Annotated in this window: 72 protein-coding genes (1 of these 72 running past the window's edge); 29 read left to right on the forward strand and 43 right to left on the reverse strand. The window is 71.7% G+C overall.

Translation table 11 applies throughout. The features are described from left to right. Both ACZ4UU_RS36385 and ACZ4UU_RS36390 read right to left on the reverse strand, forming a co-directional pair. Positions 1-597, reverse strand: partial view of an SDR family NAD(P)-dependent oxidoreductase gene (locus ACZ4UU_RS36385; protein WP_471907747.1) — the 5' portion only. It extends 153 nt beyond the left edge of the window; 597 of the gene's 750 nt are visible here — the first part of the coding sequence; its start codon is at positions 595-597; the stop codon falls past the left edge of the window. Between the two features lie 41 nt (positions 598-638). Then, positions 639-2,036 carry a DUF6421 family protein gene (locus tag ACZ4UU_RS36390; protein WP_471907677.1) on the reverse strand — a complete coding sequence of 466 codons (1,398 nt, stop codon included), beginning with the start codon at positions 2,034-2,036 and terminating at the stop codon, positions 639-641. Between the two features lie 416 nt (positions 2,037-2,452). On the opposite strand from ACZ4UU_RS36390, the gene ACZ4UU_RS36395 reads away from it, so the two are divergent. Continuing rightward, a complete protein-coding gene (locus ACZ4UU_RS36395) occupies positions 2,453-3,136 on the forward strand; it encodes a glycerophosphodiester phosphodiesterase (protein WP_471907678.1) in 684 nt (227 codons plus the stop codon). A 16-nt stretch (positions 3,137-3,152) separates the two neighbouring features. Here the strand turns inward: ACZ4UU_RS36395 and ACZ4UU_RS36400 are convergent, their stop codons facing one another. Then, entirely contained in the window at positions 3,153-3,704 is a 552-nt protein-coding gene (locus ACZ4UU_RS36400) for a GNAT family N-acetyltransferase (protein WP_471907679.1), read from the reverse strand. A gap of 70 nt (positions 3,705-3,774) precedes the next feature. Here ACZ4UU_RS36400 and ACZ4UU_RS36405 point away from each other — a divergent pair, with 70 nt between their 5' ends. Next, positions 3,775-4,167, forward strand: a complete 393-nt coding sequence (locus ACZ4UU_RS36405) for a VOC family protein (protein ID WP_471907680.1) — start codon at positions 3,775-3,777, stop codon at positions 4,165-4,167. 1 nt (position 4,168) lies between these two features. On the opposite strand, the gene ACZ4UU_RS36410 is transcribed toward ACZ4UU_RS36405, so the two are convergent. Beyond that, a complete protein-coding gene (locus ACZ4UU_RS36410) occupies positions 4,169-5,083 on the reverse strand; it encodes a GNAT family N-acetyltransferase (protein WP_471907681.1) in 915 nt (304 codons plus the stop codon). Between the two features lie 168 nt (positions 5,084-5,251). Between ACZ4UU_RS36410 and ACZ4UU_RS36415 the strand changes: the two genes are divergently transcribed. Next, complete coding sequence (locus tag ACZ4UU_RS36415) at positions 5,252-6,016, forward strand: VOC family protein (RefSeq protein WP_471907682.1); 765 nt, start codon at positions 5,252-5,254, stop codon at positions 6,014-6,016. Between the two features lie 27 nt (positions 6,017-6,043). On the opposite strand, the gene ACZ4UU_RS36420 is transcribed toward ACZ4UU_RS36415, so the two are convergent. Both ACZ4UU_RS36420 and ACZ4UU_RS36425 read right to left on the reverse strand, forming a co-directional pair. Beyond that, positions 6,044-6,580 (reverse strand): MarR family winged helix-turn-helix transcriptional regulator, encoded by a 537-nt coding sequence (locus ACZ4UU_RS36420; protein WP_471907683.1) that lies wholly within the window; start codon positions 6,578-6,580, stop codon positions 6,044-6,046. Next, entirely contained in the window at positions 6,577-8,061 is a 1,485-nt protein-coding gene (locus ACZ4UU_RS36425) for an FUSC family protein (RefSeq protein WP_471907684.1), read from the reverse strand. Before ACZ4UU_RS36425 ends, ACZ4UU_RS36420 begins: the two co-directional genes overlap by 4 nt. A gap of 155 nt (positions 8,062-8,216) precedes the next feature. On the opposite strand from ACZ4UU_RS36425, the gene ACZ4UU_RS36430 reads away from it, so the two are divergent. The 4 genes from ACZ4UU_RS36430 to ACZ4UU_RS36445 all read left to right on the forward strand — a co-directional run bounded on the left by ACZ4UU_RS36430 (position 8,217) and on the right by ACZ4UU_RS36445 (position 11,160). After that, positions 8,217-8,762: a DUF5134 domain-containing protein gene (locus ACZ4UU_RS36430; protein WP_471907685.1), complete on the forward strand. Its 546-nt coding sequence runs from the start codon at positions 8,217-8,219 to the stop codon at positions 8,760-8,762. Positions 8,763-8,832: 70 nt separating this feature from the next. Continuing rightward, positions 8,833-9,504 carry a phosphatase PAP2 family protein gene (locus ACZ4UU_RS36435; protein WP_471907686.1) on the forward strand — a complete coding sequence of 224 codons (672 nt, stop codon included), beginning with the start codon at positions 8,833-8,835 and terminating at the stop codon, positions 9,502-9,504. A 73-nt stretch (positions 9,505-9,577) separates the two neighbouring features. After that, positions 9,578-10,321 (forward strand): HAD family hydrolase, encoded by a 744-nt coding sequence (locus ACZ4UU_RS36440; RefSeq protein ID WP_471907687.1) that lies wholly within the window; start codon positions 9,578-9,580, stop codon positions 10,319-10,321. Between the two features lie 152 nt (positions 10,322-10,473). After that, positions 10,474-11,160, forward strand: a complete 687-nt coding sequence (locus tag ACZ4UU_RS36445) for a TetR/AcrR family transcriptional regulator (protein WP_471907688.1) — start codon at positions 10,474-10,476, stop codon at positions 11,158-11,160. Here the strand turns inward: ACZ4UU_RS36445 and ACZ4UU_RS36450 are convergent. Further along, the gene (locus ACZ4UU_RS36450; RefSeq protein ID WP_471907689.1) at positions 11,148-12,650 is read right to left on the reverse strand and encodes an LVIVD repeat-containing protein; all 1,503 of its coding nucleotides are present in this window, start codon (positions 12,648-12,650) and stop codon (positions 11,148-11,150) included. The two genes, ACZ4UU_RS36445 and ACZ4UU_RS36450, sit on opposite strands and share 13 nt — an antisense overlap. Before the next feature lie 64 nt (positions 12,651-12,714). On the opposite strand from ACZ4UU_RS36450, the gene ACZ4UU_RS36455 reads away from it, so the two are divergent. Further along, the gene (locus ACZ4UU_RS36455; protein WP_471907690.1) at positions 12,715-13,398 is read left to right on the forward strand and encodes a DUF305 domain-containing protein; all 684 of its coding nucleotides are present in this window, start codon (positions 12,715-12,717) and stop codon (positions 13,396-13,398) included. Positions 13,399-13,538: 140 nt separating this feature from the next. Then, entirely contained in the window at positions 13,539-14,774 is a 1,236-nt protein-coding gene (locus tag ACZ4UU_RS36460) for an MATE family efflux transporter (RefSeq protein WP_471907691.1), read from the forward strand. Here ACZ4UU_RS36460 and ACZ4UU_RS36465 read toward each other — a convergent pair. Next, positions 14,709-15,218, reverse strand: a complete 510-nt coding sequence (locus ACZ4UU_RS36465) for a DUF6214 family protein (protein ID WP_471907692.1) — start codon at positions 15,216-15,218, stop codon at positions 14,709-14,711. The two genes, ACZ4UU_RS36460 and ACZ4UU_RS36465, sit on opposite strands and share 66 nt — an antisense overlap. A gap of 236 nt (positions 15,219-15,454) precedes the next feature. Between ACZ4UU_RS36465 and ACZ4UU_RS36470 the strand changes: the two genes are divergently transcribed. After that, positions 15,455-16,798, forward strand: a complete 1,344-nt coding sequence (locus ACZ4UU_RS36470) for an FAD-dependent oxidoreductase (protein ID WP_471907693.1) — start codon at positions 15,455-15,457, stop codon at positions 16,796-16,798. 25 nt (positions 16,799-16,823) lie between these two features. Here ACZ4UU_RS36470 and ACZ4UU_RS36475 read toward each other — a convergent pair whose 3' ends face one another. Further along, positions 16,824-17,177: an ArsR/SmtB family transcription factor gene (locus ACZ4UU_RS36475; RefSeq protein WP_471907694.1), complete on the reverse strand. Its 354-nt coding sequence runs from the start codon at positions 17,175-17,177 to the stop codon at positions 16,824-16,826. 150 nt (positions 17,178-17,327) lie between these two features. Between ACZ4UU_RS36475 and ACZ4UU_RS36480 the strand changes: the two genes are divergently transcribed. Continuing rightward, complete coding sequence (locus ACZ4UU_RS36480) at positions 17,328-18,407, forward strand: NADH:flavin oxidoreductase/NADH oxidase (protein WP_471907695.1); 1,080 nt, start codon at positions 17,328-17,330, stop codon at positions 18,405-18,407. A gap of 107 nt (positions 18,408-18,514) precedes the next feature. Here the strand turns inward: ACZ4UU_RS36480 and ACZ4UU_RS36485 are convergent, their stop codons facing one another. Then, positions 18,515-22,828, reverse strand: coding sequence for an HAD-IC family P-type ATPase (locus ACZ4UU_RS36485; protein WP_471907696.1), 4,314 nt, complete (start codon positions 22,826-22,828; stop codon positions 18,515-18,517). Positions 22,829-22,939: 111 nt separating this feature from the next. Continuing rightward, a complete protein-coding gene (locus ACZ4UU_RS36490) occupies positions 22,940-24,262 on the reverse strand; it encodes an extracellular catalytic domain type 1 short-chain-length polyhydroxyalkanoate depolymerase (protein WP_471907697.1) in 1,323 nt (440 codons plus the stop codon). 466 nt (positions 24,263-24,728) lie between these two features. On the opposite strand from ACZ4UU_RS36490, the gene ACZ4UU_RS36495 reads away from it, so the two are divergent. Together ACZ4UU_RS36495 and ACZ4UU_RS36500 are read left to right on the forward strand one after the other, a co-directional pair. Beyond that, positions 24,729-25,709, forward strand: coding sequence for a pectate lyase family protein (locus tag ACZ4UU_RS36495; protein ID WP_471907698.1), 981 nt, complete (start codon positions 24,729-24,731; stop codon positions 25,707-25,709). Between the two features lie 32 nt (positions 25,710-25,741). Continuing rightward, positions 25,742-26,524, forward strand: coding sequence for a pectate lyase (locus tag ACZ4UU_RS36500; protein WP_471907699.1), 783 nt, complete (start codon positions 25,742-25,744; stop codon positions 26,522-26,524). Positions 26,525-26,653: 129 nt separating this feature from the next. Here the strand turns inward: ACZ4UU_RS36500 and ACZ4UU_RS36505 are convergent, their stop codons facing one another. Beyond that, complete coding sequence (locus tag ACZ4UU_RS36505; protein ID WP_471907700.1) at positions 26,654-27,460, reverse strand: PaaX family transcriptional regulator C-terminal domain-containing protein; 807 nt, start codon at positions 27,458-27,460, stop codon at positions 26,654-26,656. Between the two features lie 80 nt (positions 27,461-27,540). Here ACZ4UU_RS36505 and ACZ4UU_RS36510 point away from each other — a divergent pair, with 80 nt between their 5' ends. Further along, entirely contained in the window at positions 27,541-29,244 is a 1,704-nt protein-coding gene (locus tag ACZ4UU_RS36510) for an acyl-CoA dehydrogenase family protein (RefSeq protein ID WP_471907701.1), read from the forward strand. Between the two features lie 45 nt (positions 29,245-29,289). Here ACZ4UU_RS36510 and ACZ4UU_RS36515 read toward each other — a convergent pair whose 3' ends face one another. Beyond that, on the reverse strand, positions 29,290-29,877 hold the full coding sequence (locus ACZ4UU_RS36515; RefSeq protein WP_471907702.1) for an Rv1733c family protein: 588 nt from the start codon (positions 29,875-29,877) through the stop codon (positions 29,290-29,292). A 274-nt stretch (positions 29,878-30,151) separates the two neighbouring features. Between ACZ4UU_RS36515 and ACZ4UU_RS36520 the strand changes: the two genes are divergently transcribed. Further along, positions 30,152-31,237, forward strand: a complete 1,086-nt coding sequence (locus ACZ4UU_RS36520) for a WD40/YVTN/BNR-like repeat-containing protein (protein WP_471907703.1) — start codon at positions 30,152-30,154, stop codon at positions 31,235-31,237. Between the two features lie 199 nt (positions 31,238-31,436). After that, positions 31,437-32,384 (forward strand): MIP/aquaporin family protein, encoded by a 948-nt coding sequence (locus ACZ4UU_RS36525; RefSeq protein ID WP_471907704.1) that lies wholly within the window; start codon positions 31,437-31,439, stop codon positions 32,382-32,384. 31 nt (positions 32,385-32,415) lie between these two features. Here the strand turns inward: ACZ4UU_RS36525 and ACZ4UU_RS36530 are convergent, their stop codons facing one another. Together ACZ4UU_RS36530 and ACZ4UU_RS36535 are read right to left on the reverse strand one after the other, a co-directional pair. Continuing rightward, positions 32,416-32,787 (reverse strand): FluC/FEX family fluoride channel, encoded by a 372-nt coding sequence (locus ACZ4UU_RS36530; RefSeq protein ID WP_471907705.1) that lies wholly within the window; start codon positions 32,785-32,787, stop codon positions 32,416-32,418. Between the two features lie 271 nt (positions 32,788-33,058). Further along, the gene (locus ACZ4UU_RS36535; protein WP_234764301.1) at positions 33,059-33,736 is read right to left on the reverse strand and encodes a uracil-DNA glycosylase; all 678 of its coding nucleotides are present in this window, start codon (positions 33,734-33,736) and stop codon (positions 33,059-33,061) included. Between the two features lie 169 nt (positions 33,737-33,905). On the opposite strand from ACZ4UU_RS36535, the gene ACZ4UU_RS36540 reads away from it, so the two are divergent. Both ACZ4UU_RS36540 and ACZ4UU_RS36545 read left to right on the forward strand, forming a co-directional pair. Further along, positions 33,906-34,883, forward strand: a complete 978-nt coding sequence (locus ACZ4UU_RS36540) for an N-acetylglucosamine kinase (protein ID WP_471907748.1) — start codon at positions 33,906-33,908, stop codon at positions 34,881-34,883. A 120-nt stretch (positions 34,884-35,003) separates the two neighbouring features. Then, positions 35,004-35,927, forward strand: a complete 924-nt coding sequence (locus tag ACZ4UU_RS36545) for a sirohydrochlorin chelatase (protein ID WP_471907706.1) — start codon at positions 35,004-35,006, stop codon at positions 35,925-35,927. A gap of 92 nt (positions 35,928-36,019) precedes the next feature. Here the strand turns inward: ACZ4UU_RS36545 and ACZ4UU_RS36550 are convergent, their stop codons facing one another. Together ACZ4UU_RS36550 and ACZ4UU_RS36555 are read right to left on the reverse strand one after the other, a co-directional pair. Beyond that, positions 36,020-37,072, reverse strand: coding sequence for a lactonase family protein (locus tag ACZ4UU_RS36550; protein WP_471907707.1), 1,053 nt, complete (start codon positions 37,070-37,072; stop codon positions 36,020-36,022). Positions 37,073-37,571: 499 nt separating this feature from the next. Beyond that, entirely contained in the window at positions 37,572-39,062 is a 1,491-nt protein-coding gene (locus ACZ4UU_RS36555; protein ID WP_471907708.1) for an FUSC family protein, read from the reverse strand. Between the two features lie 205 nt (positions 39,063-39,267). On the opposite strand from ACZ4UU_RS36555, the gene ACZ4UU_RS36560 reads away from it, so the two are divergent. Next, positions 39,268-39,747, forward strand: coding sequence for an Lrp/AsnC family transcriptional regulator (locus ACZ4UU_RS36560; protein ID WP_471907709.1), 480 nt, complete (start codon positions 39,268-39,270; stop codon positions 39,745-39,747). A 19-nt stretch (positions 39,748-39,766) separates the two neighbouring features. Next, positions 39,767-40,453: an HAD family hydrolase gene (locus ACZ4UU_RS36565; RefSeq protein ID WP_471907710.1), complete on the forward strand. Its 687-nt coding sequence runs from the start codon at positions 39,767-39,769 to the stop codon at positions 40,451-40,453. 54 nt (positions 40,454-40,507) lie between these two features. On the opposite strand, the gene ACZ4UU_RS36570 is transcribed toward ACZ4UU_RS36565, so the two are convergent. Further along, positions 40,508-41,275 carry a LysR family substrate-binding domain-containing protein gene (locus tag ACZ4UU_RS36570; protein WP_471907711.1) on the reverse strand — a complete coding sequence of 256 codons (768 nt, stop codon included), beginning with the start codon at positions 41,273-41,275 and terminating at the stop codon, positions 40,508-40,510. Positions 41,276-41,333: 58 nt separating this feature from the next. Between ACZ4UU_RS36570 and ACZ4UU_RS36575 the strand changes: the two genes are divergently transcribed. Beyond that, positions 41,334-41,726 (forward strand): DUF5997 family protein, encoded by a 393-nt coding sequence (locus ACZ4UU_RS36575; RefSeq protein ID WP_471907712.1) that lies wholly within the window; start codon positions 41,334-41,336, stop codon positions 41,724-41,726. Between the two features lie 263 nt (positions 41,727-41,989). Next, the gene (locus ACZ4UU_RS36580) at positions 41,990-44,155 is read left to right on the forward strand and encodes a TerD family protein (protein ID WP_471907749.1); all 2,166 of its coding nucleotides are present in this window, start codon (positions 41,990-41,992) and stop codon (positions 44,153-44,155) included. A gap of 116 nt (positions 44,156-44,271) precedes the next feature. Here ACZ4UU_RS36580 and paaE read toward each other — a convergent pair whose 3' ends face one another. The 25 genes from paaE to ACZ4UU_RS36705 all read right to left on the reverse strand — a co-directional run bounded on the left by paaE (position 44,272) and on the right by ACZ4UU_RS36705 (position 78,615). Then, the gene (gene paaE / locus ACZ4UU_RS36585; protein WP_471907713.1) at positions 44,272-45,387 is read right to left on the reverse strand and encodes a 1,2-phenylacetyl-CoA epoxidase subunit PaaE; all 1,116 of its coding nucleotides are present in this window, start codon (positions 45,385-45,387) and stop codon (positions 44,272-44,274) included. After that, on the reverse strand, positions 45,388-45,900 hold the full coding sequence (gene paaD, locus ACZ4UU_RS36590; RefSeq protein WP_471907714.1) for a 1,2-phenylacetyl-CoA epoxidase subunit PaaD: 513 nt from the start codon (positions 45,898-45,900) through the stop codon (positions 45,388-45,390). Next, positions 45,894-46,721, reverse strand: coding sequence for a 1,2-phenylacetyl-CoA epoxidase subunit PaaC (gene paaC, locus ACZ4UU_RS36595; protein WP_471907715.1), 828 nt, complete (start codon positions 46,719-46,721; stop codon positions 45,894-45,896). The genes paaD and paaC overlap by 7 nt, the downstream gene beginning before the upstream one ends. A 10-nt stretch (positions 46,722-46,731) precedes the next feature. Next, a complete protein-coding gene (gene paaB / locus ACZ4UU_RS36600; RefSeq protein WP_471907716.1) occupies positions 46,732-47,034 on the reverse strand; it encodes a 1,2-phenylacetyl-CoA epoxidase subunit PaaB in 303 nt (100 codons plus the stop codon). Then, the gene (gene paaA / locus ACZ4UU_RS36605; RefSeq protein WP_471907717.1) at positions 47,031-48,008 is read right to left on the reverse strand and encodes a 1,2-phenylacetyl-CoA epoxidase subunit PaaA; all 978 of its coding nucleotides are present in this window, start codon (positions 48,006-48,008) and stop codon (positions 47,031-47,033) included. Before paaA ends, paaB begins: the two co-directional genes overlap by 4 nt. A 147-nt stretch (positions 48,009-48,155) precedes the next feature. Next, entirely contained in the window at positions 48,156-49,046 is an 891-nt protein-coding gene (locus tag ACZ4UU_RS36610) for a peptidoglycan-binding protein (RefSeq protein WP_471907718.1), read from the reverse strand. After that, on the reverse strand, positions 49,046-50,599 hold the full coding sequence (locus tag ACZ4UU_RS36615) for a DUF6519 domain-containing protein (RefSeq protein ID WP_471907719.1): 1,554 nt from the start codon (positions 50,597-50,599) through the stop codon (positions 49,046-49,048). Before ACZ4UU_RS36615 ends, ACZ4UU_RS36610 begins: the two co-directional genes overlap by 1 nt. Before the next feature lie 56 nt (positions 50,600-50,655). Further along, positions 50,656-52,887: a hypothetical protein gene (locus ACZ4UU_RS36620; protein ID WP_471907720.1), complete on the reverse strand. Its 2,232-nt coding sequence runs from the start codon at positions 52,885-52,887 to the stop codon at positions 50,656-50,658. After that, positions 52,887-56,717 (reverse strand): putative baseplate assembly protein, encoded by a 3,831-nt coding sequence (locus ACZ4UU_RS36625; protein WP_471907721.1) that lies wholly within the window; start codon positions 56,715-56,717, stop codon positions 52,887-52,889. Before ACZ4UU_RS36625 ends, ACZ4UU_RS36620 begins: the two co-directional genes overlap by 1 nt. After that, on the reverse strand, positions 56,714-59,836 hold the full coding sequence (locus ACZ4UU_RS36630) for a putative baseplate assembly protein (RefSeq protein WP_471907722.1): 3,123 nt from the start codon (positions 59,834-59,836) through the stop codon (positions 56,714-56,716). The genes ACZ4UU_RS36625 and ACZ4UU_RS36630 overlap by 4 nt, the downstream gene beginning before the upstream one ends. Beyond that, complete coding sequence (locus ACZ4UU_RS36635; RefSeq protein WP_471907723.1) at positions 59,833-60,228, reverse strand: GPW/gp25 family protein; 396 nt, start codon at positions 60,226-60,228, stop codon at positions 59,833-59,835. The genes ACZ4UU_RS36630 and ACZ4UU_RS36635 overlap by 4 nt, the downstream gene beginning before the upstream one ends. After that, positions 60,225-60,560 carry a hypothetical protein gene (locus tag ACZ4UU_RS36640; RefSeq protein WP_471907724.1) on the reverse strand — a complete coding sequence of 112 codons (336 nt, stop codon included), beginning with the start codon at positions 60,558-60,560 and terminating at the stop codon, positions 60,225-60,227. Before ACZ4UU_RS36640 ends, ACZ4UU_RS36635 begins: the two co-directional genes overlap by 4 nt. Positions 60,561-60,583: 23 nt before the next feature. Then, on the reverse strand, positions 60,584-61,120 hold the full coding sequence (locus tag ACZ4UU_RS36645) for a phage baseplate assembly protein V (protein WP_471907725.1): 537 nt from the start codon (positions 61,118-61,120) through the stop codon (positions 60,584-60,586). Between the two features lie 58 nt (positions 61,121-61,178). Next, positions 61,179-62,318 carry a hypothetical protein gene (locus tag ACZ4UU_RS36650; RefSeq protein WP_383448793.1) on the reverse strand — a complete coding sequence of 380 codons (1,140 nt, stop codon included), beginning with the start codon at positions 62,316-62,318 and terminating at the stop codon, positions 61,179-61,181. After that, on the reverse strand, positions 62,311-62,694 hold the full coding sequence (locus ACZ4UU_RS36655) for a hypothetical protein (protein WP_471907726.1): 384 nt from the start codon (positions 62,692-62,694) through the stop codon (positions 62,311-62,313). The genes ACZ4UU_RS36650 and ACZ4UU_RS36655 overlap by 8 nt, the downstream gene beginning before the upstream one ends. An 11-nt stretch (positions 62,695-62,705) precedes the next feature. After that, positions 62,706-63,446, reverse strand: a complete 741-nt coding sequence (locus tag ACZ4UU_RS36660) for a hypothetical protein (protein WP_471907727.1) — start codon at positions 63,444-63,446, stop codon at positions 62,706-62,708. Between the two features lie 19 nt (positions 63,447-63,465). Next, entirely contained in the window at positions 63,466-64,692 is a 1,227-nt protein-coding gene (locus ACZ4UU_RS36665; protein ID WP_471907728.1) for a hypothetical protein, read from the reverse strand. After that, positions 64,689-71,423, reverse strand: coding sequence for an eCIS core domain-containing protein (locus tag ACZ4UU_RS36670; protein WP_471907729.1), 6,735 nt, complete (start codon positions 71,421-71,423; stop codon positions 64,689-64,691). The genes ACZ4UU_RS36665 and ACZ4UU_RS36670 overlap by 4 nt, the downstream gene beginning before the upstream one ends. Beyond that, positions 71,420-71,716, reverse strand: coding sequence for a hypothetical protein (locus ACZ4UU_RS36675; protein ID WP_471907730.1), 297 nt, complete (start codon positions 71,714-71,716; stop codon positions 71,420-71,422). The genes ACZ4UU_RS36670 and ACZ4UU_RS36675 overlap by 4 nt, the downstream gene beginning before the upstream one ends. Then, entirely contained in the window at positions 71,707-73,728 is a 2,022-nt protein-coding gene (locus tag ACZ4UU_RS36680; protein ID WP_471907731.1) for an ATP-binding protein, read from the reverse strand. Before ACZ4UU_RS36680 ends, ACZ4UU_RS36675 begins: the two co-directional genes overlap by 10 nt. A gap of 45 nt (positions 73,729-73,773) precedes the next feature. Beyond that, positions 73,774-74,658, reverse strand: a complete 885-nt coding sequence (locus tag ACZ4UU_RS36685; RefSeq protein WP_471907732.1) for a Pvc16 family protein — start codon at positions 74,656-74,658, stop codon at positions 73,774-73,776. A gap of 33 nt (positions 74,659-74,691) precedes the next feature. Continuing rightward, on the reverse strand, positions 74,692-75,435 hold the full coding sequence (locus ACZ4UU_RS36690; RefSeq protein WP_471907733.1) for a hypothetical protein: 744 nt from the start codon (positions 75,433-75,435) through the stop codon (positions 74,692-74,694). After that, the gene (locus ACZ4UU_RS36695) at positions 75,428-76,165 is read right to left on the reverse strand and encodes a T4 family baseplate hub assembly chaperone (protein WP_471907734.1); all 738 of its coding nucleotides are present in this window, start codon (positions 76,163-76,165) and stop codon (positions 75,428-75,430) included. Before ACZ4UU_RS36695 ends, ACZ4UU_RS36690 begins: the two co-directional genes overlap by 8 nt. Positions 76,166-76,191: 26 nt before the next feature. Next, positions 76,192-76,716, reverse strand: a complete 525-nt coding sequence (locus ACZ4UU_RS36700) for a phage tail protein (protein ID WP_004003113.1) — start codon at positions 76,714-76,716, stop codon at positions 76,192-76,194. A 33-nt stretch (positions 76,717-76,749) separates the two neighbouring features. After that, a complete protein-coding gene (locus ACZ4UU_RS36705) occupies positions 76,750-78,615 on the reverse strand; it encodes a phage tail sheath subtilisin-like domain-containing protein (protein ID WP_471907735.1) in 1,866 nt (621 codons plus the stop codon). A 636-nt stretch (positions 78,616-79,251) separates the two neighbouring features. Between ACZ4UU_RS36705 and ACZ4UU_RS36710 the strand changes: the two genes are divergently transcribed. From ACZ4UU_RS36710 to ACZ4UU_RS36740, 7 genes are all read left to right on the forward strand, one after another. Further along, positions 79,252-80,586 carry an ABC transporter substrate-binding protein gene (locus tag ACZ4UU_RS36710; RefSeq protein ID WP_471907736.1) on the forward strand — a complete coding sequence of 445 codons (1,335 nt, stop codon included), beginning with the start codon at positions 79,252-79,254 and terminating at the stop codon, positions 80,584-80,586. Further along, positions 80,583-81,518 (forward strand): carbohydrate ABC transporter permease, encoded by a 936-nt coding sequence (locus tag ACZ4UU_RS36715; RefSeq protein ID WP_471907737.1) that lies wholly within the window; start codon positions 80,583-80,585, stop codon positions 81,516-81,518. The genes ACZ4UU_RS36710 and ACZ4UU_RS36715 overlap by 4 nt, the downstream gene beginning before the upstream one ends. After that, complete coding sequence (locus ACZ4UU_RS36720) at positions 81,515-82,459, forward strand: carbohydrate ABC transporter permease (protein WP_471907738.1); 945 nt, start codon at positions 81,515-81,517, stop codon at positions 82,457-82,459. The genes ACZ4UU_RS36715 and ACZ4UU_RS36720 overlap by 4 nt, the downstream gene beginning before the upstream one ends. 26 nt (positions 82,460-82,485) lie before the next feature. Beyond that, complete coding sequence (locus ACZ4UU_RS36725) at positions 82,486-83,394, forward strand: 5-dehydro-4-deoxyglucarate dehydratase (protein ID WP_471907739.1); 909 nt, start codon at positions 82,486-82,488, stop codon at positions 83,392-83,394. Further along, a complete protein-coding gene (locus tag ACZ4UU_RS36730; RefSeq protein WP_471907740.1) occupies positions 83,391-84,650 on the forward strand; it encodes a glucarate dehydratase family protein in 1,260 nt (419 codons plus the stop codon). Before ACZ4UU_RS36725 ends, ACZ4UU_RS36730 begins: the two co-directional genes overlap by 4 nt. A 65-nt stretch (positions 84,651-84,715) precedes the next feature. Then, the gene (locus ACZ4UU_RS36735) at positions 84,716-85,774 is read left to right on the forward strand and encodes an NAD-dependent epimerase/dehydratase family protein (protein ID WP_471907741.1); all 1,059 of its coding nucleotides are present in this window, start codon (positions 84,716-84,718) and stop codon (positions 85,772-85,774) included. A 406-nt stretch (positions 85,775-86,180) separates the two neighbouring features. Beyond that, positions 86,181-87,671, forward strand: coding sequence for a C40 family peptidase (locus tag ACZ4UU_RS36740; protein WP_471907742.1), 1,491 nt, complete (start codon positions 86,181-86,183; stop codon positions 87,669-87,671). Positions 87,672-88,050 lie beyond the last annotated feature (379 nt).

Below are 88,050 nucleotides of genomic sequence, written 5' to 3' on the forward strand. Positions count from 1 at the left end.
CGCCTTCACCACCAGGATGGCAGCCGCGGACGTCAGCTCCTCGCCGCCCCCGGCCTTGCGGAAGGCGTCGGCCAGCGCGAGCGTCCACGCCTCGGCGGCGGCCTTGGCGGCGGCGTACGAGGCGTTGCCCGCGGTCGGCTTGGTGGCGCCGGCGGCGCTGATCAGCAGATACCGGCCGCGGTCGCTGCGCTGGAGGCCCTCGAAGAAGGCCAGCGAGGTGTGCTGCACGGTGCGGATCAGCAGCAGCTCCAGGAAGTCCCAGTCGTCGAGGCTGGTCTTGATGAAGGTCTCGCTGCCGCGCCAGCCGCCGACGAGGTGGACCAGGCCGTCGACGCGGCCGAAGTCCTTCTCGATGTGGTCGGCCCAGTCGCGGGTGGACTGGAGGTCGAGCAGGTCGACGGGTTCACCGGTGACGGTCGCGCCGCCGGAGGCGTAGCGGGCCGCGTCCACGGCCTCCGCGAGCCGCTCGGGATCGTTGTCGGCGGCGGCGACGGTCGCCCCCGCCTCGGCCAGTCGCAGGAGTGCCGCCCGGCCCGCGGGTCCGCCCGCGCCGGCCACCGCGATCACCGCACCGCTGAGAGCTCCGTTCCCCGCCATCTTCTTCGCCTCCTGAGCAGTGTTCTGGGTACCGCGGTCGCTCACGCGGCGATCCGCTCGGCGCTGTCCGCCGTGATGCCCTTGGTGGAGGCGATCACGTTCTTCAGCTTCTTGGACAGGGCCTCATAGAACATGCTCAGCGGAAACTCGTCCGGAAGCACGTCATCGACGAGCTTGCGCGGCGGCTGGGTCAGGTCCAGGGCGTCCGGGCCCTTGGCCCAGCGGGAGCCGGGGTGCGGGGCGAGGTAGGTGGAGACGAGCTCGTAGCCGGCGAACCAGTGGACGAGCTTCGGGCGGTCGATGCCGTCGCGGTAGAGGTTCTCGATCTCGGCGCACAGCTGGTTGGTGACCTGCGGGGCGCGCTCCCAGTCGATGTCGAGCTTGTTGTCGGTCCAGCGGACGACTTCGTGCTTGTGCAGGTAGGCGAAGAGCAGCTGGCCGCCGAGGCCGTCGTAGTTGCGCACCCGCTCACCGGTGACCGGGAAGCGGAACATGCGGTCGAACAGCACCGCGTACTGCACGTCACGGGCCTGCGGGACGCCGTCGGCCTGGAGCTTCACGGCCTCCTTGAAGGCGGTGAGGTCGCAGCGCAGCTCTTCGAGGCCGTACATCCAGAACGGCTGGCGCTGCTTGATCATGAACGGGTCGAACGGCAGGTCACCGTGGCTGTGGGTGCGGTCGTGGACCATGTCCCACAGCACGAAGGCCTCCTCGCAGCGCTTCTGGTCGTGGACCATCGCGGCGATGTCCTCGGGCAGGTCGAGGCCCAGGATGTCGACGGCGGCGTCGGTGACACGGCGGAAGCGGGCGGCCTCGCGGTCGCAGAAGATGCCGCCCCAGCTGAAGCGCTCGGGCGCCTCGCGCACGGCGATCGTCTCGGGGAAGAGCACGGCGGAGTTGGTGTCGTAGCCGGCCGTGAAGTCCTCGAACTTGATGCCGCAGAACAGCGGGTTGTCGTAGCGGGTGCGCTCCAGCTCGGCCAGCCAGTCCGGCCAGACCATGCGCAGGACGACCGCTTCGAGGTTGCGGTCGGGGTTGCCGTTCTGCGTGTACATCGCGAAGACGACCAGGTGCTGGAGACCGTCCGCGCGGCTCGCGGCGGGCTGGAAGGCCAGCAGCGAGTCGAGGAAGTCGGGCACCTCGAAGCCGCCCTCGGCCCAGCGGTGCAGGTCCTTCACGAGCGCCTGGTGGTACGCGGCGTCGTGCGGCAGCAGCGGGGAGAGCTCCTCGACGGCGTCCACGACACGCCGTACGGCGGCCTCGGCGTCCGCGCGCTCGGGCGCGCCCTCGGCGTCGAAGTCGATCGATCCGTCCTTGGACTGCCATGGCCGGATCTGCTCCACGGCATCCTTGAGCACCGGCCACGCCGGGTGCTCCACCACCCTGGTCGCCGGAGGAACCCGCTCCCCCGAAGCCGCCTGCACAAGAATTTCCGTCATGTCCCATCCTCCACGGGAGAACCTCGCGTAAGGAGACCGTATACACACGAGGTTTCTCCCAGCAAGAGGAGCTTCGGGAAATTATCCTGCGCACCCCCATGGTCACCGAACTTTTTCCTGTCAGTCATGCGGACAGCGCATACTCCGGCCACCGCTGGGCATACGGGACGCCGGACAGGCGCCGGAGCCCGGCGCGGCAGCCCGTAGCGGTCGGTCAATCCGCGCGGGACTCGCCCACGCCAGGGTGACCACCGCGGGGCGCGCATTCCAGGCACGCCAAGTCCACTGGCGCAAACCCTGTGCACACGTGGGGTTCATCACGCGCCGGGGCCACTAGGCTGCGGATCTGCCGCGCGAACACCCCGCTCCGGTTTGCGCGCGCGCCGAGCCGCCCGTCGACGGAAGCGAGTTGAACCTTGAACTTCCTTACCATCGGTCATCGCGGAGTCATGGGTGTCGAACCCGAGAACACCCTCCGTTCCTTCGTCGCCGCCCAGCAGGCCGGCCTCGACGTCATCGAACTCGACCTCCACCTGAGCAAGGACGGCGCCCTCGTCGTCATGCACGACAGCGACGTGGACCGCACGACCGACGGATCCGGCGCCATCGCCGACAAGACCCTCGCCGAGCTGCGCGCCCTGGACGCGGGCCGCGGCGAGCGCGTACCGGTCTTCGAAGAGGTCCTGGACGCCGTGAAGTCGCCGCTCCAGGCGGAGATCAAGGACGCCGCGGCGGCCCGGGCACTCGCCGAGCTGATGAACGACCGGGACCTGGCCCCCCGGGTCGAGGTGTCGTCGTTCCACGACGACGCCGTCGCGGAGATCACCCGCCTCGTGCCCGGGGTACGGACCGCACTGATCGCCAGCCGCTACGGCACCGACGTCGTGGACCGCGCGGTCGCTGTCGGCGCCGCGACCGTCTGCCTGGACATCCGCCGCCTCACCCTGGAGGTCGTGGAGCACGCCCGCAAGGCGGACCTGAAGATCGTCGGCTGGGTGGTCAACACCCAGGACCATCTGCGTCTCGTTCGGGCCCTGGAGCTGGACGGCGCGACGACCGACTACCCGGAGATCAAGCGCACCGGCCGCTTCACGGCGTGAGCGCTCCGCTGGGTGATCAGGCAAGCTCCTTGACCAGCAGCTCGAACTGAAGGTCGTCGCGCTGCGGGATGCCGAAGCGCTCGTCGCCGTACGGGAACGGGGTCATCCGTCCCGTACGGCGGTAGCCGCGCCGCTCGTACCAGGCGATCAGGTCGTCGCGTACGGAGATCACGGTCATGTGCATCTCGGTCGCGCCCCAGGTCGCGCGCGCCTGCCGCTCAGCCTCCGCGATGATCACCTTGCCGAGGCCGGCGCCCTGGAGTGCGGGGCTGACCGCGAACATCCCGAAGTAGGCGTGGGTGCCGCGGTGCTCCAGCTGGCAGCAGGCGACGATCGCCCCGTCCCGTTCGACGGTGAGCAGCCGGCTGTCGGGCGACTTGATGACCTCCAGCACGCCCTCCGGGTCGGTCCGCTGGCCTTCGAGGATGTCCGCCTCGGTCGTCCACCCGGTCCTGCTGGAGTCCCCGCGGTAGGCCGACTCGATCAGCACGACCAGCGTGTCCACGTCGGCGTCGATGGCGTCGCGGAAGGTGAGGCCGCCGGCGGCGGTGGTCGCGGCTGTGTCCATGGGGTGCTTCTCCACTTCTCGGGCACGACTCGGCACCGCAGAGCGTAACGCGCCGCTAGGATCCGGCTGCATGGTGCACGTACTGAGCGGACGGACTCTGCTCCACCCCTTGGACCCCGAGCGCTCCCGCGCCTTCTACGGCGAACGGCTCGGCCTGGCCGTCTACCGCGAGTTCGGAACGGGGCCGGAGCGCGGCACCGTCTACTTCCTCGGCGGTGGCTTCCTGGAGGTCTCCGGCCGATCCGACACCCCGCCGTCCCCGGCCGTCCAGCTGTGGATGCAGGTCGCGGACGTGGCCGCGGCCCACGACGAGCTGCGGGGCAAGGGCGTCGAGATCGTACGGCCACCCGTGAAGGAGCCGTGGGGGCTGATCGAGATGTGGATCGCGGACCCGGACGGGACGCGGATCGTGCTGGTGGAGGTCCCGGCGGATCATCCCCTGCGGTACCGGCCGGGGATCTGAGTCACTCCGGGCGGTGTTCCCAGCGCCGGTCGGTGCGGGTCAGCTCGCGGAAGCCGGCCGAGGTGAGGCGGTCGATCATGGTGGCGTCGTCGGCCGCCTCGTAGGCGAGGACGCGGTCCACGCCGCACAGCCGCAGCCAGTCGGCCGCCCGGCCCAGCAGTCGGCGCTCCAGGCCCTGGCCGTCCGCCGACGGGTCGATGTGCAGGTTCCCGATGTCGGCGAGGCCCACGCCGCGCGTGTGGCGTTCGGGGCGGGACAGCGAGGTGTCGACCTCGACGAAACCGAGGGCGCTTCCGTTGGCGTACGCCGTGAATCGGGTGCCGCACTCCCCCAGCGTGCGGTCGACGGTGACACCCGGTCGCGGCTCGTGGGGCGGCAGGTCGGCGACCCTCGCGATGAGGATCACCTCGGTGCCCCCGGTGTGCCGGAAGCCCGCGCGTTCGTAGAGGGCGCGAATGTGCGGCCAGTTGCGGGGCAGGCCGTAGACGGCCGGGGCGGGGAGTTCGCCGCTCGCGTACCGGGCACGTACGTTCCAGCGGGCGAGCTGGGCCAGGCAGGCGTTCATCAGCAGGTCGGCGGCCTCGTCGGAGTCAGGCCGGAAGGAGGCCGGCGGACGGCGGACGAACCAGTCGATCTCGCCGATGTCCCGGTACTCCGAGCCGACCTCGTCGTCCGCCCGGTAGCGCAGCAGATGCGCGGCGGCCACGACATGGTCACGCTGTTCGGCGACGAGGGTCACGCGCTCGCTCACCCAGGGGTCGGTGATGAACTCGTCCGGCTGTCGCTCCAGAGCGCTGAGCACCGTGTTCACGGAGACGGAGACGCCGGGGACGACGGCGGCGACGTGCGCGTTGATCAGTTCGGTGAGCTGGTCGCGGTCGGCGCGACGGAAGGGGCGTACGTGGAGCGCGGGCATGCGGGACCTCCGGTCGAGAACGGTGTCTGGAGGCCGCCATGCGATGCGGTACGGGGTCGAGGGTACGTCGGCGGCGGCCCCGCCTCCAGTGGGTTTCGCCGGCCGGATGGCCGGGGTCCGGTGCCTGGCTTAGCGTGCTGGAGAGGGTTTCCCTGCGGGAGGAACGCCATGAAGCTCGACAAGCCGGTGACCGGCGGGCCCTGCTGGACGGAGTTGGGCACCAGCGATCTGGCCGCGGCGAAGCGGTTCTACGAGGGGCTGTTCGGCTGGCGTGCCGAGACGGATCCGCGAGGCGAGGCCGGTGGCTACTCGATCGCGCACCTCGGGGACGCGGCGGTGGCCGCGCTGACACCGCTGTACCAGGAGGGTCAGCCGGTGGCGTGGAACGTGTCGTTCGCGGTGCCGGACGCGGATGCCGCGGCCGCGCGGGTCACCGAGGCCGGCGGGACGGTGCTGGTCGGCCCGATGGACGTGTTCGACGTGGGCCGCTTCGCGGTGGCCGTGGATCCGACGGGGGCGGTCTTCCAGCTGTGGCAGGCGCGGTCGTTCCCGGGCGCGGGGCTGCTGAGCGCACCCGGCGCGCTGGGCTGGGTGGAGTTGCTGACCCGGGCCCCCGAACGGGCCGTGGAGTTCTACACGACGGTGTTCGGCTGGAGTGTCAACGCCTCGGAGCACTACACGCAGTGGGGCCTCGACGGCGCCGACTTCGGCGGCATGGTGACGATGGACGACAAGTTCCCGCACGAGGTGCCGGCGCACTGGCTGCCGTACTTCGCCGTCGAGGACGTGGACACCACGTCGGCGGACGCGACGCAGGCGGGCGGCGCCGTCCTCATGGAGCCCACCTCCGTCCCCGACGGGCCGCGCATCGCCGTGCTGCGGGACCCGCAGGGGGCGGTGTTCGGGGTGTACCGCGCGGCGGACGAGAAGTGACGGGCCGCGCGAACCGGCCGGGTCGGATCAGCCGCGCGGCACGCCCAGGCGCCCCTCCAGCTCGCCGAGCAACTCGCCCAGCAGAGCGGCGAGTTCACCCTTTCCCCGCGGGGCGAGGCCGGACAGTACGGTCGTCTCGTACGCGAGCTGTTCGGGCAGGATGCCGTCGACCAGGTCCCGGCCGGTGTCGGTGAGGCGGACGTGGGCGACACGGCGGTCGCGGGTGTCACCGCGGCGTTCCACCAGGCCGCGCTCGGTGAGCTGCTTGAGGCGCTTGGTGACGGCGGCGCCCGAGGAGAAGGTCTCGCGGGCGAGTTCACTGGGCGTCAGTTCATGGCCGGTGCGGCGCAGCGCGCCGAGCAGGTCGAACTCGGGGCGGCTGAGGCCCGCCCGGCGCAGCGGAGCGTCCTCGGCCTGCTGGAGCAGAGCGGCACAGCGGTTGATCCGGCCGATGATCTCCATCGGGGCGGTGTCGAGGTCGGGGTGGACGCTCTGCCACTGCCGGACCACGGCGGCCACCGTGTCCTGTCTCGTCCCGGTCGGCCCGCCGTTCGTCGCCGTCATGGCCGTACGCCCTCCGTCGTCTCGCCTGTGCGTCGGTCCGGGCGTGGTCCCTGACTCCGCCCCGTGGCCGCGAGCGTACGGGGTCCGGTCCGCTCGGCGCGCACGACCCGCTGCCACCCACGGTCCGGTACGGCCAGGGCGGCGACGAGGCCGACCAGTGCGCCGACGAGGGTGTCCACGACCCGCTCCGTGATCAGCCGTCCGGGTTCCTGGAATCCGGCGAACTCGGTGATGAGCAGCGCCATGGGGGTCACGCAGACGCTGCCGAGCCAGTAGTTGCGGGCGATCAGCGCCTCGGCCCCGAAGTTGAGGGCCAGGCAGCACAGGACCAGTGCGACCTCGCCGGTGTGGGCCAGCGGCACCAGGGCGGCGAAGACAAGGACGCCGAGCAGGTTGCCGACGACGCGCTGGACGCCGCGGCCGCAGGTGAGGGTGAGGTTGGCCTGGTACAGGGAGGCGGCGGTGACCAGGGCCCAGTAGGGGCGGCCGGTTCCCAGGGCGAGGGAGGCGTATCCGGCGAGGGCGCAGCCGAGGGCGGTGCGGACGGCGAGCGGGGCCAGGGGGCGCAGGCGCGGCCACAACGGGCCGTGGGGCGAGGCGGGTTCGGTGCCGATGCCGGTGCGGCCGGTGAGGTCGTCGACCTCCGGCACGGGGCGGTTTCCGCGCACCTGGCGGGCCCAGGTGCGCAGCAGGACCGGGTCGGCGTCGGCCGGGGCGGCCAGGGCGACCTCGGCGCGGACGACGAGGCGTTCGAGGGCGGCGCGGGTCTCGCAGGGGCGGCGTGTGGAGAGCAGGGCGTGCCGGGCGGCCTGTACGGCGGCGGTGGCGTGGGCACGGGCGGTGCCGTCGGTGCCGTCGGTGCCGTCCTCGGTCGTGTCGGCGGCACCGGATGTCTCGACGTACGCGGCGCTCGCGTTCAGCGCGCCCGAAGCGGCCCGGCGCTCCGGGCCGTGCGGACGCAGCAGTCCGGGGGCCATGCCGACGAGCCAGGCCCAGGCGGCGGCCGCGGCGGCCAGGGCCAGGTGGCCGGGGATCCGGTCCGGGGTCTGCGGGGTGAACAGGGCGGCGGAGCTGATGAAGGTGAGGACCACGTTGCCGGGCGGGCCGATGCGGGTCGCGTCGCACAGCGCCTTCTGCGCGGCGGCCAGCACGGCACCCACGGTGACGAGGGCGACGGCACTGCCGGTGAGCGAGGCGGCGACCAGTGCGGTGGCGAGGCCGACGAGCATGCCGAGCGCCACCCACGCCAGGGCGCGGGCGCGGGCCGCGTAAGGGCGGTTGTGGGCGTAGAGCGCGCACAGTGATCCGGCCATTGTGTACATGGCCAGGTCCAGCCGGTCGAGGACGAGCAGGGTGAGGTTGGGCGGGGCGACGGCGGCGACCACGCTCAGGGCGGGTTTGAACCAGATGTCCGAGGGCCCGCCGAGACGCAGCACCCCGGCCAGGGGAAGGCGGTCGCTCATACCCGTCACCAGTTTCATACGGCACACGTTAGCAAGTGTTTTACTTGTAAAACATATACGGTGACCTGCCGCGCTCCGTCGAATGCTCCCCGTGTACACCCTTGCGCTCGCGTGCGCGCCCGATCGCCGGGGCATCGACGGACTGTCCGGGACCGTCGAGCGGGGAGGTGCGCGTGCACGGACCGGCTTCACTCGGCTGGTTGCTGGTCGCGCTGTGTGCGGCGACCGGCGCCTACTGTCTGCTGCGGATGCGCAGCCAGGTCGAGGAGCAGCGCCGGGCCGCCGGCGGCGAGGCGCTGATGGGCTTCGGGATGGCCGCGATGGCGGTGCCCGCCGCGGTGTTCACGCCGCCGACGTGGGCCTGGCCCGGCTACGCGGCCGTGTTCGGCGCGGCGGCCCTGCACGCCCTGTGGTCGGCACGCGAGGGCGTGCACCATCTGCATCACCTGGTGGGGGCCTCGGCCATGGTCTACATGGCAGTCGCGATGGCCGCCTCGCCCGACGGTCACGGCGGTCACGGCGTCCCGGGCATCCCGCTCCTGACGGGCACCCTGCTCCTGTACTTCACGGGCTATGTGCTGCTGTCCGGCGTGCGTCTGGTACCCGTGGCGGGCGGGGGCGGGGGCGGGGGCGCCGGCTGGGGCGACCGCCCGGAGCTGGCGCGGGCCTGCCGGCTGTCGATGGGGATCGCGATGGTGGCGATGTTGTTGGCCCTCTGAAAACCTGCCAGGCGTCGCAAAGGCACCCCCGCATTGGCCTCTCGCCCCATCCGTCGGCGAGGATCGCAGTATGCACACCCAGTCCGTCGATTCCCCGCCCCACCCGCCGGCCGAGCGCAGGCCCACCCTCTGGGCCGGCGCCCTGACGGTGGGCGCCGTGCTGCTGCTCGCCCTGGTCGCGGTCCGGTGGCACCCGCTGATGACCCTCGACGGTGACGTCGCCGAGACCACGCACCGCTGGGCGGTCGAGGAGAGCGGCGTCACGCACACGTTCCGCATCCTGACGGACTGGGTCTGGGATCCGTGGACGATGCGCATCCTGACGTTCGCGGTCGCGATCTGGCTCGTGTGGCGCAGAGCGGCGCGCTGGACGGCCGTATGGCTGGTGGCCACCTGTCTGCTCGCCACACTGGTCCAGCAGACCCTCAAGGCCTTGGTCGACCGCCCGCGTCCGGTCTGGCCCGACCCCGTCGACTCCGCCCACTACGCGGCCTTCCCCTCGGGCCACGCCATGACGGCCACGGTGGTCTGCGGCCTCCTGCTGTGGCTCCTGCACCACTACGGCGCCGGCCGCGTCCTGTGGCGTACGGCCGTCGCCGTGGCCGCGATCTCGGTGGCCGGCGTCGGGCTGACCCGGGTGTGGCTCGGCGTCCACTGGGCCACGGACGTCGTCGGCGGCTGGCTGCTAGGCGCCCTGGTCGTGGTGCTGGCGGTGGAGGTGCACGCGCGGCAACGGCGCTGAGCGCGCGGCCGGTTCGGTACGCGGGCCGCGCGATCTTCCCGCGCGGTGGCACGAGGCCCCGTAGGATCCGACCATGACCGCCATCCTGTTCGATTTCTCCGGAACCCTCTTCCGTGTCGAGTCCACCGAGTCCTGGTTGCGCGGCACACTCGCCGAGGCCCAAATGGACTTCGACGAGACCGAGTTGATCGAGGCGGCGCAGGCGCTGGAGACCATGGGGGCACTGCCGGGCGGGGTCGATCCGTCCTGGCTGCCCGAGGACGTCGCGAGCGTCTGGGGAGTCCGGGACCAGAGCGCCGAGCTGCACCGGGCCGCCTACACCGGGCTCTCACGGCATGTGCGGCTCCCCGACGACCGGTTGCACGACATGCTCTACGACCGCCACATGGCGCCGGCCGCGTGGACGCCGTACCCCGACACCGCCGAGGTGCTGCGGACGCTGCGCGAGCACGGCATCGGGGTGGGGGTCGTCAGCAACATCGGCTGGGATCTGCGCCCGGTGTTCCGGGAGCACGGCCTCGACCCGTACGTGGACACCTATGTGCTGTCGTACGAGCACGGCATCCAGAAGCCCGATCCGCGGCTGTTCGCGGTCGCCTGCGCGGCACTCGAGGCCGATCCGCGCGATGTGGTCATGGTCGGCGACAACCGGCGGGCCGACGGCGGTGCGGCGGCCCTGGGCTGTGCGGTGCACTTCGTGGACCATCTGCCGGCCGAACAGCGGCCCGACGCGCTGCGGCCGGTGCTGGACCTGGTGAGGGCCGTGCCTCGGGCGAACGGGGTCGACCTGCGACAGGAGACACCGGAGAACAAGTAGCCTCCGGCGACCACGCGAGGGGGGTCGGGTCCACCCTGGACGATCCCCCGCGTCGCCCAGGGCAGACGGCAACCCCGACCAGGCCGAATCACGGCCGGGCCGGAAGCGCTGAGTATAGTTGGCTGGCAGCCAGTCAACGCAGGAGTTACAGGATGTCCCCGCGCAGCGCCTCGGTCAATGAAGAGTTGCGGCGGCGTTCTCGGGAGCGGCTTCTGCAGGCAGCGGTGGAGCTGGTCGGCGAGCGGGGCTACGAGGCGACCACGCTGGGGGACATCGCGGACCGGGCGGGCTCGGCTCGCGGACTGGTGTCGTACTACTTCCCGGGCAAACGACGGCTCGTGCAGTCCGCCGTGCACCGGCTGATGCACCGCACGCTCCAGGAGGCACTGGAGCGCGAGCCCCGCACCGAGGACGGCCGGGAGCGGATGGCCAGGGCCATCGACGCGATCCTCGGGCTCGCCCGGGACCGGCCCGTGCTGATGCGCCAGCACATGGCGGGGATCCTCCAGGCCGAGGGCTTCGTGCAGTGCCCGGAACAGCAGCGCCTGGCCGAGCTGCTGCGCGAGGTCTGCGCGGGGGCCGGCTCGCACGACGTCGACGCCGACTACCCGATGTTGCGCTCGCTACTCATGGGCGCCGTCTACGCGGCACTCGTGCCCGGGGTGCCGATGCCGTTGCCGGTGCTGCGGGCCGAGTTGTTCACGCGCTACCGGCTCGATTGGGACATGGGAGTCCCGCCGGACTCGGTGGCCGTGCCCGGCGGGACGTGCGACACGGATCTGTCGCGGTTCTTCGCTACCGGGTCCTCACCCGGCTGCCCGGACGATCAGTCGAAGTAGTCCGGCTGCGTCTGGACGTTGAGTTCGCGCATGTGGACCCAGCGGGCCGGGTTCGTGCGCCGGTCGTCGATCCTCAGGACGTCGAAGCCCCTGGCCATCTCGTTCGAGTAGATGTAGCCGTTGTAGTAGTACGCCGACCACGTGCCGGCCGAGCTGATCGTGTCCGTGGTCAGCGGGCCGCGGTCGAAGTAGGCGATCTCCTTCGGGTGGGCCGAGTCGGTGAAGTCCCAGACGGAGACGCCGCCCTGGTACCAGGCCTGGACCATGAGGTCCTTGCCCTTGACCGGGATCAGCGAGCCGTTGTGGGCGACACAGTTCTCGGTGTCCGCCTGGTGGCGGGGGATCTTGAAGTAGCTGCGGAAGACCAGCTTGCGCTTGTCGCCCTTGCCGACGATGTCGTAGATGCCGTCGGCACCGCGGTCCGGGCCGATCTCCGCGTTGCAGGTGGCCGCTCCGCCGCCGCCCAACTCGTCGGTGAAGACGACCTTGTTGGCCTTCTGGTTGAAGGTCGCCGAGTGCCAGAACGCGAAGTTCACGTTGTCCTGGACCCGGTCGATGACCTTCGGGTGCTCCGGGTCCTTGATGGAGAACAGGATGCCGTCACCCATGCAGGCACCGGCGGCCAGGTCCTTGTCCGCGAGGACCGTGATGTCGTGGCAGCCGGTGGTCTTGGAGACGCCCGGGTTGGTGGGCGAGCCGGGGTTGCCTCCGCCGTCCGGGCCCTCGCCGGGGAAGAGCACCGGGAAGCCCACGACCGCCGCCTTCTCGGGGGCCTTGCGCGGCACCTTGATGACGGAGATGCCGTCGTGCGGGGGCTGGCAGTCGGGGTAGGTGGCGCTCGGTGAGTACGAGGAGACGTAGACGTAGACGTTCCTGCGCTCGGGCACCAGCGTGTGGGTGTGCGAGCCGCAGGCGGTCTCGACGGCGGCGACGTAGCGGGGGTTGCGCTTGTCGCTGATGTCGAAGACCTTCATGCCCTCCCACGAGGACTTCTCGGTCGCGGGCTGGGTGGTGCTGTTGCAACTGCTGTCGCTGCGCGAGGAGTCGGTCGACAGGAACAGCAGGTCGCCGGAGACGGAGATGTCGTTCTGCGAGCCCGGGCACAGGACCTGGGCGATGGTCCTCGGCGCCGTGGGCTTGCTGATGTCGAAGATGCGGAAGCCGTCGTAGTTGCCCGCGAAGGCGTATCTGCCCTGGAAGGCGAGGTCCGAGTTGGTGCCCTGGAGGGCGTCCTTGGGGATGTTGGCCAGGTGCTTGATGTTGTCGGAGTGGACGATCTCGTCCTTGCCCGGTATCTCACCCTCCTTGAGGGCCTTCCGCACCTCGGCCCGAGTGCTGTCGGAGACCTCCTTCTCCGCGACGGGGCCGTCCCCGGGGTCGGGGATCGCTGCGGCCGGCTGCGCGGTCAGCAGCGCGGCGAGGAGCCCGGCGGCGGCGGCGCCAACTCCCAGACGTCTGCGCCGCGTTCGAGGATTGCTGAACAGGATCACTGTTTTCCTCCCTTGTGCCGTTCACACTGGAACGGTTCACGCACGCCCGAGTATGGTCTCTACCATGCACATTTCAAGAGCGTGCCATGAACATGTAACGAAGACGCAGTTCCGTCGGGCGCGTCCTGTTACGGCCTCACTGGCCGCCTTGGCCGTGCTCGCGCTCGGAGGCTGCGACTCCGGATCCGGCTCCGACTCGGACGCGCAGGACGGGCCTTCGGTGATCGTGCCGGGCAAGCCGGGCGAGTCGAACCAGGTGCTGTCCGCCGAGGAGGCCGCACGGCAGCGCGCCGAGGACGACTCCCCCAACTCGGCGGACGTCGCCTACGCGCGGATGATGATCGAACACCACGAGCAGGCTCTGACGATGACCGAACTCGCCCCGGCCCACGCCGAGTCGACGAAGGTCAAGAAGCTCGCCGAGCGGATCTCCGCCGCGCAGGGGCCGGAGATCACCGCCATGAAGGGCTGGCTGAAGAGCCACGGCAAGTCCGAGAAGGGCGAGGGCCATGACCACGGCTCGATGCCCGGCATGGCGACCGAGGCACAGCTGGCCAAACTGCGTGCCGCGCAAGGGAAGGCGTTCGACGAGCTCTTCCTCACGCTGATGATCACCCATCACAACGGCGCGATCACCATGGCCACGGATGTGAAGGGGCAGGGCAACAACATCCGGATCGAGGAGATGGCCGACGAGGTGGTCGCCCAGCAGACGAGCGAGATCTCGCGGATGCGGGACATGCTCTGACCGCTGTCCGGGACATCGCCAGGGCGGCACTGCCGCTGTACCTCAGCACCCTGGCCGCCTCGGCGGGCGCGCTCGTCGACACGGCCCTGCTCGGACGCCACGCGACCGTCTCCCTGGCGGCCTTCGCGGTCGCCGTCGCCGTGTTCGCTCCGGCCACCGCGACCGTCGCGGGCGCGTTGCGCGGCGTCATGCCGTTCGTCGTGCCCTGCAAGAGCGAGCCGGACGCGCTGCTGCCGATCGTCCGGAACGCGATGTGGCTGGCGTTGGCCGTGGGCGGGGTGTGCGCGGCGGCCGTCGCCTCGGTGCCGCTGATCGGCGGTGCGGCAGGAGTGCCCGCCGCCGTACTGGACCAACTGGGCGTATTTCCGTGCCTGTTGGCGGGCAGCGTGCTGCTCGTCGCCGTCGGCCAGTCGGCGACCTCGGTCCTGGTGGCCCTCGGCCACAGCGCCCAGGTGATGCGCGCCGGGCTGCTGAGCACCGCCACGTCCGTCACGCTGTCGGTCCTGCTGGTCGGCGCGCCCGGCCCCCTTCCCGGGTACGGCCTCACCGGGGCCGGCGTCGCCATGCTCGCCGCCGCCCTGGTCGGCGCGTGGGCCAACCAGCACACCCTGCGCCGCCGTACCGTCCTGGCCGGCCGCCCGCTGCACCCCGGACGGCCCGATCCGCGCCGGGTGCTGCGGCTGGCCACGGTGGGGATCCCGCTCGCCGGGACAGTGCTGATCAAGTTCGCGGTCCTCGGTGTGCTGACGTTCGCCGCCGCCCGGATCGGCACCGACAGCGCGGCCGTCCACGGCGTGTCCGAGTCGCTGGTGAACGTGATGTTCACCGTGGCGGTGGCAGTCGGCCAGGCCATGATCCCGCTGACCGCCGGCGCCGCGAACGAGGGCGATGTCGCGGGCATACGCCGAAGTCTGTGGGCGGGCGTCTGCGTGACCCTCGGCGCGATCACCGTGCTCGGCGCCGCCCTGCTGCTCGGCCGGCACTCCGTCGTAGCGCTGTTCACCTCGGACGACGCGCTGCTGCCCCAGGTGGTGCGCCAACTGCCCCTGGTAGTGCTGGTGGTGGTCACCGACGCCCTTCAGGCGGTCGCGGGCTTCGCGCTCATCGGGCTCCGGCGGACCGTGCCGAGCCTCGTGTCCACCGCCGTGTGGTTCGGGGCCCTCGCGGCGGTCGCCGTCCCCGTCGCCGAGGCCGGCGGGCTCACCGCCCTGTGGGCGGCGCTGGCCGGCGCGAACCTGCTCCAGGCGGTGACCAAGTGGGCCTCGTTCCACCGCCACAGCGCGGGCGTCGGCGCGAGCGCGGCCTCCGGGTCAGTGGCGGGCTCGACGCCTCGTCAGGAAACCGGCGTCACGGGCCTGGCCGATCAGCCGGAGTGACTTGCGGCGGCCGAACCCCGTGGCCGTCATGACGGCGAGAACGGGGTCGGTCCCCTGGTCCTGAGCCGCGCGGTACTTCTGCGCCACCAGCCACTGCCCCTCGATACCGCGCGGCCAGCCCGACCCGGCCAGGCACGGGCCGTCGGCCTGCTCACCGTCCGGTTCGTCACCGTCCGCGCCGATGCTGTCCGGTCCGGGATCCGCGTCCGGTGCGGCCCCGATGCCGCAGGCCTCCGAGAGCGGCTCCTCGATCCAGTCGGCGAGCGCCGCCAGGTCGTCCAGGGAGAGCGCCGGCTCGGCCCGTACGTCCTCGATGGAGACGCACCCCTCGGACACCACGGCGACCGCGTCGACATGGGCGCCGTCGCCGAACTCCAGCCGGAGCGCGAACCAGGCCGTGGCCCCGGTGCCGTCCCGCACTTCCCACGCGGGCCACACGGACACGGCACCATCCGTCGCAAGGCGATCGGAAAGATTAAGAAAGGATGCTTCCAGCACACACGCAACGTAACCGCATGATCACATTCCATACGAACGAACACGCGTCCCGTACGACGCACAGCACCCTGTCAGCGGAGCGGCGGCGGTGCGATGCTGGACTCGAGAGCGACTCCCGAAGATCCTCAAGATCCCCGAAGGCCCCTGAAGGCCCCTGAAGGTCCCCGGACGAGGAGTTCCCCGTGCTGCGTGTCGCCGTCGTCGGCTCCGGACCGGGCGGGTGCTACACCGCCCAGAACCTCGTGCAGCAGGCCCCCGACGTACTCGTCGACGTCCTGGACCGGCTGCCGTGCCCGTACGGCCTGGTGCGGTACGGGGTGGCGCCGGACCACGAGAAGATCAAGTCCCTCCAGAACAACCTGCGAGCCGTCCTGGAACACGAGCGGGTGCGGTTCCTCGGCGGGGTCCAGATCGGCCCGGGCGGGGTGCCTGCCGACCGGCTGCGGGAGCTGTACCACGCCGTCGTGTACTGCGTGGGCGCCGCCACCGACCGGCACCTCGGGATTCCCGGCGAGGACCTGCCGGGCAGTTGGTCGGCGACCGAGTTCGTGTCCTGGTACAGCGCCCATCCGGACGCCATGGAAGACGGGTTCGTACTCGGCGCGCGGTCGGCGGTCGTCATCGGCGTCGGCAACGTCGCCGTGGACGTCACGCGGATGCTGGCGCGGGGCCCGGACGAGCTGACCCCCACCGACATGCCGCAGGCCGCGCTCACCGCGCTCGCCGCGAGCCGGGTCACCGACGTCACCATGGTCGGGCGGCGCGGCCCGTCCCAGGCGCGTTTCACCACCAAGGAGCTACGGGAACTGGGGACGCTGCCCGACACCGCCGTGGCCGTGGACGCGGAGGAACTGCCACTGGACCCGGCCTACGCCGACCCCTCCGGGCTGCCCGCCCCGCAGCGCCGCAACGTGGAGGTCCTGCGCGGCTGGGCCGAGAACCCGCCGCACGAGGCCGGTCACCACATCCGGCTGCGCTTCTTCCTGCGTCCCGTAGAACTCCTCGCCGAGGGCGGGCGCGTGGGCGCGGTGCGTTTCGAGCGGACCGTCTCCGACGGAGAGGGCGGCGTGACGGGGACGGGCCGGTACGAGGAGGTCGAGGCCCAGTTGGTGCTGCGTTCGGTGGGCTATCGCGGGGTGCCGCTGAAAGGGCTGCCGTTCGACCCCGCCACCGGCACGGTGCCGCACCTCGCCGGACGCGTTCTGCGCGAGGGTCGCGTGGCGCCGGGCGAGTACGTGGCCGGCTGGATCAAGCGGGGCCCGACGGGCGTCATCGGCACGAACCGTTCGGACGCCAAGGAGACGGTGACGGCCCTCCTGGCGGACACCTCCGTACTCGTACGCCAGGACAGGCCCGAAGACCCCCTCGCGGCCCTGCGCGCCGAGGGCGTCGAACCGGTCGAGTGGACGGGCTGGTGCGCCATCGAGCGGGCGGAGGCGGAGCTGGGGGCGTCACTGGGGCGCGGGGTGGTCAAGCTCCCGGACTGGCAGTCGCTGATGACTGCCGCGCACGAGAGCACCCCGTAATGGGGGTGCGGGGCGGCACCGCGGTTCAGGCGCCGTCGAGGCGGGCGGCCTGACGGTCTGCGGCGTCGAGGAGGCAGTCGAGGAGTCCCGGGAAGAGGCCGTCCAGGTCGTCCTTGCGCAGGCCGTTCATCTTGGCCGTGCCCCGGTAGACCTGCTGAAGGACACCGCTCTCGCGCAGCACCCGGAAGTGGTGCGTGGTGGTGGACTTGGTCACGGGCAGGTCGAAGTGCGAACAGGAGAGCTCGTCACCGACGGCGGCGAGCTCCCGTACGATCCGCATCCGCATCGGGTCGGACAGTGCGTGCAGCACGCCTTCCAGCCGGATCTCCTCGCGCGTCGGGTGCGGGAGGTCACGGCTGCTGACAGCGGGGCTGGTCACGGCGGCTCCACTTCGTCGGGTTCCCTCACTCGGGAGTCCCCCTGCTCGGATTCCCTCATTGTACGAGACCTCTCGTAGTTTGACACTTCCCGTACTACGATGTCTATCGTACGAGTCGACCGCTGGTCCCCGTGACGAATGGAGTCCGCCGTGAGTGCGCTCTTCGAGACCTACACCCTGCGCGATGTGACGATCCCGAACCGGGTGTGGATGCCGCCGATGTGCCAGTACTCGGCCGCGCCCGAGGGCCCCGAGACGGGCGTCCCCAACGACTGGCACTTCGCGCACTACGCCGCCCGCGCGGCCGGCGGCACGGGGCTGATCATCGTCGAGGCCACCGGGGTCAGCCCCGAGGGCCGGATCTCACCGTACGACCTGGGCATCTGGAACGACACACAGGTCGAGGCGTTCCGTCGGATCACGCGCTTCCTGGTGTCGCAGGGCACCGTGCCGGCGATCCAGCTTGCCCACGCCGGGCGCAAGGCGTCGACGGACCAGCCCTGGCGGGGCGGCGCCCCGGTGGGCGCGGACGCGCACGGGTGGCAGCCGGTGGCACCCAGCCCGGTCGCGTTCGCCGACGGGCACCCGGTGCCGAGTGAGCTGACGGTCGCCGAGATCCAGGAGACCGTGGGGCAGTTCGCGGACGCCGCGCGCCGTGCTCTCGCGGCCGGCTTCGAGATCGCCGAGATCCACGGCGCCCACGGCTATCTGATCAACGAGTTCCTGTCCCCGTACTCCAACCACCGCACCGACGAGTACGGCGGCTCGTACGAGAACCGCACCCGTTTCGCCCTCCAGGTCGTGGACGCGGTACGGGCGGTGTGGCCGGACGACAAGCCGCTGTTCTTCCGGATCTCGGCGACGGACTGGCTGGAGGAGCAGGGCTGGACCGCTGACGACACGGTGCGCTTCGCGGCCGACCTCCAGGCTCACGGCATCGATCTGCTGGACGTCTCCACCGGCGGCAACGCCGCGGGCGCCCGGATCCCCGTCGGGCCGGGCTACCAGGTGCCGTTCGCGGCACGGGTGAAGGCCGAGACCTCGTTGCCGGTCGCCGCGGTGGGGATGATCACCGAGGCCGAGCAGGCCGAGAAGATCGTCGCGAACGGAGAGGCGGACGCGGTGCTGCTCGGCCGGGAGTTGCTGCGCCGGCCGTCGTGGGCTCGGGAGGCTGCGCGGGAGTTGGGTGGGGACGTGCATGTGCCGGACCAGTACCACCGGTCCGTTTGATCGCCTACTCGTCGGGATGGCTTGTCCCGTCTCGCGCCTGCCGGTTCGTGGGGGGGGCTCGCGCAGTTCCCCGCGCCCCTGGGTTGGCAGACTCAGCTCGGCCGAGATCATCCCGTTGGCAGTTGCCGGCGGACGGCCCGCTCCAGGTATGGCAGGGCCCGCTGCCCCGACACCGCCAGCGCGATCGACGCGGCTACGCCCGTCCAGGCGAGCGGCCCGAGCGGGGTGCAGCCGAAGAGGTTGCTGAGGCCGGGGGTCTCGACCAGGACGAAGAGCACGGCCGCGGAGCCGAGGGCGGTGACCCGGACCAGGGGGCTGCCTCGGCGGTCGGCCAGGGTCTGGGCGAGCTGGGTGCCGACCACGGCGCACAGGGCCATGGTGGTGGAACGGCGGGCGGTGCCCGGGGTGAAGCGGCCGATCAGCCAGGCGGACGTGGCGCCCAGCGTGGTCGTCAGGGCACGGTGCCGGATCTTGCTGGTCAGGGGTGCGCCGAGGAGTGAGGTACCCAGGGGTTCGGTGCCTTCGGTCCCGGCCGCCGCAGATTCCGTGTCGGTTCCCTCCGTTCCCTCCGGCTCCTTCGGCGTCACCGCCACCGCCATCGCCGGGAACAGGTCCGTGAACAGGTTCACCAGCAGCATCTGACGGGTGGACAGGGGCGCCGCGCCGGACAGGAGGGTGCCGAGGAGGCCGAAGCCCACCTCGCCGGCGTTGCCGCCGATCAGGATGGCGATGGCGTCGGCGACGCTGTGCCACAGGGCCCGGCCCTCGGCGACCGCCTCGATGAGGACCGTCAGGTCGCCGTCGGTGAGGACGAGGTCGGCGGCGTTGCGGGCGGCGGCCGAGCCGCGGGCGCTGATGCCGACGCCGATGTCGGCGGCGCGGATGGCCGCCGCGTCGTTGGCTCCGTCGCCGACCATGCCGACCACTCGCCCGGCGTCCCGCAGCGCCTCGACGACCTGGAGTTTCTGCTCGGGCGCCACCCGGGCCACCACTCCCATGTCGCGCAGCATGCGGGCGCGCTCCTCCCGGTCCGCGGAGGCGAGTTCGTCGCCGGTGACGACGCCGGTGTCCTCGGGCCAGCCCAGTTCGGCGGCGATCGCGCGAGCGGTCTGCGGATGGTCGCCGGTCAGCATGACGGGCCGTACGCCCGCCTTGCGCAGGCCCTCGACGAGGGCGGTCGAGGTGTCGCGGGGTACGTCGGCGAGTGCGAGCAGGCCCGTGAACTCCAGCTCGCCCAGCGGCTGTTCGAGGACGTCCGCCGCGTCGTCCGCCGCGCCGAGTCGGCGCCGGGCCACGGCGAGGACGCGCAGTCCGTCGGCGGCCAGGTCGTGCGCGGCCTCGGACGCCGAGGAGGGCAGGTCGGCGCAGGCGGGCAGCACCGTCTCGGGGGCGCCCTTCACCACGAGTACGGCGGTGCCGTCCTGCTCCTCGCCGACGGCGGCGGCGTAGCCACGGCCGGCCTCGAAGGGCAGTCCCTCGGTCTGGGACCACTCGGGGTCGGGTCCCGCCGCGTCCAGGACGGCCTCGTCGGTGGCGTGCACGGGCCGGTCCGAGCCGCCGTTCAGCTGGGGGCAGGCGCGTGCCGCGGTGCGCAGCGTGGGGTCGTCCGCGTCCGGTTTGCGGACCGTGCCGTCGGCGTCCGTGAGGCGGACGAGGCGGAGCCGGTTCTCGGTGAGCGTGCCGGTCTTGTCGAAGCAGACGGTGTCCATCCGGCCGAGCGCTTCGAGGGTGCGCGGGGCCCGGACGAGGACTCCGTGGCGGCTCAGCCTGCGGGCGGCGGCCAGTTGGGCCACGGTCGCCACCAGCGGCAGCCCTTCGGGGACGGCGGCGACGGCCACCGCGACGCCGCCGCTGACCGCCCGGCGGATGGGGGTGCCGCGCAGCAGTGACAGTGCGGTCACCCCGGCGCCGCCCGCCAGGGTCCAGGGCAGTGCCTTGTCGGTGAGTTCCCGGAGCCTGGCCTGGACTCCTGCGGACGGGGGCGTACGGGCGGCGAGGGCCACGGCCCGTGCGGCCTCCGTCCGCTCCCCGGTGTCGACGACGACGGCCCTGGCCTCCCCGGCCACCACGGTCGTGCCCTCGAACACCATGCAGCTGCGGTCCGGCACGGCGGCGTCGGGCGTCGGGTCGACTCCCTTGTCGGCCGCCAGGGACTCCCCGGTCAGCGCGGACTCGTCGACCTCCAGGCCGTCCTCCCACACCAGTCGGGCGTCGGCGGGCACCACGTCGTCCGCCCGGAGTTCGATCAGGTCGCCGGGGCTGAGCTTGGCGGCGTCCACGAGACGCGGGCGGGCCTTCGGCTCCTCGGCCGTGACGCGTGCCTTCTGCGTCTGCTTCGCCAGCAGTCCGGACAGTGCCCGCTCGGCCCGCATCCGCTGGATGCCGCCGACCAGCGCGTTCAGATCGAGCGCGCCGACGACCAGCAGGGCGTCGACGACCGAGCCGAGGATCGCCTCGGCGGCCGAACCGACGGCGAGCACCGGGGTGAGCGGGTCGTCGAGTTCGCCACGCACGGCGCGGGCGAGTTGCAGCGGCGCGGTCAGCGGGGCGAACACGCGTTGCCGGCCCATCGCCTGAACTGCCTTGCGGGCACGGCCCGTCGCCTGCTCGGGCAGAGTCTGCTCCGGGCCCGGTTCCTGCTCCAGCCGTTCGCGGACCTCGGTGTGCTCCAGTTCGTGCCAGGCGACGCGCGGCCGGGGGTGCGGTGCGCGGGCCGCTGCCACGCCGAGGGCGGCGCGTGTGCCGGTGAACAGGGCCCAGGTGGCGCTCGCGTCGACGGGTGTGTGCCGCAGCCCGGGCCACGGTGTGGGGCGGCCGCGCCGGGACTTGCCGATGGCGACCAGGAGCCCGGACAGGGCGGCACCGGACCGGGCCAGGGTCTGTGACCTGTGGCCGACCTTGCGCGCGGCCGGGACCGCCCGCAGCAGCCGCCACACATCGGCCAGCCCGTGCAGGGCCAGCACGTCCGCGCCCCAGACCACCGCTCCGTCCCGGTCGGTGAGGGCGACGGCCACATCACCGGCGAGCAGCCCGGCGAGGATGTCCTCGTCGTCCTCCCCCGGCCGGGCGACCGTGACGACGGCGCCGTCGTTCTCGGCGCGCAACGCGTTCACGACCTCGCTCAACGACCGTTCGTCGCGCACCACTTGGTCGGCGAGATTCGTGAAGTCGGCCAGGGCGGGGTCGTCCACCATGACGACCCGCAGGCCCGCGCGTCGCGCCGCGTCCAACACCGTCTCCGCCCACGGGTCCGCGTCGGCACCCGGAGTCCTGAGCGCGCTCGGGTGCAGGACGACCGTGTCGGCCATCTCCAGTTGCCTCAGCCGCTCGGTGTCACGCACCAGGACGCCCGCGCGGGACAGCGCGGAACTCAGCACGGCGTGGAAGGCGGCCGGACCGTAGCGGGCGGCCTTGGGAGAGCCGGCGAGCACGGCCTCCGCCGCCTCGGTGCCGTCGTGCTTGACGAGCAGCGTGGCGACCGCGCCGACGAGGCTGCCGGTCTCGGCGTGTGCGGCGTACTCCTGGGCCGGCGAGGTGCGCAGCGGCGGGCGCGGATGCCGGTCTCCGGCGACGCTGCCTCGCTCCGGCGCGCAGACGTCGTCGTGGACCAGGTCGAACGCCGCCGCGCGCGCGACCGTCTCCGCGAGCTGGAGCGAGCGCAGCGCGCCGTCGAGCACGAGGGCGGTCGGGGTCCGGCCGGCGCCGTGGGCGGCCGCGTTCGCCATGGCCAGCAGCATGTCCATGCGGGAGCGGCCGACCCGCGCACGCAGCCATCCTCGGAAGCGGGGGTTCTCCCGCAGCAGCGTCACCAGTGCCGTCACCGAGCGGGGCGAGGCCGGCAGCCGCAGGCCGTACCCGATGAACGCGGCGGCGATGCCGAGCCCGTCGGCGGCGAGCGTCAGAGCGGCGTCCCGTACTCCGGCCCGGTTGGCCGGGTGGGGGATCTCCTCGACCTCCTCGTCCGTACGGGCCAGCCCGTGCCGGGCCGCGAGCTCGCTCGCCCTCTCCAGCACCCGGTCGCCGGCCGACTCCTCGACGGCGGTGATCACCAGCCGGCGCAGTCCGCCGTCCCAGTACGCGAGGGCCACGTCGGGCCGCTCCGCCAGTGCCGCGGCGACCTTGCGCGCGGCCCGCTCGATCCCGCCCTCCCGCCGTACCCGCTCCGGTTCCTCGGGCCGCAACGCCACGTGGGTCCGGGTGCCGGACCGCCAGGGGTGCGGTCGCCCGGGCCAGGTGTCGCGGGCGACCCGTACGACACGTGCCGCGGTGTCGGCGCCCCGTACCCCGGACCGGGCCGCCCCGGCCACCGCCCCCGCGGCGGCTCCCACCGCGGGGGCGGCCCCTCTGGCGAGCAGGCGGGGCCCCGCCGCGAACAAGCCGGCCACGGCGGGTGTTGGGAGTGGAAGGAATCCCAAAAACACCGCCCTCCCCCCCCCCCCCCCTTCCACATCTCCCCTCGTTTGGGACGGGTTCCCGCAAAACGGCATGTCATCCGCGTACGGGAACCTGTCGCGCTACGAGGTCCGGGAAGGTCAACCGACCGTGCAGGCCGTCCCGCCCAGGGTGAAGGCGCCGGGCGCCGCGCTGTTCCCGGTGTGGTTGGCCTGGTACCCGACGCTGACGCCGGCGCCCGGCGCGAGAGCCGCGTTGTAGGCGGCGTTGGTCGCCGTCACCGCGCCGGACGCCGGGGTGTACGTGGCCCCCCAGCCGTTGGTGATCGTCTGGCCGGCGGGCAGGGTGAAGCCGAGTTGCCAGCCGTTGATCGCCGTCGTGCCGGTGTTGGTGATGGTCAGGGAGGCGGTCAGGCCCGTGCTCCAGGCGTTGGTGGTGGCGTTCACCTTGCAGGCGCCGGGCTGGGGCTGAGGTGCGGGGCCGCCGCTGTCGAGGCCGAAGAAGGTGAGGACGCGGGCCGCCATGCCGTAGCCGTACAGGTTGTGGCCGACGCCCTGGAGGCTGATCGCCTCGACGGGGGCCCGGTCACCGGTGCCGCCATAGCGGGTGCGGGTCCAGCCGGACTGGGGTGTGTCCGTGGCGGCCGGGGTCTGGCTGACGCCCTGGACGTCGGTCCACTGCTTGATCATCTCCCCGAAGTTGGGGTAGCGCAGGACGTCGTCCTCGGTGCCGTGCCACAGCTGCATACGGGGACGGGGGCCGGTGTAGCCCGGGTAGGCGCCGCGGACCAGGTCGCCCCACTCCTGCGGGGAGTGGGTCACGGTGCCGCCCGCGCACGCGCTGTTCCACTCGGAGCCGTCGGTGGTGGCGAAGCAGCCGAAGGGGACGCCCGAGAAGGCGGCGCCGGCCGCGAACACGTCGGGGTAGTCGCCGAGCAGGACGTTGGTCATCATCGCGCCGGAGGAGATGCCGGTGGCGAAGACGCGGCTCTGGTCGGCGTCGTAGGTGCGGGTCACCCAGTCGATCATGGACTTGATGCCGACGGGATCGCTGCCGCCGCCCCGCTTGAGCGCTTGCGGCGAGGAGACGTCGAAGCACTTGCTGCTGCGGGTGACGGACGGGTAGAGCACGATGAAGCCGTACTGGTCGGCGAGCGTGTCGTACTCGGTGCCGTTGTACATGTCCGGGCCGGAGCCGGTACACCAGTGCACGGCCACCAGGACGGCCGGGGCGGCGGTGACGCTGTCCGGCACGTACACGTACATGCGCAGATCGCTGGGGTTGGTGCCGAAGTCGGTGACCTCGGTGAGTGTCGCGGTGGGGACGACGTCGGCGGCCTGGGTGCGGGCGGCCGCCGTGGGGGCGGTGGCGAGCAGGGTCGCGAGCAGTGGAAGGAGCGCTGCGAGGAGGGCGACGAGTAACGGGATCGGTCTTCTCGGGGTGGTGCCGATGGGGGTGGGCACGTCCTTGTCCCTTCTGGCGCTGTCGGTGCGGGTCAGCGGGCCGGGCTTCCGCGCCCTGAAGGGGCGGGAACAGCGCGACGGGCCACGATGGCGCGGCAGACGGTCACGGCCGAATCGAGCACCAGGCCGCTGATCGACGTACGCATACGTGGAGTCGGCATCGACTCGCCCTCTCGCAGGGAACGCGTCCGGAGGGCATCGTGGCATGGACACGCTCACCATGGAAGCGCTCCCACTCCACTCCCCGGTTGACCGCACAGAGAGCCCTTACGCCCGCCAGGGCTGACGGAATTCTTCCGCGCAAAGCGTTGACCAGAAAGCGCTTGCCCTTTACGTTCCGTTCAGCAGGGTGACCGAGCCGCACTGCTACACCCCCCACACGGCCGCCCCGCTCGCGCACGCGTTCAACATGAAGCACATCGTTCACATGCATGATCGATCGGCTCCTCCGAAAGGACGCATCCGCATGCGTACGCTCCCCCCACGTGCACGCCCGCAAAGAACCGCACTGCTGACGGCCGCCGCGGCCGCCCTCGCCACCGCGGCCGCCCTGGCCCTGCCTCAGTCCGCCGGCGCCGCCGAGACCTCACCGATCGGATTCGGCGCCGGGACGACCGGCGGCGGCAGCGCCTCGGCGGTCACCGTCTCCACACTGAACGCCTTCAAGACAGCGGTCACCGGCAACTCGGCCAAGGTCGTCCGGGTCAACGGCCTGATCTCGCTGAGCGGACAGGTCGACGTCGGCTCCAACACCACGGTGCTGGGCGTGGGTTCGTCGTCCGGGTTCACCGGAGGCGGGCTGCGGCTGAAGAACGTCACCAACGTCGTCGTCCGCAACCTGAACATCAGCAAGCCGGTGGCACCGGCCGACGGCATCACGGTCCAGGCGTCGACGAAGGTGTGGATCGACCACAACTCCTTCTCGGCCGACCGGAACCACGACAAGGACTACTACGACGGCCTGCTGGACATCAATCACGGCTCGGACAACGTCACGGTGTCCTGGAACACCTTCAAGGACCACTTCAAGGGTTCGCTCGTCGGCCACAGCGACAACAACGCGAGCGAGGACACGGGCCACCTGAAGGTGACGTACCACCACAACCAGTTCAGCAACGTCTACTCGCGCATCCCCAGCCTGCGCTTCGGCACCGGACACTTCTACAACAACTACGTGGCCGGCGCGGACACCGCCTGCCACTCGCGCATGGGCGCCCAGATGCTCGTGGAGAACAACGTCTTCCGCGACACCAAGATCGCCGTCACCACGAACCGCAGCAGTGACGTCGACGGCCACGCCAATCTGCGCGGCAACGATCTCGGCGGGGCCGCGACCGAGATCTCCCAGGTCGGCTCCTTCACCGCGCCGCCCTACAGCTACACCGCGGAGTCCGCGTCCACCGTCGTCGCCTCGGTGACGTCCGGCGCGGGCGCCGGAAAGATCTGACCACCCCCCAACTGGAGGAAGGCATCCGGGACATGACTTCACCAGCAAAGCCCCGCACCCGCCGGCGCGCAGTGACCGGCACCCTGACCGCACTCGGGCTCTCTTCTGTCATGATCACGACACTCGGGGCCCCGCCGGCGAGCGCCGCCACCTGGCCGACACCCAGCAGCAGCCAGCCGGTGAGCTCCACGATCAACGTCTCCGGTGTCCGGGACGGCGGGATGGTCCGCTACTACGGCAGCGGCGACCTGGCCGGCGACGGCCAGGAGGAGGGCCAGGACCCGATCTTCAAGCTCGCGGCCGGCGCGACCCTGAAGAACGTCATCATCGGCGCACCCGGCGCCGACGGCATCCACTGCGAGGGCAACTGCACGCTTCAGAACGTGTGGTGGGAGGACGTCGGCGAGGACGCGGCGACCTTCCGGGGAGGCTCCACGTACAACGTGATCGGCGGGGGCGCGAAGAAGGCCGCCGACAAGGTCTTCCAGCACAACGGACCGGGCACGGTGAACATCTCCAACTTCGCGGTCAGCGAGTTCAAGACGCTGTACCGCTCGTGCGGAGACTGCTCGACGCAGTACACCCGCAAGGTCAATCTCAGCAACATCGAGGTGACCGGCACGGGGTCGACCGCACGCCTGGTCGGCATCAACGTCAACCGCAACGACGTGGCGACACTGCGCGGCATCACGATTTTCAACGACGCCGGTCGCAAGGTCGTCCCGTGCCAGAAGTACAACAACAACGACGCGGTGGGGACGGGGCCGGACAGCACCAACTGTCGGTACTCCACGTCGGACATCACCTACCGGTAGGGCTCGCCCACATGTGGGTCTCACACATGGGTGGGTCTCACACAGGTAGGCCGCGCACATAAGTGGTCCCCCCACGGGGAGGGCGGCCGTATGCAGCGCCTCCGCACGGGGCTTCGTACGGCCGCCTCGTCATGTCCGGCGGGCACGCGCGCGTGGGGCCGCGCCTGGGGCTTCGACGGCGCCCCGGTCGTCACGCGCGCGTGGGTCGCCGGACAACTCCCGCCGGTAGTCCGCGTACGCGGCCCGCAACCGGGCACCCGGCCAGTCGGCCGGAAGGAGCTCGGGGGGCAGCATCGGGTCGGCGAGCAGGTGCCGTACGACGGCCGCGAAGGCGGTGAAGCGGTCGGACGGCCGACGGACGTGGGCGACATGGGTGAGCAGGGCGCGCCCCGTCTCCGCCCACGTGTCCAGCGGCCACAGGGTCGCGGCGAGTTCGCGTGCGGGGCGGTCGGGGCGGGCCGTGCAGCGCTCGGCGACCCGGTCGAGGGCCTCCGGGAGGGGGCGGAGCAGGTTGGCCGGGCGCAGCCAGACACCCTCCCGCAGTTCCGCGAGCCGGAGCCGGGTCAACTCGGAGCGGAGTTCGGCGCGTTCGGCGGGCTCGCGGCCCGTGGCGGTGACCACGACCATCTCCCAGCCGCCGTCCCAGGACCGGGTCCCGGGGTGGACGGCGTCGTCCTGCCGCCGCTGGCGCTCCAGCAGCCGTTCACTGAGGCCGTAGACCGTGTCCGCGCGCCGCAGGTCACCGGTCGCCACCATCCGGCTGAGCGCGGCCCGCAGGGTGGATCCCGCGATCCCGAACGGCTCCACGCTGCGCACCAGGTCCTTCACCGGCAGCTCGGGCGGATGCAGGCCCAGCAGCAGGCTCAGGACGACCGACCGGGCGGAGAGCGGGCGCAGCTCCACCTCGTCGGCCTGCGGTGACGCGTCGTTCGGCATGGTCACGACTGTACGGGGCACGGCGACGGTGACGTATTACAGAATTGATGCGACCGCAGCGTTGATGCAACACTGACGGCATGGTCTCGATACCCGCACAGGAGCGGCCCGCAGTCGCACAGGAGCACGCCGGGCGGTACGCCACCCACGACGTCACCAACCAACCGCCTCCACTGGCCCCGTACGACGCGTCGGAGGACACGGCCCTGTTCGAGGGGCTGCGCCGCGAGGGGGCCGGCTGGGCCGAGGAGGGCATCCGGCGGCTCGGGCTGCGGGCCGGGAGCGTCGAGGCGCAGGAGTGGGGTGAGCTGGCCAATCGGAACGAGCCCGAGCTGCGGACGCACGACCGGTACGGCCGGCGCCTCGACGAGGTCGAGTTCCACCCGAGCTGGCATCATCTGATGCGGGTCGCGGTCGCCGAGGGGCTGGCCGGGGCGCCGTGGGCGGACGAGCGGCCCGGGGCGCATGTCGCCCGGACCGCGGGCGGGCTGGTGTGGGGGCACACCGAGGCCGGCCACGGCTGTCCGACGTCGATGACGTACGCCGCCGTCCCCGTACTGCGCCGCCAGCCCGAGCTCGCGAAGGTGTACGAGCCGCTGCTGACCAGCCGGGAGTACGACCCGCAGCTGCGCGTGCCGACCGAGAAGCGGGGTCTGCTCGCGGGCATGGGGATGACCGAGAAGCAGGGCGGCTCAGACGTCCGTACGAACACCACCACGGCGACGCCGACCGCCGAGCCCGGCGTGTACACGCTGCGCGGGCACAAGTGGTTCACCTCGGCGCCGATGTGCGACGTCTTCCTGGTGCTGGCGCAGGCTCCCGGCGGTCTGTCCTGCTTCCTCGTGCCGCGCGTCCTGCCGGACGGCACCCGCAACGCGTTCCGCATCCAGCGTCTGAAGGACAAGCTGGGCAATCGCTCCAACGCGTCCTCCGAGCCCGAGTTCGACGGGACCGTGGCCTGGCTGGTGGGGCCGGAGGGGCGGGGTGTGAAGACGATCATCGAGATGGTCAACTGCACCCGGCTGGACTGTGTGATGTCGTCGGCGACGCTGATGCGCAAGACGCTCGTCGAGGCGGGGCACCATGTACGCCACCGCAGCGCGTTCGGTGCCCGGCTGATCGACCAGCCCCTGATGCGCAACGTCCTGGCCGACCTGGCGCTGGAGTCCGAGGCGGCGACGACGCTCACGCTGCGGCTGGCCGGGGCGGCGGACCGTGCGGTGCGTGGCGCCGACCCGGACGGGGCCGAGACGGCGTTCCGCCGCATCGCCACCGCCGTCGGCAAGTACTGGGTCACCAAGCGGGGGCCCGCGTTCACCGCGGAGGCCCTGGAGTGCCTCGGCGGCAACGGCTACGTCGAGGAGTCGGGCATGCCCCGCCACTACCGCGAGGCTCCGCTGCTGTCCATCTGGGAGGGCTCGGGGAACGTCAACGCCCTTGACGTGCTACGGGCGTTGAGCAGGGAAGCGGGCACTGCGGAGGCCCTGTTCGCCGAACTCGCCCTGGCGCAGGGGGCGGACGCCCGGCTGGACGCTGCCGTCACCCGACTGAAGGGCATGCTCGCAACCGGCTCCGAGGCCGGCGCCCGCCGCCTGGTCGAACTGATGGCCCTGACCCTCCAGGCCTCCCTCCTGGTCCGGCACGCCCCCGCGGCGACTGCCGACGCTTTCTGCGCCAGCCGGTTGAGCGGCGACTGGGGGCACGCGTTCGGGACACTGCCCGACGCGGCCGACCTGGACGGGATTCTGGGCCGGGCGTTGCCGGGTTCCACGGCAGCCCGCTGACGCCCGGGCCCCCGCCGCCCCTCCGCCACCGCTCCCGTCCCACCGTCACCCCGTCGTCCGCCCGCCCCACAACGGCCCGAACCGTGCCCACTCGTAGCCCCACCGGTCGATACGTCGGGTCTCCAGGCGGCTGCGGAGGGCTCGGCCCGCGACGAAGGGGACGCATGCCGCGCAGACGCCCGCGAGGCCACCGACCAGGGCGGCGCGGGTGTGTGCCTCGGAGGGGGTGGCGGGCTGCGTCACCATGCGGCCCTGTCGGTCCGTCCAGACGGTGACCGGGGTGCCGACGCCGCTGCCGGGGCGGACCCGGGCCTGACCGGTGTGCGGGGAGCCGTCGCGCGCGCTCCAGCGGACCTTCGCCCACACCTGCTCGCTGCTCGACACCCGGGCACGCGAGTCCGTCGTGCCCGGAGCATGCTCGGTGAGCAGGGCCACCACGGGCCGCCACTCGACGCGCTCGCGGGCCATGCCCTGCTCCACGGCGCGGGCGGTCGTCATACCGGCGAGCACTCCGGCGAGGACGGTGACCGCCCAGGCGGCGAGCAGCACCCAGGCCTCCACCCAGTCGGCCCGGCGCTTGAGCGGATTGCGCCGCCACCGCCACAGCCACACCTTCGGACCACGGAACGCCATCGAAGGCTTCCTCCTCATGAGCGCACGAACAAGCCGGACCCACCGCCCTCCCATACGGGAGACGGCGGGCGGATACTCACGGCAGCTGCCGGGATCGGTCGTGGCACGGGTCACGCATTCCCGCGGGCGTCTGCGCGAAAGCGGCCCGCGGCCGGCGGCCGGAAGCAGCCCTCGCCGCTCTGACCTGCGACGCAGGCCATTCCAGAGGTGACTGTCAGTGGCGAGGTGCAGACTGGCCGGTACCTGAGACAAAGACGTCGCGGAGGTGATCGGCATGACCGAGGTACTGCTCGCCGTGGGGACCCGCAAGGGCCTGTTCATCGGGCGGAGGCGAGGTGACACCTGGGAGTTCGACGAGAGCCCCTACTTCAACGCCCAGGCCGTGTACTCGGTCGCCATCGACACCCGGGGCGAGCGCCCGCGGCTGCTGGCCGGCGGTGACAGCGCGCACTGGGGCCCGTCCGTGTTCCACTCCGACGACCTGGGCCGCACCTGGACCGAACCGGCCCGGCCGGCCGTGAAGTTCCCCAAGGACACGGAGGCTTCCCTGGAGCGGGTGTGGCAGTTGCACCCGGCGGCCGCGGAGGCGGACGTGGTGTACGCGGGCACGGAACCGGCCGCGCTGTACCGCTCCGAGGACCGCGGTGAGACGTTCGAGCTGGTCCGCCCGCTGTGGGAGCACTCGACCCGGTCGAAGTGGGTGCCGGGCGGTGGCGGTGAGGGGCTGCACACCGTGATCACCGACCAGCGCGACCCGCGGGCCGTGACGGTCGCCGTCTCGACCGCCGGGGTGTTCAGGACCGCCGACGGCGGGGCGACTTGGGCGCCCTCCAACTCCGGTGTCTCCGCGGTGTTCCTGCCGGATCCGAACCCCGAGTTCGGTCAGTGCGTGCACAAGATCGCCCAGGACGCGACGACGGCTGACCGCCTCTATCTCCAGAACCACTGGGGCGTGTACCGCAGCGACGACGCGGGCGCGCACTGGACGGACATCGGCGAGGGCCTGCCGTCCACGTTCGGCTTCGCCGCGGTGGCGCATCCCCACCGCGGTGAGACGGCGTACGTGTTCCCGATCAACGCCGACTCGGACCGCGTACCGGCCGACCACCGCTGTCGCGTCTTCCGTACGGCGGACGCGGGCAAGAGCTGGGAGCCGCTGTCGGCGGGACTGCCGCAGGAGGACCACTACGGCACGGTGCTGCGCGACGCGATGTGCACGGACGACGCGGACCCGGCGGGCGTGTACTTCGGCAACCGCAACGGCGAGGTGTTCGCGTCGGCCGACGACGGCGACAGCTGGCGACAACTGGCCTCGCATCTGCCGGACGTGCTGTGCGTCAGAGCCGCGGTGGTCGGCTGAGGCGTCGGGCCCCACCGGGACGCGTTGCCGAGCGTACAGGCGCTCGGCGGCGCGTCCGCGTCGGTCCTCAGGGGGCGGTGCCCGGAGGTCGGTTCCGGGGTCGGGATCGGGGTTTTCTGCGGTTGCCGCGGTTCACGTGCCGGGTTACGACGTGACTACTGCGTTCTGCCGTGACCGCAGCAAGCCCTGGGAGGATCACATGGCAGTGGAGATCGAACCTCTGGTGAAGCCCTCGAGGTTCCGCAGTCGCGCGGGTCTGCCGGGCGAATGCATGTCGGAGTTCCTGGGGACGTTCGTCCTCATCGCGTTCGGCACCGGTGTGGTGGCGATGGCGGTGGCGGCCCTGCCCGGCTCCGGCCGCACCGAGGGGCCCACCACGTTCTTCCTCGGCGCCGGTGACTGGCTGCTGATCACCTGGGGCTGGGCCATGGCCGTGGTCTTCGGCATCTACGTGGCCGGCGGCATCAGCGGAGCGCACATCAACCCGGCCGTGACGCTGGCCTTCGCCGTACGCCGCAAGTTCCCCTGGGCCAAGGTCCTCCCCTACTGGGCGTCCCAGGTGCTCGGCGCTCTGGCCGGGGCGGCGCTGGTCTACGGGGTGTACCACGACGCCATCAACACCTTCGACGACGCCATGGAGGGTCCCAAGACGGGAGGACACACCCTGGCCTCGTTCTCGATCTTCGCCACCTTCCCCGCGCCGTACTTCCACGGCGGGATCTGGGGTCCGCTGATCGACCAGGTCGTCGGTACGGCCTTCCTGGTCATGCTGGTGGTGGCGATCATCGACCTGCGCAACACGGCCGTGAAGGCGAACCTGGGTCCGCTGGTGATCGGGTTCGTGGTGGCGGCCATCGGCATGTCCTTCGGGGCGAACGCGGGGTACGCCATCAACCCGGCCCGCGATTTCGGTCCGCGTCTGTTCACCTGGATGGCGGGATGGCAGGACCTGGCGTTTCCGGGCAGCCTGTCGGGGGCGTTCAGCGGCTACTGGTGGATTCCGATCGTCGGACCGCTCGTGGGCGGTGTGATCGGGGTGCTGGTCTACGACCTGTTCATCGGCGACGTGCTGCACGCCCGCGCGCAGCAGGGCGAGCTGGAGCCGGAGCCCGGCCGGACGCGCCCCACCACTTCGGACGAGGAGTAGCCCGGCGGGGCGGAAGCCCGCGGAGGGGCGTTCACAGCACGCGTTGAGCCACCTGCATCGCCGTCAGCGCACCGGCGGTGGCCGCCCCGGCGCCGACCAGCCAGCCGGTGCAGGCCCGCAGCCCGGCGATTCCGTACAGCCCGCTCTGCGTCAGCCGGAGAAGCTCGTGGCCGAAGACGCTGAAGCTGGTGATGGCCCCGCCCAGGAGCACGTGGACCGATGCCGGCTTGTCGCTCGCGATCAGGTCACCCAGGAGGAGACCCAACGCGAAGCAGCCGCTGAAGTTCACCGCGAACGCGACCCATCGAAACGGCTCATGGGGCCATACCTTGAACAGCGCCCTCTCGAGACCGAAACGCAGTGCGGCTCCGCCGACTCCGCCCAGGAACAGCATCAACGGCATCACGGGACGCGGTCCTCTCAGCGACGTCCCGACTCGTGCCGGAACGGGCGGCCTACCGGCTTGGAGTGTGGTCGAGCGGTGCACTCCAGGCCGGGAGTGATGGCCGAGATCGCGCGGGACATTCACCCGAACTGCGCAACGCCGCGCGGCCGGCGTCAGCCGGTGATGCACCGGTCGCCCTCGACGTACTCCCGTCCGAGGGCATGGGCAGGGCAAGCCCACGCCTGGGAATTCTCGCCTGCTGACAGCCGTACTGCGATGAGCCGCGGCTCTACGGCAGGCGCCACTCGACGGGCTGGCCGCCCTGCCTGATCAGCAGGTCGTTGGCCCGGCTGAACGGGCGTGAGCCGAAGAAGCCGCGGTCCGCCGACATCGGGGACGGGTGCGCGGACTCGATCGCCGGAAGGTCTCCCAGCAAAGGCCGCAGATTGCGGGCGTCACGCCCCCACAGGATGGACACCAGCGGCTTGCCGCGGCCGGCGAGCGCGCGAATGGCCTGCTCGGTGACCTCTTCCCAGCCCTTGCCGCGATGCGCCGCCGGCTTGCGCGGGGCCGTCGTCAGCGCCCTGTTGAGCAGCAGCACGCCCTGCTGGGTCCACGGTGTCAGATCGCCGTTCGACGGCCTGGGCAGTCCGAGGTCGGTGTGCATCTCCCGGAAGATGTTCTCCAGGCTTCCCGGCAGCGAACGCACCTCGGGCGAGACGGCGAAGCTCAGCCCGATGGCCATGCCCGGTGTGGGATAGGGGTCCTGACCCACGATCAGGACCCGGACGTCGTCGAAGGGCTGTTGGAAGGCCCGCAGGACATTCGCCCCGGCCGGCAGATAGGTGCGGCCCGCCGCTATCTCGGCGCGGAGGAAGTCCCCCATGGCCGCGATGCGTCCGGCCACAGGTTCGAGGGCCTTCGCCCAGCCGGCTTCAACAAGTTCATGCAAGGGTCGTGGTGCCACGGCGCGTCACTCTACTGGTACGTGCCACGGCCCCGCACAGGCGCCGAAGCACCCGCCCGCGCCGGTGCTCCTGGCGCTACTCTTCCTCCTCGTCGAGATCTTCGACGAGATCTTCGTGCCGGTCCAGCGGACCTCGCGGCAGCCGGTCACCGGGAAGACAGGGGAACCCATGCCCGACGACCACGGCTTCCTCGCTGTCGACTCCGGAGGGTCCGGGATGCGGGTCGTCGTCGGCACCGTCGACCGCGGCGGCCTGGCCCGACGGGAATCCCGTGAGCCCGTGCGCACCGGGGGCCGGGGTATCGACCCCGACCACATGATGGAACAACTGGTGCCCATGGTGCGGGCGTTGACGGCCGAGACCGGGATCGCCCGGCCGGTGGCGGCCGCGGTCGGCGCCGCCGGACTGGCCAGTCTGGGCGCTGCCCTGCGTGCCGAACTGCCGGGCGCACTTGGGCGGGAGTTCGGCATCGGGCACGTCGCCCTCGCCGCCGATGCGGTCACCGCCTATGTCGGCGCCCTCGGCTCCCGTACCGGTGCCGTGGTCGCCGCCGGTACGGGGCTGATCGCGATCGGCACCGACCTGGCGTGCTGGCGCCGCGCGGACGGCTGGGGGCATCTGCTCGGCGACTGCGGCGGCGGTGCCTGGATCGGGCGGGCCGGGCTGGAGGCGGCGATGCGCGCGCACGACGGGCGGCCGGGCGGCTCGGCCGGGCTGCTGGCCCGGGCCGAAGAGCTGTTCGGCCCGGTCGAAGGACTGCCCGGCAAGCTGTATCCGCGCCCGGACCGCCCCGCCGTCCTCGCTTCGTTCGCCCCGCACGTGGCCGCCTGTGCCGACGGCGACCCGGTGGCCGCGGACATCCTGCGGGCCGCCGCACGGCACATGGCCGACTCGGCGGCCGCCGTGTGCCCCGCGACCGGGGAGCCGCAAGTCGCGGTCACGGGTGGCCTGTTGAACATGGGCGAGCCTCTTGTCGTACCTTTGGGAGAGGAGTTGTCGAAGCGGATGCCGCACGCGCGGCAGGTGTCGGCTACCGGGGATCCGTTGCGGGGGTCGGTGCGGATCGCGGCCGATCTGGCGGCGGGCGGGCTCACGCTGCCGGGTGACGAGGCGATGCTCAGCGTGGTGAGGGTAAACGGGGACTGATCCACCTACGCCGCCCGGTACCGCACTGCACGTCACTCAATCAGACAAAAGCGGACGGATACCGCTCACCTGCACCCTCCCCGAACAGGGGAGCCCAGGAAGCCAGTAACATGCGTCGCCATGAGCTCCCCCACTGGGCCCGCGTCCGGCCTGCCAGTACGAATGCCGCGACCTCGTCAGCCCGGGCGGCACCGCCGACCCGAGCCCCTGGCGGCTCCCGAGGGCGCGCCCGCGCTCGTCCTCGCGGTGCCGGGCACGCCGAGCGCTGCCACCCGTGGCCTCGCCGAGGAGGTCGTGAGCATCGCCCGCTCCGAGCTCCCCGGTCTCGACGCCCGGATCGGGTACGTCGACGGGGATGACGTGGAGTTCCCCACGCTCCAGTCGGTGCTCGTGCACGCCGCCGACGAGCGCACTGCCCGCTATGAGCAGGCGATCGCCGCCGGCGTGGAGGCCAAGGAGCCCGAGGGTCCCGTCGCCGTCGTCGTGCCGCTGCTCGCGGGCCCGGACAACGCGCTGCTGCGTGTCATCCGCCAGGCCGTGATGGACAGCCGTGTCGCGGCCGATCTGACCGATGTGCTCGGCCCGCACCCGCTGCTCGCCGAGGGGCTGCACGTGCGTCTGTCGGAGGCCGGTCTGGCCCGTGCCGACCGCGCCCGGCTGTTCACCGTGGCCACGGCCGCTGACGGCATCATCCTCGCCTCCGTGGGCGGCGAGGAGGCCGTGCAGGCGGCCGGGATCACCGGCATGCTGCTCGCCGCGCGCCTGGCCGTGCCGGTGATGGCGGCGGCCCTGGACCAGGACGGCTCGATCTCGGCGGTGGCCGATCAGCTGCGTTCCTCGGGCTCGCAGCAGCTGGCGCTGGCGCCCTATCTGATAGGGCCGGAGATCGACCCGAGCCTGGTCGCGGAGGCCGCCCGGGAGGCGGGCTGCTCCGCCGCCGAGGCGCTCGGCCCGTACCCGGCGATCGGCAAGCTCGCCCTGTCGAAGTACACGACGGCGCTCGGTATCGCCCCGCAGCAGCCGCAGGGGACGCCGGTCCGCTGACCCGCGACCCGCGCCTCACAGCCGTAACGCCGAAAGGGCCCCTCCTCAGCCTCGAGCCGGGAGCGGGCCCTTTCGGCGTCCCGGAGGCCCATTCAGGCCACGTCGGCCTCCGGGCCGATGACGACGCACGACGCGGCGGGTACCTCGATCGAGCCCTCGTAGCGTGGGAGTCCCGTGCCGGGGTCCAGGGCGAACCAGGACACGTCGCCGGAGCGTTCGTTCGCGACATACAGGAAGCCGCCCGCCTCGGTGAGCGCGCGTGGCCAGTGGCCGGCGCAGGTCACCGTGCCGATCAGGCGCAGCTCCTCGCCCTCGACGGCGAAGGTCGACAGCACGTCCTCGCCGCGCGTCGCGGTCCAGACGTGGCGGCCGTCGGGCGAGGCGACGATCCCCGACGGATAGGCGTCGCCGGCCGGGGCGCCGGCCAGGACCGACACCTCCGCGAGCGGCTTCAGCGTGCCGTCGTCGGCGTCCCAGTGGCAGACGGTGACGGTGGGGGTGAGTTCGTTGACGACGTACGCGTAGGGGCGGTGGGGGTGGAAGGCCAGGTGGCGGGGCCCGGAGCCCGGCCGCAGGGCGATCTCCCGGTGAACGTCGAGGGTGCCGTCGGTCAGCGTGCACACCCGCACCGAGTCGGTGCCGAGATCGACGCTGACCGCCCAGCGGCCACTCGGGTCGGGCTGCACCTGGTGGGCGTGCGGGCCCTGCTGGCGTGGCGTGTGCGGGCCCGAGCCGCTGTGCCGGAGGACGGACGACGGGACGCCGGCCAGGGTGCCGTCGGGGCGGACGGGTACGGCGGTGACGCTGCCGGAGCCGTAGTTGGCGGCCAGGACATGGCCGGCGAACAGGCTGAGGTGCGTGGGCCCGCTGCCGCCGACCGGCACCGGCGGTCCGACCAGCTCCGGCTTGTCCCCGCTCACGCGGTACGCGGCCACCGCGCCCTCGGCCGTCTCGCTGACCGCGTACAGCGTGTCGCCGCCGGATGAAAGGGCCAGGTAGGCGGGATCGGGTACGTCCCCCGCCCCTCCCAGCACGGTCAGCGCACCGCTGCCCACGGCCACGGACGCCGCCACGACCCCGGGGCCGCCGGCCGCCGTGAACGACCCGATGTAGGCCCGCCCTCGCCGCCTGCCACCGTCTGCCACCGCTGTCCCCTTTCGGTCGGGTGCCGTTCGGGGTGACGGTAGCAGCGGATCATGATCGGTCTAGACCAAGGGGCCTAGTCGTCGCGGAGTCTTCGGGGCGCTGGATCACGCCTCGCCCGTGCGAGAGTCCCCTGCTCTGCGCAGGCGGGGCGCCGCTTCGGGACGGGGCGGGCGTGATGCCCTGGCCCGGGATCGGCGGCGCGGAGGCGTTGCCACGTCGGCGAGTCGTGCCGCTCGGGAACCGGCGGGCCGGACGCAAACCGAGGTCCTGGGCCCGGTAGACCGACCGCCCGTCCGAGCATCACCGTCGCTGCGAACTCACCCGCGGACCACTCCCCCACGGCTCTCGCGGGCACCCCCGAGGGGCAGTCCCGACCAGCGGCGCCCCTGACATCCGCACGCAAAGGCTGGGCCAGTCCCGCTGGAGAGCGCCCCCGACCGGCGCCCGAGCCGCCCGACAGGCGTCCCGGCCGGCGATCCGGGGTCCTGACCGGCAGCCTCAGGCCCCGACAAGCGGGGACCCCGACGGGGCGCGCAAAGGCTGGGCCAGTTCCGCCAGGGCGCGTTCCAGGCCGTGGAGATGGGCCAGGGCGGGGTCGGACTCCGTGGGGCGGGCGGTGGGAGCGGTGATGGCCGTGCCGTCGGTGAGGGCCTCGACCGCGGCCTCGACGCGCCAGCAGGCGGCGGCCAGGCGGGCGTCGTGGGAGGCGACGGGGTCGGCGGCGACTGCGACGAGGCCGCGGATCTCGCGGGCGCAGTCGTCGAGGAGGGCGAGGACGTGGCGGGCGCGGCGTTTGCGGGCCGGCACCGGGTGCAGGGGGTGTACGAGCGGGGCGACGGCGAGCCGTACGCGGCCGAGGAGCTGTTCCAGTTCGGCCACCCGGGAGGCCGGGTCGGCGGTCTCGTCGCCGGCGAGGCGGGCGGCGGCCTCGCCGGTGGCCGCGTGGACGCAGCGCAGGGCTCGCTGGATCCAGGCGTCGGTGACCGTGTGGGTGGTGACGGGCAGGACGAACAGGACGGCCAGCACGGCGCCGAGCGCACCGACGCCGGTCTCGGCCAGCCGCAGCGCCAGCAGGGCGGGGTCGAGGACGCCCAGCAGGCCGTAGAGGAGCTCTGCCAGGACCGTGACGCAGAGCATCATCCAGGTATAGGACACGGCGGCCGTGTAGAAGATGCCGAAGACGCAGACCGCGAGGAGCAGGGCCGTCGGCAGGCCCGCACCCTCCAGCGGGACGGCGACGAGCAGGCCCAGGCCGATGCCGATGACCGTGCCGAGGACGCGGCGGAAGCCGCGGACCAGGGTCTCGCCGCGCGAGGTGGTGTTCACAAAGATCCACCAGGTGGCGCCGACGGCCCAGTACCAGCGCTGCCCGGAGACCAGCTGGCCCACCACGAGGGCGAAGCCGGCGCCCGCGGTGGCCTGGATCGCCTGGCGGGTGGTCACGCGGGCCAGGCCGGTGCCGCCCGGCGGTGCGGGCGCGGGCGCCGGGGGCAGGCGGCGCTCGTAGCACCAGAGGCCGAAGCGGACCGCGGCCGCCGTGGCCAGGGACAGCAGTACGGCGGCGTAGAGCTCGGGCAGCTGCCCCGGGGTCGCGTGCAGGAACTGCGCCACGAAGAACGTCATGAACGCGAACACGCCGAGGCTGTGCCCGCGCGGCCCCCAGCGGCGGGCGTACACGCCGGCGCCGACGACGGCGAGGAAGGTGAGGTCGCGGGCGACCGGGTGGTCGTGCAGCCCGGCCGCCGCCGCGAGGACGGGGATGCCGACGAGCGGCAGCAGCGCGGTGGTGACCGCCTGTCCGCGGATCGTGGCGTCGGTGACTGTGAACAGGGCGAGCAGCGCGGCGAGCCCCCCGGTGACGGCACCGACGAGGGAGTGTCCGGCCAGTCCGCAGACGACGACCGCGAGCCCGATGCCGAGGACGGCCCGCACGGCGAAGCGCAGCCGCGCCCGCCCTGGGTCCGGCGCCAGGAACACCCTCTTCAGCACTGCTTTCCGCCCCTCCACGTCGGCATGAAAAAGGCGCCGCGGGATCCGCAGCGCCATCGACGGGTTCATTGCAGCATCAAGGGGCAGGCTGGCTCAAGTGTCTCCTAGAATGCTGAGCCATTGGCACAGACATACCGGATCCCGTACGTCCATCGACGAGCCAACGGACCATGACGGACGGGGTCGGCGAACGGAGACCGGACGCATGGCCGTGGACGAGCTCGACACCCGTATCCTGCGGCTGCTGCTGGAGCAGCCGCGCACCAGCGTGCGGGAGTACGCCCGCATCCTCGGCGTCGCGCGGGGCACGCTCCAGGCGCGGCTGGACCGGCTGGAGCGGGACGGCGTGATCACCGGGACGGGGCCGACGCTCTCGGCCGCAGCCCTCGGCCACGCGGTGCTGGCGTTCGTGCACATCGAGGTCACCCAGGGGCATCTCGACGACGTGGGCGACGAGCTGGCCGCCGTGCCGGAGATCGTCGAGGCCTTCTCGATCACGGGCGGCGGGGACCTGCTGACCCGGGTGGTGGCCCGCGACAACGCCCACCTGGAGGACGTGATCCAGAAGCTGATCAGCCTGCCCGGCGTGGTCCGCACCCGTACCGAGGTGGCCCTGCGCGAGCGCGTGCCGCACCGGCTGCTGCCGCTGGTGGAGTCGATCGGGCGGGCGGCCGCCCGGAGATGACCTTTGACATCCTGGGCCCATGAGCGGACTCGGCGGCACTTCGGTCATCTTCGATCTCGACGGAACACTCGTGGACAGCGAGCCCAACTACTACGAAGCCGGCCGCCGGCTCCTCGCCGAGCACGGGATTCCCGACTTCACCTGGGCGGATCACGAGCGGTACGTCGGTATCAGCACGCTGGAGACGGTCGCGCTCTGGAAGCGGGAGTACGGCCTTCGGGCCTCCGTGGACGAACTGCTCGCCGACAAGAACCGCCGCTATCTGGACCTCGCCCGCACCGGCACGCGCGTGTACCCCGAGATGCGCGAGTTCGTGGAACTGCTGGCGGTCGAGGGCGTCCCGATGGCCGTGGCGTCCGGTTCGTCCACGGCGGCCATCACGGCGATCCTGGCCGGCACAGGTCTGGACACCCATCTGCGTACCGTCGTCTCGGCGGACGAGGTCGAGCGCGGCAAGCCCGCTCCCGACGTCTTCCTGGAGGCGGCTCGCCGGCTGGGTGTCGCACCCGGCGACTGCGTGGTCCTGGAGGACGCGGCCCCCGGCGCCGCCGCCGCGCACGCGGCCGGAATGCGCTGCATCGCGATCCCGTACGTGACCGGCCAGGCGGACGCCCCGGAGTTCGCGACGGCGGGGCTGCTACTGCGGGGCGGGCAGGGAGAGTTCACCGCGCAGGAGGCGTACGACTGGTTGCGCGGGGCGAAGTAACGCCCGACTCGAACCAAATCCCTCCAGACCCGATGACCGTCACCCCTCCCCTCCCTATCGGCGGCGAGGCTTCCCTCGCCTGGCGCCCTTGGTGCCGCCGGAGCCGCCGCGCTGGGTGCGGGCCGTTCCCGACTGGCGCCTGGGGCTGCCGCCTCCGGCGTCCGGGCGCTTGCGTTTGGGCTGCTCGGTCGCGGCCGGGGCCTGGGAGGTGGTGCGGCCGCGCGTGCTGTTGAGCGTGCGGCCGCGGACCACGCCGATGAAGTCCTCCACCAGGTCGGTGGTCGCGTCCTGCGGCCAGGACAGGGCGACGCTCGACTGGGGGGCGTCCACGAGCGGCCGGTAGGTGAGGTCCTTGCGGTGGTGGAGACGGGCCAGCGACTGCGGTACGACGAGGAGGCCGACGTTCGCCGCGACGAGCTCGACGGCGTCCGCGGTGGTGGCGGGGCGCTCGAACGCGGGCTGTCCCGGTGGCCGCTCCCAGTCGAGGACGTCGTCGAGGGGGTGGAAGACGACCTCGTCGGCCAGGTCCGCGACGGTCACCTCGTCGACCGCCGCGATGACGTGGTCCTTGGGGACGACGACGACCGTGGCCTCGGTGTAGAGGGGGATCGCGCTGAAGACCGTACGGTCGACCGGCAGCCGTACGATCCCGGCGTCCGCGGCACCGTCACGGAGCGTGCCCGGCGCCTCGGCGGCGGTCACCTGGTGGAGGGCGAGTGGGACGTCCGGGAAGCGCTCGTTCCAGATCCGCACCCACTTCGAGGGGGTCGCTCCCGGGACGTACGCGAGCCTGAACGAGGGGGGTGCTTCCGAGCCTGTCACCTGGCCAGGTTACCGGCCGTGGTCGGCGGCGGTTCACTCAGTCGATACCCTGGGGCCCATGACGTCGCACCAAAGCACCCAGGACATGAAGCCCGCGACCGCGGCGAAGAAGCTGGGTGTGTACCTCGAAGCCACCCCCGCCGAGTTCCGGGAGGGCGTGGTCACGCGCGCCGAGCTGAACGCGCTCCAGGCCGACCCGCCGGAGTGGCTGCGCGACCTGCGACGCGACGGCCCGCACCCCCGTCCGGTGGTCGCCCAGAAGCTGGGCGTCTCCATCGCCGGGCTGGCCCGCGGCGGTGTCACCGAGCCCCTCACCACCGAGCAGATCGAGGCCCTGAAGCAGCAGCAGCCCGAGTGGCTGCAGAAGGAGCGCGCGACCCAGGCCGAGGTCCGCAAGGAGGCGGCCCGCCTCAGGCAGCGCGACGCGGACCGCACGGCCGAGGGCTCCTGACCTGCCTGTCCGCCGTCGCCGGGTGGGGCGGACCGCCGCCTGCGGCTGACCGGCTCAGCCCCCGGCGGGGCGCTCCGGCAGCGACTCCAGGAACGTTGGCGAGGGGGCGACCCCTCACACCCCGCCCCATGACGATGCCCGCAGAACGGCGCAAGATACCCGTCGAATCTGCGCGCATCCGGCAGGTGCGAGAGGTGCGGAAGAGCAGGTCGGACACGGAAATCCGAATGCGCCCGATCGCCCCGCTCTGGGACCATCCCGGCATGGTCCACCGTCTCGAACCCCTGGTCATCCGGCACGCCCTCCGCCTCCCCTCCCCCACGGGACCCGCCGGGGAAGGCGCCGTAGCGGCACGGCAGTTCGACGCCGCGCTCATGTCGGTGGGCTTCAAGCTCTCGGCGGAGCTGTTGGCCCGGCTGTCGGGGCTGTCCGAGGGCACGGTGGTGGACACGGCCGTAAGGACGCTGGACACCGTGCGCGAGATGGTCGGCGACCATGTGCGGCACAACGTGTACTTCATCGACTTCCCGGCCAATGTGCCGGACACGTACGACTTCTGGATGCGCTGCATCGCCGGGGCGCTCGCCGACGACGCGACCCGCGCGAGCACGCTGGAGCAGCTGAGCGACGGTGTCGTGAATCTGCTCACGCTGCCGTCGTACGGCCGCTACCAGCACACGTACACGGAGATGCTCGGCCACCACGACGAGCTGATCGCCGCCGCGGGCGACCGGATGACCGTGCTGCACCTCGGTGGCGACGCGGCGGCCGAAGTCACCGCCCTGTACCTGGCGTTGGCGGGCGGCGGCACGCCGCTCGGCGAGGACGACCTGCGGGATCTCGAGGTGCTCGCCGAGGTGTGCGTGGACGGGCCGCAGCCCGAGAGGATTCCGGTGCGGGAGAGCCGTGCCGTGATCAACCGGGCCCGGCTGCGGGCCGGTTCCCAGCCGCTGCTGGACACGGTGACCGATGTGCTGCGGCTGGCCTGCGCGCTGTCCGGCGGTGATGTGACGCTGGTGGAGGCGACGCGCTTTCGGGGGCTGACCCGGCCGGTGCGCCGGGCTTTGCTGGCGGGCCTCGACGCGGTGGTCGCTGCGGCCCCGGCCAAGCTCGCGGACGTCCACGCCCACCGTGAGGTTTTCAAGCGGCTCGGCGAGCGGCTGCACCCGCACGAGTATCCGCAGTGGCCGCACGCCGCCGACGTGTTCGCGGTGGCGCGGGGTGAGAAGCGGGTACGTTCCTTCGACAGTCAGGTGGAGGAGCTGCTCGGGACGGGCGACGTCATCGGCGCGGTGACCCTGCTCAAGTCGGCGCCGGGCAAGCTGTTCCGCGCGCTGGACCGGCTGCTGCGGACGGCGTCCACGCAGGAGGAGCGGGACGCGGTCGTGGCCGCCGCCGTGGAGGTCGCTCCGCGGGTCGCGGGGCGGGTCGTGCTCTCGGTGCGTGAGCATCTGCACAACCGGGCGGAGAAGTCCCGCGCGCGCCGGGTGTTCATCAACCGCCTCGGCCGGGCCTGGGTCACCGGGGACGCCCGCCCGCCTGTGCCGAAGGACGAGCGGGAGCGCCTGATCGCCGCACTCGACGCGGACCTGCGGCGGCGGCTCCCGGCCCCCGGGCATCTGCTGATCGACCCGGACGTCCTGGACGTCGCGCTGCCGCTCAGTGGCAGGGCGACCGCGGCCGGGCTCGGGGTGCTGCCGCGCGGCTCGGTCTCGCCGCTCGACGGCGAGCTGCTGCGTTTCTTCGTGTACTGGAAGCAGAAGCAGTGGACCACCGACTACGACCTGTCGGCGCTGGTGCTGGACGCCGAGTACCGGACCGTCTTCTGGCTGTCGTACACCAACCTCAGTGAGCTGGAGGGCAGCCACTCGGGCGACGTCACCGAAGCGCCGGACGGGGCCTCGGAATTCATCGACCTGCGGCTGGACGCGGTTCGCAGCACCTTCATCGTGCCGCAGGTCAACCTCTATTCCGGGGAGGGCTTCGAGGAGGTCGAGGAGTCGTTCTTCGGGTTCATGCTGCGCGACGGCGAGCAGCGGGGGCGCCCGTTCGAGCCGCGTACCGTGCGGATGAAGTCGGAGCTGCGCGGCCCCGGCCGGGTGGCGCTGCCGCTGGCGTTCCAGCGCGGGAGGGACGGGCGCTGGCGTGCCAAGTGGCTGCACCTGTACCTCAAGGGCAACCCGTCGACCAACCGGGTCGAGGGCAACCGGGTGTCGGTGGCGACGCTGCTGCGGGGCATCGTGGAGCGGGAGCAGCTGACGGTGCGCTATCTCACGGACCTGATGGACGCGACGGCGACGACCCTCTGGGACGGCGAGAAGGTCCCGGACGGCCCGGTCACGTACATCGGTCTCCAGCGGCCCGAGGGACTGCACCCGGACTCGCGGATCGTGACGCCCGAAAATATGCGCGACCTGATCCCGGAGTGACTGGTAGCGTGAGCAGTGGCGAGGCCATGAAGGGGGCTTCCTTCTCACCGCCGCGAGAGCGGCTTTCCTGAAACTAGTCCCCTCGCTCTCCTCGCCACCCAACTCTTCTCGTCGGCTCAGCTGTCGTAGTCGACCGTCAGTGTCTCCGACACCGGGTAGGACTGGCAGGTCAGCACATAGCCCGCGTCGACCTCGGCCGGTTCCAGGGCGAAGTTGCGGCGCATGTCCGCCTTGCCGTCGGTGACCAGGGCACGGCAGGTGCCGCAGACGCCGCCCTTGCAGGCGAACGGCAGGTCGGGGCGGGTCCGTTGGGCGCCGTCCAGGACGGTGCGCTCCCTCGGCAGGGCAGCCGTGGTGGAGCGGCCGTCGAGGGTGATGGTGACCTGACTGACGGGCCCCTGAGGTCCTGCCTCCTCGTGGTGCACCTCCCGGACGGGCTCGTCGTCGGCGAAGAACAGCTCCTGGTGCACCCGCTCCACCGGAACGCCGAGCCCCTCCAGCACGCCCTGCGCGTCCCGGACCATGCCGTGCGGCCCGCACAGCCACCAGTGGTCGGCGGTCGTCACGTCGACCAGCGCCTCGATGAGCGTCGCGAGCCGGTCGGCGTCGATACGGCCGGAGAGCACCTCGGCCTCGCGGGGTTCCCGGGACAGCACATGCGCGAGCTGGAACCGGGTCGGGTAGAGGTCCTTGAGGTCCGCGAGCTCGTCGGCGAACATCACGGTGGCGGTACGGCGGTTGCCGTAGAAGAGGGTGACGGTCGAGCGGGCGTCGGCGGCCAGGACGGACTCGGCGATGGACATCATCGGTGTGATGCCGGAGCCGGCCGCGATCAGCACATGGTGGGCCGGGGTGCCGAGGTCGGGTGTGAAAGCACCGGTCGGAGCCATGACCTCGACGGTGTCGCCGGGGCGTACGTCATGGACGAGCCACGACGAGAACAGGCCCCCCGGCACGACCCGCACACCGATCCGCGGACTCGACCCGACCGGCGAACAGATCGAGTACGACCGCCGCTCGTCCCGCCCGTCGATCTCCCGCCGCAACGTCAACGACTGACCGGGCTCGAACGCGAACTCCTCGGCCAGCTCCGCCGGGATGTCGAAGGCGACGGCGACCGCGTCCGCGCACAAGGGCGTCACGGCGGCTACGCGCAGGAGGCGGAAGGCCGGACGGCGGCGGGCGCGCGGGCGTACCGACGCTGCCGTCTGTGCTTCCTTCAGGCCTTCCATTCAGATCTCCTTGACGTACTCGAACGGCTCGCGGCAGGCGCGGCAGCGCCACAGGGACTTGCAGGACGTGGCGGCGAAGCGGGAGGTCTCCTCGGTGTTCGCCGAGCCGCAGCGCGGGCAGGTGACCGCGTGCCGGGTGGGGGACAGTACGAGCGGGACGGGGCCGCCGTGCGGTGCGGCGGGGCCGGGCGGGGCGATGCCGTGCTCGGTGAGTTTGCGGCGGCCCGCCGGGGTGATCCAGTCACTGGTCCACGGCGGGTCGAGGACCGTGCGGATCTCCACGCGCGTGTACCCGGCGGTGCGCAGCCGGGTCGCGACGTCCGCCCGCATCTCGGCCATCGCGGGACAGCCCGAGTAGGTCGGCGTCAGGCTGGCGACCACCGTGCCGTCCCCGGTCAGTTCGACGTCGCGCAGGACGCCCAGGTCGGCCAGGGTGAGCATGGGCAGCTCGGGGTCCGGCACCTGTTCGGCGATGTGCCGGGCGCGCCGGGCGTCGAGCGAGGTGGTCACCATGTCGCCTCCGGGTGGGCGCGGGCCACGCCCTGCAACTCGGCCAGCAGCGGGGCGAGGTGCTCGGTGTGCTCGCCCTCGCGGCCGGATCCGGGCAGCGGGCGGTACACCGGCATGGGCAGTCCGGCGGCCTGGGTGACCTGACGCAGGACGGTGACGACCTCGTCCCGTACGTCGTACGCCGTGAACAACTCACCCAGGTAGGGCGCCACTTGCTCCAAGGCCTTGCGGGTGCGGCGGTGGGACTCCTCCGTGCCGTCGCCCAGCCGCACCGTCCACTCCGCCGCGTACTGCCGGTGGTAGGCCAGCTCCTTGGCGCCCTTCGCGGCGATCGCGGCCAGCACGGGATCCGGGTGGGACGCCAGCCGCTCGAAGTGGGCGAGGCGCCAGCTGGAGAGGAGCAGGAGGCGTACGACCGAGAACGCGAAGTCGCCGCCCGGGACTTCGGCCAGCCGCACGTTGCGGAAGTCGCCGGCGTCGCGGAAGTAGGCGTAGGCGTCCTCGTCCCGTCCGGTGCCGTCGGCCTGGCCGGCGCGGGAGTAGAGCAGTCGGGCCTGGCCGAGGAGGTCGAGGCCGATGTTGGCCAGCGCCACCTCCTCCTCCAGCTCGGGCGCGCGGGTGATCCACTCGGCGAGGCGCTGGGCCGAGACCAGGGCGTCGTCGGCCAACGCGACGCAGACGGCGGCCAGTTCGTCGGCGTCGACACCCTCGGGCACGGTGGTGTCCACGCCGTGCAGCGGGTCCTCGAAGCCGGTGCCGTAGGCCCAGCGGGCGTCGTCCTCGTGTCCCTCGGCGAGGGTCAGATAGACGTGGTCGTCACTCATGCCCTCTCCTTCAGATGTGCGGGACGTCGTCGGGGATGTCGTAGAACGTCGGGTGGCGGTAGACCTTGTCGGCGCTCGGCGCGAAGAACGGGTCCTTCTCGTCGCGGGTCGAGGCGGCGATGTGCTGGGAGCGCACCACCCAGATGGACACGCCTTCGTTGCGACGCGTGTACAGGTCGCGCGCGTGGGTCAGCGCCATCCGGTCGTCGGCGGCGTGCAGCGATCCCACGTGGACGTGGTTGAGCCCGCGCTTGCCGCGCACGAACACCTCGTACAGCGGCCAGTCGGCCTTGGTGGTCTCGTGGTCGCTCATGCCACCGCTCCCTTCTCCGCGCGGGCGGCCTGCTTGGCCGCGTGGGCGGTGGCCGCCTCCCGCACCCAGGCGCCCTCCTCGTGGGCGCTTCTGCGCCGCCGCATCCGCTGGTCGTTGCACGGCCCGTCGCCCTTGATGACGCGCATCAGCTCGTCCCAGTCGGGGGTGCCGAAGTCGTGGTGACCGCGCTCGTCGTTCCAGCGCAGCTCGGGGTCGGGCAGGGTGACGCCGAGCTTCTCGGCCTGCGGGACGGTCATGTCGACGAAGCGCTGACGCAGTTCGTCGTTGCTGTGCCGCTTGATCTTCCAGGCCATCGACTGCGCGGAGTTGGGCGAGGAGTCGTCGGGCGGGCCGAACATCATCAGGGACGGCCACCACCAGCGGTTCACCGCGTCCTGCACCATCTCGCGCTGGGCCTCGGTGCCGCGCATCATCGTCATCAGCAGCTCGTAGCCCTGCCGCTGGTGGAAGGACTCCTCCTTGCAGATCCGCACCATCGCGCGCGCGTACGGGCCGTAGGAGCTGCGGCACAGCGGCACCTGGTTGCAGATGGCCGCGCCGTCCACGAACCAGCCGATCACGCCGACGTCGGCGAAGCTCACGGTCGGGTAGTTGAAGATCGACGAGTACTTCTGACGGCCCTCGATGAGCCGGTTCGTCAGCTCCGCGCGGTCGGTGCCCAGGGTCTCCGCCGCCGAGTACAGATACAGCCCGTGTCCGGCCTCGTCCTGCACCTTCGCGAAGAGGATCGCCTTGCGCCGCAGGGAGGGCGCCTTGGTGATCCACTCCCCCTCCGGCTGCATGCCGATGATCTCCGAGTGGGCGTGCTGCGCGATCTGGCGGACCAGTGTCCTGCGGTAGCCGTCCGGCATCCAGTCCCGCGGCTCGATCCGCTGGTCACGCGCGATCGTCGCGTCGAAGTGCTCCTGGAGTCCCCCCAGTGGGGGCGCCTCGGCGGCGTGTGATGTCGTCATCGATACCAGCTTCCCCAACCGACCATTCGTTCGGTACCAGTGTGACTGGTTTCGCCTGGCGGAGCAAGACCCTGCGCCCCCACGCCGAACGGCCCAGGACACCCCCGCGGGGTACCTGGGCCGTTCGGGTCCTCCGAGCCCTCACCCTCACACGTCGGGCACCTTCAGCTTGTCCCAGCTGACCTTGCCGGGGATGCCGTCCGCGTCCTTGCCCTTGAAACCGAGCTTCTGCTGCCAGGCGGCGTAGGAGCGGCGGTCGGCCTCGGTCCACTCGGGGCTCGGGCCCTCCTCGTAGCGGCTGCATCCCTCGGCGACCAGGCGGCGGCCCATGGCCGTGATGATCGGTGACTTCCGGCCGACCTGGAAGAAGCCGCTGCCGGGGAACGGCACGTACTTCGGCTTGGGCGCCGGCTTCGGGTCGGGGGTGCTGCCGCCGCCCCCACCGCCGCCCTTCAAGCGCTGCGCTATGCGCTTGCGCATACCGTCCATCGTGAAGCCGCGCGGGTCCGTCTTGCCCGGCTGCCACTCCTTGTGGCCGATGACCGAACGCTCGCTCCAGCCGTGGTGCCGGCAGATCGCGGCGGAGACCTTCTCGATGGCCTCCTTCTGCGCCTCGGGCCAGGGGTCCTTGCCGTCGCCGAGGTTGATGCACTCGAAGCCGTAGAAGCGCGCGTTGCCGTCGGTGTCGGCCTCGTTGTCGTGCGGCAGCTTCGACTCGTTGATCACGGCGCGCAGGACGTCGCTGTCGCCGAGTCCGGCGTGGTTGGCACGGCCGTTTCCGACGAGGTGGATGTGGCCCTTCTTGTCGATGACTCCGTGGCACAGCGGGCCGGGCAGTCCGGAGTAGCCGTTGTAGCAGATGTTCACCGAGGCCTCGGTGCCCTTGGTGACGGTGTGGTGGATCATCACGCCGTTCACCGGGCCCCAGGCACCCTTGCTGTTGCGGTTGTGCGTGCGCCAGCTGCGCACCTCGTGGACCGTGAGACCCTCCGCGCGGAGGATCTCCACCATCTTGGACGCACTCAGGGGCTTGGCCATCACTCGTCTCCTTCCGCCGCCGCCTCCGCGTCCGCGGTGGTCTGCGACCTCCCGCCGGACGGGTCCTCCGCCAGCTGCTCCTCGCGGCGCGCCTGCTCCTCCGCCGCGAGCGTCGCCTCGTCGGCGGCCGGGATGCTGCTGGCCAGCGGGTTGAAGGCGAGCCGCAGGTCGACGGTGCCGCCCTCGCCCTTGACCAGGGCCAGCGGCGCGAAGCCGCGGACGATGCCGGAGGGGGCCTGGAGCAGCGGACGGCGCGCGGCGTCCGCGGGCCACTCGACCCGGCCGGTGGCGGTGCGGGCGGGGATGATCCAGTGATCGCCCGTGCGGTACGTGGCGCCCTTGGCGAAGTACACCTCGACGCCGTCCTCCAGCGGCAGCCACTCGCCCTCCGCGACGGGAATCGCGCCACCCTTCAGCGCGGTCGTACGGCCCTTGCGCTTCGGTCCGCCGTGGTGGTCCCAGCGCCGCAGGAACGGGTTGAGGTGGGGCAGCCGGCCGACGGACTGGTCGGGCTCGGCGCTGAGGCGGACGCGCCGGCCGGGCAGGTCCAGTTCCTCGACCCGGAGCAGGGGCAGGGGCTCCAGGCGGGAGGCGTACGCGGTGTCGACGAGCTCCACGTGGTCGCCGACGTCCAGGTCCAGCTTGTCGTCGTGGCCGAGGGAGGCCAACTGCGCCCAGGTGCCGTCGAGTTCGTCGACCGGGAAGACCACGGAGCCGTTCTCACGGGACCACTTGAACGTGGCGTCCTTCGCCTCGCCGCCCGCGTGCACCTCGACGCGGTACAGCTGGTTCTCCGGGCCCCGGTAGCGGGCGTCCGGCTTGACCAGGCAGGGGTCCTCGTCGGCGTGGTCGGGCCGCTCGCTGCGGGCGGCCAGGCGCGCGGTGGGCGCGGACTGCTTCTGCGCCCACTTGTCGAAGGCGGCGCGGACGACCTCCTTGGACGGGTCGGTCTCCTCGATGTCCAGCGCGGCCAGCGACAGCGGCAGCACCTGCCAGACGACCTTCACGCGGGCGGCGGTGTCGGGCATCGCCGCGCCGAGCGCGACCTCGCGCAGCGCCGGGTCCTCGGCGGCGGAGACGGCGCGCTCCCAGACGTTCAGGTAGACCACGAACGGTGACGTGGCGGGCGAGGGCAGCCGGTCGCCGGGCTTCTCCGAGTCGCGGAAGCCGTCGGGCTGGTCCCAGTAGGTCCAGTGCGCGGGCGGGGCGGCGGCTTCCTCCGCCTGCTCGTCGGCGTCGTCGTCCGGGACGGGCACGCCGGGCGCCGGGCGGGTCGCGTCGAGAAGGATGCCGTCGACGTAGTAGCGGCCGCCGCGGATTTGCAGCGTGTCGATGTCGTGCTTGCCGCCCACGTAGTCGATCTTGAAGCCCGCGGCGTCACGCGGTCCGCCGTGCCGGCCGATCAGGTCTGCGGCCAGGGTGCGGGCCTGGTGGAGCTGGATCGCGGTCTGCTCGTTGATGTCGGCGTCGAGCTGAACACGCCCCTGCTGGGCGACGACCGCCGAGTAGTGCCGTTCCGGGCGGAACGTGAGGCGGGAGAGGTCAGCGTGCATGAAGGGGGTCCCCCTGGTTCAGTGAAGTGCGGGTTCGCGAAGTCGGTGGGTGCGGCTCATGTGACGAAGAAGATCCCGGCGTCCGTGCCCGCCGGCGTGTACTCCGCGAGCCGCGCCCGGAGGCCGTCCTCGCGCTGCGGCCGGTACAGGTCGTGGAAGGCGCCCATCTCGGCGCCGTCGTCGGACCCGCGCCTGATCTCCTCGGCGCACCGGTCGGCGAGCAGCCCGTACCAGGGCGTCCCGTACCGCTCGGAGGTGAACAGCGGCCGTACGCGACCGGCCTGTTCGGGTCCGGCCAGGTCGGGCTGGCAGCGGTACCGGCGCGGGGTGCGCGAGCCGGCCGGAACGTACGAGTACCGCAGGCAGCCGATACCGCGCCGGGCCACGTGCAGCCGGCCGGTGAGGACCGAGTTCTCGGCGATCTTCACGGCGTGCGTGTGGATCTCGCCGATCACGGTCGTGCGGTGCAGGTGCAGTACGGCGTGCGCGTGCCGGCAGTCCGGTGCGGACAGGGCCTCGCGGTCGTGTCCGGTGGCGTCGAGGATGCTGTCGCGCAGGTGGATGTCGAGGGGGTCCTCGCTCACCTCGTCGCCGATGACCTCGATGGTGCCGAGGATGCTGTGCTCGATCTGGAGGCACGCGGTGGTGCGCTCCAGGACGATGCTGGGCTCCTCCGGCGAGTGCGGGTCGCACTCGGGCTCCAGCGACCAGCCGGGGACGAGCGTGGAATGCCGTACGACGACCGCGCCCATGGGACCGGTGACGTTGATGCCGCGTCCGGCGACCAGCAGCCCGTCGAGAACGATGCGCGGACGCTCGTGCGGGGCGCAGTCCTCGGACACGGCACGGATGTTGAGGGCGTCGGGCCGGTTGCTGTACCAGTCGAGCAGGCGTATCACCGGCCGGGTGCCCTCGGCGGCCCGGACTTCGAGGCGGTCGCCGGGGTCGAGGTCGAAGTCCAGCTGCTCCTGGTAGGCGCCGCTGTGGGTGATCTCGATGATGCCGGCGGGGCCGGTCCGGTCGGCTCGGCGGTCGTGCTGCCAGGCCCGGTAGGCGTCCATGATCTGGCGGTACGGCTGCCCGGGGCCGACGCGGTAGACCTCGGCGTCGGGACGCGCCTCGCGGTCGAGCCGGTCGTACTCGCCGCCGCCCATGTCCGCGGCGGACGCGTAGTGGTAGTCCACCCAGACGCCCTGCCGGGGCGCCGACCGCGAGCCGAACGCGATCCGGCCGAGCTCCGGGTCGACGGCCACCTGGCCGCGCTTGGGCCGGTAGCGCCACTCGGACAGGTCGGCGACCACGATGTCGGACGGCGGTACGGGCTGGTCCTCGCCGTCGCGCCGGATGACGAGGCTCTTGCCGGGGCCGTAGTAGTCGGCGAGCCGGTCGTGGAGCTGGCGGCGGGTGACGAACGCCGGGACGTTGTCGATCGTCGCGATGTGGGTGGGCGACGGCTCCGGGAACGGCTTGGTGACCAGCGGGGTGTCATTGCCGAGGATCGAGAAGGTGTAGAGGTTGCGGGCGCGGTCGATGCAGTAGGCCGGGGACTGGGTGAGCGAATGCGCCTTCAGCCGCCAGACGAACAGCGCGACGCCCGCCGGAGTCCAACCACCCTGTCGGTGCCGGGAGTTGGCGCGGCGGACGTCGACCGTACGCGCCGTCGCTCCGAAGGGGCCGCCCGCGAGGTCGAGGGCGGAGTTGTCGCGCAGGTCGACGAGCCGGCCACGCTCGCCGATGGGGGTCCCCCCGCGCGAGCGAAGCCGACCGTGGGGGAGGACGCCCGTGTCGCCGTACAGCTTCACGGGCTGGGTGTGGGAGACCTGCCGGGACAGCTCGACGGCGCGGGCGGGCCAGCCGGTGACCTGGTCGGAGAGTTCCTCCAGGAGGTGGAGGGTGCCCTTGCGGCGGCGGTTGGCGACGGTCGCGGCCACGTCGGCGCGTGGTGCCACGGCCTCGGCGAGGGCGGCGCGGCCACCGTCGTGCAGGCCGGTCGTCAGGACCCGCTCGTAGCCGGGCAGGGTGCGGTAGCCGACCAGGTCGCCCAGGTACGGCAGCACCCAGGGCGCCGCCGTCTCCACGAACAGGTCCTCGTAGCCCTGCTGGACGCCGTCGCGGACCCGGTCGAGCTGCTCGGCGATCACCGCGAGCAGCGCGCGCAGCTGTTCGCCCTCGTCGGCGTCGCGCAGCAGGTGCCAGCGGGGCAGCAGGGCGGCGAGTCCGTCCGGCTCCCTGGACGCGGTCGCCGGGGTCGCGGTGTCGAACTGGACATCCGCCGGGTTCGCAGACATCACTTGGCCTCCGTCAGGATCAGGGTGTCCGCGGCCCTCGGCGACACCAGCGCGAGCTGGGCCGGGCGGATACCGCGGAAGACGAACACCGAACGGCCCTTGGCCAGGCGCCGGGTGTCGGTGATGTCGGGGTTGAGGCGCAGGAGTTCGGCGAGCGGCACGCCGTACCTGGCGCAGATCTCGGACAGCGTCTCGCCGTTCGCGGCACGCACCGTGTGGATCTTCTCGTCGTACGTCGCCTCGCGCGCCGGGACCGCCGCCCTGGGCGGGCCGGGGTCGCCGAGGATGCCGGTGAGTTCCTCGGGGGTGGCGGACGCGGGGACGCCGGTGAAGACGTCGACGTCCACGTAGTCCACACCGGGCACGGAATGGGCGGTGGCGAGGACGTCCGAGAGTCGGGCCGGACGTCCCAACTCCCTTCCCTCGTAGCCGAGTCGGGCGAGCAGCGCCTGACGCAGCCGGGGTTCGACGAACTCCCAGGCGTGGTCCTCGGCCACCTTCACCTTGGCCGCGACGAGCAGCAGGACCAGCTCACGCACGTCCACCCGGACGGGGAGGTTGAGGTCCCCGTACTCGGTCAGCGCGCCGCGCAGGGCCCTGAGGGTGTCCGAGTCGCCGTCGATCGGCACGTCGTCCGTGCCCGCGACCGTCACGTGCAGCACCCGGCGGCGGCCGTCGAAGAGCTCGCGGGCCGCGGCCCGTCCGATGCCGGCGCGGGAGCGGGCGAAGTCCTCGTAGTCGGACGCCGAGACCAGGCGGTCGAGCGCCGACACGGCGAGCGGGACCGTACGCCGGGTCAGACCCGGGCCGTCCGCGTCCGCGCCGCCCTTCGCCGGGCGCGGGTTGGTCACCTGGGTGACGCCGAGCGGCCGGGTGAGGGGCTGGGTGATCCGGTCGGCGGCCACGTTGGCGGCCTTGCCGGTGCCGAAGCGGTACCGGGCCCGGATGTTCTCGTGGCCGGACGGCAGCCGGGCGCCGTTGACGCCGTCGCCGAAGGTCACCGTCGTACGGCCGTGGCCGTTTGAGCCGGTGATGTAGACGCGCTCGACGGGGCCGCGTCCGGCGAGGCTGTCGACCTCGTGCCACAGGACGCCGTCGACCCGGACCTCCAGCACCGGGGTGGCGCCGAGGGGATTGTCGTCGGCGAGCCAGGTGAGCGGGGACTGCCAGAGCGCGAACGTCTGGTTCACGCGGTCGGAGTCACCACTGCCGATGGCCTCCTCGCGGCTCTCGCCGTGGGTGGCCTCGACGACGTTGCCGAGGATCCGGACCGTCTCGCGCCGGTAGCGGTGGGCGAGGTCGGCGGTCAGGGTGAGCCTGGTGTGGACGTGATCGCCGGGCAGTTGCGGGTCGACGGCCGCGTCGGCGGCGGCGACGGTGACGACCTCGGTGGCCCGCACACCCGCCGTGCCGGGGATGTCGCTGCGCTCGCCGGTGACGACGAGCGTGCGGCCGGCGCGCAGCCCGTCGTACAGCCGGTTGAGTTCGATCTCGTTGCCGTGGACGTCCTCGCCGAGCGGTTCGTCGGCCAGGCGCAGGGGTTCACCGGCCGCGTGGACGGTGGTGTCCCGGATGTGCGAGAGCAGGACGTCGAACTCGTCCAGCCACGGGTCGGCGAGGGTGAGTTCGGTACCGCGTCCGGTGATGCCGTAGTTGGTGTACGCCGCCGTACGGGCCGCGACGACCTGGGTGGTGACGAAGTCGAGCTTGTCGTCACCGGGAATGCCGCCCTGGGCGCCCTTCGCGGGGCGCTGGATCGCGACCCAACTGCCCACCGTGATGCCGGTGTGGACCGTGTCCAGCTGGAGGACACGGCGGTTGAGCGGCTCCGGCTTGCTGGCGATCACGACCTCGACGTTCGGCTCGGTGGTGCCCACCGTGTACTTGAGACTCACCTCGTACTCGCCGTGGGTGAACTGCTCGCTCGCGTTCGGCCGCAGGGCGATCTGCTCGGACGTGCCGTTGTGCACGCCGACGTGGACCAGGCCCTCGTCGTCCGGCCGGGACACGAAGAACGTTCGATCGGGCAGGCCGGGATGGAGACGGGCGGTGACGCCGGGCTCCTGGGAGTCGGTGGGGCGGCGGTTGAGCCAGTTGAGGTCGCGGTCCTGGCTGGAGCGCACCGACAGCTCGACCCGGCCAGTACCGAGCGGGAAGGTCACCGGCTGGGTGATGTTCAGATTCTCGGCGCGCTGGTCGGAGCTGCTGCCCTCGACGTACTGGAACTCGGCCCGGACCGGGGTCCTGCCCGAGGTGTCGTACACGACGCGCATGCTGGCCAGCACCGCGCCGGTGAGCGGCCAGTCGGCGGTACGGATGACCCGACCGCGGTCGTCCTGGACGGGCTTGAGCGGCGCCGTGGCACCGAAGGGGGCGGCGGTGACGCGCATGGCGAGCAGTTCGCGCAGGAGCTGGGGGGTGCCGGGGGCGGCGGCTTTGCGCCATGCCGGGTAGAGGGTGCCGAGGGAGGGGTTGAGGGCGGAGAGCAAGCGGGCGGTGTCGGTGCCGGGACGCTGGTGACCCGTGCCGCGATGGGGGGCGGGCGTGGAGGCGCGTAGAGCGGGGAGGACTACGCCGAGGGCTTCGAGAGCAGCAGTGCGCGCATCGCCCCTTCTTGGGGGCGCGGGGCTGTATCGATCTGCGGCTCCGCCGCGGGGCGCGACCAGCCCCAACGGCGCCGCAGACGAACGACCACCCGTCTCATCCGTCTGCGCCGGCGCCAACTCCAAGGCACGATCGCCCAGTTCCGCCAGCACCGCCTCCAACTGCTCGAACCAAGCGGCGACGTCAGGGTAGGGCTCTGCCAGCACCTGGGCCTCACCAAGACGCGCAACCGGCTCCGCCAGCCGAGTCGCAAGCCGCTCGGGCGTCTTGACGCCGTCCAGGTCCTCCCGCAGGGGCGCCAGCACCTGGTCCTCGAAGTCCTCGATCAGCCGACTCACGGGCCGGGGGTTCGGCACCTCGGGCGTGGGCGGCTCATCCCCCGGCTCGCCCGGGGCAACCGGCGCGGCGGTCCAACGCCGCACCTCGTCCACCAACTCCTTCAACGTCGGCGGCGCCGACTTCGGCAACGAGATCGCCGTGATCTCGTCCTCCCGATCGACCCGCGCCTTGGCGACGGGCAGCAACTTCCGCTCCCCGCCCGCCTGTTCACCGAAGACGAAGAGCAACTGATCCCCGGTCTGCAGCGAGTTCGCCGTGCCCTCGACGAACAGCTCCGAGCGACGCTCCAGATCCTCCGGCGTGACAAGAGAGGGCCGCCGCCGGCGCACCTTCAGCTCGTTCCAGTCCCAGCGAGCCGTCAGATCACGGCTGGTCTCGAAGGTGAGGGACTGCTCATCCGCGGACGCGGGCACGCTGTGGCTGCGGGCTCCGCGCGCAATGGTGACCGGCAGGGACTCCGCGCGCGGGTCCCGTTCCAGCGTGTACGCCAGATGCGTGGCGGCGGCGACGCCGGGACGCGGGCGGTGGCCGACGAGACGGCCGAGCAGGACCAGGGAGCGGTGCTCGTTGGCCGTACGGATGTAGGCCTCGTCGGCGATGCGCTCGGAGTGGAAGGTGAGCAGGTCGCCGAGGACGGCGGTGGCGTCGAGCAGACCGATCGCCGGGTCGTCCGGGGTGCGCACGGTCAGCCCGTCGAGAGCCGGATACGCGGGTGAGGCGAGGCGGTCGAGGAGGGCGGCCCGGAAGGAGCCGTACTCGCCGACGCGGTAGGCGAGGGCCGTTCGGCCGGGCGGGTTGTGCACGGGGGCCGGGGCGAGTCGCTCGTCGTGGCCGCCGCGGCAGGCACCGCCGCAGGTGCAGTCGTCGATCGTCGAGTCCGTCGTCACCGGGCACCTCCCAGGGAAATCGCCAGCCGGCCGTTCTCCGGCCGGTCCGGGTCGTTGTCGCAGGTGGCGATCTCCAGCGGGCCGAGCCGCAGCACGCCGTCCTCCCTCTCTCCTCGGTCCGGCTCGAACAGCCTTTGCAGCCGGGTGACTTGGACGCTCTCCACGCCGGGCACGGCTGCCGCGACGGCGACGAGCCGGCTGAGCCGTACCGGTTCGCCGAAGGTCAGCGCGTCCGGGTGGAAGAAGCCGAGGCGGCCGCCCGGGAGGCGGCCGTTGCCCAGGACGCGGTGCAGCTCGGCCAGGATCTGCCCGTGCTGGTGGCCCGGCTCGGCGCACACGGTCAGCGCGATGTCCAGCGGGACGAGGCGCGCGGCCCCGACCACGAGGTCGTGGCCGATGCGGCGGTACGGCTCGACGGACTGGGCGACCGAGGCCAGCAGCTCGGCCGTCGGGGCGCCGGCGCCGTACGCGTCGATCGCGACATGCGCCTCCTGGACGCTGCCGGTCCAGCGCAGCTCCGCCGCCGCCCGCTGGACGCCGGGCAGGGCGGTGGCGAGGGCCGCGTAGTCGTCGGCGGTGACGGCGCGCAGCCGGGTGCGGCGCAGGTCGAGCGGGGCCAACTGGCGTACCTGCTCAACGGGTTCGGGCGCCGTGCCGCCGACGGCCGGGAGCGGGTTGCGGACCACGCCGACGGGCGGCGGCCCGCAGTCGGCCTGGACGACGAGGTGGTTGATGGCCTCCGCGCCGACGTTCCCGGCCGTGCCGCCGCCCAGGCGGTAGCGCAGGGCGAGGCGGGACCCGGGGGTCGGCTTCGCGCCGTGCCGTCCGTCGCCGAAGCGCAGCGCGAGCCGGCCGTCGTCCTCCAGTTCGCCGACGAAGTGCCGGTCGCGGGGGCCGCTGTCGAGCAGGTCGCGGCGCGGCTCCCACACGGAGGTCTCGCCATCGCCCTCGTCGACGCGTACGGCGGGCAGGGCGTGCCGCGGGTCCTGGGTCAGCGCGTCGGTCGCGGAGCCACGCAGCACGGGCTCCTCGGGGTGCAGTCCGCTCGCGTAGGCGGGGCCCCAACTGTGCGCGATCTCCCAGGCGATGTGCCCGTCGAGCACGGTGCCCGCGCGGGCGCGTGCCGTGAGGACCTCGACGCGGCGCAGTTTGGCGTCGAGCAACTCGTCGTTGCGGTGCAGGAGTTCGCGCAGGGCGCGGACGGGGTGGCGGTGGAGTTCGATGTGCTCCAGGATCTTCAGTCCGTAGATCACGGTGAGTTCGTCGATCTCCTGCTCGGAGAGACCGTCCCGGTCGCGGGCGCTGCGCCACAGTTCGACCAGGCGCTGCCGCACGCGTCCCGGGATCGCGGCGATCCGCTCGGCCTGCCCGGCGGCGACGGTGGCCGGCTCGGGGAACGGCACCGTCTGCGCTACGGGCACGCGACCGAGGAGGGGGCGGAAGCGGGGCTGGATGCCGGGGTAGACGGACTGGGCGAGCAGCGTGCGCAGGGCCGCGGCCTGGGCGTACGCCGTTCCGGGCACGACGCGTTCGTGGCGCTGTCCGGCGCGTTCCAGGCCGAGTCCGGCGCGGTTGGTGGCCGCCTCGCCGACGATCTCGAAGAGTTCGCGGACGTCGTCGGGAGTGAGGGCCTCACCCGATTCCGCCTGCTCTGTCAGGGAGTTGATGAGCCGGGCGGGGGCGTTGCCCTCGTCGCGGTCGTGGCAGCCGAAGGCGGGAGGGTCGCAGGGGGCGACCTCGGCGGGGACCTGCGGGACGGTGAGCGTCTCGGGGAGCCCGTGCAGGGTACGGCCGTGGTCGACGAGGACGACGTTGCCGCGGGCCAGGGTGACGTCCTCGACGGGCAGGCAGTCGCGGCCGCCGCGGGTGGTGAGGCAGAGCGGGAAGCGCAGGGCGTCCTCGGCGGCCCAGGTGACCTCCAGGACCGGCTGGTCCTCGATACGGTCCACGGCCGGGGTGACGGAGGTCAGGCGGACGGCCTGGCGGTGGCTCGGGTCGGCGTCGCCGGGGGTGCCGGTGCGCGGGCCCTTGACCTCCTCCAGGACGAGCACGTCGCCGGGCTTCAGGTCGAGCCGGCGGTCCCGGCAGGTCTCCTGGTCGACCCATGCGTCGCGCAGGGTGGCGGAGGTGGCGCCCTTCGGCAGGGTGCACACCTCGCCGCCCCAGCTCCACAGCCGGATCGCGTTGTGGGCGACCCGCAGCTCCAACGGGTCGGCGGTGACGACCGGTTCGAAGACCTCCACCGAGCCGCGCTCGTCGAGGTCGCCGAGGTCGGCCTCGTCGATGACGGTGCCGGGCTCGGGGCGGTCGTGCGGGTCGAGGGTGCGGACGTCCACGGAGGCGAAGCGGAACGTGCCCGGCGCCAGGGTGTGGTCGCCCGCGGTCTCGACGGCGACGTACGCACGCGCCGCGCAACCGTCGTGCATCGCGTAGTCGATGAGCCGGACGTGCCGCCGGACGGAGACGCGGCGGCGGGCGGTGTCGAGGTAGGCCTCGGTGGCCACCGCGTCCTGCTGGTAGCTGATCTGGTCGCCGGTGTACGCGAGCAGTTCGACGAGGGTCACGCCGAGGTCGGCCGGGTTGCGTTCGACCCAGTCGGGTGTGGTGAGCGCGAGGCGGTCCAGGAGCAGCTTGCGGATGGTGTCGTAGTCGCGGGCGGTGTAGTCCACGACGGGCGCGGCGGGGAAGTCCGCGCGGTCCGGCTCGTCCTCCTCGCAGTCGAAGGGGGTCGGGCAGTCGGGCCGGAAGGCGAAGGAGGCCCGGTGGTAGCGCTGGTCGAAGCCGCGGAAGGGCTCGGTGCCGGGGCGGCCGTACGGGTCGGTCTCGACGAGGGCGAGCCGGTAGCGGGAGGTGTCGCCGGCCTTGTCGAGGGTGACGTAGAGCCGGTCGTCGAGCTCGGGGTCCTCCTCGCGCTCCACGCTGACGTCCACGGCGGTGATGCCGGTGATGCGGCGGCCGCCGTCGATACGGACGTTCTCGGGGCCGAGGCCGTGCGGGGCCTTGCCGAGGAAGGTGACGGTGAGCAGCAGGCCGTCGTCACTCACCTCGACGGCGTCGACGCCGTTCAGCTGGGCGGCGCGGACCTTGGCCCGGCGGGAGGTGGCGGTCGTGCCGGTCATGCCGTGGCCCTCCCTTCGAAGACGTCGTCGCGTCGGGCGCCGTCGGCGCGGACGACGTACGACAGGTACACGCGGACGACGTTGTCCTCGCTGACCACGTCGAGGGCCTCCACGTCGATGAGGTCGCCGAGCCAGCGCTGGAGCGAGGCCTGTACGGAGAGTTCGAGGGTGCTGATCAGCTCGGGGCTGGTCGGGGCGAAGACCAGGTCGAGGAGGCCGCAGCCGAAGTCGGGACGCATCACGCGCTCACCGGGGCTGGTGAACAGCAGTTGCTCGATGAGGTCGTGGACGTGTTCGCCGCGCCTGGCGTGCGCGGTACGGCCGCGGCGGTCCGCGCGGAAGGGGAAGGCGAGGTCGGAACGGGGCCTGGTTCCCCGGCTGGTGGGGCTCATCGGACGGTGACCTTTCGCTGCGCGGCCTGGACGACGGGCGGCCCCTGCGGCACGAAGGCCGCGCTGAAGCACTCGGCCGCGGAGGTGTCGAGCAGCACGGCCGCGCCGTCGACGGTGATACCGGAGCCGGCGGCGGTCCAGCGGACCGTCACGCACGGCGAGGGCACGCCGTTCACGGTGTGCGGGCAGCCGGTGACCACATAGCTGTGCGCGGCTGTCGCGGCGGCGGCACCCGCGAGGCGTACGCCGCCGGAGGGTGTGGTGGCGGGCGCGACGCGGCCACCGTGCGGGCAGCCGATCACGGCACCGGCGTCGAGTAGAGTCCCGGACATTGTCTTGTGTCCCCCGTCTTTCCTCATCGCTTGGAGAGCACGGTCAACTGGCCCTCGTTGATGGTCACTTCGTTGCCGCGCAGCAGGATCTCGGCGCCCGCGCCGGTCGAGATAACCACGGCCTCCCTGGTGATACGGATGTATGCGCCGCCCTGGGCCTGCAGCAGGATTCCCTGCTCGGCGCCGGGCGTGTCGTTCATGACGAGCTTGTGCGCCTGCGGCGTCTGTACGACGACGGGCTTGTTCGGCGAGTTGGCCTGGAGCTCGCGGCGCGCGTCGGGCGGAAGCTCTTCGGCGGCGCCGTACCAGCACCCGGTCCACACCGGGAAGCTGGGGTCCCCCTGCTCGAACTCCACCCACACGCCGGCCCCCGGCGCCGGCACCACGAACTGCCCCGACTCGGGTCCGGTGAACGGCAGGCAGGGCAGCGCCCACGTCGACGGCTCGTTGCCCAGGACGTCCGGGACCTCGACCGTGATCCGGCCGATGCGCAGCGGGTCGTCGTTGTCGACGACCCGGCCGCGGAACTTGCCGAGGTAGCGATTGCTGGGTGCCGCCATGGTGGGGTTGCTCCTGGTCGGTGAGTCTGTGGTTGCTGATGTGTCAGGGCCTGATGTGTCAGGGCCGGACGTAGTCGCTGCGCGCTTCCAGCCCCTCCCTGGAGAGGGTGAAGTTCTGCTGGTAGGAGCCCGGACGCAGGTTGTGGGTGACGGACTTGACGAAGTAGTCGCCGTCGTACGCCCGTCCCGAGCCGCGTACGCCGACGAGCTGGCGCGGCTGGAGGATGTAGCCGTGCCGGATGACGTCGAGGGAGCCTGAGCCGGAGACGACGTCGGCGGACACGGCGGCGCGGGCGAGGAGTTCGGCCTCGGCCTGTTCGCGCTGGTGCTTGGCGGTGCCGGAGAGCGTCCTGCGCTTCAGGGCCGGGGTGGGCCGCTTGCCGAGGGGCGGGCGCAGCGGGCTGATGGACGGCTGCGGGAGCAGGTCCGACTGACGGGTCTCGGGGTTCTGCCAACGGGCCTGCGGCTCTTCCCTGGCCGTCCCGTCGTAGGCGAACGTCAGCTGGTCGACGGTGGAGTTGGCGTCCATGTTGACGTTGAGGGCGTGCTGGCGGATGCCGAGGCGGATCTCCGGTCCCCAACGGGCGGAGGACTGACCTGGGTTGGGTCCGGGTTCGAGATAGAAGGTGTATCCGTTGGCGCGGGCGAGCTCGGTGACGTACTGGAGGTCGGTGCCGGTCTGGTAGTGCACCCGCAGGTCCTGGTGCGGGGGTTGGGCGACCTTCTCGGTGTAGACGTCGGGCCGGATGCCGTAGTCGGAGTACCGGCGCAGGATGGCGAGCGCGCGCTCGGAGGGTGGGAGGTTCGGGTACCGGGCGGTGCGCTCCTCCAGGTCCATGAGCAGCGTCAGGTCCTCGCCGGTGACGGTGAGCGTGGAGTGGCCGGGCTGGTTGCTGGCGCCGACCTCGTGGCGGACGACGAGCCCGTCGAAGAGCACGGCGGAGGTGCCGCGGACGGTGACACTGACGATGAGCCGGGTCTTGGGATCGAAGAACCCTTCCGGCAGCAACCGCCGACTGATGATGCCGTTCTTGGTGAGGTCGAAGGCGAGCTGGAAGCCGCTGCGCTCGCCCGCGGTGGCGGTGATCTGGGCGGACAGCAGGGCCTCGGTCACCTCGGCCGGGACGGGCCGGGCGAGTTTGGGCCCCATCTGGAGCGTGATGTGAACGGGGCCCTGCCCCACGGGCAGATCAAACACGCCGGTCCCCCCTGCCACCCGGGAACCCGCCGGCGAGCGGGATGTCGATGACCCGCCCGGCCTCGTCGGTCAACTCCCGTGGATCCAGTACGGGGTTGGCGTCGGCGATCTGCCACCACTGGGCGGGGTCGCCGAAGTAGCGCTGCGCGAGGAGGTCGGGGCGCTCGCCGGCGCCGACGGTGTGGGGCTGGGTGAGGTCGGGGTCCTCGGTCTGGTCGACCGGGGGCAGCAACCGCCGCTTGGTGTACCGGACTTCGGTCCCGTCGGGACGACGGTGGATCCCGATCTCGGCGTCGTGGTACCGGCTGGTGCGCGGGTAGGGGTGGGCTCCCGGTATCGCGTCCAGGGCGTTCTCGTACGGCTCGATCTCAGCCATGGTTGTCCTCCTCAGCCCCTGCCGATCACGGCGTTGGTTCCGAATCCGAATCCGCCCCCGCCTGCGAGTCCGCCACCGCCTCCACCGATGCCGCCGCCGAGCCCGAGCGAGCCGAGGCTGCCGCCGCGTGCGGCCGCGGCGAGGCGTTCCTTCTGCGCGAGGTGGGCCATGTACAGGTCCGCGCCGCGGTGGCCGGCCGGGAGGTCGCTCACGGTGAGGATCTTCATGCCGATGCTGAGCGAGGCACGGATCGGATTGAGGTTCACGTCAAAGGCGGACTCGTTGACGGACAACTCCGTGAGCCGCACGGGCATGACCCGCTTGCTCCCCCACGTGAACAGCGTCAGCGGCATCTCGATCGGACTGATCTCGATGGCCCCCTTCTGCGACAGCTTCATCGCCGCGCGGAGCTGAGCGGTCGTCGGTTGCACCAGCATTTCGAGCGTCGCGAGCTGCGGGTGGATGCCGTCGGGCGCCGCGACCTCGAACTGGTCGGTGGCGTCGATCTCGGCGGTGAACTTCCAGGTCTCCTGGGCGGGTCCCTTGAGGCGGAGAGCTTCGTTACGGTCGCCGCTCCCGGTGCCCCCGCTGCCGGAGTCACCGCTGTCGCCGGCCGACTGGGGGGCGACGCTGCGCTCCAGGGTGTCCGGGTTGAACTGGAGGACGATGAGGCGTTGGGGGGTGCCGGTGTCTGGGTTGACTACGACTATTCCGGAGCGGATGGGTTTGGGGATGTCGGCGTAGCGGGTCACGGTCTGCCTCCGCAGCTCATCAGGACTGGTATTTGGTGCTGGAGACGCAGCAGTCGTCGCACCAGAACCCGTAGAGACATCCTTCGAAGCCCAATTCGCCGAAGGGGGTCAGGTCGCCTCCGATCGAAGCGAGAAAAGGCATGTAAGTGCCGCACTCCGGGCAGCGCGGGTGCCGGTCCACGGTGATCCATTGGGGTAGACCACCCACTTGGTGCTGAGAGTTTCCAGCCATCGCTTCATCGCTGATGCCGACCTGGTTGGGGTGCTCTTCGATGACGAGCGCACGTTCCCCACCAGGAACCAGGCCCCCGCTGTCGGACGCGGGAGCAGCCGGCCCGAAGTACACATGCGTGCCTCCGTCCGGCGTGATGCGTACCGTCGTCGAGTCCGTCGCTTCGCATTCGCACGCGTACCAGAAGAACGACGCGTCGTTCTTCAGCCCGAACGGAAGTGACGCCGCAGCGAGTTCGAGTACGCGCTCGGCAGGCTCCTCACATTCGAGGCAGACCGGCACGTCCCCCTGGAACGGGCCGCCTACGACATGCGGGCCCTCGCCCTTCTCCACGATGAAAGCCATGTGTGCGGGCCGGAAGCCGGAGGGCCGTCCGGAGTCCGGCAGGGTTCCGGCCAGCTCCATCAGCTCTTCCCAGTCGGCGGGTTCGTCGACCGTGTCCCGCGCGGCCAGCAGCCGTTCCCGGGCATGGTCCGTGCGGATCAGCGCCAGAGCTTCCAACCGGGAAAGGTCATGTGTCTCCTGCCAGACACGAAGAAACGCGTCCACCAACTCGTCGGGGGCTCCCGACAGAAGGGCCCGCCGCATGTGGGGCTCCAGCCGGTCGGCGTACGGGCGCAGCCGGTCCGGTTGGAAGAGACCGATGCTGTAGACGACACTGCTCGCCGGTGACGCACTGGGCTTGGTTTCAGCCAGGTAGTCGGAGACGAAGCCGTCGAGCAACTCATCAGGAAGCCAGGGCACGAGCCACGCTGCCGCCCGCGCAAGGACGCCGGCCTGCCGCAGGCGCTCGGCGGCACGGGTCTTTTCGGTGTGCGCCCCGGGAATCAGTGCCAGATACTGGGCCACATAGTCGGCGCCGGCTTCGTCCTCGGTCTCAGCAAGATAATCTGCCGCGACGCCAGCTCCCCGATTCGGCTTCGCGCAGAGTAGTTCGAAAATTTGCTGCCGTTTGGTGATGCCATGCAGGGAATCATCACCCAGCACCGATTCAATGGTAGTGATGTCACTCATTCCGGGTCCTTCTTCGCCTTATTCCACGCATTCACAAGCATTCGATCGATCTCCGGAGAATAGTCAATCACCTTCTTGTCCGTGAGATTCTTGTAGTGCCGAATGAATGCCTCTACCTGTTTCTTGGTAGACCTGTCGGTACCCTCGATCACTTTGAGATACCACTCGAAGTCCTTACGCACCGCATCAGTGAAGTTTCGAGCGTCATCCTCGTAACGTTTACGCTCAGGCGTGGTATCCCCCTCCGCCCTCTTGTCTTTCTTCCTGTTGCTCCCCAAGTAGGTGCGCCCGAGCTTGTGCAGTTCGGTGTCTATCACCACCGTGAGCGCTTTGTCGTAGATCTCCTTGGCCTTCTCATCGAGCTTGCCACCCTTGAATATGACCAGCTTTTCCGCCTCGTAGACGGCATCCTCCTTGGCCTTCAGTATCTTCTTCTCGCCTGGAGTGAGACGCGTTACTTCTCGCTTCTCCAGGAGCTCCTTGAGCTGGTCATCGGTTTCTGCGCTCTTGGCCAGCGCATCCATTCTGGCCTTTTCTATCAGCGCCCTTCCCGACGGGATGTGATCACCCGTGATCAGACTCTTCTCCGCGTCCGAACGTTTCAGCTTGCCCCAGGCGACCGACTCTCCCTTCTGTGAGTGAGTGCGAGGGCTGAGTGGAGCGTCCTCAAGGATGCTAGTCAAAGCATCCGACAGTGATCCACGCTGTGCGTCTGTGTCCTCACGCTGATCGGGGCGATCCACGGCCGGTTCACCGGGGCCGGTCGCCTGGTCACGTAGACGGTCCGCCTCAGCTTCGCGGAGCTCCTCGGCCGCTTCACGTTCCCGTCGCTGCATCTCAGGGCTCTGCTCGGGTTGCACCCCGTTCTGGACACCGAATACATCCGCTTCCGGATTGAGGCGTGCGCGAATCGCGCCTGCCTTCCCGTTCGGCAAGGACAGATCGGTGAGCCGGTACCAGAGACGCATACCGCCCAGGGTCATTCGCATTGCGGGGCGTGGCACACCGTGCGTGAGGGGCCCGCGCAGCTTCAGTCGAATCTTGGCGACAATCTTCCGCAGCCGCTCCTCTTTCGACTCCTTCGACTCTTCTTCCTTCTTGCGCTGATCCTTCTTGTCCTGCTTCTCCTTCTCGGGGTCCTTGTCCTTCGGCCGCCCGTCCTCGTGCCTGTCGCGCTTCGGCTTCCTCCGGCCCTTGCTCTCGTGCTTGGGCCTCGGCTGCCTGCCGTCCTCGTCCTTCTTCTTCGGCTTTCCGGGCTTGTCGCCGTCCTTGCCCTTGTCCTTTGTCCTGTCCCGCCCCCGGTCCTGATCCGAGTCGGGCTTGCGATTGCCCGGTGCTTCCTTGTTCTCGGACTTCGGCTTGTCCGGTGACTTGCCGTCGGCGTCCTTGGGCTTGCCCGTGGAGTCCTTGTCGTCCTTCGGCTTGGGCGTGCCTGCGTCTTTGTCGTCTCTCGGCTTGTCCGATCCCTTGCCGTCAGAAGGCTTCGGCTTCGTGTCCGGCTCGGACTTGGGCTTGGCCGGTGGTTCGGCCTTCGGCTTCGGCTTCGGCTTGGGGGCCGGCGGAGTCGGCCTGGTGTCCGGCTTCTCGTCCTTGTCCTTCGGCTTGCCGTCCTTGTTCTTGGCCGTAGGAGTCGCAGGCGTCTTCGCGTCGGCCGGAGACTTCGGCTTTCCGGGCGAGCCGTCCTTGCTCTGCCCCGGCTTCGGCGCCGTAGCCGGCTGTGTCTTCGCGTCCGGGCCCGGCTTCTTCATCGGGTCGGGCTCGGGCTTCCTGTCGCCGCCCTTGTCGTCCGACCCGTCGGCGCCGGCGCCCTTCCCCGGCTTGTCCCCCTTGCCCTTGCCGCCCAGCTTCGCGGCGATGGCCTTGAAGCGTCGGCCGATCTTTGCGACGTACTTGCCGATGCCGCTCAGCAAGGCCTCGTAGGCGAGTTCGAGCAGCGCCACGATGCCCGCGGCGACCGCCTTCGCGAAGAGGACGCCGGCGCCGCCGCGGCGGACGGCCTTCAGCCAGTCGAGGACGGCGCCCATGGCGCGCAGGATCTCGCCGAGGGCGCCGATGGCGGTGCGGATGGCGTCGATCACTGCCATCACCCAGCCTGCGCCGGGGATCAGCTTGGCGATGACCTTCGTGATGACGATCTCGCCGATGATCAGGGGGAGTTGAGGGACGATCGCGTCCCACGTCTCCTTGACGATCTGTTCGAGGGTGATGCCGCCCTTGATCAGTTTGTCGAGGATGGCCTTCGGAACGCCGATGATCTCCTCGATCTTGGACTGGAACCAGTCCTTGACGGCCGCCTTGACCTCGCGGAACAGGTGGTTCTTCGCGCCGTCCACCGCGGAGTTCTTGGCACCGCCGAGCCAGCCGCCGGGGTCGGAGAGGAAGTCGACCGCGATGAGCATGAACTCGCCCAGGGCGCTGAGCATGCGGGAGGCGAACTGAAGGACCGCCTTCACCGCGTCCACGATCGCCTTGACGACGTCGAGGAGCGCCTTCTTCAGGACGTCCAGGATGCTGCTGAGCAGCTTGCCGATTGCGTCCAGGAGGTCACTGATCGCCTGCTTCAGCGCCTCCGCCAGACGTTGGACGAGGGCGATGGCCGCCGCGATCAGGTCGGTGATGAACTTGCGGATACGGGCGGCCAGTTCGATCACCGCCCGCACCATCGCCAGCGCGAACTCGATCAGTTCCTTGATGAAGTTCTTGATCGCCTCGACGATGTTCTTGCGGGCCTCGTTGATCCAGCGCTCGACCGTGTCCTTGAAGTTCTTGATGAAGCCGACGACCGCGTCCCGCGCCGCCCGGATGACCCGGACGATCGCGTTCTTGATCTCGATGACCTTCTGTTTGATCCAGTCGAAGGCCTTGGTGATCCAGTTGCCCGAGTCCTCGACGGCGCCGTCGCGCTGCTTCTCCGCGTCACGCTCGGCCTTTTCGCTCTCGTCCTGGATCTTCTTGTCGCTGCCCTCCTTCTCCTTCTCGACGTTGTCGTCGGTCTGCTTTTCCTTGTCCTCGACGTCCTTGCGGACCTTGTCGTGCCGGTCGGTCTTCTTGTCGCCGAGGCTCTTGAGCTCCTCGTCCTGCTCCTGGCGCCACCCCTCGCGCTGGGCGGTGACCTCGCCCATCGCCTTCTCGCGCTCGCCCGCCTGCGTCTCGGTGTTGCGCCCGATCTCGGCGTCGACCTGCTGCTTGTGCTTGGCCTGCGAGTCACGGAAGTCCCGGTCCTTTGCCTGCCGACCCTCCGACACGCCCTTCTGGCCGTCGCTGAACGCGGCCTGGACCTGCGGCCCCTGCTCGTGCTCGGCCACCTCCGAAGCCGCTTCCGGCGGCACGGCCCCCGTGGCCCCGCCGCCGTCGACCGCCACGCCCTCGCCACCCTGCGCGCCCGGCACCTGTGCGCGCATCTCCTCCTTGGGGGCGTCGGGGTAGACCTGGTCCTCGCCCATCGCCCGGCCGGAGTCGTCGCGGGCCGTGGCCACCGTCTCCTGGCCCTTGGCGTCGACATGGCCGTCCTGTTGACCGGCGCTGTCCTCCGCCGAGCCCTTCAGCTCCACGCCCGGCGCGTTGCCCGCCTGGGCCTGCTTGAGCGCCTCGTCCTTCGTGGGCAGGCCGGCGAACTTGGCGGCCAGCTCTTGCGGATCCACCTCGAAGCCGAGCCAGCTCGCGACTTTGCCGATGCCGAAGCCGAGCGCCATCTTGAAGGTGTCCCAGCCGCTGGGCTCCTCGGCCTTCTCCGCCTCGATCTGGCCCTCGGGCTCCTTGGCGCCCTCGACCTCGGCGTTCTCCTGCTCGGGAGCCTCGGCCTCCTGAGGCTTGTCCTGCGAGTACTCGGCCGGCGCGTCCGACTTGGGCTTGCCCTGCAACGTCTGCGGCGCACCCGCCGGGCGCTGCATCGAGGGGGGCGCGGACGCCAGCGTCTTGTGCTCGTCGCCCACCGTGCGGTCCACCGCGCCGCCGACGCCGCCCATCGCCTGAAGTGCCTTGTGCGGCTTGAGCTTCGAGGCCGTCGCCAGGCCGGCCTCCGGAGAGACGCCGGAGAGGTTCGGCACCGGCGCGGAGTCCTTCTTGCCCTTGCCAGGGGCCGGGGCGCCCCCACCTCCACCACCGGCACCTCCTCCGCCGGCGCCTCCCCCGCCGCCACCACCGCGCGCAGCCTTCGGCGCCGGTGCGCTCTCCCGCTCGGCCTTCGGCTCCGGGGCAGCCTTCGCGGCAGGCGCGGGCGCGGATGCCGAGGGGGATGCGGATGCGGACTTCGCGGGCGCCGCCGACCTCTCCGTACGAGCAGACGCTTCCGTACGGCCCTCCTGCGCCGCCATCGGCGCCGGCGCCTCACCGGCCGACCCGGCACCGGACGCCTCCGAAGTCCCTGAGGTCCCCGAAGCCCCCGAGGCCCCCGAAGCCCCGGACGTACCGGACGAGTTCGCCGTACCGGCACCGCCCGTCCCGTCCGACGCGCCGGGCGCCGTAGAACCGCCCCCGCCTACGGACGACACGTCCTGTTCGGCCCCGGCGCCCGCCTGATCGCCCTGCGCACCGGCCCCGGCCGAGCCACCGCCGTCGGCCTCCTTCGCACCGGCGTCGCTCTGCGCCGACTGCCCGGCCTTCGCCTGCTGGGACTCCTTCTCCGGCGCGGTGGCTCCCTTGTCGCCCGCCGCGTCCGTGCCCTTCTCCTCCTTGGCGGCCGACTCCTTGGCCTCGGTGCCGCCCTCAGACTTTCCGTCCTGCTTGCCCGGGGCCTCCTGCACGGTGGTCTGGGCGGCCACCGGACCGGCCTTGGGGTCGTCACCGCTCTTGGGGTCACGGGTCCCCGGCGCCGGACGCGCGGCCTGGTCCAGTGCCGGACCGCCCGGGCCGGTGATGCTGTCCGGGGTGCCCTCGGTCTCCGGCGCCGACGACTCGGACTCCTCGACGGACTCGGCCGGTTCCTCCTCGGGTTCCGCCGCCTCGTCCTCGGCGTCCTCGGCCTCACGCTCGGCCTGGACCTGTTCGGCCCTCGTCGTCGGCGGGGCCGGGAAGGAAGGTGCCGTCTGGGCGGTCGCGGGCGCGGACGGGTCCAGCTTGTCGGCGGTCGGTACGGCGGACACGTCGAGGTCCTGCTGCGGAACGAAGTCGTCCGGCTGGAGCTTGACGTCCCAGGCGCTCGGCTCCTCGCCCCCGACCTCGACCTCCGACTCACTGCCGGAGCCGAACGGGTCCTCGTCGCTCTCCTCGTCACGCCCGTCGAGGTCCTGGTTGCGCTTGCCGTCGAGCGTGCTGAGCTTGCCGGGGAGCTGGGTGTCCTTGGCAGACGCCGTCGGCGAACCGGTCGGCTTCTGCTGCCCCCGCTTGTCCTGCTGCTTCAGCTGGCGTCCGGCCACGGCAGCCTCGGCGGCGCCCGGGCGGTTCTTCGCCGCGGACTCCTCTTTGCTCGCGGCGGCAGCGTCCTCGCGCTCGGTCTGCTCCTGGCCGCCCTTGTCCTTCTCCTTGCCGCCCTTGCCGGCCGCGTCCCCTGACTTTCCCTCGGAGCCCCCGGACTCCTTGCCCGACGCCGAGTCGGCGAACTCCTTCCCGCCCTGCTGCGCAGCGCCGCCCGAACCCGCCGAGGAGGACGAGGACTGCTCCTCGCGGGGCGCGGCCGCGCCCCCACCGGCTGCCGGGGCCCGGGCAGCGGTCCCGGCTCCCTGCCGGGCCGGCGCTTCCTGATCCCGCGCCCCGCCGGGTGCGCCCCCGCCTTGCGGAGTACTCCCCTGCTCCCGCGTCCCACCGTTCTGCGGAGTGCTGCCGACGGCGCCTTCCTCGACGTCCCGGTCCTTCTCCGGCCCTGGCGCGATACGGGGCCGTTCCTCCTCCGCCCGGCGCTCCTCAGCGGAGCGCACCGCGTTCTCGCGCTCGGTCCGCACCTCCTCGGCCGTGTCCGGCTCGATCTCGGGAGCGTCGTGCGCGTCCCGCTCCAGACCGTCCTCGGCGTAGTCGTCGTACGCCTCGATCTCGTCGACGAGGTCGAGCACCCGGTCGTGCTCCGAGCCCAGCAGCCGGCTCTCCAGGCGCACGAGGACGCCGTCGAGCAACTCCTCGGGCAGTCGCGCGAGTTGCTTGCGGGTTCGCTGGGAGAGGTCCTCGGGGTCGCCGCGCAGGGAACGTACGAGGGAGTTGGTGAGACGGTCGACGAGGGTGGCGGGGTCGATGGCCTCGGCGCGGTTGCGGTCGGCGTCGACGGTGGCGTAGCGCAGCCAGCCGGGCGTGGCCTGGTCCTCCGCCACGTCGGCCGTGGACTCCTCCAGACCGGCCGCCGAGGGACGTACGAGATCCTGGGCGGCCGCCTCAGCCTCCCGCTCGATCGCCTGCTGCGGCACGCTGACCGCACCCAGCTCCCGTCCCGCACGCAGCGTGCCGAGGCCGTGCGGGTTCTGGACGGTGTGCAGGAGCTCGTGGGCGAGGAGGCGGCGGCCCTCGTCGGTGCCCGGTTTGAAGGTGCCCTCGCGGAAGAAGATGTCCTGGCCGACGGCGACCGCGTCCGCGCCGAGGAGTTCCGTCAGCCGGCCGGCGTCGCGGTCGGTGTGCAGGCGTACGCGGCTGAGGTCGTGGCCGAGTCGTTCCTCCAACTCCCGCCGTACGCCCGGGTCGAGCGGCTGCCCGGCACCACTGACGATCTCCTTGGGCTCGGGCGTACGAGAGTTGGCGGCACGCTCCTTGCGCTTGCGGCGGCGTTGTTCGGCGGCCTGCTCGGAGCGGGCGTCCTGGGCCTGGGAGCTCATCGCGTCACCTCCCCGTGGCCACTGAGCCCTTCGTGCACCGCGCGGGCCAGCTCCTGGCCGAGGCGTCGGGCGGACAGGCCGGCGGGCAGGGGCGGCAGGCCGGACAGCGCGTCGAGGGTCAGGGCGCCGTCGGCGGCGAGCGGGACACCGTGGGCCTGGACCAGGCGGGTCAGCTCACGTTCGAAGGCGTCCGTCACCCGTTCCGGGTCCACGGCGAAGCCGTTCAGGGCGAGTTCGCCGATCTCCACCCTGATCTCACGCGGCTCGTCGTGCGGCGACGCGTTCACACCCATCCCCGCACCTCCCCCGGCGTCAGGGAGCGCTCCAGCTTCTGGTACTCGGTGCGCGCCGCGGCGAGCATGTGCCGCATCTGGAGCCGGTCACCCTCCTCGGCCGCGAGGAAGGCCCCGGACAGCGCGATGTTGCGGATCGAGCCGCCCGCGACGGTGAGTTGGGCGAGCAGGCCGGGGTCGATGTCCTTTACCGGGGCCTTCGACGGCAGCACCCGGCGCCAGATCTCGGCGCGCTCGTGCTCGGCCGGGAAGGGGAAGTCGACGACGAAGCGGATACGGCGCAGGAACGCGGTGTCGAGAGCCTTCTTCATGTTGGTGGTGAGGATGGCGAGGCCGCGGTAGGCCTCCATCCGCATCAGCAGGTAGCTGACCTCCAGGTTGGCGTAGCGGTCGTGGCTGTCCTTGACCTCGCTGCGCTTGCCGAACAGGGCGTCTGCCTCGTCGAACAGCAGCAGCGCGCCGCCGCGTTCGGCGGCGTCGAAGACACGGCGCAGGTTCTTCTCGGTCTCGCCGATGTACTTGCTGACGACCTGGGAGAGGTCGACGATGAACAGGTCGAGGCCGAGCTCCTTCGCCATGACCTCGGCGGCCAGCGTCTTTCCGGTGCCGGAGCCGCCCGCGAACAGTGCCGTGACGCCGAGGCCGCGCCGCAACGTGCCGGCGAAGCCCCATTCCTGATGGACCGTCGGCCGCTGCCGCACATGGGCAACGATCTCGCGCAGCACGCCGGTCTGCCGGTCGTGCAGGACCAGGTCGCCCCAGCCCGCCTCCGGTTCGATACGGCGGCCCAGCTCGTCCATGCCGATGCGGGCCTCCTCCAGGCCGGCCCGCCAGGCGAGTTCGGCGGCGTCGAGGGTGTCCTCGTAGGGGAGTCGGCGGCGTACGGTCGCGGCGGCGGACCGGATGACGTGCGGGGGCAGCTGGAACTGGGCTACCAGGGACCGGAGTTCGACGTCGTCGAGGTCGGCGATCGGATGCATCGCCCGGCCCCACAGCTCGACCTGCTCGTCCTCGTCGAGGCGCGGGACCGCCACCCGGGCTCCGTGCGGCCGGTCCGAGCGCAGCGGGTCCTCGCTCGACACGACGACCGGTACGGCCGCCCCCGCGAGAAACGCCTCGGTCGCCGCCCGCTGGTCGCGGTCCAGGTCGCCCACCTCGACGAGCAGTGCGGCCGGCAGGAGGATCGCCTCGCGCTGCCAGAGCCGGGCGAGCCGGTCACGTTCGGCGGGGTCGGCCGGGATGTCCTCGGCGCCCAGCGCGTACAGCCCGAGCCCGGACCGGGCGGCGGCCGCTGCGGCGATGTCGGCACGGCTGCGCAGGTCACCGCCGGTCACCTCGACGAGCAGCGGCGCGTCGGGGCTCGCGCCCGTCGTCCAGCCCTCGGCGACGCGGCTCGCGGCCAGGTCGTACGACGGCGGCAGCTGCTCCGGCACCGACGTGCGGCGCAGGCGGCCGTGCAGACGGGCGTCGAGGTAGGGCGAGCCGAGCAGGAAGTGCAGGATCCGCTCGTCCAGGCGCAGGCGCGAGGTCGTCAGCCGGGACTCGTCGTCCAGTTCGACGATCCGCCAGCGCCGCAGCGGCGCGACGGGTGTGAGGGCGCTCCAGTGGGGTTCGGCCAGGGCGGCCAGGGCGAGCGAGAAGGTCGGGTACGCACGCTGGGGGTCCCCGCAGGCCGCGGCACAGCGGGCGGCGGTCGTGGGGTCCAGTTCGTCGGCGGCGGCGAGGAGGATCAGGTCGCGTTCGAAGGGGGTCAGGCCGAAGCAGGTGACGAGGGCGTCGAGGGGTGCGGTGCCCGGGGCGGCCAGGGGTGCCGGGCTCGCGGAGCCCGCGGCGGTCGGGGCGTCGACCTCGGGGTCGGGTGCCGGACCGGAGCCGGTGGCGTGGGCGTCGACGCGGGCCAGGACACGCCTGATCTCGGCGGTCAGCGTCGCGCCGGCGCCGCGTCCGCCCGCCGTGCCCGAAGTACCCGTCGCACCCGAAGTCCCGGCCGTGCCCGGCTCGTTCGTCCCCATGTCCTCACCTGCCCCCGTCGCGTCCATCCCGTGTCACCGCTCGGTTCACTGCTCGGTCTTCTCGTCGGCGTCGTCCGCCTGCCGCGGGCCGGGGCGTGCCGAACGAGGGGTGCGGGCGGGCGCCTTACGGGTGCGGGCCGGGGCCTTGGCGACGGCCTTCGCGGCCTTCTTGGTGGCGACCGGGGCCTTCTTCTCGACGACGGCCTGGTCCTCCTTCCCGGCGGGGGTCGCGGATTCGCCGTCCACGGCCGGGCCCTCGGGATGTCCCGCCGACGGCACCTCGGCCCTCGGCCCGGCCCCCGGAGGAACCGGCGCCCCCGGCGCCCCGAACGGCAGCACCCGTACGTCCGGCCGCTCCACGGGCTTCGCCGGCACCGGCTTCTCGCGTCCGTCGATGAGGACGAGGGTCGCCTGGTAGACCACCGACAGCGAGTACGGCGTCTGGTAGAGCATCCCCCACAGCTTCGACGTCTCGTCGATGTCCATGACCGTGGGCGTGAACCGCACCCGTTGGGCCGCCTCCGCGAGGTCGCTGTCCACGAGGTGCGGGAGGTGACCGGTCTCCTCTATGACGTCCTTCGGCAGGATCGGGATCTCGTGCAGGGTGCGGACCACGGAGCCGATGAGCCGCTGGCCGACCAGGGTCGTCTCGTCGCCGTACGCGGTGATGAGGTAGTGCAGGTCCAGCGCCGCGGCCGGCCGCTTCACCAGCCTGCCGTCAAAGGCTCGGGTCGGCAGGTCGTTGTTGCGCATCGAGGTGTTGGGCGTGACCTGGTAGAGGAACACGTTGAGGGTGGGGTGGTCCGGCGGCTCCGTCGGGGGCTTGTGCGGTTCCACCTTGACGGCCTCGTCGAACTCCGGGCCCACGTTGGACGCGAGCAGCAGGGCGAGGGCCTGGGTGACATGGGCGATGGCGAGTGCGTTGCTCATGGCGTGGGTTCCTCGGTTCCTCGGTCTGTCATGTCACTCCCGCCCTCGCGCCAGATAGTCGGCCAGGCTCAGGGTCGCGCCCGGTCGTTCCGTCGCCTGCGTGCGCTTGCGGGGGCCGCCGGACGGCGACGGTCCGGCCGTCACCTCCAGCCGCCCGATCTGCACCTGCACCACCTGCTCGGGCGTCCGCGACGGCCGCCGCGCGGCGGCCTGTCGTACGGCGTCCCGGGCTGCCGCCGTGTCCGCGGCGCTGGGGCGCAGCGCCGCGGACACGGCAGCGGGAGCGGCGTCCGTCCCCGGGGGGATGGGAACGGTCGCCGCGGTCTGGGAAGCGCCCCGCTCGGGACGCCCACGGCCCGTCGCCCGCTGGACGGCGTCGGGCATCGGCCGGGGGTCGGCGGCGAGCGGCGCGACGGGGCGCAGCAGGGGTGTCTCGGGCCGGGGCAGCGGGGCGGGCCGCGGTGCCGGGTCGGCAGGTGCGCGTTCGGTGCGTACGACGGTCCGTTCCCGTTCCGTGCGCGACCGGGCCGGGGGCGTCGCCGGGCGCGGCGCCTCCCCCTGACGTACGGCCGACGGTGTGGTGGCGGGCCACAGCAGGTCGGTGCCGTCGTCCGGGTCCTGTGCCGTGCTCCGTACCGCCTCGACCCGCTCGAACGGGCCGGGCAGCCGGGGTCGTACCCGCACCACGCCCGGGCGGGGTCCGGCGGCGGCCGGGGTGTGCCGGGCGATCAGCCGGTCGAGGAAGTCGGGAACCGGCGCCCCGTCGGCGTCAGACATCCGCACACAGCTCCAGGTAGTAGCGGCGCCGCAGCGGGCTGAGCGCCAGGATCTCCGGCTCGCTCCAGCCGTACGACGTGGCGAGCAGGTGGACGTCGAGCAGCAGGTCCCGTGCCCAGGCGTCCAGTTCGGTCCACAGGTAGGACGCGATGTCCAGCTCGGCCCGGGTGGCCTCGCCGCATTCGGGGCAGGCGACGTTGAGCGTGACGTCGGCCCCCGGGTCGGCGGCCTCGACCGCCTCGGCGATGCGGCGCTGGACCGGGACCGGCAAGTCGCCGGCGCCCGCCGCCGTCCCGTCGCGCACCGCCGAGACGAGGCACCGGGCGAGCAGGGCGGCACGCGGGTCCGCCGCCCGGGCCGCCGCCGTCAGGTCGGCGACACCGGGCAGCTTGAACTCCACGTCCCAGCCGTCCTGCCGGACCCGGACCACGGCGTCACCGGGCCCGCCCGGACCGCCGAGCGAGCGGGCGAACTCCCCGGCGTCCAGGTCGAACTCCATGTCCGCCCCGCACGCCGAGCATGCCAGCCGCACCTGCATCCGCTCCCCGAACAGGGCGCGGCGCAGCGCGAACAGGTCGGCCTCGCGCTCCCCCACCGGCAGCACCGGCAGGGTCGCGGCGTCGACGTCCGGGCGCGCCGTGCGGTGCAGCAGCAGGGCGCGCCCCGTCGGTGCCTCGGCGAGCCCCGCCTCCCAGGTGGCCAGCAGCTCGGCCGCCCCGGTGATCGCCATCTCGTCCCCCCTCGACTACCCGTCGCTCAGGCCGGGTTGAGGAAGGAGGGCTCCTCCGGCTCGGGCACCTCGTAGTCCCGCTCCCAGCCCTCGCACTCGAGCTTCAGCGACTGGATGGCGACCGCGTTGGCGTTGGCGTCGAGCTCGCCGAGTACCTGGTACTCGCTGGGCCAGGTCCGGTAGAGCTTGTGCGAGACGGCGACCTGGCCGGCCTCGTTGAGGACCTGGATGACGATGTCCTTGCGGAAGTCGGCCAGCGAGACCTCCGATCCCAGCCCCGCGCCGACCTGCCAGACCTTGTTGGCCCAGCGGTCGAACTCGGGGTCGTGGGTGACCCCGCGCTCCAGGGTGATGCCCTCGAACTCGGAGCGGCCCGGCGACTTGCGCGGGGACGAGGGGTCGCCGCCGTGGCGGTGCTTGACGACCTCCGTCGTCCGCTTGAGCGGACTGATCTTGCTGATGCCGGCGACCGTGCGACCGTCCCACAGGACCAGGAACTTGAAGTTCTTGTAGGGGTCGAAGCGATGCGCGTTGACCGTGAACTCAGCCATCGGATTCCTTCAGTTCTCCACGATTCCCGGCGCCTAGAGCGCGAACTGCCCGGACGTCTGCTGGATTTTGACGATCACGAACTCCGCCGGCCGGACCGGTGCGATGCCGACGAGGACGTTGACGATGCCGTTCTCGATGTCCTCGGTGGTCGTCGTGTCGCTGTCGCACTTGACGAAGTACGCCTCGCGCGGGGTGCCGCCCTTGAAGGCGCCCTGACGGAACAGGGTGTGCAGATACGAGGAGGCGGCGAGCCGGATCTGCTGCCACAGGTTCTCGTCGTTGGGCTCGAACACCACCCACTGCAGGCCGCGCTGGAGGCTCTCCTCCACGTGGAGGGCGAGCCGGCGCACCGGGACGTACTTCCACTCGCTGTCGAGGGCGTCCGAGCCCTCCAGCGTGCGCGCGCCCCAGACGACGGGGCCGGTGAGCGGGAACGTCCGCAGGACGTTGACGCCGAGCGGGTTGAGCAGACCGGTCTCACGGTCGGTGAGGTTGACGGTGAGCGAGTGCACGCCCGCGAGCCGCGCCTCGGTGCCGGCCGGGGCCTTCCACACGCCGCGTTCGGAGTCGGTGCGGGCGATGACGCCGGCGACCGCGCCGGACGGCGGGAAGGAGCGCAGCCGGCCCGTGAGCGGGTCGGTGAGCTGGAGGTGCGGGAAGTACAGGCCCGCGTGGTTGCCGCGCACGGCGTCGAAGGCGGCGAGCCCGGCGCGTGCGGAGTCGACGCTGACCCAGGTGCTCGGCGCGTCGACCAGCAGGAAGATCCGCCGCTCCTGGCACAGCCGCTGGGCGGCCGAGACGACGGTGAGCGCGTCCTCGGTCTTCTCGTACGCGGCGAGCTCGGGCAGCGCCAGCAGGTTGACGTCGGCGACGCCGCGCAGCGCCTGGATGCCGGTCTTGTCGCCCTCGGATCCGATGAGGTCGCGCGGTCCGGGCGCCTCGCCGTCCTCGCCGCCCTCCAGCGGGAAGACCGGCGGGTTGACGGAGGCCTCCAGGCCGAGGTCGTTGGCGCACTCGCCGAGGAAGCGGACGACGTCCTCGGGGTCGGTGGAGCCGGCGACGACCTGGATACGGCGGCCGAAGGCGGTGACCTCGGCGCCGGCGAAGGCGTGCTTGCCGGGCGCGTCGGGCAGGGCGCGCAGCTTGCGCTCCAGGAGCAGCGCCAACTCGGCGACGGAGCACGGGGCTTCGCCGTCGCACTCGGGGTCGTAGAGCGTGAACTCGCGCTCCACCTCGCCGATTTTGACGGTCAGGTCCACGGCCAGGTTGGGCAGTTCGTCGCCGAAGGGCTTGGAGACGGTGCCGGACGGGTCGGGACGGCCCTCGCCGACGACCTCGACGCGGATCAGCTTGGAGCCCGCGTTGATCACGGTCTGCGCGTAGCGGCCGTTCGCGGGGTCCATGGACAGGCCCGTGAAGCTCTCGCGGGCGTCGCCCTTGGCGTCGTAGACGCGCAGGTTGAAGGTTTCGTCGGGGCACTGGGTGTCGTGGTCGACGGCGACGCGCAGGCCGTTGCCCCAGAGGCCGGGTTCCTTGGCGTGTACTTCGAGGACCGGGCCCTCACTGTGGCCCTCGGTGGACTTGAGAGTGACGCAGGCGGCCTTGCCGCTGCCGGCCTTGGCGACGCGGACGATCACCGCGACGGTGCCGCCGTTGCCGAAGAACTGGTGGACCGCGTAGCCGACGGCGCTCTGGGCGCTCAGGCCCCCGAAGCGGCGCTCGAACTCCGCGAAGCTGGTGACGCGTACCGGCTCGTTCAGCGGACCGCGCCGGGTGTGACCCACGAAGGCGGTCACGGACGTGGTCAGGGTCGAGATCGTGCGGGTGCTGCTGGGGAGTTCCTCGACGTAGACGCCGGGATACGTCGGCTTTGCGGCGCTGACCGCGCTCATCGGCATTCCCCCTCCTTATCCCTGTCTCGGGTACCGGACAAAGGCACCAAGAGATGGCAGAGGGAGGCATTCCCGACCCGGGGCACGAAAACGCCACCCACAAGGGCGACCGCGTCACGTGCACCGCACCAGTTTCCCCCGTCATCACCGTGGGCGTTCGGCCACACGGCTCAAGCAAACGCGCTTGTGACTCCTGATGCTCAAGTGCTCAACCCACCTTGGTGTGTTCGGAGTTGACCGAACAAGTCGCCTTCAGGCCACCCCAGGAGGGGGTTTGGTGAAGGCGCCCTCCCGGCATCCGCACATCCCGCCTGCGCGCCCCGGGCAGCTGGTTCACAGGTTCTGCACAGTGGTGTCGCCGAGGCGCTCCAAAGGGGCCCGGAACCGCGACCGAACGACCCCACCCGCACCGTTCGACCGGTCGCACGGGCGTACGGCCTCCCCGAGTCGCACACAACGTGCCGTGGCCGGTTTTCCGGGGGTGACGAGAACCCGCTACTCGCGACCCGCCCACCTACAGGGCCGGTGAAATCCCATCTTCATGTCTTGACATACGGCCGAAACGATTCGTAACTTGGCCGATCATTTAGATGCGTGAAGTGAGTTCACGTATATGAACTCCAGATCCAACGGAGTGTGTCCATGCGGGATCACCGACGACGTCGCCGCCCGGCCGCCCTGCTCGTCGCCACGGCGCTCGCGTTCGGAACGGCCGCGTGCGGCTCCGGTTCCGGCAGTGCGGGCAGCGACGACCCGAACACGCTGGAAGTGTGGACCCGGAGCAATCCGGACTCCGCCGCCACCTACGACCGGGTCTTCGCCGCCTTCACCCAGAAGACCGGCATCAGGATCGACTACCAGCCGGTCATCAACTTCGACCAGCAGCTCCAGAGCCGCGCGTCCACCAAGGACCTGCCGGACGTCATGATCAACGACACGGCGCTGATGGGCGGCTACCAGAGTCAGGGCCTGCTCAAGCCGATCGACCCCGCGTCGGTCGCGGGCGGCGACCAGATCACCGACAAGTCCTGGTCCTCCACGGTGGGCATCGACGGGAAGCACTACGGCATCCCGTACTCCCGACAGGCGCAGACCCTGATGATCCGCACGGACTGGCTGAGGAAACTCGGGCTGAAGGCGCCGACGACCTGGCAGGAGATGCTGTCCGTCGCCAAGGCCTTCGCCACGAGGGACCCGGACGGCGACGGCAAGGCCGACACCTACGGCATCGTCGCACCGGGCAGCGCCCAGAACGGCTACGCCGCCTGGTGGGGCGCGAGTTTCCTGTGGCAGGGCGGCGCCGAGATCATCAAGTCGGACGGCGAGGGCAAGTACAGCCCGGCCATGGACTCGGCCGCCGCCGTGAACGCCGTGAGCTGGATGAAGGACAACCTCTTCTGCGGTGACAACGATGTCGTCCAGCCCGGCGCGCTCACCGCCGTCACCTCGACGGCCACCAACTTCCAGGACGGCAACGCCGGGATGTACATGACCGGCCCGTACAACATCACCACATTCGACGGCACCCTCGGCAAGGACAAGTACGAGGTCGTCCCAGCCCCCGCGGGCCCGGCCGGCGGCGATGTGCTGGCCGACGGCGAGAACGTCTACCTCGGCGCCAAGACCGGCAAGGACGAGCAGGAGCTGGCGCTGGCCGCGTTCCTGGTCTCGCCCGAGGGCCAGAAGATCGCCATGACCAGCGTCGACGGCCACCAGCCCGTGGTCCGCATCCCCGTGAACTCCACGCTGGACGCGGCGAAGGTGCGCGACGACGCCCGCTGGGGGGTCGTACAGAAGGCGTACGAGGACGCTTCCCAGCAGTTCCCGAACGCGCCGGACTTCGCCCCGATCAAGCAGGACACCGCCGACGCGCTCAACTCGATCTTCACGTACTGCGGCGGCGACGTCCGCTCGCAGCTGGCCGAGCTCAACGACACCCTCGCCGGTGACCTCAAGGACCAGGACCTGCTGAAATGACCGCTACCGTCCCTGCCCCCGCGGCACGCAGAGGCCTCGACAAGACGGGCCCGCACAAGCGGGCCTTCAACAAGAAGGCCGTAGTCCCCTGGCTCTTCCTGGCTCCGGGGCTGCTGCTCGCCCTCGTCTTCAAGTTCTGGCCGATGGCCAAGGGCGTCTGGCTGAGCTTCTTCGACGTCCGGCCCTTCCTCGGCGACCAGTGGATCGGCCTCGACAACTACACGAGGGTCCTGACCGACCACCGCTTCCAGGACGCCATCGGGCACACCCTGGTCCTGGGCATCGGCCAGTCGGTCGGCGCGATCCTGCTCGGGTTCGTCCTCGCGCTGCTGCTGGAGGGCCAGGCCCGCTCGCTGAAGATCCTGCGTACGGCCGTCTTCCTGCCCGCCGTCACGGCCACCGCGGTCGTCGGCGAGCTGTGGCGGCTGATGTACTACCCGACCTCCGACGGCCTCCTCAACAGCGGCCTGCACCTGCTGGGGCTCGGTCCGGTCCAGTTCCTCGACAACCCGGACATCGCGCTGTATTCGACGATGGCCATGGGCATCTGGATCTGGGCGCCGTACAACATGGTGATCATCCTCGCCGGTCTCGCGGGCGTGGACCGCACGCTGTACGAGGCGGCGGCGATGGACGGCGTCTCGCTGTGGCAGCGGCTTCGCCACGTCACGCTGCCCGCGATACGCCCGGCGCTGATGATCGTGCTCACGCTCGCCACGATCCGCGGACTGCGTGTGTTCACCGAGGTCTACGTCCTCACCGGCGGCGGCCCGGCCGGGTCCACCGACGTCTGGATGACCCGCGCCTACACCCTGGGCTTCACCCGCAACGACATCGGCGGCGCCTCGGCGGCCTCGGTCGTCCTGCTCTGCGTGACGCTGCTGCTCACCGTCACGATCAACTACCTCCGCAAGAGGGGAGAAGCGCGATGAGCGTCCCCGTCATCGACCCCGTCCGGCCGGCGGCACCTGACACCCCGGCCGGACGGAGCACCAAGGCACGGCGGACCACCCCGGCCCGCTTCGACACCGCCCTCGGCTGGAACGACAAGCCCGGCCTCGCCTGGGCGCTGCGCGTCCTGCTCTGTCTGATCGCCCTCGGCGTCTTCGCGGCGCCGTTCCTGACGATCTTCTCGGGCGCCGTCACCACCAACCCCAGCGGCTCCTCGCTGTCGTTCCTGCCGCACGACAGCACGCTGTCGAACTTCACGGTGGCGGGCGAGCGCGGCATCTGGGACTACCTCGGCAACTCGCTGGTCATAGCGGGCGGCGGGCTGCTGCTCCAGCTCGTGGTGTGCACGCTCGCCGCGTACGCGCTGGCCCGGCACCGGTTCCGCGGGCAGGCGCTGATCATGATGCTGTTCATGATGACGCTGATGCTCCCCGAGGAGGTCATCGCGATCCCGCTGTCGCTGGTCCTCGGCGACGTCCCCGTGGTCCACCTGGACCTCAAGGGCACCGTCTGGGGCGTCATCCTGCCGCTGGGCGCCTGGGGCTTCTCGGTGATGATGCTGACCGAGTTCATGCGGGACATCCCCGCCGAGATCGAGGAAGCCGCCCGGCTGGACGGCGTGGGCGAGCTCAGGATGCTCTGGCAGGTCGTCCTGCCGCTGTGCAAGCCCGCGCTCGGGGTGGCCGGCGTGCTCGGCTTCATCATGATCTGGGATCAGTACCTGCTGCCCCTGATCGCCGCCAAGGACCCCACCGACTACACGGTCACCGTCGCCCTGTCCGTCCTGCGCACCGACCCCGAGGTCGGCTCCGGGGTCGTGCTGGCCGGTGCGGTCATCGCCCTGGTCCCCAGCCTGATCGTCTATCTGCTCCTCCAGCGCTCGCTGGTCACCGGCATCGCCGCCGGTGCCACCAAGGGCTGACCCCTACCCCCACGTCTGAGAGAGACATGAAGTTCCAAGGAGTGCTGTTCTTCCCGGTCACGCCGTTCGGCGTGGACGGCTCGCTGGACGAGGAACGGCTGGCCCAGCACATCGAGTCCGCGGTCGCGACGGGCGCGGGCGGCGTGTTCGTCGCCTGCGGCACCGGTGAGTTCCACGCCCTGACGCCCGAGGAGATCGAGCGCGCCACGCGCGTGGCCGTCGAGACGACCGCCGACCGTGTGCCCGTCCTGGCCGCGGCGGGCGGCCCGCCCCCGGTGGCCCGCGACCACGCCGCCCGCGTCGCACGCGCCGGCGCCGACGGCATCCTGCTGCTGCCGCCGTACCTGGTGACGGCGCCTCAGCGGGGCCTGGTGCGCTACGTCGAGGAGGTCACCGCCGCGACCGACCTGCCGGTGATCTTCTACCAGCGAGGCACCGCCCGCCTCACCGAGACGACGGCGGCCGAGATCGCCGCACTGCCGAAGGTCGTCGGCCTCAAGGACGGCATCGGCGACATCGAGCGGATGCACCGCATCGTCCGGGCCGTGCGTGCCGTGCCGGGCGGCGCCGACTTCCAGTTCTTCAACGGCCTGCCCACCGCCGAGATGACCGCGCCCGCCTACCGGGGCATCGGCGTCGACCTGTACTCCTCGGCCGTGTTCGCCTTCGCCCCGGAGATCGCGCTGGCCTTCCACCAGGCGCTGGCCCGCGACGACCGGGAGCTGGTGACGACCCTGCTGGACGAGTTCTACGGCCCTCTCGTCGAACTCCGCGACGAGGTCCCGGGCTACGCCGTGGCCCTGGTCAAGGCCGGCGTGACCCTCCGCGGTCTGGACGTCGGCGGCGTACGTGCCCCGCTGCTCGACCCGACGCCGGAGCATGTCGCCCGGCTCGCGAAACTGATCGACCACGGCCTGGAGGCGGTCCGCGCATGAGCACCACCGTCGGCACCCGCATCCGCGAGCTGATCGTCACCCCGATCGCCTTCCGCGACCCGCCGCTGCTCAACTCGGGCGGCGTCCACGAGCCGCTCGCCCTGCGCGTCATCCTCCAACTCGTCCTGGAGGACGGCACGGTGGGCCTCGGCGAGTCGCCGGGCGGCATGGCCCGCCTGGAGCGGCTTCAGGCGGCCGCGAAGGTCGTCGCCGGAATGGACGTGTTCGACACCACGGCCGTCACGGCCGCGATCGACGCCGCGCTGCTGCCCACGGTGCCCGGCTCCCACGAGCGCGGCTGGACCACCTCGGCGGTCGAGGTCGCCTGCCTCGACGCCCAGGGCAAGCTGCTCGACCGCCCGGTCAGCGACCTGCTCGGCGGGAAGGTCCGCGACTCCGTGCCCTTCGCGGCGTACCTCTTCTACAAGTGGGCCGAACACCCGGCCCTGGACGGCCGCGCGGCCGTGAGCGACGACTGGGGCGAGGCCCTGAACCCCGCCGGGATCGTCGAGCAGGCCCGGCTGATGCGACAGCGGTACGGGTTCGAGTCGTTCAAGCTCAAGGGCGGTGTCTTCCCGCCCGACGACGAGATCGCGGCGATCAGGGCGCTCGCGGAGGCCTTCCCCGGGCAGCCGCTGCGGCTGGACCCCAACACCGCCTGGACGGTGGAGACCTCGCGGTACGTCGCCCGTGAGCTGGACGGCGTCCTGGAATACCTGGAGGACCCGACCGCGACGATCCCCGGCATGGCGGAGGTGGCGAAGGACTCGCCGCTGCCGCTCGCCACCAACATGTGCGTGATCGCCTGGGAGCATCTGCGCCCGGCGATCGAGCGGAACGCGATCCAGGTGCTCCTCACCGACCACCACTACTGGGGCGGACTGCGCCGCACCCGTGAACTGGCGGCGGTCTGCGAGGCGTTCGGCATCGCCCTGTCGATGCACTCCAACTCACACCTGGGGATCAGCCTCGCCGCGATGACCCATGTGGCGGCGGCCATCCCCAACCTCGACCACTCCTGTGACACGCACTACCCGTGGAACTCCGCCGACGACGTGATCGTCCCCGGCGTCCTGGAGCTGCGCGACGGAGCGGTCGAGGTCCCGACCGGGGCCGGTCTCGGCGTCGAGCTCGATCACGACGCCCTCGACCGGCTGCACCGGCTGTACGTGGAGTCGGGCGTACGCAGCCGGGACGACACGGGGTACATGCGGCGGATCCACCCGGAGTACGAACCGCGGCTGCCGCGCTGGTGATCCGGGACAGGGCGGTCGGGGCCCCTTTAGGGTGGCCCCGACCGCACGACCGGAGGGGTGAGCGCGTGGGCGAGGACGGTTCGGCGAGCGTCTTGGTGACCGGGGGCAGCGGGTTCGTCGGCAGTCATCTGGTCAAGCGGCTGCTGGAGCGCGGCCACCTGGTCCATGCCACGGTGCGCCGCACGGCCGACACGGCGAAGGTACGGCCCCTGTGGGAGATGCAGGAGGCCCATCCGGACCGACTCCGGCTGTTCGAGGCCGACTTGCTGAGCGAGGGCTCCTTCGACGAGGCGATGGCCGGCTGCCGGGTGGTGTTCCATGTGGCCTCGCCGTTCCGTATGCCGGAGAAGATCAGGGACGGCCGCCGGGACATGGTCGACCCAGCCCTGCTGGGCACGCGCAACGTACTGGCGGCCGTCGAGCGCACGCCCACCGTCGGGCGACTGGTCCTCACGTCCACGGTGGGCGCGGTCTTCGGCGACTACACCGACGTACTGGCCATGGACGACGCGGTGCTGTCGGAGCGGTACTTCAACACCACCAGCACTGTGGAGAACAACCCGTACCACTACGCGAAGACGGTCGCGGAGCGCGCGGCCTGGGACGCGGAGGCCGCGCAGGACCGCTGGCGCATGGTGTCGGTCAACCCCGGCCTGATCCTGGGCCCCTCCCTCACCCCCGCCTCCGAGTCCGGAAGCCTCTTCCTGCTGGACGAGCTGTTCAGGGGCTACTTCTTCTACGGCGCCCCGGACTTCAGCTTCACCACGGTGGACGTGCGCGACGTGGCCGACGCGCACATCGCGGCGGCGGAGAACCCGGACGCGAAGGGCCGTTACATCCTCGCCGCCCCGACCATGACGTCCTTCCACGAGATGTCCCGCGTGATCCGGACCCGCCACCCCCGCGACCTCCGCCTCCCGCGAACCGCGCTCCCCCACTGGCCGGTCCGTGTCCTCGGCCCCGCCTTCGGGCTGACCCAGGACTACATCCGAAGACACCTCGGCATCCGGTTCCGGGTGGACAACAGCCGCAGCGTGAACGAACTGGGCATCACCTACCGCCCGATCGAGCAGACGCTCCTCGACCACTACGAAGCGTGGCGAAACCGCCGCGCCGCGCAGTGAATTGGGACGCCCGACCACACCGAGCGTCGAAGGTCACAAAAACGTATCGGACATTTCACATGCCAATCTTCACGGGGGCCTCACAAGTTCGTTAGGTTACGCATCGGACCGCACGACGACCTCCGGCGAACCCCGCCGGGACGCGCGGCCTCCGCCGAGTCCGGTGTGCCCGCGAGGGCCCGCTGGAGCCGGGGACCCACCGAACTTGGGGTGAATCGGCCCAACTGCCCTTCGGGGCAAGGGCCGTAGGGCACACCTTCCGGAAACGACCGCCCGAACCCTCCCCCAGAGCTTTAACGGCCTGGGGGTACCCCCACCGCTGACCCGGTAGGCGGAGCACGGAAGGAGTACGTCGCCCATGGCGCCGGAACGCAGCGCGCGTCCGGGGGCTCTGAGCCTCCCTGGCATGCGCAATTCCGCACTCGCGTCGGCAGCTCTCACCTCGGTGGCCCTGCTCGCCCAGACGGCCAACGCCGCCCCCGCGGCCGCGGACGAGTCACCGAGCCGCGAGGAGGTCAGCCGACGCGTCAGCTCCCTCTACGACCAGGCCGAGTCCGACACGGGGACCTTCAACGCCACCCGCGCCTCGGCGACCGGCCCCCGCACGCGCGCCGACCGGCCGACGGACGCCGGACGCAGGCCCGCCGCCGCCCCGGGCGACGACCGCGGGCGCGCTGCCCCCGCGCTGGACGGCGTCGCCCGGCACTGGTTCGACGTGGCCCGCTCGAAGCTGGGCCCGACCGTTCCGGCCGTGCTGCCGACCGACAGGGCGCCGGCCCGCGCCACGCGGACCCCGGCCCCTCGCTCGGGCGACGGCCGCACCGCCCTGGAGCTGCCCGCGGCGCCTGTCGCCGAGCTGACGTCCGGACCGGCCACCTCGACGGCCGCGGTGGCCGAACTGACGGCCGGTCCGGTCGCAGCCCTGCCGGCCGCGCCGGAGCCACCGCGGGAGACCGCCGGGACCACCCAGGGCACCCGACCCGACCAGACCGCCCTGGCGCTGCCCGGCCCGTCCGCCGAAATCTCGGCCGAGCCCGAGCAGCGGTCCTCGCTGCGGACGTCCAAGGAACGCAACCAGCGCAAGCTCGCCCAGGCCCGCGAGTTGCTGTCCCTGCACACCGCACCGAAGAGCACCTCGCTCGCGACCGTCGGGACCCTGCCTGCCGCCGACCCCTGGAGCACCACGTCGCCCGAGGTCCAGCCCTCGGCCGACACACAGTGGGACGCCCTGCGAAACCAGGGACCGGCCGACCTCACCACCGTCCCGGCCGGCACGACGGCGTGGACCCCCGCACCGGCCCCGGCCGCCGACCCCCTGACGGCCCCCGCGACGAGCCAAGCCCCCGTCACGGCACAGCCCTACGGCGCGGTCCAGGCCCTCGACACCGGCCAGACCTACGCGACCGGGCAGACCTTCGGCGCGGGACAGCTCTACGACACCGGCCAGCTGTACGACACCGGCCAGTCGTACGGCACGAGCCAGGCCCACGACACAGGCCGGCTCCCCGCCACAAACACCGCCCTCACGGCGACCGCCCCGCAGGACACCCGGGCCGTGCGGGCCCTGGACTTCGCCCGCGCCCAGCTCGGCAAGCCCTGTGTCTGGGGCACGTCGGGCCCTGACGCGTACGACGGCCCCGGGCTGACGCAGGCCGCCTGGAAGGCCGCCGGGATCTCCCTGCCGCGCACCGCTCCGGAGCAGGCGACCGCCGGTCAGGGGGTCGCGCTCACCTACCTCGAACCCGGCGACCTGGTCCTCTTCCACGTCGGCCACGTCGGGATCTACTCCGGGAACGGCATGATGATCCACGCCCCGGGGCCGGGGGCGGCCATCCGCGAGGAGTCGATCCACTACGCCGGCGAGTCGGCGATCCACAGCGCGATACGGCCCGCCTGAGTCGAGGCCGAGCAACTCCACGACCACCCCGCCTCCCGTCAGGCGGGGTGGTTCTCTTTTTGTCTGTCCGACCTCGGGTTTGTCGATACGTCCTGACAAGCCCATTGACATCGTCTGTCGACCACCGCATAGTACCTGCCACTAGAGCGCGCTAGTGAAGCGCTCCAGTCGTTACCCAGCGGGCGGTACCCATGACCCTCCCCCCACCTGAGAACCCGCCCCGACCAGCACAGCGAGGTGCATGGGACATGCGCAGACACCACCGAGCCGCCGCTCTCACCGCGACCGCCCTGGCCGGCGTCCTGTTCGCCGCGGGATGCTCCAGCAGCTCCGGCGGCAAGCAGTCCGAGGAAGGCTCCGCGGACACCTCGGCGGGCAA

It is taken from the genome of Streptomyces sp. NPDC028907 (assembly GCF_055564995.1).

Excerpts from the sequence above, each read along its gene's own strand:
- ACZ4UU_RS36655 (WP_471907726.1), bottom strand. The coding sequence starts at position 62,694 with ATGGCTGAGATCGAGCCGTACGAGAACGCCCTGGACGCGATACCGGGA.
- ACZ4UU_RS36675 (WP_471907730.1), bottom strand. The coding sequence starts at position 71,716 with ATGGGTGTGAACGCGTCGCCGCACGACGAGCCGCGTGAGATCAGGGTG.
- ACZ4UU_RS36575 (WP_471907712.1), top strand. The coding sequence starts at position 41,334 with ATGACGTCGCACCAAAGCACCCAGGACATGAAGCCCGCGACCGCGGCG.
- ACZ4UU_RS36665 (WP_471907728.1), bottom strand. The coding sequence starts at position 64,692 with ATGAGTGACATCACTACCATTGAATCGGTGCTGGGTGATGATTCCCTG.
- ACZ4UU_RS36580 (WP_471907749.1), top strand. The coding sequence starts at position 41,990 with ATGGTCCACCGTCTCGAACCCCTGGTCATCCGGCACGCCCTCCGCCTC.
- ACZ4UU_RS36725 (WP_471907739.1), top strand. The coding sequence starts at position 82,486 with ATGAAGTTCCAAGGAGTGCTGTTCTTCCCGGTCACGCCGTTCGGCGTG.
- ACZ4UU_RS36635 (WP_471907723.1), bottom strand. The coding sequence starts at position 60,228 with ATGAGCCCCACCAGCCGGGGAACCAGGCCCCGTTCCGACCTCGCCTTC.
- ACZ4UU_RS36520 (WP_471907703.1), top strand. The coding sequence starts at position 30,152 with ATGACCGAGGTACTGCTCGCCGTGGGGACCCGCAAGGGCCTGTTCATC.
- ACZ4UU_RS36510 (WP_471907701.1), top strand. The coding sequence starts at position 27,541 with ATGGTCTCGATACCCGCACAGGAGCGGCCCGCAGTCGCACAGGAGCAC.
- ACZ4UU_RS36445 (WP_471907688.1), top strand. The coding sequence starts at position 10,474 with ATGTCCCCGCGCAGCGCCTCGGTCAATGAAGAGTTGCGGCGGCGTTCT.
- ACZ4UU_RS36525 (WP_471907704.1), top strand. The coding sequence starts at position 31,437 with ATGGCAGTGGAGATCGAACCTCTGGTGAAGCCCTCGAGGTTCCGCAGT.
- ACZ4UU_RS36390 (WP_471907677.1), bottom strand. The coding sequence starts at position 2,036 with ATGACGGAAATTCTTGTGCAGGCGGCTTCGGGGGAGCGGGTTCCTCCG.
- ACZ4UU_RS36670 (WP_471907729.1), bottom strand. The coding sequence starts at position 71,423 with ATGAGCTCCCAGGCCCAGGACGCCCGCTCCGAGCAGGCCGCCGAACAA.
- ACZ4UU_RS36565 (WP_471907710.1), top strand. The coding sequence starts at position 39,767 with ATGAGCGGACTCGGCGGCACTTCGGTCATCTTCGATCTCGACGGAACA.
- ACZ4UU_RS36455 (WP_471907690.1), top strand. The coding sequence starts at position 12,715 with ATGCACATTTCAAGAGCGTGCCATGAACATGTAACGAAGACGCAGTTC.
- ACZ4UU_RS36505 (WP_471907700.1), bottom strand. The coding sequence starts at position 27,460 with ATGCCGAACGACGCGTCACCGCAGGCCGACGAGGTGGAGCTGCGCCCG.
- paaE (WP_471907713.1), bottom strand. The coding sequence starts at position 45,387 with ATGGAAGGCCTGAAGGAAGCACAGACGGCAGCGTCGGTACGCCCGCGC.
- ACZ4UU_RS36640 (WP_471907724.1), bottom strand. The coding sequence starts at position 60,560 with ATGTCCGGGACTCTACTCGACGCCGGTGCCGTGATCGGCTGCCCGCAC.
- ACZ4UU_RS36630 (WP_471907722.1), bottom strand. The coding sequence starts at position 59,836 with ATGACCGGCACGACCGCCACCTCCCGCCGGGCCAAGGTCCGCGCCGCC.
- ACZ4UU_RS36620 (WP_471907720.1), bottom strand. The coding sequence starts at position 52,887 with ATGTCTGCGAACCCGGCGGATGTCCAGTTCGACACCGCGACCCCGGCG.
- ACZ4UU_RS36425 (WP_471907684.1), bottom strand. The coding sequence starts at position 8,061 with ATGAAACTGGTGACGGGTATGAGCGACCGCCTTCCCCTGGCCGGGGTG.
- ACZ4UU_RS36740 (WP_471907742.1), top strand. The coding sequence starts at position 86,181 with ATGCGCAATTCCGCACTCGCGTCGGCAGCTCTCACCTCGGTGGCCCTG.
- ACZ4UU_RS36435 (WP_471907686.1), top strand. The coding sequence starts at position 8,833 with ATGCACACCCAGTCCGTCGATTCCCCGCCCCACCCGCCGGCCGAGCGC.
- ACZ4UU_RS36610 (WP_471907718.1), bottom strand. The coding sequence starts at position 49,046 with ATGGCCAAGCCCCTGAGTGCGTCCAAGATGGTGGAGATCCTCCGCGCG.
- ACZ4UU_RS36495 (WP_471907698.1), top strand. The coding sequence starts at position 24,729 with ATGCGTACGCTCCCCCCACGTGCACGCCCGCAAAGAACCGCACTGCTG.
- ACZ4UU_RS36500 (WP_471907699.1), top strand. The coding sequence starts at position 25,742 with ATGACTTCACCAGCAAAGCCCCGCACCCGCCGGCGCGCAGTGACCGGC.
- ACZ4UU_RS36560 (WP_471907709.1), top strand. The coding sequence starts at position 39,268 with ATGGCCGTGGACGAGCTCGACACCCGTATCCTGCGGCTGCTGCTGGAG.
- ACZ4UU_RS36400 (WP_471907679.1), bottom strand. The coding sequence starts at position 3,704 with ATGGACACAGCCGCGACCACCGCCGCCGGCGGCCTCACCTTCCGCGAC.
- ACZ4UU_RS36515 (WP_471907702.1), bottom strand. The coding sequence starts at position 29,877 with ATGGCGTTCCGTGGTCCGAAGGTGTGGCTGTGGCGGTGGCGGCGCAAT.
- ACZ4UU_RS36690 (WP_471907733.1), bottom strand. The coding sequence starts at position 75,435 with ATGTCTGACGCCGACGGGGCGCCGGTTCCCGACTTCCTCGACCGGCTG.
- paaC (WP_471907715.1), bottom strand. The coding sequence starts at position 46,721 with ATGAGTGACGACCACGTCTATCTGACCCTCGCCGAGGGACACGAGGAC.
- ACZ4UU_RS36700 (WP_004003113.1), bottom strand. The coding sequence starts at position 76,716 with ATGGCTGAGTTCACGGTCAACGCGCATCGCTTCGACCCCTACAAGAAC.
- ACZ4UU_RS36705 (WP_471907735.1), bottom strand. The coding sequence starts at position 78,615 with ATGCCGATGAGCGCGGTCAGCGCCGCAAAGCCGACGTATCCCGGCGTC.
- ACZ4UU_RS36410 (WP_471907681.1), bottom strand. The coding sequence starts at position 5,083 with ATGCCCGCGCTCCACGTACGCCCCTTCCGTCGCGCCGACCGCGACCAG.
- ACZ4UU_RS36420 (WP_471907683.1), bottom strand. The coding sequence starts at position 6,580 with ATGACGGCGACGAACGGCGGGCCGACCGGGACGAGACAGGACACGGTG.
- ACZ4UU_RS36440 (WP_471907687.1), top strand. The coding sequence starts at position 9,578 with ATGACCGCCATCCTGTTCGATTTCTCCGGAACCCTCTTCCGTGTCGAG.
- paaD (WP_471907714.1), bottom strand. The coding sequence starts at position 45,900 with ATGGTGACCACCTCGCTCGACGCCCGGCGCGCCCGGCACATCGCCGAA.
- ACZ4UU_RS36710 (WP_471907736.1), top strand. The coding sequence starts at position 79,252 with ATGCGGGATCACCGACGACGTCGCCGCCCGGCCGCCCTGCTCGTCGCC.
- ACZ4UU_RS36730 (WP_471907740.1), top strand. The coding sequence starts at position 83,391 with ATGAGCACCACCGTCGGCACCCGCATCCGCGAGCTGATCGTCACCCCG.
- ACZ4UU_RS36615 (WP_471907719.1), bottom strand. The coding sequence starts at position 50,599 with ATGCACGCTGACCTCTCCCGCCTCACGTTCCGCCCGGAACGGCACTAC.
- paaA (WP_471907717.1), bottom strand. The coding sequence starts at position 48,008 with ATGACGACATCACACGCCGCCGAGGCGCCCCCACTGGGGGGACTCCAG.
- ACZ4UU_RS36695 (WP_471907734.1), bottom strand. The coding sequence starts at position 76,165 with ATGGCGATCACCGGGGCGGCCGAGCTGCTGGCCACCTGGGAGGCGGGG.
- ACZ4UU_RS36715 (WP_471907737.1), top strand. The coding sequence starts at position 80,583 with ATGACCGCTACCGTCCCTGCCCCCGCGGCACGCAGAGGCCTCGACAAG.
- ACZ4UU_RS36685 (WP_471907732.1), bottom strand. The coding sequence starts at position 74,658 with ATGAGCAACGCACTCGCCATCGCCCATGTCACCCAGGCCCTCGCCCTG.
- ACZ4UU_RS36415 (WP_471907682.1), top strand. The coding sequence starts at position 5,252 with ATGAAGCTCGACAAGCCGGTGACCGGCGGGCCCTGCTGGACGGAGTTG.
- ACZ4UU_RS36405 (WP_471907680.1), top strand. The coding sequence starts at position 3,775 with ATGGTGCACGTACTGAGCGGACGGACTCTGCTCCACCCCTTGGACCCC.
- ACZ4UU_RS36645 (WP_471907725.1), bottom strand. The coding sequence starts at position 61,120 with ATGGCGGCACCCAGCAATCGCTACCTCGGCAAGTTCCGCGGCCGGGTC.
- ACZ4UU_RS36545 (WP_471907706.1), top strand. The coding sequence starts at position 35,004 with ATGAGCTCCCCCACTGGGCCCGCGTCCGGCCTGCCAGTACGAATGCCG.
- ACZ4UU_RS36680 (WP_471907731.1), bottom strand. The coding sequence starts at position 73,728 with ATGGGGACGAACGAGCCGGGCACGGCCGGGACTTCGGGTGCGACGGGT.
- ACZ4UU_RS36540 (WP_471907748.1), top strand. The coding sequence starts at position 33,906 with ATGCCCGACGACCACGGCTTCCTCGCTGTCGACTCCGGAGGGTCCGGG.
- ACZ4UU_RS36530 (WP_471907705.1), bottom strand. The coding sequence starts at position 32,787 with ATGCCGTTGATGCTGTTCCTGGGCGGAGTCGGCGGAGCCGCACTGCGT.
- paaB (WP_471907716.1), bottom strand. The coding sequence starts at position 47,034 with ATGAGCGACCACGAGACCACCAAGGCCGACTGGCCGCTGTACGAGGTG.
- ACZ4UU_RS36720 (WP_471907738.1), top strand. The coding sequence starts at position 81,515 with ATGAGCGTCCCCGTCATCGACCCCGTCCGGCCGGCGGCACCTGACACC.